This window comes from Porphyromonas sp. COT-239 OH1446 (assembly GCF_000768875.1).
Taxonomy (GTDB): Bacteria; Bacteroidota; Bacteroidia; order Bacteroidales; family Porphyromonadaceae; genus Porphyromonas.
The window spans coordinates 1-115,343 of the sequence record NZ_JRAO01000010.1 but is presented as its reverse complement, the minus strand read 5'-3'; the positions used below and the strand labels follow the sequence as shown (position 1 = coordinate 115,343).

At 53.9% G+C, this 115,343-nt stretch carries 75 protein-coding genes, 4 tRNA genes and 1 riboswitch (1 of these 80 running past the window's edge); of the genes, 42 read left to right on the top strand and 37 right to left on the bottom strand.

The window, feature by feature from the left end:
* The 3 genes from HQ37_RS02160 to HQ37_RS02150 all read right to left on the bottom strand — a co-directional run.
* Positions 1-868 carry the beginning of a S9 family peptidase gene (locus tag HQ37_RS02160; protein ID WP_052080695.1) on the bottom strand. 1,310 nt of this gene lie to the left of the window's left edge, so the window shows 868 of its 2,178 coding nt (coding positions 1-868); the start codon lies at positions 866-868; its stop codon lies off the left edge, out of view.
* Between the two features lie 33 nt (positions 869-901).
* On the bottom strand, positions 902-2,419 hold the full coding sequence (locus HQ37_RS02155; RefSeq protein ID WP_052080694.1) for an RNA methyltransferase: 1,518 nt from the start codon (positions 2,417-2,419) through the stop codon (positions 902-904).
* 144 nt (positions 2,420-2,563) lie between these two features.
* Positions 2,564-4,312, bottom strand: a complete 1,749-nt coding sequence (locus HQ37_RS02150) for a phospho-sugar mutase (RefSeq protein ID WP_036879735.1) — start codon at positions 4,310-4,312, stop codon at positions 2,564-2,566.
* A gap of 703 nt (positions 4,313-5,015) precedes the next feature.
* Between HQ37_RS02150 and HQ37_RS02145 the strand changes: the two genes are divergently transcribed.
* The 5 genes from HQ37_RS02145 to pgl are packed head-to-tail and all read left to right on the top strand — an operon-like array spanning position 5,016 to position 9,631.
* Positions 5,016-5,870 (top strand): hypothetical protein, encoded by an 855-nt coding sequence (locus HQ37_RS02145; protein ID WP_036879733.1) that lies wholly within the window; start codon positions 5,016-5,018, stop codon positions 5,868-5,870.
* A complete protein-coding gene (locus tag HQ37_RS02140; protein WP_036879730.1) occupies positions 5,870-6,580 on the top strand; it encodes a YjjG family noncanonical pyrimidine nucleotidase in 711 nt (236 codons plus the stop codon). Before HQ37_RS02145 ends, HQ37_RS02140 begins: the two co-directional genes overlap by 1 nt.
* 3 nt (positions 6,581-6,583) lie before the next feature.
* On the top strand, positions 6,584-7,336 hold the full coding sequence (gene recO / locus HQ37_RS02135; protein ID WP_036879728.1) for a DNA repair protein RecO: 753 nt from the start codon (positions 6,584-6,586) through the stop codon (positions 7,334-7,336).
* Positions 7,337-7,391: 55 nt separating this feature from the next.
* Entirely contained in the window at positions 7,392-8,933 is a 1,542-nt protein-coding gene (gene zwf / locus HQ37_RS02130; protein ID WP_052080693.1) for a glucose-6-phosphate dehydrogenase, read from the top strand.
* Entirely contained in the window at positions 8,930-9,631 is a 702-nt protein-coding gene (gene pgl / locus HQ37_RS02125) for a 6-phosphogluconolactonase (RefSeq protein ID WP_036879714.1), read from the top strand. Before zwf ends, pgl begins: the two co-directional genes overlap by 4 nt.
* A gap of 16 nt (positions 9,632-9,647) precedes the next feature.
* Here pgl and HQ37_RS02120 read toward each other — a convergent pair whose 3' ends face one another.
* Positions 9,648-10,871, bottom strand: a complete 1,224-nt coding sequence (locus HQ37_RS02120) for a pitrilysin family protein (RefSeq protein ID WP_036879711.1) — start codon at positions 10,869-10,871, stop codon at positions 9,648-9,650.
* Between the two features lie 69 nt (positions 10,872-10,940).
* Between HQ37_RS02120 and HQ37_RS02115 the strand changes: the two genes are divergently transcribed.
* The 4 genes from HQ37_RS02115 to hydE all read left to right on the top strand — a co-directional run bounded on the left by HQ37_RS02115 (position 10,941) and on the right by hydE (position 16,778).
* Positions 10,941-11,567 (top strand): SIS domain-containing protein, encoded by a 627-nt coding sequence (locus HQ37_RS02115; protein ID WP_036879709.1) that lies wholly within the window; start codon positions 10,941-10,943, stop codon positions 11,565-11,567.
* Positions 11,568-11,811: 244 nt separating this feature from the next.
* Positions 11,812-13,650, top strand: coding sequence for a DEAD/DEAH box helicase (locus HQ37_RS02110; RefSeq protein WP_036879706.1), 1,839 nt, complete (start codon positions 11,812-11,814; stop codon positions 13,648-13,650).
* A gap of 563 nt (positions 13,651-14,213) precedes the next feature.
* Positions 14,214-15,686, top strand: a complete 1,473-nt coding sequence (locus tag HQ37_RS02105) for a monomeric [FeFe] hydrogenase (protein ID WP_036879703.1) — start codon at positions 14,214-14,216, stop codon at positions 15,684-15,686.
* A 54-nt stretch (positions 15,687-15,740) separates the two neighbouring features.
* Positions 15,741-16,778, top strand: a complete 1,038-nt coding sequence (hydE, locus tag HQ37_RS02100; protein ID WP_036879700.1) for a [FeFe] hydrogenase H-cluster radical SAM maturase HydE — start codon at positions 15,741-15,743, stop codon at positions 16,776-16,778.
* 385 nt (positions 16,779-17,163) lie between these two features.
* On the opposite strand, the gene HQ37_RS02090 is transcribed toward hydE, so the two are convergent.
* The 3 genes from HQ37_RS02090 to HQ37_RS02080 form a co-directional block, all read right to left on the bottom strand.
* Positions 17,164-19,056, bottom strand: coding sequence for an amidophosphoribosyltransferase (locus HQ37_RS02090; protein ID WP_036879695.1), 1,893 nt, complete (start codon positions 19,054-19,056; stop codon positions 17,164-17,166).
* Between the two features lie 158 nt (positions 19,057-19,214).
* On the bottom strand, positions 19,215-21,113 hold the full coding sequence (gene yidC / locus HQ37_RS02085; protein WP_036879692.1) for a membrane protein insertase YidC: 1,899 nt from the start codon (positions 21,111-21,113) through the stop codon (positions 19,215-19,217).
* A 90-nt stretch (positions 21,114-21,203) separates the two neighbouring features.
* Positions 21,204-22,808 carry a CTP synthase gene (locus tag HQ37_RS02080; RefSeq protein ID WP_036879688.1) on the bottom strand — a complete coding sequence of 535 codons (1,605 nt, stop codon included), beginning with the start codon at positions 22,806-22,808 and terminating at the stop codon, positions 21,204-21,206.
* Positions 22,809-23,518: 710 nt separating this feature from the next.
* On the opposite strand from HQ37_RS02080, the gene HQ37_RS02075 reads away from it, so the two are divergent.
* The 4 genes from HQ37_RS02075 (at position 23,519) to HQ37_RS02060 (ending at position 27,948) form a co-directional block, all read left to right on the top strand.
* Complete coding sequence (locus tag HQ37_RS02075; protein WP_052080692.1) at positions 23,519-25,666, top strand: TonB-dependent receptor domain-containing protein; 2,148 nt, start codon at positions 23,519-23,521, stop codon at positions 25,664-25,666.
* A gap of 105 nt (positions 25,667-25,771) precedes the next feature.
* Entirely contained in the window at positions 25,772-26,374 is a 603-nt protein-coding gene (locus tag HQ37_RS02070) for a TetR/AcrR family transcriptional regulator (RefSeq protein WP_036879685.1), read from the top strand.
* A 41-nt stretch (positions 26,375-26,415) separates the two neighbouring features.
* Positions 26,416-27,162, top strand: a complete 747-nt coding sequence (gene fabG / locus HQ37_RS02065) for a 3-oxoacyl-[acyl-carrier-protein] reductase (protein WP_036879683.1) — start codon at positions 26,416-26,418, stop codon at positions 27,160-27,162.
* 90 nt (positions 27,163-27,252) lie between these two features.
* The gene (locus HQ37_RS02060) at positions 27,253-27,948 is read left to right on the top strand and encodes an RluA family pseudouridine synthase (protein ID WP_036879682.1); all 696 of its coding nucleotides are present in this window, start codon (positions 27,253-27,255) and stop codon (positions 27,946-27,948) included.
* 53 nt (positions 27,949-28,001) lie between these two features.
* Here the strand turns inward: HQ37_RS02060 and HQ37_RS02055 are convergent.
* From HQ37_RS02055 to HQ37_RS02020, 8 genes are all read right to left on the bottom strand, one after another.
* Positions 28,002-28,074 (bottom strand) — tRNA-Gly (locus tag HQ37_RS02055).
* Positions 28,075-28,100: 26 nt separating this feature from the next.
* Positions 28,101-28,173, bottom strand: a tRNA-Gly gene (locus HQ37_RS02050).
* 208 nt (positions 28,174-28,381) lie between these two features.
* Complete coding sequence (locus HQ37_RS02045; RefSeq protein WP_036879681.1) at positions 28,382-29,833, bottom strand: TrkH family potassium uptake protein; 1,452 nt, start codon at positions 29,831-29,833, stop codon at positions 28,382-28,384.
* Positions 29,834-29,864: 31 nt separating this feature from the next.
* Positions 29,865-31,211, bottom strand: coding sequence for a Trk system potassium transporter TrkA (gene trkA / locus HQ37_RS02040; RefSeq protein ID WP_036879680.1), 1,347 nt, complete (start codon positions 31,209-31,211; stop codon positions 29,865-29,867).
* An 11-nt stretch (positions 31,212-31,222) separates the two neighbouring features.
* Complete coding sequence (dxs, locus tag HQ37_RS02035; protein WP_036880180.1) at positions 31,223-33,127, bottom strand: 1-deoxy-D-xylulose-5-phosphate synthase; 1,905 nt, start codon at positions 33,125-33,127, stop codon at positions 31,223-31,225.
* Between the two features lie 93 nt (positions 33,128-33,220).
* Positions 33,221-34,585 (bottom strand): histidine--tRNA ligase, encoded by a 1,365-nt coding sequence (gene hisS, locus HQ37_RS02030; RefSeq protein ID WP_036879678.1) that lies wholly within the window; start codon positions 34,583-34,585, stop codon positions 33,221-33,223.
* Between the two features lie 32 nt (positions 34,586-34,617).
* Positions 34,618-35,133 (bottom strand): dihydrofolate reductase, encoded by a 516-nt coding sequence (locus HQ37_RS02025; RefSeq protein WP_036879676.1) that lies wholly within the window; start codon positions 35,131-35,133, stop codon positions 34,618-34,620.
* A gap of 18 nt (positions 35,134-35,151) precedes the next feature.
* Positions 35,152-35,946, bottom strand: a complete 795-nt coding sequence (locus HQ37_RS02020; RefSeq protein ID WP_036879674.1) for a thymidylate synthase — start codon at positions 35,944-35,946, stop codon at positions 35,152-35,154.
* 722 nt (positions 35,947-36,668) lie between these two features.
* Between HQ37_RS02020 and kdsB the strand changes: the two genes are divergently transcribed.
* Positions 36,669-37,454, top strand: coding sequence for a 3-deoxy-manno-octulosonate cytidylyltransferase (gene kdsB / locus HQ37_RS02015; RefSeq protein ID WP_036879672.1), 786 nt, complete (start codon positions 36,669-36,671; stop codon positions 37,452-37,454).
* The gene (dnaG, locus tag HQ37_RS02010) at positions 37,451-39,559 is read left to right on the top strand and encodes a DNA primase (protein WP_036879668.1); all 2,109 of its coding nucleotides are present in this window, start codon (positions 37,451-37,453) and stop codon (positions 39,557-39,559) included. The genes kdsB and dnaG overlap by 4 nt, the downstream gene beginning before the upstream one ends.
* An 88-nt stretch (positions 39,560-39,647) precedes the next feature.
* Here the strand turns inward: dnaG and HQ37_RS02005 are convergent, their stop codons facing one another.
* Both HQ37_RS02005 and HQ37_RS02000 read right to left on the bottom strand, forming a co-directional pair.
* On the bottom strand, positions 39,648-41,351 hold the full coding sequence (locus HQ37_RS02005; RefSeq protein WP_036879666.1) for a hypothetical protein: 1,704 nt from the start codon (positions 41,349-41,351) through the stop codon (positions 39,648-39,650).
* Positions 41,352-41,435: 84 nt separating this feature from the next.
* Positions 41,436-43,988 (bottom strand): YfhO family protein, encoded by a 2,553-nt coding sequence (locus HQ37_RS02000; protein ID WP_235264617.1) that lies wholly within the window; start codon positions 43,986-43,988, stop codon positions 41,436-41,438.
* Between the two features lie 510 nt (positions 43,989-44,498).
* Here HQ37_RS02000 and HQ37_RS01995 point away from each other — a divergent pair.
* Positions 44,499-50,309: an alpha-2-macroglobulin family protein gene (locus tag HQ37_RS01995; RefSeq protein ID WP_036879663.1), complete on the top strand. Its 5,811-nt coding sequence runs from the start codon at positions 44,499-44,501 to the stop codon at positions 50,307-50,309.
* A 938-nt stretch (positions 50,310-51,247) separates the two neighbouring features.
* Entirely contained in the window at positions 51,248-52,399 is a 1,152-nt protein-coding gene (gene gmd, locus HQ37_RS01990; RefSeq protein WP_036879660.1) for a GDP-mannose 4,6-dehydratase, read from the top strand.
* Positions 52,400-52,590: 191 nt separating this feature from the next.
* Here the strand turns inward: gmd and HQ37_RS01985 are convergent, their stop codons facing one another.
* The 4 genes from HQ37_RS01985 to HQ37_RS01970 form a co-directional block, all read right to left on the bottom strand.
* On the bottom strand, positions 52,591-52,929 hold the full coding sequence (locus HQ37_RS01985) for a DUF6122 family protein (protein ID WP_036879657.1): 339 nt from the start codon (positions 52,927-52,929) through the stop codon (positions 52,591-52,593).
* Between the two features lie 93 nt (positions 52,930-53,022).
* The gene (locus tag HQ37_RS01980) at positions 53,023-55,209 is read right to left on the bottom strand and encodes a S46 family peptidase (RefSeq protein ID WP_036879655.1); all 2,187 of its coding nucleotides are present in this window, start codon (positions 55,207-55,209) and stop codon (positions 53,023-53,025) included.
* A gap of 33 nt (positions 55,210-55,242) precedes the next feature.
* A complete protein-coding gene (locus HQ37_RS01975; RefSeq protein WP_036879652.1) occupies positions 55,243-56,178 on the bottom strand; it encodes a TIGR01777 family oxidoreductase in 936 nt (311 codons plus the stop codon).
* 6 nt (positions 56,179-56,184) lie between these two features.
* Positions 56,185-58,185: an LTA synthase family protein gene (locus HQ37_RS01970; protein WP_052080691.1), complete on the bottom strand. Its 2,001-nt coding sequence runs from the start codon at positions 58,183-58,185 to the stop codon at positions 56,185-56,187.
* 583 nt (positions 58,186-58,768) lie between these two features.
* Here HQ37_RS01970 and HQ37_RS01965 point away from each other — a divergent pair.
* Both HQ37_RS01965 and HQ37_RS01960 read left to right on the top strand, forming a co-directional pair.
* On the top strand, positions 58,769-61,042 hold the full coding sequence (locus HQ37_RS01965) for a cation:proton antiporter (protein WP_036879650.1): 2,274 nt from the start codon (positions 58,769-58,771) through the stop codon (positions 61,040-61,042).
* 50 nt (positions 61,043-61,092) lie between these two features.
* A complete protein-coding gene (locus HQ37_RS01960) occupies positions 61,093-63,096 on the top strand; it encodes an alpha amylase C-terminal domain-containing protein (protein ID WP_036880175.1) in 2,004 nt (667 codons plus the stop codon).
* Between the two features lie 106 nt (positions 63,097-63,202).
* Here the strand turns inward: HQ37_RS01960 and asnS are convergent, their stop codons facing one another.
* From asnS to purB, 3 genes are all read right to left on the bottom strand, one after another.
* Positions 63,203-64,600, bottom strand: a complete 1,398-nt coding sequence (gene asnS / locus HQ37_RS01955; RefSeq protein ID WP_036879648.1) for an asparagine--tRNA ligase — start codon at positions 64,598-64,600, stop codon at positions 63,203-63,205.
* Between the two features lie 25 nt (positions 64,601-64,625).
* Positions 64,626-65,900, bottom strand: a complete 1,275-nt coding sequence (locus HQ37_RS08165) for a pseudouridine synthase (RefSeq protein WP_081951724.1) — start codon at positions 65,898-65,900, stop codon at positions 64,626-64,628.
* 118 nt (positions 65,901-66,018) lie between these two features.
* Positions 66,019-67,362: an adenylosuccinate lyase gene (gene purB / locus HQ37_RS01945; protein ID WP_036879645.1), complete on the bottom strand. Its 1,344-nt coding sequence runs from the start codon at positions 67,360-67,362 to the stop codon at positions 66,019-66,021.
* Positions 67,363-67,951: 589 nt separating this feature from the next.
* Here purB and HQ37_RS01940 point away from each other — a divergent pair.
* Both HQ37_RS01940 and HQ37_RS01935 read left to right on the top strand, forming a co-directional pair.
* The gene (locus HQ37_RS01940; protein ID WP_036879644.1) at positions 67,952-68,560 is read left to right on the top strand and encodes a TetR/AcrR family transcriptional regulator; all 609 of its coding nucleotides are present in this window, start codon (positions 67,952-67,954) and stop codon (positions 68,558-68,560) included.
* Between the two features lie 114 nt (positions 68,561-68,674).
* Positions 68,675-70,771, top strand: coding sequence for a hypothetical protein (locus HQ37_RS01935; RefSeq protein ID WP_036879641.1), 2,097 nt, complete (start codon positions 68,675-68,677; stop codon positions 70,769-70,771).
* A gap of 87 nt (positions 70,772-70,858) precedes the next feature.
* On the opposite strand, the gene hutI is transcribed toward HQ37_RS01935, so the two are convergent.
* The 4 genes from hutI to ftcD all read right to left on the bottom strand — a co-directional run bounded on the left by hutI (position 70,859) and on the right by ftcD (position 77,650).
* Positions 70,859-72,100 (bottom strand): imidazolonepropionase, encoded by a 1,242-nt coding sequence (gene hutI, locus HQ37_RS01930; protein WP_036879638.1) that lies wholly within the window; start codon positions 72,098-72,100, stop codon positions 70,859-70,861.
* Between the two features lie 91 nt (positions 72,101-72,191).
* A complete protein-coding gene (hutH, locus tag HQ37_RS01925) occupies positions 72,192-73,667 on the bottom strand; it encodes a histidine ammonia-lyase (RefSeq protein WP_036879636.1) in 1,476 nt (491 codons plus the stop codon).
* Between the two features lie 90 nt (positions 73,668-73,757).
* Positions 73,758-75,767 (bottom strand): urocanate hydratase, encoded by a 2,010-nt coding sequence (locus tag HQ37_RS01920; RefSeq protein WP_036880169.1) that lies wholly within the window; start codon positions 75,765-75,767, stop codon positions 73,758-73,760.
* A 179-nt stretch (positions 75,768-75,946) separates the two neighbouring features.
* Positions 75,947-77,650 carry a glutamate formimidoyltransferase gene (ftcD, locus tag HQ37_RS01915; protein ID WP_036879634.1) on the bottom strand — a complete coding sequence of 568 codons (1,704 nt, stop codon included), beginning with the start codon at positions 77,648-77,650 and terminating at the stop codon, positions 75,947-75,949.
* Between the two features lie 704 nt (positions 77,651-78,354).
* Between ftcD and HQ37_RS01910 the strand changes: the two genes are divergently transcribed.
* The 11 genes from HQ37_RS01910 (at position 78,355) to HQ37_RS01860 (ending at position 88,095) form a co-directional block, all read left to right on the top strand.
* Entirely contained in the window at positions 78,355-80,973 is a 2,619-nt protein-coding gene (locus HQ37_RS01910; protein WP_036879632.1) for a valine--tRNA ligase, read from the top strand.
* A 44-nt stretch (positions 80,974-81,017) separates the two neighbouring features.
* Positions 81,018-81,479 carry a hypothetical protein gene (locus HQ37_RS01905; protein WP_036879630.1) on the top strand — a complete coding sequence of 154 codons (462 nt, stop codon included), beginning with the start codon at positions 81,018-81,020 and terminating at the stop codon, positions 81,477-81,479.
* A 59-nt stretch (positions 81,480-81,538) separates the two neighbouring features.
* A tRNA-Thr gene (locus tag HQ37_RS01900) sits at positions 81,539-81,611 on the top strand.
* Positions 81,612-81,875: 264 nt separating this feature from the next.
* Entirely contained in the window at positions 81,876-82,301 is a 426-nt protein-coding gene (locus HQ37_RS01895; RefSeq protein ID WP_036879629.1) for a SoxR reducing system RseC family protein, read from the top strand.
* Positions 82,302-82,307: 6 nt separating this feature from the next.
* The gene (locus HQ37_RS01890) at positions 82,308-83,186 is read left to right on the top strand and encodes a Fe-S cluster domain-containing protein (RefSeq protein WP_036879627.1); all 879 of its coding nucleotides are present in this window, start codon (positions 82,308-82,310) and stop codon (positions 83,184-83,186) included.
* Between the two features lie 27 nt (positions 83,187-83,213).
* A complete protein-coding gene (gene rsxC, locus HQ37_RS01885) occupies positions 83,214-84,545 on the top strand; it encodes an electron transport complex subunit RsxC (protein WP_036880167.1) in 1,332 nt (443 codons plus the stop codon).
* Between the two features lie 9 nt (positions 84,546-84,554).
* Positions 84,555-85,535 carry an RnfABCDGE type electron transport complex subunit D gene (locus HQ37_RS01880; protein ID WP_036879625.1) on the top strand — a complete coding sequence of 327 codons (981 nt, stop codon included), beginning with the start codon at positions 84,555-84,557 and terminating at the stop codon, positions 85,533-85,535.
* A gap of 3 nt (positions 85,536-85,538) precedes the next feature.
* Positions 85,539-86,147 (top strand): RnfABCDGE type electron transport complex subunit G, encoded by a 609-nt coding sequence (locus HQ37_RS01875; RefSeq protein ID WP_036879623.1) that lies wholly within the window; start codon positions 85,539-85,541, stop codon positions 86,145-86,147.
* Between the two features lie 15 nt (positions 86,148-86,162).
* Positions 86,163-86,753, top strand: coding sequence for an RnfABCDGE type electron transport complex subunit E (locus HQ37_RS01870; RefSeq protein ID WP_036879620.1), 591 nt, complete (start codon positions 86,163-86,165; stop codon positions 86,751-86,753).
* Between the two features lie 22 nt (positions 86,754-86,775).
* Entirely contained in the window at positions 86,776-87,357 is a 582-nt protein-coding gene (gene rsxA / locus HQ37_RS01865) for an electron transport complex subunit RsxA (RefSeq protein WP_036879616.1), read from the top strand.
* A gap of 126 nt (positions 87,358-87,483) precedes the next feature.
* The gene (locus HQ37_RS01860; protein WP_036879613.1) at positions 87,484-88,095 is read left to right on the top strand and encodes a nitroreductase family protein; all 612 of its coding nucleotides are present in this window, start codon (positions 87,484-87,486) and stop codon (positions 88,093-88,095) included.
* A 93-nt stretch (positions 88,096-88,188) separates the two neighbouring features.
* On the opposite strand, the gene HQ37_RS01855 is transcribed toward HQ37_RS01860, so the two are convergent.
* Entirely contained in the window at positions 88,189-88,908 is a 720-nt protein-coding gene (locus HQ37_RS01855; RefSeq protein WP_036879610.1) for a pirin family protein, read from the bottom strand.
* 623 nt (positions 88,909-89,531) lie between these two features.
* Positions 89,532-89,756: riboswitch (cobalamin riboswitch) on the top strand.
* A gap of 165 nt (positions 89,757-89,921) precedes the next feature.
* Here HQ37_RS01855 and HQ37_RS01850 point away from each other — a divergent pair.
* From HQ37_RS01850 to HQ37_RS01815, 8 genes are all read left to right on the top strand, one after another.
* Entirely contained in the window at positions 89,922-91,085 is a 1,164-nt protein-coding gene (locus tag HQ37_RS01850; protein ID WP_152566766.1) for an ABC transporter substrate-binding protein, read from the top strand.
* The gene (locus HQ37_RS01845; RefSeq protein ID WP_036879603.1) at positions 91,082-92,119 is read left to right on the top strand and encodes an iron ABC transporter permease; all 1,038 of its coding nucleotides are present in this window, start codon (positions 91,082-91,084) and stop codon (positions 92,117-92,119) included. Before HQ37_RS01850 ends, HQ37_RS01845 begins: the two co-directional genes overlap by 4 nt.
* The gene (locus tag HQ37_RS01840) at positions 92,116-93,129 is read left to right on the top strand and encodes an ABC transporter ATP-binding protein (RefSeq protein WP_235264616.1); all 1,014 of its coding nucleotides are present in this window, start codon (positions 92,116-92,118) and stop codon (positions 93,127-93,129) included. Before HQ37_RS01845 ends, HQ37_RS01840 begins: the two co-directional genes overlap by 4 nt.
* Positions 93,130-93,143: 14 nt before the next feature.
* Positions 93,144-96,872, top strand: a complete 3,729-nt coding sequence (cobN, locus tag HQ37_RS01835; protein ID WP_052080689.1) for a cobaltochelatase subunit CobN — start codon at positions 93,144-93,146, stop codon at positions 96,870-96,872.
* Between the two features lie 30 nt (positions 96,873-96,902).
* Entirely contained in the window at positions 96,903-97,835 is a 933-nt protein-coding gene (locus HQ37_RS01830) for an ATP-binding protein (protein WP_036879595.1), read from the top strand.
* A gap of 5 nt (positions 97,836-97,840) precedes the next feature.
* Entirely contained in the window at positions 97,841-99,664 is a 1,824-nt protein-coding gene (locus HQ37_RS01825; RefSeq protein WP_036879593.1) for a VWA domain-containing protein, read from the top strand.
* A gap of 220 nt (positions 99,665-99,884) precedes the next feature.
* Entirely contained in the window at positions 99,885-101,054 is a 1,170-nt protein-coding gene (locus tag HQ37_RS01820; protein WP_036879590.1) for an adenosylcobinamide amidohydrolase, read from the top strand.
* 34 nt (positions 101,055-101,088) lie between these two features.
* Complete coding sequence (locus HQ37_RS01815) at positions 101,089-103,182, top strand: TonB-dependent receptor domain-containing protein (protein WP_152566765.1); 2,094 nt, start codon at positions 101,089-101,091, stop codon at positions 103,180-103,182.
* A 119-nt stretch (positions 103,183-103,301) separates the two neighbouring features.
* On the opposite strand, the gene HQ37_RS01810 is transcribed toward HQ37_RS01815, so the two are convergent.
* From HQ37_RS01810 to HQ37_RS08315, 7 genes are all read right to left on the bottom strand, one after another.
* On the bottom strand, positions 103,302-104,834 hold the full coding sequence (locus HQ37_RS01810) for a glycoside hydrolase family 10 protein (protein ID WP_036879587.1): 1,533 nt from the start codon (positions 104,832-104,834) through the stop codon (positions 103,302-103,304).
* Positions 104,835-104,847: 13 nt separating this feature from the next.
* A complete protein-coding gene (locus HQ37_RS01805; protein ID WP_036879585.1) occupies positions 104,848-105,675 on the bottom strand; it encodes a phosphatidate cytidylyltransferase in 828 nt (275 codons plus the stop codon).
* A 105-nt stretch (positions 105,676-105,780) separates the two neighbouring features.
* Entirely contained in the window at positions 105,781-107,835 is a 2,055-nt protein-coding gene (ftsH, locus tag HQ37_RS01800) for an ATP-dependent zinc metalloprotease FtsH (RefSeq protein ID WP_052080688.1), read from the bottom strand.
* A gap of 163 nt (positions 107,836-107,998) precedes the next feature.
* Positions 107,999-108,640, bottom strand: a complete 642-nt coding sequence (locus tag HQ37_RS01795; protein WP_036879582.1) for a metal ABC transporter ATP-binding protein — start codon at positions 108,638-108,640, stop codon at positions 107,999-108,001.
* A gap of 35 nt (positions 108,641-108,675) precedes the next feature.
* Positions 108,676-109,572 carry a metal ABC transporter solute-binding protein, Zn/Mn family gene (locus tag HQ37_RS01790; RefSeq protein ID WP_036879580.1) on the bottom strand — a complete coding sequence of 299 codons (897 nt, stop codon included), beginning with the start codon at positions 109,570-109,572 and terminating at the stop codon, positions 108,676-108,678.
* 123 nt (positions 109,573-109,695) lie between these two features.
* Positions 109,696-109,772, bottom strand: a tRNA-Arg gene (locus HQ37_RS01785).
* Between the two features lie 452 nt (positions 109,773-110,224).
* Positions 110,225-110,638: a hypothetical protein gene (locus tag HQ37_RS08315; protein WP_152566764.1), complete on the bottom strand. Its 414-nt coding sequence runs from the start codon at positions 110,636-110,638 to the stop codon at positions 110,225-110,227.
* Positions 110,639-110,685: 47 nt separating this feature from the next.
* Here HQ37_RS08315 and HQ37_RS01780 point away from each other — a divergent pair, with 47 nt between their 5' ends.
* Positions 110,686-111,837, top strand: a complete 1,152-nt coding sequence (locus tag HQ37_RS01780; RefSeq protein WP_052080687.1) for a Gfo/Idh/MocA family protein — start codon at positions 110,686-110,688, stop codon at positions 111,835-111,837.
* Between the two features lie 31 nt (positions 111,838-111,868).
* Positions 111,869-112,462, top strand: a complete 594-nt coding sequence (locus HQ37_RS01775; protein ID WP_036879578.1) for a nitroreductase family protein — start codon at positions 111,869-111,871, stop codon at positions 112,460-112,462.
* Between the two features lie 84 nt (positions 112,463-112,546).
* Here HQ37_RS01775 and HQ37_RS01770 read toward each other — a convergent pair whose 3' ends face one another.
* Entirely contained in the window at positions 112,547-115,159 is a 2,613-nt protein-coding gene (locus HQ37_RS01770; RefSeq protein WP_036879576.1) for a prolyl oligopeptidase family serine peptidase, read from the bottom strand.
* Between the last annotated feature and the right edge of the window lie 184 nt (positions 115,160-115,343).

Genomic DNA, 115,343 nt, shown 5'->3' with positions numbered 1-115,343 from the left:
TCTCCCCTCCATCAGGACTCCAACACACGTTGGTGAGGTAGGTCTCGCCAGGGGTACTGGTCTGTAGGTAAATGGTCTGCTTTGTGTCTAGATCATAGACACCAATGCTGACGTGGTGGATAGGCATTCCCGCCATGGGGTAATACTGCTGCTCGGCGTAGGGCTTGCGGTCATTAACGTGCAGGATGGGGTAGGGATGCACCATGCTCTGATCCATACGATAGTAGGCCAAGCGTCGGCCATTGGGACTCCAAAAGAGCCCTCCATCGATGCCAAACTCATTCTGATGCACAGACTGCCCATAGACGATCTCGGCCGAGCCATCCTGGGTGAGGGTGGTGTGGTGAGGATTGTCTGCCGTGAGGCTCTCGATCTCGAGCTGATGCCCTCGCACCACTGCTCGATAGCTCAAGTCGGGACTGATCAGCTCGGCCTTGATCTCCTCCGCTCGAGGGTAACTCGCCAGGAGCTTCTTTGCCCTAGGGTCGACGATGTAGTGCCCAGTAGAGGAGCTGAGCTTGAGCAGATCTTTCCGTGCTCCTATCACTCGAAAGGAGGGGAAGCTCTTGCCCCTAAACCCGGTCTCTTGCTCTCCGACCAAGCTCTGTAGATCCTCTAGAGAGAGCAGGGTACGTTCGCTGACCTTGCTGCCTGGGCGACCGATGACTAGCCTCTTGCCATCGACATAGATATAGTCGCTACCCAGCCATTGTAGGGCAGGGATATTGCGAGGCTGTAGATAGGCAGGGTTGCCCGCTGTGTACTGCTCTAGGGTGAGCGTTGGTCTGCTGGCGGTCTCTTGAGCCGACAGCGGACACGTCGTGAGTGTCATACCGAGAATGAAGCTCCCAATGAGTTTTGTATTCATATTGATCGAACTAATGTGTTGGTGTACTAAGTACTAATCGCCTGCCTCGTCCTCTGCTCGGAAGACCTGAAAGCCCCCACGCTTGGGGTTGCGGCGACGCTCCCTGCCCTCCTGGTCTGTGTAGCGGAAGCGATCACTAGGCCAGAGACGCTGAGGGCTACGCCTGTCTGACCGAGGCTTGTCCTTCCCCTGGGCTCTGCGCTCGCCTAAGGCCTTCCTCTCAGACGGCTTCTGCCCTCCTCGGGTTCTGTCGCCAAAGCTCTTGCCCTCTCGAGGGGCATGCCCCCGAAGACCTCTTTTGTCTCTAAGTTGCCCCTCCTCTCTGCGACCTCTGTAGGGCTTATCCTGGTCGTAGCCTGCGGTGTCCCGTGGGGCTGGTCTGTAGGAGGAGCGAGGCTCACGAGGACGGCTCTTGAAGTCCTCTCGTCTGCCAGCGAAGAGTTCATAGCCTCGCAGTTCACACTCGAGAGAGCCATTCATGAGCTTGACTCGCTTGCTCGCACGCAGGCCAATGTGGTCAAAGTGCTCGGCCTTGTAAGCGATGATGTAGGCTGTGCAGCCGCTGAAGTTGTGCTTGAGCCGCTCGCCGATCATGCTGTAGAGCTCGGAGGCATCCTGTAGCTTAAGCCGCTCACCATAGGGAGGGTTCATGACGATGAGGGCTGGCTGTGTAGGCTGAGGCCTCTGCTGTAGGGGCATGATCTCCAGCTCGATGTTGCGGGCCAGGCCTGCTCTAGCGACATTTCGCTCGGTAATGCGGATAGCCTCTCGGAGTACGTCCGAGCCATAGATCTTATGTTCGAAGACTCGCTCGTGGCTGTCATCCTCATACAATCTGTGGAAGAGCTCAGGGTCGTAGTCTCGCCAACGCTCGAAGGCAAAGCCCTTGCGATAGATCCCAGGCGAGATGCCTCGGGCGATCAAGGCTGCCTCGATGAGGAATGTCCCTGAGCCACACATCGGATCGATGAGGTCTGTCTCCCCCCTCCAGCCAGCCATCAGGAGGATGCCTGCTGCCAAGACTTCGTTGATGGGAGCCTCAGTCTGTACGGCCCGATAGCCACGCTTGTGTAGACTCTCGCCCGAGCTGTCGAGCGATAGGGTTACCTCCTGGTGCGAGATGTGGATATTGAAGTATATATCTGGATTATCTAGGCGTACAGAGGGCCGCTTGTCCTCGAGGGCTCTGAAGTAGTCTACGATAGCGTCCTTAGTCCGATAGCCGACATACTTACTGTGGGTGAAGCTGTCGGAGTAAACCACGGTGTCTATGGAGAAGGTCTGATCGGAGCTCATCACCTCCTGCCAGGCGAATCTACTGAGGGCCTCGTAGAGCTCGTCGGGGTTGGAGGCCTTGAAGGTGTATATCGGCTTAAGGATCCGCAGGGCAGTCCTAAGGCGCAGGTTAGCCTCGTAGAGGAGGCTCTTGTCGCCAGTGAAGGCCACCATGCGGTTGCCTATCTCTATATCCTTCGCTCCGAGGGCCTCTAGCTCCTGGGCCAATACCTCCTCGAGAGAGAGGAGGGTCTTGGCGATCATTCGAAATAGCATAAGTCTGGTTATAGTCAAGAAGGCTGTGTCGCAAGGCGTATGATGTGTCGCTCTGGAGATCCAGAGGGTTTCTCATAGACCTTTTGCGACACAGCCTCTTTTAGTTTTGTATGGACGTTGTGCCGGCTCTTCTCCAGGGTGGAGTTAGATGCCGAGCTCTCGACGGATCGTTTGGATCTTCTCAGTGCAGAGCCTCTGAGCCTCTAGAAGGTCTTCCTTGCTGGAGGCTTCGCTGCGCACACCGATGTAGAACTTGATCTTAGGCTCTGTACCGGAGGGTCGGATAGAGACCTTAGTACCATCGAGTGTCTTGTACTGTAGGACGTTGCTGGTCGTTGGCATATCCAGCTCGAAAGTCTCTCCGCTCTCGAGACGCTGTCCCTTGAGGCTTTGATAGTCGAGGACTTCGATGACAGGGCTGCCAGCGAGCTGACGTAGAGGATTCTCTCTGAAGTTGCGCATCATGGCCTGGATCTCTTCCGCTCCGCTCTTGCCAGGGCGAACGACACTGATACCCTGCTCCTTGTACAGGCCATACTCGAGGTAGATCTGCTGCAACAGCTCATAGATCGTTAGACCTTGATCTAGAGCCCATGCTGCTAGCTCGCAAAACATGGCGCAGGCTGACACTGAACTCTTGTCTCGGATGAAGTCCTCTCGCAGATAGCCGTAGCTCTCTTCTCCACCGCCAATATAGTTCAGCTGGCCTTCGTGGTTGCGGATTACGTCTGCAATCCACTTGAAGCCTGTATAACAGTCGAACATCCGTACTCCGTTCTTGTCTGCGATGGCCTTGATCAGTTCGGTGGTAACGATGGTCTTGACGACATAGTCCTTGGGGCTGAGAGTGCCTGCTTGCTTACGCTGCATGATGGCGTAGTAGGTGAGCAGCGAACAGATCTCATTGCCGTTGATGAGTGTCATCTGCCCCTCTAAGTTGCGTACAGCCACGCCCAGTCGGTCTGCATCTGGGTCTGAGGCCAGAACAAGGTCTGCACCAGTCTCCTCGGCACGACGGATCGCCATCTCGAGGGCTGCGGGCTCTTCGGGGTTAGGGGAATGTACGGTGGGGAAGTCTCCGCTGACTACATCCTGCTCGGGGACGTTGATGATATTGGTGAAGCCAATAGCTCTCAGCGCAGCAGGGATCATCTTGACCCCAGTGCCGTGGATAGGGGTGTAGACGATCTTCATATCTTTGTGCCGCTCGATGGCATCCTTGGCCTGGGTCAGGGCTGCCACTCGGTTGATGAAGAGCTCATCCATCTCGGTTCCGAGGCTCTCGATCAGCTGCTCATTGGCCTGGAAGTTGATGTCCTCGACACGGGTAATCTTGCCAACCTCTACGATGGTGTTGTGGTCATGTGGGGCAATCATCTGAGCCCCATCGCTCCAATAGGCTTTGTAGCCATTGTATTCCTTAGGGTTGTGCGAGGCGGTGATCATTACGCCGCTCTGGCAACCCAGCTCTCTGATGGCAAATGATACCTCGGGGGTAGGGCGCAGGCTCTCGAAGAGGTACACCTTGATTCCATTGGCCGAGAAGACCTCGGCCGTGATGCGTGCGAAAAGGGGGCTGTTGTTACGACAGTCGTGCCCGATCGCAACGCTGATCTGCTCTAGGGAGGGGAATGCCTGCTTGAGGTAATTGGCCAGCCCTTGGGTCGCTGCCCCTACGGTGTAGCGGTTCATTCGGTTACTTCCCACGCCCATGATCCCACGCAGGCCACCTGTCCCGAACTCCAAATCCTTGTAGAATGAGTCGATCAGCGCAGTGTTATCCTCTTGGTCGAGGAGGGCTTGTACTGCGGCACGTGTTTCGGCATCGTAGCCTGAGGATAACCATCCCTGGGCTTTCGCTCTTACTTGGGCGAGCAATTCACTTTGTCCCATAAATTCAATTTATCTATACTGAGTAATTAAACTTCCTATTTCTGTTTGGCATACGGCCTCGATCAGTGCCGAGGGGTACACCATTGCAAAGGTAATCATTTTCTCCGCACCCTCTCGGAGCTTTGTCTCTTGAGATTGCTTGGGGTATTTCGACCTCTGAATGGGCTGTGTGAGAGGGTGGGGCGGGTGAAGTTGTCTCGGATAGGGCAGCCGATGTGGGGCAACCTGTCGCTGACCCTCCCTCCTGTCCCTATCGGGCGAACCTTGCTAGAGACCAATTTTACTCCTATTTTACACTTCACTTGCATTCCTACTTATATCTCCATTGCATTCCTATTTATACCTCCATCGAGATCCTATTTATACCTCGATGGCGATCCTATTTAGTTCTCAACGACACCTCTAGATAGCCCCTCCATTGAGGGTCTATCGGTCTCTCGCTCGTGAGGCTATCGAGGTGGTATGTGAGGGGAGGAGGGCTTCGTCGTTTCTACGATGATGAACTGCCCTTGGAACGAGGGAGATTAGCCTACTGGGAGCGTAGAGAATCTCTCCGTTCGTTGGCCTTTATAACACTGGGGTAAAGTCTCTCATTTCATGGGGATAATCAGACCGTTGCCTCGAGAAGGATCTATGTGGGGAGAGAAAAATGATTACCTTTGGGGCGGAAGATTAAATTAATCCCTCCTACATATACATAGGTATGAAACAGAAATTTATATGGGCTGGAGCCCTGTGTCTCGCCCTAGTCTCTTGTGGAGAGAACTCAACTGCCTACAAGCAAATTCGCAGTCAGCTTGATTCGCTGACAGCTGTCGTGCAGGGTTACGAAGCTGACCTAAACGAGACTGACTCGCTCGTAGCCAGTGTGCTGACGAACTTCCAGGATATCTCTTCGGTAGAGGGGATGATCAACATCAATCCCAACTCGGGCGATATGCGCACAAGCGAGCGCGAGCGCATCAAGGACAACGTGCAGCTTATTGGGGATAAGCTCCGTGCCAGTAGTGAAGCTCTCGAGGCCCTGACTAAGAAGCTTGAGACTGGGAAGTCGGAGAATAGACGCCTTAGGCACACGATCTCGGTGCTGAAGAAGGAGCTTGCCCTGCAGAAGAACCGTATGATAGAACTGACCGAAGAGCTACATCGGAAGAACATCGCTCTCGGAGCCCTCGACTCGATGGTCTCCTCGCTCTCGGCCGATGTCGATCGCCTCAACGAGACCTCAGCCAGTCAGGCTGCTGCCCTGGCCGCACAGGATAAGGCTCTGAATACCGTCCGCTACTGCATCGGTACGAGCTCTGACCTCAAGGATATGAAGTTGATCAAGGGGGGACGATTGACCACCGAGCATGCCAACCTAGACTACTTCACTAGCGCAGATCTGCGAGAGCTGGCTCAAATTCCCTTGATGAGCAAGAAGGCTAAGGTGCTCTCCTTGCACCCTGAGTCCTCCTACGAGTTCGTCCCTGGTAGCGATAAGACCCTTACCCTAGTGATCAAGGATGCCGTAGCCTTCTGGTCAAGCTCCAAAATGCTCATTGTACAGGTAGATTGATGCACTCAAACATTAGGCTGCTGCTTATTGACCTGGATGATACCCTTTGGGCAACCCAGAGAAACAATCGGGATGGCCTGCAAGAGCTCTATACTGCCCTCGACTGGGGGCAGTATTTTGTTTCTTTCGAGGCCTACTACGACGTCTATATCCGACACAACAATAAGCTATGGGATCGCTACAATCATGGTCTGATCACCAAGGAGGAGCTCTGTGTCGAGCGGCTAAGCCATCCACTAAAGGACTTCTTAGATCTATCCGAAGAGAGTTGGCTCTCGATCGATGAGGAGTATCGGGGTCGTGTGCGCCTCAAACGCACGCTCTGCCCTCATGCCTTGGAGGTCTTGGCCTATCTGCATGAGCGTTATCGTATCTGCATCCTGAGCAATGGCTTTCGAGAGTTGCAGTATGACAAGCTCGAGCGTAGCGGGCTCTCTCGCTATTGCCATGGGGTAGTCCTCTCGGACGAGGTGGGCTACAACAAACCTGACCCTCGCATCTTCGCCCATGCGCTTGAGCAGATGGGTTGCTCAGTTGATGAAACCCTTATGATCGGTGATAGCTGGGGCACAGACATCACTGGGGCGACAGCCTCAGGCATCCGAAGCCTATGGTACAATCCTGAGCACCTATCCCTGCCCGAGGATGCAGGGCAGAGTACGCTGCTGACCCAAATCCACGATCTGCGAGAGCTCTATCGTCTCCTCTAGGCTATGACCCTTACTAGTCATGCTATCGTCCTGCACCGCAGGGCCTACAACGACCGCTACTTCATCGCCCAGGTCTACAGCCGAGAGCTCGGACGCATCGGAGTGCTGGTGCCTCAGGGCAGGCGCACGGCCTCTATCTCTCGCAGCAGCTTCTCCCCTCTTACGGAGCTGGAGCTAGAGCTGCGGCAGTCTCGCAAGGGGGGCGGTCTCTACCTCCTGAGACAGTCGCATCGCCTCTCGGCCCATTGGCGCATCCAGGTGGAGTCGAGCAAGGCGGCCCAAGTGCTATTCATCAGCGAGCTCCTCTCTCGGGCACTGGGCGAGGGGCAGGCGGACGAGCCCACGTACGACTTCATCCGTCGAGGAATAGAGCATTTGGAGACGATGGAGCAAGGGGTGGCGAATTTTTACCTCTTCTTCTGCTTTCGTCTACTCCATCATCTAGCCATCGAGCCCAACCTCGTTCGCCCCTCGGGCTACAATGAGCGCATGTGGTTCGATCTCATCGACTCGAGCTATACGCCTTACCCCACGGATGTGCATTATGCTCTGCCGCCCGAGGTGGCTCGGCTCTTGCCCGTGCTGCGGCGGTTGAGCTATGACCGCCTGCCCAGCCTTATGCTCAATCGGGAGCAACGCTCCTACATCCTAGACTGGACCTTGACCTACTACCGCCTACATCTGCCCGACTTCCCCATGCTGAGATCTTTACAGATCCTTCGAGGGGCACATCAGCCCTCTGGCAGTGAACCCTAAGAGGGGCGGAGGGGTTGTCTTCATATATTCACAATCGCATCAAGCACTTATCGATATGTTACAGAAACCTCTTAGTAAGCCCGAGAGCCTAGTCCTCGTGATCTTCGGTGGTTCAGGAGACTTGACCAAGCGCAAGCTCATCCCTTCACTTTATCAGCTCTTCAAGCAGGGCAAGCTTCCTCGTCGCTTTGCAGTCCTCGGTGTGGGGCGCAGTGCCTATACGGACGAGACCTATCGCCCACATCTAGATACCTCGCTTGAGAAGTATCTCGCCCGTGGGGAGTACGATGCCTCCATGGCCGAGCAGTTCCTCAGCTCGGTGTACTATCTCTCGATCGACCCCTCCGATGGGGCTCAGTATGGGGAGTTGTGCGAGCGTCTGAGCTCTATTGATCGGGAGATCTCCAACCCTGGTAACTACATCTATTACCTCTCTACACCTCCCTCGCTCTATGGGGATATCCCCAGGCATTTGGCTTCGGTGGGGCTCAACGTCGAGGACGAGACGACGGGCCTGAGACGCATCGTGATCGAGAAGCCCTTCGGCTATGATTTGGCCTCGGCGGAGGAGCTCAATCGTATCTATCAGAGTGCCTTCGAGGAGCATCAGCTCTATCGTATTGACCACTTCCTCGGTAAAGAGACAGTGCAGGATATCATGGCTCTGCGCTTCGCCAACGGGATCTTCGAGCCTCTGTGGAGCAGGAACTATATCGATCGTGTGGAGATTACGGCCGTGGAGAACATGGGTGTAGAGAGCCGGGGCGGCTTCTATGATGAGACGGGAGCTCTGCGAGATATGGTGCAGAACCACCTCGCTCAGCTAGTGGCCTTAGTGGCCATGGAGCCCCCAGTACAGTTCAACGCAGACCTCTTCCGCAACGAGGTGGTCAAGGTCTACCAGTCCTTCTCTCCCATGAGTGAGACTGACATCCGAGAGCGAGTGATCCGAGGACAGTACACCGAAGGCGAGTGGAAGGGTATCAATCATTTAGCCTACCGAGACGAGGATAAAATCGCAGCCGATAGCCGTACCGAGACCTTCGTGGCCATGAAGCTCTATATCGACAACTGGCGTTGGCATGGCGTTCCTTTCTATATCCGTACGGGTAAGATGATGCCAACGAAGGTTACGGAGATCGTTGTGCACTTCAAGCCTACCCCGCACAAGATGTTTGCCTCGAGCGATGGCCGCTCTATCCCCAACCAGCTGATCATCCGCATACAGCCCGACGAAGGGATTGTGCTCAAGTTCGCTGCCAAGATGCCAGGCTCTGGCTTTGAGGTGAAGAAGGTGTCCATGGAGTTCTCCTATGATCAGCTCGGGGGCTTAGCCTCGGGTGATGCCTACTCTCGTCTCTTGGAGGACTGTATGTTGGGCGACTCTACGCTCTTCACCCGTAGCGATGCTGTAGAGATGAGCTGGAGGTTCTTTGATCCGATTATTAAGGCTTGGCAGGAGGAGGACTTCCCCCTCTATGGCTATCCTGCGGGTACTTGGGGGCCTAAGCAGAGCGATAGCATCATCGACCATGGGCATAGCTGGACAAATCCCTGTAAGAACTTAACCAACTCTGATCTCTACTGCGAGCTATGATCCTGAAGACCTATCCCTCGAGCGAGCAGGTGGCTCGAGCCCTCATCGAAGAGGAGATCCTACCGCTGAGTCAGGCTGGCCGCCTCCGTATGGCTGTCTCGGGGGGGAGTACGCCTAAGCTCCTCTTCGAGCTAATGGCCGGCGAAGACTACCGGGAGCGCATCGCCTGGCATCATATCGAGCTCTATTGGGTGGATGAGCGGTGTGTGCCCCCTACAGACTCCGAGAGCAACTATGGTATGACACGCCGAGCCCTCCTGGAGCATGTACCCCTTCTCGCGGAGCAGATCCATCGCATCCATGGCGAGGCTGATCCCGAGCAGGAGGCTGAGCGTTATACCCAGCTTGTAAGGCAAAGACTTCCGATGGCCTCTTCGCTCCCAGTCTTCGACCTTATTATCCTGGGGATGGGCGACGATGGGCATACCTCATCGATCTTCCCCCATCAGATGAAGCTCCTCGTTACCCCCACCCCCTACGTTGTGGCGACCCACCCCTCGGGGCAGAAGCGTATCGCCTTGACTGGCCCGACGATCCTAGCGGCTCGGCGAGTGCTCTTTCATGCAGTAGGGGCGAGCAAAGGGGCTATCCTGGCGGAGATCCTCTCCCAGGCTCCAGGCTCCGAGGCCTATCCTAGTGCCTACCTGATTCGGGAGAGAGACGATATTGCCTTCTATACAGATCAGCAGCTGCACTAGCCCCGAGGCCTAGGCCCTAGGCATAGATGAGGCGGTGCATGAGGCTCGGATGCAGCACCTCTAGGGCAACCTCGTGCAGCAGCTCGGGACTTACGGCATCAATGCGCTCATAGAGCTCCTCCTCCGAGTCTACCTTGCCGTGGTGCAGGTAGTTCTTGCCTAGAGATAGGAAGGTCGTTTCCGGGTTGTCATTCGCCACGGCTAGCTGTCCCTTGAGCTGACGCTTGGTAGCCAGCAGTTCGGTCTCGCTAAGGGGTTCTTGGCACAGGCGTAGCAGTTCGCCCTCGACAAGCTCTATAGCCCGGGACATGTGTCTCGGAGCGCAGCCGAAGTATATGGCTACCATCCCAGTGTCGGAGTAGGCTGTATAGCTGCATTCGACATGGTAGACGAGGCCGTTCTGCTCTCGGAGCAGGAGGTTGAGTCGAGAGTTCATACTTGCCCCTCCGAGCAGGTTGACCAAAATATTTAAGGCTAGTCTCTTAGGTGAGTGCATCGAGTAGGCATAGCCCCCGATGATGACATGACGCTGATGCGTCTGTCTGCGCCTAAGCTGGTACTGAGGTGGATGGGCTATCATCGTCGAGGTCTCCAAGGCCCTTGCCCCCCTCTGCCCCTTGCTGGGGAAGAGCTCCTCTGCTCGCTGGACGAGCTCTTCGAGTGCAATATCCGCCTGGACGAATAGCACCATATTGCCCGTGTGGTAATGCCTGTGGAAGAAATCCTCCTGCATTCTCTTGGTGAACGAAGAGACCGAGCGGACAGTCCCCAGCACAGGATGTCCCAGAGGATGGGCTCGGAAGAGTAGCTGCTCAAATTCGTCGAAGATGAGTTCTGAAGGGCTATCTTCGTACGAGGCGATCTCGTCGGTGATCACCGTCCGCTCTAGCTCTAGCTCCTCGACAGGGAAGATGCTGGAGCAGACAATATCGGAGAGTAGCTGTAGCGATCGGCTGAAGTAGGCTTGTGGGACGACGGCATAGACGAGGGTTTCCTCCTTGGAGGTATAGGCATCAAGAGCACCGCCTACACCTTCGAGGCGTTGGATGATTTGCCTTGCATTGCGCTTGCGTGTCCCCTTGAAGAGCATATGCTCGGTGAAGTGAGCCAGGCCATGCTGTCGGCCGTTCTCATGCCTCGAGCCAACACCTACAGCGACACCTAGATAGGCAACCTGCCCTCGAGCAGGTCGGAGTACGATCCTGAGCCCGGAGGGAAGCGTATGCTGTTGGTAATCCATACAATTATTACAATATATTTTGTTTATAGCGGCAAAACTAATACATTTGTACCACAATCAAATATAGGTATGCAACCAAGTCAAGCTCCATTCATCTCGATCGACGAGATGCTGCAGGCAGAGATTACAGCTCTTAGGTCTATACCCAAAGACAATGACTACGAGCGAGCACTAGAGCTCATCTTAGAGGCCGTACACCGCCAGGGTGGTCGCCTGATCACCTCGGGGATGGGCAAGGCTGGGCAGATCGCCCTCAACATTGCTACGACCTTTAGCTCGACAGGGACACCAGCGTACTTCTTGCATCCCAGTGAGGCGCAGCATGGCGACCTCGGGATGGTTTGCTCCAAGGATATTTTATTACTCATCAGCAACTCCGGCAAGACGAGAGAGGTAATCGAACTGGTCGAGCTTGCTCGCAATATGATCCCCAGCATACCTATTATATTGATCACAGGCAATACAGATAGCCCTCTGGCTGAGATGGTAGATGTAAGCCTGTCCACAGGTAACCCTCGCGAGCTATGCCCCCTCGGGCTAACGCCTACGACGAGTACGACGGTGATGACCGTCCTGGGAGACCTGTTGGTCGTTAGCATGATGCAGCGCATAGGCTTCTCGTATCAGGACTATGCCCTCAGGCATCACGGAGGTTATCTCGGACACAAGAGCCGTACGTTGAGTACTCAGGGTTAGTTCTCTTGTCCACTTCTCCCTCCACATCTATCCGCAGCACGTTGAGAGCCTTTGGGTTCTAGGTGTCTGCCTCCTCCTCTTTGGGGCCTAAAAACCCTAGACCAGAGCTGCCCAAGATCTGCTTGCCGAGTGGCAGGCTGCAAGGCTTGTGGCCTTCACTTATTCTCAATCGTACAGACTACTAAGCTTGGGGCATTCCCTCTCTAGGGATACCAGTCTAGGAGCTGTGCACTTACTCAAAACAATGAAAAGTTTCTTAGAACTAGGAGTATCCGCTCCGATATGCCAAGCCATCACTGACCTTGGCTACGAACAACCTATGCCCGTACAGGAGGCTGTAATCCCCTATCTCTTGGGAGAAGCCATTGACCTGATTGCCCTAGCCCAAACGGGGACGGGCAAGACGGCAGCCTTTGGCCTGCCTCTGCTGCAGAATATTTCCCTCATGCCCCAGGGCGAGCAGTCCAAGCCTCAGGCCTTGGTGCTCTGCCCCACACGAGAGCTTTGCCTACAGATCGCTGACGATCTGACCTCATACAGCAAGTATTTGCCCCAGGTGCGCATCTTGCCTGTCTATGGAGGTTCCTCGATCGAGGCGCAGATCCGAGCCCTCAAGCGTGGGGTAGAGGTGATTGTCGCCACGCCTGGCCGTCTGATTGACCTGATGGAGCGTGGGGCAGCCTCGCTCTCCTCGGTGCATACGGTCGTCCTGGACGAGGCTGACGAGATGCTCAATATGGGCTTCAGCGAGAGCCTCCAGACGATTCTGAGCGAAGTGCCTGAGGAGCGTCATTTGCTCCTCTTCTCGGCCACGATGCCTAAGGAGATCGCCCGCATAGCCTCTTCGTACATGAAGAACCCCAAGGAGATCACCGTGGGCAATAAGAATGCAGGCAATGCGAATATCAAGCATACCTACTACATGGTGGCGGCTCGGCACAAGTACCTTGCCCTCAAGCGTATTGCAGACTTCTATCCCAATATCTACGGGATTGTCTTCTGCCGAACTCGCAAGGAGACTCAGGAGATCGCCGACCAACTCATCCAGGACGGCTACAATGCCGACTCGCTGCATGGCGAGCTCAGCCAGGCGCAGCGAGACTATGTGATGCAGAAGTTTCGCATTCGCAACCTACAGATCCTTGTGGCAACGGACGTTGCCGCCAGAGGATTGGATGTGGACGACCTAACGCACGTCATCCACTACGGCCTGCCTGACGATGTCGAGAGCTATACGCACCGCAGCGGCCGTACGGCTCGAGCTGGCAAGACGGGTCTCTCTATCGCCATCTGCCACAGCCGTGAGCGAGGTCGCCTGAAAGATATTGAACGCATCGTCGGGAGTAAGATCGAGCGGGTGCGCATCCCCTCGGGGAGTGCCATCTGCGAGAAGCAGCTCTACAACCTAGCCGACAAGATCGAGCGGGTGGAGCTGACTGAGGATGCCACGCTGGAGAGCTTCTTGCCGGGCATTGTGCGCAAGCTCGATTGGATCGAGAAGGACGAGCTCATTCGTCGCTTGATGTTGCTCGAGTTTCGCCGTCTGCTCGACTACTACGAGAGTGTCGAGGAGATTGAGGAGGCCGACGAGAAGGGACGACTGCACGGCGAGGCCAAGGCCAAGCGAGACAAGCGTAATGCTATGGCTGAGGAGGGGATGACGCGCCTATTCATCAACTTCGGCAAGTTCGATCGGATGTACCCCAATAAGCTTATTGAGCTGATCAATAAGTGCGTCCCAGGTCGCGTGCGTATTGGGAAGATCGATCTGATGCCTCGCTTCTCCTTCTTTGAGGTGGACGAGGCCGAGGCAGCCGATGTGGTGGCCTCGATGAACCGCTTCGAGGTCGAGGGCCGTCGCATCTCGGTCGAGTATGCCGAGGAGGCTCAGATCGGGGACTTCAATACCAAGAAGGCGAAGGCCCGAGAGAAGAAGTCTTCCTCTCGCCGCTTCGATGATCAGCCCTCGGGCTGGGAGCGAAAGCCGCAGGCAAGGGAGCGTCGCTCGAGGGAGGGAGACGCCAGGGAGCGTAACCGTCGTGGTCAGAGTGCCTATATCCCGAGCAAGCGTCGGGAGCGTTAGCCCCCTCGGGGGAGGGGCTTGATCGTAGTCTCCACCCCATTGACTCCTAGAGCGTGTCGGCTGATCTTGGACAGATCGGTCGGCACGCTTGCTTTGTATGGGGCCTTGAGGGGGGGCTGAGGATCCACCCTGGGGAATGAGGGGGCAGCCTCTAGGGGGCTTCCTGTAAGAGGGTGAGCAGAGCCGCAAATTTATGTGCGCAGAGAAATAAATTTTCGTGCGCACGAAAATTTATTTTCTTCCGCAAGAAAAAATATTTTCTTCCGCAAGGAAATAAATTTTCTTCCGCAAGAAAATTTGGACGCTTGGCCGAGGAAGCCAATTGCCTCAGCATGAGGGACTCACACTGAAGTGTAGAAATGTCTGTAGCGGTGGGCTAGATATTTGCTCATTTATGGGCAAATGAGTAATTTCGCCATGGATTTATTCACCTACTATAAACGGATTTTATAAGACCATTTGGATGCTTGGAGGCAAGGCCTAGCTATTCCCTAGAGACGGATATACCCAGGGCTGCCTCCCCTCTTTTGCTCTAGCCGACAAGACACTAAAAACTAAGCAATATGGCCTTTACCAACAATGTGATGATCGTGCGTCATCGCCTACTCGCAGAGCTCGTACGCCTGTGGAAAGATGACAAACTCGTCGAGGACATCGACCGCCTTCCCCTACGCTTTAGCCCCCGCAATGCCAAGCCTCGTGGACGCTGCTGCATCCACAAGGAGCGAGTGGTGTGGAAGTACAAATCGCTCCCCCTGCTCGGCTATGATATGAGCGACGAGACCGACGAGCTGACCCCTCTCTCGGACTATGCTCGTAAGGCCCTCGAGCGCAAGCAAATCCTCAAGGAGAACATCCTCTGCGTGATCGATGAGGCTTGCTCGTCCTGTGTGCAGGTCAATTACGAGGTCTCTAACCTCTGTAAGGGCTGCGTCGCACAGAGCTGTTCGAGCAATTGCCCCAAGGATGCCGTAGACTTCAAGCGCAACGGGCAGGCGGAGATCGACCATGACAAGTGTATCAGCTGTGGGATCTGCCACAAGAGCTGCCCCTATCATGCCATCGTCTACATCCCCGTCCCCTGTGAGGAGGCTTGCCCCGTCAAGGCGATCAAGAAGGACGAGCACGGCATCGAGCGTATCGACGAGAACCGCTGCATCTACTGCGGTAAGTGTGTCAATGCCTGTCCCTTCGGAGCAATCTTCGAGATCAGTCAGACCTTCGACGTCCTGCAGCGCATTCGTGAGGGGAAGAAGATGGTAGCCATCCCCGCCCCCTCGGTGCTCGGACAGTTCAAGACCTCGATCGATAAGGTCTACGGAGCTCTCAAGGAGATCGGCTTCTACGATGTCATCGAGGTTGCCCAGGGAGCTATGGATACGATCAGCAACGAGGCCCATGAGCTCCTTGAGAAGCTCGAGGAGGGTCAGCCCTTCATGACTACCTCTTGCTGCCCTGCCTACATTGAGCTCACAGAGAAGCATATCCCCGACATCAAGCCCTTTGTCTCGCATACGGGTTCGCCCATGTACTATGCTGCCCGCATTGCCAAGCAGCAGCATCCCGACGCCGAGATTGTCTTCATCGGCCCTTGCCTGGCGAAGCGTCAGGAGGCCAAGCGAGACGAGGCTGTGGACTTCGTTTGGACTTTCGAGGAGATGGCCGCCATCCTAGACGGCATGGGCGTTGTGCTGGACGAAGCTCCCGAGTATGCGCCAGCCTTCACCTCCGTTCGTGAGGCCCATGGCTTCGCCCAAGCTGGTGGAGTGATGGGCTCGGTGCAGGCCTATCTCAAGGAGAAGGCCAGCAGCTTCACCGCCCTCAACATCGCAGATATTGACCGTAAGAGCATGACCCTCCTGCGCACAGCAGCCAAGACGAAGAAGGCCCCTGCCCAATTCATCGAGGTCATGGCTTGCCCTGGAGGGTGCATCACAGGCCCTTGCGCCCATGGTGATACGGCCGCTGGTACTCGTCGCCTAGTCTCCGAGCTAGCCAAGCGCAAGGAGACCTATGCCGATATGGAGACGGTCTAATGCTTGCTCGCCACCAATCCTCCCGCAAGGGGACAACGATAAACGCTTAGAGCGTTGGACGAGATCATCCGTCGTCTTCGAGACGAAGAGACGCTCCCCGAGAGAGAGCTTCGCAGACTGCTCAGTGCCTGCGATGCTCTCTCTCTGCATTTGCTCTCCGAGCAGGCCCAAGAGGTGCGCCAGCTGCACTACGGCCGCAAGGTCTACATTCGTGGGCTGATCGAGCTGACGAATATCTGCTGCAACGACTGCTACTACTGTGGCATTCGGCGGAGCAATCGAGCTGTGCTGCGCTACCGCCTCTCGCACGAGCAGATCATCGAGTGCTGTGCTCATGGCTACTCGTTGGGCTTTAGAACCTTCGTTCTGCAGGGTGGGGAAGACCCCTACTGGACGGCTGATCGGCTGGTGCGCCTGATCGGGGAGATCCGCCAAGGGTACCCCGACTGTGCGATCACGCTCTCGCTGGGTGAGTGGGACCGGGGGGATTACGAACGCTTCTTCGCTGCTGGGGCTAATCGCTTTCTCCTGCGCCATGAGACCTTCGACCCCGAGCACTACGCTAGACTGCACCCCGAGGGTATGTCTGCCGAGCACAGGCAGCAGTGTCTCAGGGTGCTTCGGGAGATCGGCTTCCAGACTGGTACGGGTGTCATGGTGGGTTCGCCTGGGCAAACGATCGATCACCTGATCCAGGACATTCGCTTCATCGAGGAGTTTCGTCCGCAGATGATCGGTCTAGGGCCTTTCCTGCCGCATAAGCAGACCCCCTTCGCAGCGGAGAGGGCAGGATCGCTCGAGCTCACACTGCGCCTCCTGTCTATCCTGCGCCTGATGCATCCACGTGCCTTGATACCCTCGACAACGGCACTGGCGACTCTGCACCCCGAGGGGAGGCTTAGGGGTATCCTCGCTGGCTGCAATGTCGTCATGCCCAACCTCTCGCCCGCCGAGCAGCGCAAGAAGTACGAGCTGTACAATGACAAGGCTGCCCTGGGGGCGGAGGCTGCCGAGGGCTTGCACCTCTTGAGCCAGCAGTTGGAGAGCATCGGTTACGAGCTCTCCTTCGAGCGTGGCGATAGCCCCTATTAGGTCGATGGGGCTCGCCCCCTCTCTAGACCATTCCTTCGGCCTCGCCTGAGAGCTCTCGATAGAGCCTCGATGGGAACCCAATTAGGATCGCCGCCGAACTCCTATTTATATCTCTATTGAGCTCCTACCTGGATCTCACGTGCTTCCCTATCTCGATCGAGATAGGGTTCTCGGAGAACCCTCACTTGAGGTCTCGATTGACCCTCATTCGAGCTCTCGGAGAGGGCTCAGTCGGGTTCCTGTATAGGATCGAGGTGGGGACGTCTGCACACTTGACGAGCAAGTGGAGAGGCGGATGAGCCCACAGACTCGCAACGAGCGCGGGGGAGGGCTTAGGCCCTCCCCCGCGCTCGTTGCATGAAGACTTGTCTGCTCGCTCTAGAGGCTATCGACCCGTTGGCCGCTCTTGCTCCATATAGTCGATGAAGGCCTGATTGACTAGATGGCTACCTCCAGGCGTGGGATAATCACCGCTGAAGTACCAGTCGCCTGGGTGGTTGGGGATCGCTTTATGCAGCCCCTCCATTCCCTGGAAGACGAGCTCGACCTCGGCCCTCAGATCCTTAGGACGGAGCAGCTCGACCATCTTGGCCGAGATCTCCTCATCGGTGAAGGGGGCGTAGATTGCCTTGACTACATTCTCCACGGGCTCACTCCATGGGCAGCTCGAGAGCTCTCGAGCCTTCTCATACTGCTTGTCCAGTAGGTGCATCATCCCTCGATCTCGTAGCAGTTCGACCGCAGAGCGGAAGGCGATGAACTCCTTCATTCTGCTCATATCGATCCCGTAATAGTCCGGGTAGCGAACCTGAGGACAGCTCGAGACGACGACGATCTTCTTCGGCTCTAGCCTGTCGAGGATGCTTAGGATACTCTGCTTGAGCGTAGTGCCTCGGACGATGCTGTCGTCGATGACTACGAGGTTGTCCACCCCAGGGGTTACCGAGCCATAAGTGATGTCGTAGACGTGTGAGGCCAGGTCGTTGCGGCTCTTGGTCTCGGAGATGAAGGTGCGTAGCTTAATATCCTTGATGGCGACCTTCTCGCTGCGTACTCTACGCTGTAGGATGCTTCGGATCTCTTCGTCGGTGGGCTCTTTGAGAGCCCTTAGGGCCTCGAGCTTCTCGTTATCGAGACGCTCATTCATCCCCTCGAGCATTCCGAAGTAGGCCACCTCCGCAGTGTTGGGGATGAAGGAGAAGACCGTATGATCTATGTCGTCATTCACCGAACGCAGGATGCGCTCAGTGAGCTGATGCCCTAGAGCCTTACGCTCTAGGTAAATATCTTCGTCGCTGCCACGGGAGAAGTAGATCCGCTCGAACGAGCAGGGGCGGAAGAGCTCCTTGGGCTCGAGGATCTGCTCCAGGCGCATCTGGCCCGCTCTATTGATCAGAATGGCCTCGCCAGGCTTGAGCTCACGGATCCGATCGCTCTTCACATTCATGACCGTTTGGATCACTGGCCGTTCCGAGGCCACAACGATGACCTCATCGTCAGCGTAGTAGAAGGCTGTGCGGATACCCCAGGGGTCTCTGAGCGTATAGCTCTCGCCACTGCCCGTTAGCCCGCACATAGCATAGCCGCCATCCCAAAGAGGGGCACACTCCTTGAGCAGATTGACCAGGTCGATCTCTCGCTCGATGAAGTGGGTGATCTCCATCCCACGAAGTCCCTGATCATGCCCTCGCTTGTAGACCCGCTCGACCTCTCTGTCGAGGCGATGCCCCAGTTGCTCGAGCAGGATGTGCATGTCCGAGACGTGGCGGGGGTGCTGGCCTACGGAGGCGATCTTGTCGAAGACGTCGCTCACGTTGGTGAGGTTAAAGTTGCCGCAGATGGCTAGACACTTGGCCTTCCAATTGCTGCGTCGGATCATCGGATGGACGTAGGTCAGTCCATTCTTGCCCGAGGTGCTATAGCGCAGATGCCCCATGTAGCATTCGCCTGCGAAGGGCAGGCTATTCTCCACGAAGCTCATATTGGTAAGCTGGCGAGTATCGACCTCCCTGAAGGACTGATGCACCATGTCGAAGATCTCCTTGATTGCAGAGGCTCCTTCGGCACGATGGCGGTAGAGATACTCTTCCCCCGGAGAGCTATGCAGCTTGACAACGGCCATCCCTGCACCCTCCTGCCCTCGGTTGTGCTGCTTCTCCATAAGCAGGTAAAGCTTGTTGAGGCCGTACATCCAGGTGCCGTACTTCTCTTGGTAGTAGGACAGCGGCTTGCGAAGACGAATGGTGGCGATGCCACACTCATGTTTAAGTGGTTCCATTGAGTTTGTTATGTTGGCTGGTGAATAGTGCTCTCGGGCGAAAAGGCAAGAGGCTGAGCCTCGGAGTCTTCTGCTCCTCGGTTCAGCCCCTTGCTTGAGATCACTATCTCGGTTTCATACTAATAGGGTGATGTGCTGATGCTTTGCCTAGGGTGGGTTTATCGTTTGCCTCGAGCCCGCTGGGCAGCCTGTTGCTGCTGTAGACGCTGGGCTTCCTCAAGACGCTGCATGAACTTCGACTTCTTGCGAGGCTTCTTCTTGTTCTCCTCCAGCTGCGAGAGCAACTTCTGCTCGTTGATCGTGAAGCGGAAGAAGAAGTACTGCAAGATCGTGATCAGTGTAGAGATGAAGTAGTAGTAGCTCAGGCCCGAAGCATTCTGATTGAACATGAAGAAGAACATGATCGACATCATGTAGGGCATCCACTTCATCCCTGGCATAGCTTCGCTGCTTGACGCACTCTGGTTCATCATGTATCTATTGTACACGATATTGACGATGGTCATGAGTAGGCAGAAGAGGCTGATGTGATTGCCCAGCAAGCTGCTCACTAGAGGAATGTCAAACGACCACGAGATCACTGGGTCGTAAGTCGAGAGGTCCTCGGCCCAAAGGAAGCTCTCCCCACGAAGTAGGATCGAGGTGGGGAAGTACATATATAGGGCGATGAGGAAGGGCATCTGCAGCAGCATCGGTAGGCATCCGCTCATTGGACTAGCCCCCGCCGAGCTGTAGAGGGCCATCGTCTCTCGCTGCTTCTTGAGCATAGTCTCCTGATCCTTGCCAGGGTAGCGTGCATTGATCTCCTCGACCTGTGGGCGTAGGACGCGCATTTTGGCCTGAGAGAGATAGCCTTTGTAGGTGAAGGGCGAGAGGAGCAGCTTGATGAAGATCGTTAGCAGGAGGATAATGATCCCCCACGAGCCAATGTACTGCTGTAGGAAGGTTACCACTGGGATGATGAGCCAGCGGTTGATCACACGAAAGATGTTAATCCCCAGATAGACGAGATGGTCTAGCTGTAGACGTTCAGACTCCTCTACGCCCTCGTCGTAGGAGCGCAAGAGGTCGTAGTCGTTAGGTCCGAAGAAGAAGGTAAAGTCTTGCTGCTGTGTAGCACGAGGACCAAAGGCAAAGGTCGAGCGCATCCAACAGTTGCGCACATAGCCACTGCCCTCGGGCTCCACCTTAATCTCTAGCGATGAGTCGGTGAAGCGAGAGCTATTGTTGATCAAGACAGAGCTGAAGTATTTATCCTTGAAGGCAAACCACTTGACACTCTCCTTGACACTCTCTTGGCTTTGACTGCTGGTGCTTAGGTCATCCACCTCTCCAGTAGGGTAATAATAGTAGATAGAGCTGTACTGGCCCTCAAACTTCCAGGACTGCTCGAGTTGGGGCAGACGCTGTTGCCACTCGATGTCCTGCACACTCATATTCGCTGGCAAGATCTTGTCTAGATGCGCTCCGCTGATCTGGAAGCGCACTCGATAGTCATCGGGCAACAGGGTATACCTAAAGTCTAGATGACTACTCTCGGTAAGGGGAAGGCGCATGAGGACTGTGCTGTCGGTCTGCTCCATGAGCTCGAACTGCACCTCTGAGGTGTTGATGAGCTGGTTGTCAAAGGTGCGCAGGGGAAGATTGAGGAAGATATCCTCTCGACTGAAGAGGCGCACAGGAGGCCTCTCCTCTCCTTCAGCTGTTGCGTTGTTGAGGTAGGCAGGCAAAATGGCCTCAATGGGACGAGCCCCATGGGTTGATAGGCTGAGATGGATGCGGTCGTTTTTCAGCTCGATGATCTGCTCATCTCGTCTTTGACGATAGAGGGGGAGCTGATCTTGGGCGATGCTGTCGGTCGAGGGAGAAGCCTCCGCAGGCTGTAGGGGAAGGGCCGTGGCTCGCTCAGCAGAGCTCGCCTCCTCTTGAGCTAGCTGTGCAGCTCGAGCCTCTTGCTCGGCACGAGCGATCTCCTCGGCACTCGGGCGGCTAAACCAGGAGAAGCCGAGGAGTATTGCCCCGATGAGTACGAGGCCAATTAGGGTGTTTCTATCCATTGCTAAGTCTTTCGCCGACGGCCTCCCAGATGCACTGAGGTGTGTCGGCAGTGGCTATATAGTTGTTACGTCTTGAAGATACTGAGATCGCTACTCTCTGATCGCTGCACGAACGAAGGAGAGGAATAGAGGGTTGGGGTTGACTACCGTGCTGTTGTACTCGGGGTGAAACTGTACCCCGATGTACCAGCGGTGCTCAGGCAGCTCTACGGTCTCTACGAGGCCCGTGTCGGGGTTCTCCCCTGCACAGATCATGCCCGCAGCCTCGAAGGCCTCACGATACTGGCTATTGAATTCGAAGCGGTGGCGATGACGCTCACGGATGAACTCTCGCCCGTAAGCCTCGGCGATGCGACTACCCTTGCGCAGAACGCAGTCATAGCCCCCGAGGCGCATAGAGCCTCCGAGCTCAGAGATGGTTTTCTGTTCCTCCATCAGGTCTACGACTTTGTATGGAGTCTCAGGCATGATCTCTGTCGTGTGTGCCCCCTCGAGGCCTAGTACATTGCGAGCAAACTCGATGACCATGCACTGCATCCCGAGACAGATCCCGAGTGTGGGGATGTTGTGCTCACGAGTGTAGCGCAGGGCTTCGAACTTACCATCGATGCCACGAGAGCCGAAGCCTGGGGCGATCACGACACCATCCATCCCCTCAAGCAGCTCGGCGACATTGTCCGAGGTGATCCGCTCGCTGTGGATGGAGACAAGGTTCAGACGACGCTGGTTGTAGATGGCTGCTTGCATGAGCGACTCGTCGATCGACTTGTAGGCATCCTGTAGCTCCACATATTTGCCCACGAGGGCGATATTGACAGCCTTTGTTGCTCCAGAGCGTAGGGCAAGGAATTTATTCCACTGCTCGAGGTTGATCGGATGCTCAGCGGCATCGAGGGTGAACTTCTTGAGCACCGTCTCGTCGAGCTGCTGTGCCTGTAGGGCCAGGGGAACTTCGTAGATCGTCGAGACGTCTACGCACTGCACGACAGAGTCGGGGGCGACGTTGCAGAAGAGGGCTACCTTGCGCAGGATCTCCTGCTGTAGGGGATGTTCGGTACGCAGGACGAGGATGTCGGGCTGGATGCCGAGCTCTTGTAGCTGCTTGACCGAGTGCTGTGTAGGCTTGGTCTTCATCTCGCCTGCGGCGGCGATGTAGGGGACGTAGGTCAGGTGCACGCAGAGACAATTCTGGCCCAGCTCCCATTTAAGCTGTCGTACGCTCTCGAGGAAGGGAAGCGACTCTATGTCGCCTACTGTGCCACCGATCTCTGTGATGACGAAGTCGAACTGCTTCTTCTGTCCCAGGAGCTTAACATTGCGCTTGATCTCGTCTGTGATGTGTGGGACAACCTGAACGGTCTTGCCGAGATAGTCTCCCTTGCGCTCCTTGCGGATAACGTTCTGATAGATGCGTCCCGTGGTGATATTGTTCGCACGAGAAGTTGCGATGTTGAGGAAGCGTTCGTAGTGTCCGAGGTCTAAGTCGGCCTCGTGTCCATCATCTGTTACATAGCACTCGCCGTGCTCATAGGGGTTGAGTGTCCCTGGGTCGATATTGATGTAGGGATCGAACTTTTGGATAGTTACGCTATATCCTCTTGCCTGCAAGAGTTTGCCCAGGGAGGCGGCTACAATACCTTTACCAAGCGAAGACACGACTCCACCGGTAACGAATATGTACTTAGTTTCCGACACTGTTGCTCGTCTTTTAGTATGTTAATTATCTCTATATGCTCACTCTAGCCGAGTAAGAGGGAGGAGCTGTTCGCTCGGTCTATGTGGCATAGGCTAAGCACCAAGCTCCAAAATCGGCTATGCAAAAGTACGCTTTTTATTCGGTAATTCTTCGCCCTCTTTGTTCGCCTGTGCTTAGGGTCTTGTTAGCTTCGTTTGTCCCTCGTCGTCCTATCGGCTCTCTCCCTCTTGGTCGATCTCGCTGGGGGAATGCGATTGAGCTACAAGTAGGATCGTGGGTGAAGATATAGATGTGATCTCAATAGAGGGTTAAGTAGGGTCTCGGTAGAGACCCAAATAGGATTGCAGTTGAGACTCAAGTAGGATCTCCATCGAGGTCTAAATAGGATCTCCATGGAGGCTTAGATAGGATCTTCGTCGAGGTTATGGATAGGATCTAGATGAGGGGGTAGTGAGGAGATCGGGAGAGACTAGCCCTCTGATCGGAGTGGGGGAGGGTTCGCACAGCGGGGGTAGACTAGATATGGATGATATTGCAGCGAGATCTCATATTCTTTGGGGTGAATATAGGGGTCTAGTTTGGGATGATTTGATTATATTCGCTTCGTGTTCAGCGACTCTCTCGTCGAGGCACGGATGATCGACGGATGGACTTCATGGGGAGGTTGGGCAGAGCACACGACATCCACACCACATCATACCTAATAGCGATGGCACAACGAAGAAGTATCTACCCCGTCCTCATCCTCGTATTGCTGGTTGAGGGCATCTCTACCACGATGGCTAGAGGACAGAGTAGCTCCGAGACCAATCCACCTCTCTCTGCTGCGGATACGACGCAGCTCGAGAGCAAGTACACGACCCTCAACGACCTTGTCGTCTCGGCCAACTGGGTCTATCGTAAGGAGGGTAACCTTGTGGTCAATGTTGCCCAAATCCCCAACGTCAAGCAGCTGCGCACGGATCAGGTGCTCAAGCAGATCCCAGGGGTTATCAAGCTCGAGGGTGGGGCTTATTCGCTCAATGGTAAGTCCGCCACCATCTATATCAATGGGATCAAGCAGCGCATTACGGCTGGTTCTCTCGAGGCCTTCCTCTCTAGTCTGCCCGCAACGGCAGTCTCCTCCATTGAGCTGGTGAGTATCAATACGGGTCAGTACTCGGCCAATACTGAGGCCGTTATTGATATCAAGACCCGCCCCAATATGCCATTGGGCTATTCGCTACAGCCGAGTCTGTCTGCCTCGGCCTATCGCCATGGACTCAGAGACTTTGGGAGCAGTCTCTTCTATATGGTCAAGATGAATCGCCTGCTCTTCCACAATACGTTCTCCTACAACAATAATAGGATGTACTCCCAGCAGATCGACGGTCTATTGATCGGAGGCCGAAGGGTGCTCGAGAGCGAGAGGTTGCAACAGGGGCGGACGCATGTCTTCACCTACCAAGCCTCGCTCAACTATCAGCTCCCTAGTGGTCGATCCCTGGATCTCAACGCCTTTGTGTACGATGACTTCGCCAAGCCGAAGACCGAGTGGAGCACCCCGGCGAGACAAGGTACAGAAGTGCGTCGTGAGCGTAGCGACCTCTACAACATCGCTGTAACCTATCGGATCCCCTCGACGGAGAGACGCTTCCATGGCTCTGTATCCTACTCGATCTCCTATGGTGGGATACATTCGAAGACCGATTACCTCGATGATCAAGAGCGGCTCTCGAGCAAGGCCATCCTTGATATGGAGGGCTGGATGCAAACCCTCAGGGCAAGCCTCGCCTCGAGTCTTGGCCCTTGGCAGTTGAACTATGGTATTCAGATCGATCACAACAGCATCTGGGATCGATCCGATTATCGTACCCCTACGATAGCGACAGGGCGAGAGCGGACGCTCTTCACAGGCTTCGAGCTACTCCCCGCCCTCTACGCTCAGGCTCGGTACAAGTTCGGCGACCGAGTCAGTCTGCGAGCAGGGGTACGCCTTGAGCACACCCACTATCAGTATATCCTTGGGGAGAAGGAGGAGGTGAAGCAGTTCACCAACCTCTTCCCCTCGCTACTCTTCTACTACGATAGTCCGAACTATAACCTCTCCACAGGGCTGATCTCCAATATTGTACGTCCTAACTATGAGTGGATGCTGCCTGGAGAGCGACGTGTGAATAACTATATCTCTTTCGTGGGTCGCCCCGATATTAAGCCCGTGAATGCCTATGGGTTAGTCCTGAACAACACCCTCTTTCGCTATGCGCAGCTTAATCTTTCGTGCCATTTCTTTGAGAACTATTCGGGCAGCGTTTACACCCTCGAGGATGGGCGACTCAGGCATTCGGTGGACAATATAGCTGATAAGCGTTCGTATCGGGCAAATATCGTCCTGCCCTTCGCCCTCTTCAAGCGAAAGCTTACGGGACAGCTACAGGCGAATGTGGCCTATGAACAGCTGATCAATCTGAGGAATGGCTTCACACCCCCCGCAGGTAGAGCAACGGACTACTGGGTACATAACTATAGCATGTTCGTGCGCTATGCGCCTACGGATCGATTGAGCCTGTCGGTGATGGGCCGATTCTTCCCCAACTACTCTGTTACCCTCGAGTCTCGCCCTTGGCGCACGAGGTGGGAGGTAGACCTCGAGTACTCCTTTCCCAAAGAGAAGAACCTCACGCTCTATCTCTCTTCCTATGGCCTCTTCGATCGAGATAGCTGGAGTACCTCCTATTTCCTAAGGGGGAGGTACACTCGAGGGGTGATGTACCAAGGCGCAACGGTCAACTTGGGTCTCAGGTTGCGGCTCAATAAAGGGCAGCGAGTGGTCGAGGAGTATCGAGACTATAGGCCCGATGCTTCTCGCATGCGCTAGGCTCTTTATCTCCTTCTTTGCCCATTGTTCCTTCGCTCTCCTGTCCTAAGTATAGGCAATTGGAGATAAATGCGTACTTTTGCACATACAAATGGAGAATGAGCAATGGCAACACTAAACAAAACGAAGACGTTGATGATCGACGTAGCTCGTAGGCTCTTCGCCCGCTATGGGGTGCAGAATACGACTATGAACGATATTGCCGATGCTGCCCACAAGGGACGCAGAACGCTCTATACCTATTTCAAAAGCAAAAATGAGATCGTACAGGCCATCGTAGAGCAAGAGCTGAGCTTCCTGCACAAGGAGCTCGAGGTCGCCAAGCGTCTACCCATGAGCCCAGACGAGAAGCTCATCAACCTTATCTACGTTCATCTAGAGACTGTACGTACACTGGTGCTGCGTAACGGAAGTCTTAGGGCCGAATTCTTTAGAGACATTTGGCAGGTAGAGCGATCCCGTAGTGAGTTCGACCGCAAGGAGACACTGCTCATACAGGAAGTGCTCGAGGAGGGTATTCGCATGGGTATGTTCGAGATCTCACATGCTCCCACTATGGCCTACCTGCTTCAGAATGCTGTCAAGGGTATGGAGGTCCCCTACATCAGTGGGCACATCCGCTTGCGTACCGAGCATGAGTACGAATTGCTCCGAGAGAGCGTCGTGCAGCTCGTCTTCAGAGGGATCAGGGTCAAGGAGACCAAGTAAACGATATATATGTACAACCTATTAATGATAACAAACTAACAATGGGACTACTGGACAATAAGGTAGCACTGGTAACCGGTGCTGGACGAGGCATTGGACGTGCCATCGCACTCAAATATGCACAGGAGGGAGCTCATGTGGCTATCACAGACCTCAAGATCGACGAGACTGTAGAGGCCTTCATCAAGGAGCTAGAGGCTCTCGGCGTCAAGGCTAAGGCTTATGCCTCCAATGCCGCTGACTTCGCTGCTGCTCACGAGACGGTTAAGCAGGTCGTAGAGGACTTTGGCCGCCTCGATATCCTGGTCAATAATGCAGGGATTACCCGCGATGGGCTGATGATGCGCATGACAGAGGAGCAGTGGGATCTGGTGATCAATGTCAATCTCAAGTCTGCCTTCAACCTCATCCATGCGGCCACTCCCGTGATGATCAAGCAGCGCAGCGGCAGCATCATCAATATGGCCTCTGTCGTAGGGGTTTCGGGCAATGCAGGACAGGCAAATTACTCAGCCTCCAAGGCTGGTATGATCGGTTTGGCCAAGAGTATCGCCAAGGAGCTTGGCTCTCGAGGAATCCGTGCCAACTCGATCGCTCCCGGCTTCATCATCACCGATATGACACATGCTCTGAGTGAAGAGGTGCGCAAGGAGTGGGAGGCCCAGATCCCCATGCGCCGTGGAGGTACGCCTGAGGATGTGGCCAATGCTGCAACTTTCTTGGCTAGCGATCTTTCTAGCTACGTTACTGGTCAGACGATCCACGTCTGCGGAGGGATGAACTGCTAGTGATCCCCAAGCCTATAATCAATCAGGGAGAGAGCGGCTTGCCCGCTCTCTCCCTGATTGATTTTACTCTCCTATCATTTTTGAAGCTATATGTACACCCCTACCATAGTCTACGAGGACAATCATCTCTTGGTCGTCTCGAAGCGTCCTGGAGAGATCGTCCAAGGCGATAAGACAGGCGATAGAAGTATGCTTGATGACCTCAAGGACTACCTCAAGCAGAAGTATAATAAGCCAGGAAATGTCTTCCTAGGCCTGGTGCATCGCCTCGACCGTCCTGTCGGAGGGCTGGTGATCTTTGCCAAGACGAGTAAGGCCCTTAGTCGCATGAATGCCCTCTTTCAGAAGGGGCAGGTGCATAAGACCTATTGGGCCATCGTGGCCAACAAACCTCCTCGCAGCGAAGAGCTGCTCACACATTACCTGTTACGTAACGAACGACAGAATAGAAGCTATGCCTCACTCGACGAGCGTCCTGGCAGCAAGCGTGCCCAGCTGACCTATAGGCATCTCTCCTCGGCTGAGCATTATCACCTCGTCGAGGTCGAGCTACACACGGGGAGGCATCATCAGATTCGCTGCCAGCTTTCGGCCATCGGTTGCCCGATCAAGGGGGATCTTAAGTATGGGGCTAAGAGGAGCAACCTAGATGGAAGCATCAGCCTCTTGTCTCGATCGCTGCGCTTCGTCCATCCTGTGAGCTCGGAGGAGCTTTATTTGGAGGCCCCCCTGCCTAATGATGTCCTTTGGCAGACCTTGCAGCAGCGTCGAGCAGCCTCCCTCTAGAAAGGAGTGAAATAAAATAGGCGTACCAAATAACTGGTACGCCTACTGATCAGAGCGGAAGACGGGACTCGAACCCGCGACCCTAACCTTGGCAAGGTTATGCTCTACCAACTGAGCTACTTCCGCAGTAATGATGAGTTGAGCAGCGATAGAGCGGAAGACGGGACTCGAACCCGCGACCCTAACCTTGGCAAGGTTATGCTCTACCAACTGAGCTACTTCCGCCGCTTCTCGTGGACTGATCTCTCAAATCCGAGTGCAAATGTAGGGCAAATATTTTAATTCGCCAAATATATTCCTAAAAGATATTGAGCTTTTTCCTGGGTTTCTAAAGGAATAGGCTACCACTCAAACTATTACCCCGTAAGATGCCGGGAGGCTACCGATCCCTCATGGCTAGCCCTAATGCGACCTCGATCTCGGCCAAGCGAGACTACCGCCTCCAGAAATGCGGGCTGAAGATCCCGATCACGGTGAAGACCTCGAGGCGTCCTGCCAACATCAAGAAGCACATCATACCCTTGGAGAAGTCGCTAGCCTCGCCGATATTGCTCATATATTCGCCTATGCCTGGCCCAGAATTGCTTAGGGCTGAGCAAGAGATACTAATCCCTGAGATGAAGTTATTTCCGTCTAGCATGAGCAGCATGGCCCCAGCGAAGAGCAGGAGGATATACAGCACGCAGAAGGCCAAGATCTGATGCACGACGCTAATGCTTAGCTGCTTGCCATTGAGCAGAACAGGGGTAAGCAGATGGGGTTGTACTTGCTTCTTGAACTCATTGTACAGGTTCTTGAGTAGAACTACGAATCGAGAAACCTTGAGTCCTCCGGAGGTTGAGCCCGCGCAACCATTGACGAACATGACCAGCAGAGCAAGCATCCAAAAGAAAGGCTTCCAGGAGGTAATATCTGCGGTTAAGAAACCCGTACTCGTCCCCAGAGAAACCACCTGAAAGAGTGCCTTTCGGAACGTCTCCTCTATGCTGGCATATACCCCCTCATGCCAAAGCCAAAAGGCAGTGGCCAGCGATGCTCCCAGCATCAGAGCCGAGAACCAGCGAAACTCCTCGTCCTGGAATAGCTGGCGAGGCTTGCCTGTAAGGGCGAAGAAGATCAAGGCGATATTCAGCCCCCCGAGGAACATGAACCCTGAGAGAACATACTCAACATAGGCTGAGTCGAAGGAGGATATTCCCTCGTTGCGAGTAGAGTATCCCCCAGTAGAGATGCACGAAAGAGCATGGCAGATAGCATCGAAGAGGCCCATAGGCCCAAGCCATAATAGGAGGATGAGCAGCAAGGTCTCGGCAGCATAGACGATCATGAGACGACGAGCAACGTCCTTGATACGAGGCAGAAAGCGGTCGTGCGTGATGCCTGTCGTCTCGGCATTGTAGATCTGACTAGCCCCACCGCCAAAGATCGGCAATAGGGCAAGGGTAACGACGACGATCCCTATCCCCCCCTGCCACTGCATCAGGCTACGCCAAAAGAGAAGGGCATGGGGCAATTGCTCGACCTCGTCGAATACAGTCGCCCCTGTTGTGGTAAAGCCTGAGATCGTCTCTGTCAGTGCACTCATGAAGTCGTCTGTAGCTCCGCTCATCAGCATAGGGACGGTCCCCAGGAGCGATAGGGTGAGCCAAGTGAGGGTAACGGTCAGCATCCCCTCTCTTCTGCCTACCTTTGTATTGGCCGCATATCTGCCCCGAGTCAGCAGGAGAGAGCCTATCAGTAGATAGACAAAGGTTGCGGTGAAGTAGGGGAGTAATTCATCGCCGTAATAGATCCCGACGAGGGTTGTGATGACCATCATAAGGGCCTCGATCAGACACATCTGACCCACGATACGTGTGATGAACTTGTGGTTGATACTATGCATGAGACCAGTGCTATAGAGATCTTTTTTCGGATCAGTGGAAGAGTGCCTGTAGCTCTCCGATCGGGATGTTGTGGTAGAAGATCACAATATGATCATAGGGCTCAAATACGGTATCGCCGTCGATCATCTGCGGTACGCCATTACGCACCATTCCTCCAAAGGTCATATTGCCAGGCAGGCGTAGCTGGCTCATACGCTGCTGGTCGATCTTAGAGCCTCGCTTGACCACAAATTCGGCCACTTCGGCATTATTGACTAGAGAGAGGCTGATTACCGAGCCTGTCTCCATCCCTAGGAGGATGCGATAGATATGCCCGATGGCGAGGATCTTCTTGTTGATCAGCGTCCCGATATCAAGGCGATAAGCCAGGGGGATGTAGTCGATATTCTCCTCCTTGGCAATGGTCTTGTAGACTCCGAAGCGCATTGCGGCGAGGCAGGCCAGGATATTGGTCTCGGAGTTCTCCGTTAGGGCAACGAAGACCTCGGCATCGTCGAGCCCTACTTCGTCCAGGAGCTCAGGGTCTCGGCCGTCGCCGTGGTAGATCTCTACGTTGGAGGGGAGGATCTCGGAGAGGCGCATACACTTCTCCTTGTCCCGCTCAATGAGGCAAATCCGAAGGCTCTCTGGTAGCTTGCGGATGGTCTGTGTCGCCACACGGCTAGCCCCCATGATGACCATCTTACGCACTAGAGGATTGGGCTTGCCAGTGAGTATCCGCAGCTCTTGCAGGTGGCCAGTGGTACAAGTGAAGAAGACCAGGTCATTGTGCTTAATCCTCGTCGATCCTGTTGGGATAATGGTCTCGAGATCTCGTTTGATCGCAACGACGTGGTAGAACTTATGCCCCTGCTCCCCACCGAGTTCGCTCAGAGGTCTGTCGAGGATCGGAGCCCCTTGTCTAACCTTGATACCGACGAGGGTCAGAGCCCCATTGAAGAGCTCTACATACTGCCTAGCCCACGGATTGAGCGTTGTAGAGGCGATCTCTCGTGCGGCTAGTTCCTCGGGATAGATCATTCGATCGACACCCATTTCCCCGAAGATGTCCACATATTCAGCGGCTAGATAGTCAGGGTTGTTGATGCGGGCCAGGGTGTGCAGAGCTCCGATCTTCTTGGCTAATGCACATGAGAGGATGTTAGTTGCCTCGTCGGGTGTAACGGCGACGAAGAGATCTGCCCCCTTGACTCGAGCTCGCTCGAGGTCGTCGATGAGGCGTGGGTTACCCTCTAGAGTCATCACCTCGACGCTGTGGCTGAGCTCTGACAGCTTCTTGGGGTCGCTGTCCATAAGGACGATGTTTTGCCCTTCACTAGAGAGCATCTTACTTAGATGCTTCCCCACCTCTCCAGCTCCAACGATAACGATCCGCATATTGGAAGCTCTTAGGAGGTTTGTAGGTCTTTGCCCAGCAGCTCTAGAGCTGTGCGCTTGATGGAGGCATGGTCTAGGCCGCAGTAACTACGCTGCTGCTCGGGAGTGCCATGAGCGATGAATTCATCTGGTAGGCCAAGGCGACGGAGCTTCGTCGCATAGTCTCTCTCTAGGATGAGCTCAGCGATGGCAGAGCCAACCCCCCCGATGAGCGTACCCTCCTCGACACTGATGGCACAAGGACACTCGCTGAGCACGCGGTGCAGGAGCTCGAGATCCAAGGGTTTAGCAAATACGAGGTCGATATGCCCAGCATCGATCCCCTCGGTTCTCAGTTCCTCAACCACCCGAGCAACCTCGACCCCGATAGGGCCGATGCTTAGGAAGACCAGCTCTCGGCCTCGGGTTAGTTCTCGACCCTTACCCAGGGGGTGGAGCTGCATGGGGACTTGCCAGTCTATGACCGATCCTTTGCCTCGGGGGTAGCGTATAGCCACTGGGCCGCTCCAGTGCAGGCAGGCGGAGTACATCAGATGGCGCAGCTGTTTCTCATCCATGGGCGAACAGACGCTCATGTGTGGTATCCCTCTGAGGTAGGAGAGGTCGAATGCCCCCTGATGTGTCGCCCCATCTTCGCCGACCAGACCTGCACGGTCGAGGCAGAAGACTACGTGGTTGTCGAGCATAGCCACATCGTGGATGAGCTGATCATAGGCCCTCTGCATGAAGGTAGAGTAGATATTGCACACCGGGATCAATCCCTCGGAGGCCATGCCCGAGGAGAAAGTAACTGCATGCCCCTCTGCAATGCCGACGTCGTACATCCTCTCGGGCATTGCCTCCTCGAGCATAGACATGGAGCAACCCGAGGGCATGGCGGGCGTGATGCCGACGATGCGCGGATCCATCCTGGCTAGCTCGATGAGGGTTTGGCCGAAGACATCCTGAAACTTCGGAGGCTCTGCTGCTGGGAGGGCTTGCTTGCGCTCGCCCGTCTCGGGGTCGAACTTACCTGGGGCATGCCAGATCGTAGGCTCTTGCTCGGCAGGCCCATAGCCCTTGCCCTTGGTCGTAGAGATGTGTAGCACTCGAGGGCCTTTGAGCTTCTTGATCTCCTCGAGGACATGTACCATACGCAGTACATCGTTGCCGTCTATTGGGCCAATATAGCGCAGGCTAAAGCTGTCGAAGAAGTTCGGCTGCCTCGAGACAATAGCCTTGAGGCGGTTGTTGAAACGCTGGATCTCTCGCCCTCGACCATCACCGATCACATTGATTTTGCGTAGACCTCGATACACTCTGTGGCGCATTTGGTTATAGGTCTTGTTGGTCAGTAGATTGACGAGATAGCGGTTCAGTCCACCCACGTTTCGGTCGATGGACATATTGTTGTCGTTGAGGATGATCAGTAGGTTGTTGGGGAAGGAGGAGGCATTGTTGAGCCCCTCAAAGGCTAGACCTCCCGTCATCGATCCGTCTCCGATGAAGGCCACCACATTACGGTGCTCACCCTTGCTCGCTGAGGCGACAGCCATCCCTAGGGCTGCGGAGATAGAGTTCGACGCATGCCCTGCGGCGAAGGTATCATAGGGGCTCTCGGCTGGCAGAGGGAAACCCGATAGACCGCCCCACTTGCGTAGGGTGTGGAAGGCCTTTCTCCTGCCCGTGAGCAGCTTGTGGATGTAGGCCTGATGCCCCACATCCCACACGATACGATCATAGGGAGTATCGTAGACATAGTGCATGGCTACGGTTGCCTCGAGAGCCCCGAGGTTTGACCCGAGGTGTCCGGGGTTGATCGAGAGGGCATTGAGCAGATACCAGCGCAGCTCTTGGCAGAGCTGAGGCAGCTGCTCTCGAGGAATCCGCTTGAGGTCTTGCGGTGAATGAATCGTATCTAGTAGCGGGTACTTCATAGCTTGGACGACGTTGTTGGGCTTTTGAAGCTCGTAGTAGTATAAGTGATCATCATATAGGGGGCTCATCAGAGCCTCACCATGCGAGGTAAATTATTCAGGGCGTAGAGCCACAACGAGCTCCTCCTCGCTCAGGCTATGCTGCTCGCCCGTGGCCATATTCTTGAGGGTGATTGTATTCGAGAGACGTTCGCTCTCGCCCACGAGGGCGACGAAGGGGATATGTAGGGTATTGGCATAGTTCATCTGTTTCTTGAGCTTGGAGCTCTCCGGGTAGAGCTCTACTCTAAGACCTCGGCGGCGCAGGCGGGCCACAAGGGGGATGAGGTAATGCTCCTCCTGCTCAGAGAAGTTCACGAATAGGAGCTCCGTACCTCGGCTGGTCTCCTCGGGGAATAGGCTCAGCTCTTCGAGGACGTCGTAGATACGATCTGCCCCGAAGGAGATCCCCACACCACTCAGACCGGGCATCCCAAAGATCCCCGTAAGGTCGTCATAGCGTCCACCGCCTGATATACTGCCGATGGAGGCATCCAGGGCCTTGACTTCGAGGATCGCCCCAGTGTAGTAGGAGAGGCCTCGAGCCAAGCTCAGATCGACTACGAGTTCACTCTCTAGCTCTACGCTCTCGAGGCGATCGAGGATGAAGCGCAGCTCCTCAATCCCTTTGAGTCCTGTGGGGCTTGAGGCGAAGATCACCTCGAGCTCCTTGAGCTTGTCTAGGTTATTGCCCTTGAGCTCGAGGAGTGGCTGTAGGCGAGCGATGGTCTCCTCGTCGAAGCCCTTGCTGCGGAGCTCATCATTGACCTTGTCCTGGCCGATCTTGTCCAGCTTGTCAATAGCTACGGTGATATCTACGAGTCGGTCTGCAGCCCCGATCACCTCGGCCATCCCGCTGAGGATCTTACGGTTGTTGAGCAGGATGCGTGTGCGCAGCTTCAAGCGGCGAAAGACCTCGTCGATGATCTGTAGTAGCTCGACCTCATTGACCAGCGAGGTAGAGCCGATCACATCCGCATCGCATTGATAGAACTCTCGATAACGCCCCTTCTGTGGCCTGTCTGCCCGCCATACGGGCTGGATCTGATAGCGGCGGAAGGGTAGGGTGATCTCATCCCGGTGCATGACCACATAACGGGCGAAGGGGACGGTTAGGTCATAGCGCAAACCCTTCTCGCACAGCTTGGCGGAGAGGCGATTGAGCTGAGGGTTCTCTAGCTCCTCGGGTGATACACCCTTGAGATAGTCTCCGGAGTTAAGTACCCTGAAGAGCAATCTATCCCCCTCCTCCCCATACTTGCCCATGAGGGTGGAGAGCTGCTCCATCGTCGGGGTCTCGATCTGTTGGTAGCCATAGAGGGCGTAGACGGAGCGGATGGTGTCGAATATATAATTGCGTCGGGCCATCTCTATGGGCCCGAAGTCTCTCATTCCTTTGGGAATACTGGGTTTCTGCATATTGGTTGGTTGGCCGAGGCCTGGTGATTGATCTATTTGATGGGTATAGCTCCCCTTTTGGGGCGTTGAAGTTCGTAATAAGTGCTGCTGTATGGATTGCGCTCATCCTGTGGGCAGTGCTCCTGTCGGATGATCTGCCATTCATCGAGGTCGTAGGAGGGGAAGAAAGTATCTGCATCGCTAATCGAGATCTCGACCTCGGTCAGATAGAGCTTGTCCGCCCTGTCGATGAGGCTGCGGTAGAGCTCGCCTCCTCCGATGACGAAGACCTCCTCGTCGCTTGTCTCGAGAGCCTGGAGAGCCTCCTCGAGGCTGTGGTAGAGCTCTGCCCCTGGAGCTTCGGATAGTGTGCGGCTGACGACGATATTGCGCCTATGGGGTAGAGCCCCGTTGGGCAGCGACTCGAAGGTCTTGCGCCCCATGAGGATGCTGTGCCCAGTGGTCAGGGCCTTGAACCTCTTGAGGTCTTGGGGCAAATGCCAGGGCAGGGTGTTGGCTCGCCCAATGGCTCGCTCACGAGATACCGCAACGATGAGAGATAGGATCATGATGGATATACCTTAGAATTATACCGAGACGAGACCTGCTATGTGCGGATGAGCCTCGTAGTCTCTGAGCTCAAAGTCCTCGAAGCGGAAGTCGTCGATCTCTTGGATCTCGGGGTTCAGCCACATCTTGGGTAGCGAGTACGGTGTCCGCTCGAGCTGAGTATCCACCTGCTCGAGGTGGTTGAGGTAGATATGTAGGTCTCCGAAGGTATGTACAAACTCGCCTGCCTCCAGCCCTGTAACTTGGGCGACCATCAGCAGCAGAAGCGCATAAGAGGCGATGTTGAAGGGCACTCCGAGGAAAGCATCTGCGCTCCTTTGGTAGAGCTGTAGGCTCAGCCGACCTCCCTGCACATAAAACTGCATGAGGCAATGGCACGGGGCCAGGGCCATTTCGTCGATCTGGGCGACATTCCACGCACTCACAAGCATCCGCCTACTATTAGGGTTGGTACGGATCTCTCGGACAATGTCCTGTATCTGATCTATCGTCCCTCCCGAATAGTCAGGCCACGAACGCCACTGTGCCCCATAGATAGGGCCGAGCGATCCGTCGGCATCGGCCCATTCGTTCCATATCCTCACCCCGTGCTCCTGTAAGTAATGGACATTGGTGTCTCCTCGCAAGAACCACAAGAGCTCGTAGATGATACTCTTCAGATGTAGCCTCTTGGTCGTCAGGAGTGGGAAGCCCTCCTTGAGGTCGAAGCGTATCTGATAGCCAAAGGTGCTGATCGTACCCGTTTCTGTACGATCGTCCTTGACCTCTCCGTGAGTTTTGATATGTCTCAGTAGTTCGAGATACTGCTTCATACTTGCTTGGCTCTTCTTTTCTTCACATAGCAGGAGGCATAGCCCCGAGGGCGAGCGATGAGCCTCGTCGCCTGCAAGGGGTCCACCCTGTAGTAACTAGTCGGGCAAAGATAGTCAATTCCGAGCCTAGAGCAATGCTTTGCTCGGCATAACGTCCCGAGTCTATACGGAGCTCCAGTATGTGGGTGAGGAAGGAGTGGGGCGAGGGTCTTCTGTCTCTGCCTCATGACCCTCTCGAGATAGAGACAGATAGAGGTGTCTCGGGGAGAGGTGTCGAGGCACTCCATTTCGATCCTACTTAGACCACAATTGAAGTATAGATAGGATCGCAAGTGAGACCCAAGTAGGAGTTCCACCTCGATCCTATCTATACCTCGATCGAGGCTCTACTTGTACCTCTATTGAGTGTCTAGAGAGGTCTTTATCGAGGCCCTATCTAGCACCTCAAGCGAGCCTCGATCGAGACCTCAGTGGCATGCCTTAGTCGAGCGACTGAGACGGCAAGGGCAGAGCCCCAGTTAGCCGAAGCCGATCAATAGATCGCATAGATCAGACAGCAGAGCAAGTGATAGAGGCCCTCGAGAGCCCTTGCTTATTCGTGCCGCACATGAAGATTCTCTGCTGAGCCTCGTGTGCAGCACGCTCGATTTTACAGCCTATCTTGCCCGCATTGTTGTATCTTTGTTCCTGATATATAGCCCTCATGGGCACTACAAAACATTATGGCAAGCAAAGTACTCACCATCATACCAGCTCGATACGACTCGAGCCGCTTCCCCGGCAAGCCCCTTGCAGATATCCTCGGTCGACCCATGATCCAGCGGGTCGTTGAGCGAGCCCTTGAGATCGTAGACAGAGCTGTCGTGGCAACTGATAGCCCGCTGATCTACGAAGCTGTACAGAGCTTTGGCGGCGAGGTGGTCATGACCGGGACGCATCACCGCTCGGGTACTGAGCGATGCATCGAGGCCTTCGAACTCATTGGCCAGGGCGAGGAGCTCGTGCTCAACCTACAGGGCGATGAACCCTTCATTCAAAGGGAGCAGATCGCCTCTCTATTAGCGGCCTTCGAGGACGAAGCGATCGACATCGCCACCCTAGCTGAGGCCCTGCCGAGCGACACCCCTGACGCAGTCCTTCACAACCCCAACATGGTCAAGCTCGTCCGCTCGACCTCGGGAGAGGCCCTCTACTTTAGCCGCTCGGTCATCCCCCATCTCAGAGGGGTGGAGAGCGAGCTTTGCCGCCATCATCGCTACTACCGCCATATCGGCCTCTATGCCTTTCGCTCTAGGGTTTTGCCTCAGCTCAAGAACCTCTCCGCCTCCCCTCTCGAGGTGGCCGAGTCTCTCGAGCAGCTGCGCTGGCTAGAGGCAGGCATGCACATCGGTACTCGAGAGACAACTACCGCTACGATCGGGATAGACACCCCCGAGGATCTCGAGCGGGCGATCGACTATATTCGTCGTGAGGGTCTATACTCAGACGAAGGCAAAGTGCAGGTATGATCGACAGCCAAACCAAACAGCATATCCTAGACACGGCCAATATCCTCGAGGTCGTGCAGGACTTCGTTCGCCTGCGCAAGCGAGGGGTGAGTTATGTGGGGCTATGCCCCTTTCACAGCGACCGTAATCCATCCTTCTACGTCAATCCCGCTCGTAATATTTGCAAATGCTTCTCCTGTGGTGAGGGCGGTTCGCCCGTGCACTTCATCATGAAGCACGAGCAGATGGACTACAATGAGGCTCTGCGCTACCTAGCCAAGAAGTACAATATCGAGATCCGAGAGCGAGAGCTTACCGACGAAGAGCGACGCATGGCCAGCGAACGGCAGAGCCTGCTCATCATCAACGAGTATGCCCAGAGCTTCTTCGTCGATCAGCTGCACAATAGCCCCGAGGGGCAGCGTGTCGCCTTGGAGTACTTTCGTGAGCGAGGCATTCGCCCCGAGACGATCAAAAAGTTTGGCCTGGGGTACTCCCCCGAGGAGCGTAGTGCCTTGACCGATGCAGCCCTAGCAGCAGGCTATAAGCTCGAGCGTCTCATGGGTGTAGGGCTCTCTCTCCAGTATGATGAGGGTAGGCCTGCTGTAGACCGCTTCCGAGGTCGAGTGATCTTCCCCGTGCGCAATTTGGCGGGCAAGTATGTGGCCTTCGGTGGACGGATCATGGGCCAGCGAGACAAGGTCGCCAAGTACATTAATTCGCCCGAGAGCCCCATCTACTCCAAGGGGCGAGAGCTCTATGGGATTTATTGGGCCAAGTCCGCCATATCTCGACAGGATAAGTGCTATCTAGTCGAGGGCTATACCGACGTGATCTCGATGCATCAGTGCGGTATCGAAAATGTAGTTTCCTCTTCAGGCACAGCCTTAACCATCCCACAGATCCGACTGCTCAAACGCTTTACCTCTCAGATCACAGTGCTCTATGACGGTGATAGCGCAGGCATCAAAGCAGCTCTTAGGGGAATAGACCTTCTGCTCGAGGAGGGACTCAATATCAAGGTTGTGCTCCTGCCCGAGGGCCACGACCCCGACTCCTACGCTCAGAGCCACACGGCGGAGGAATTCCTCCGCTTCCTCAACGAGGCCGAGACCGACTTCATACACTTCAAGATTAGGCTGTATCAGGAGGAGATGGAGCGAGACCCCATCAAGCGGGCTCAGCTCATCTCCGACATCCTGCGCAGCATTGCCCTCATCCCCGATACCATACGCCGTACGGTATTGATCCAGAGCTCTGCCGGCGAACTCAAGATGGATGAGCGCATTCTCATGGATGAGATCCGCCGCCTGCGTCAGAGTGGGATCCATGCCTCTGGCTATTATCAGCCTGAGCCTCAGTCTGCCGCTAGCCCTACCCCCTCCCCACTGCCACAGAGCGAGGCGAGGGTCGAGGTAGCTCCTGAGCCTGAGGCCTCCTCTTCACAGGAGGTCAGAGAGCTGCTACCCACACCCCGATCGGCTGCCCCCTACGAGATTGAGCTGCTGCGCCTACTGATCAGCAAGGGGGGCGAGACGATCCTCATCTACGACGAGGAGCTTGCCCATCAAGAGCCCGAGACACAAGGCCTCATCTCCTATACCCTAACCGAATACATTGCGGGCGAACTAGAGCTCGATGGCGTACTCGATCTCTTGACCCCTCTGATGAGCCAGATACTCTCAGAGGCCCTTGAGGACTGCTTGCCCAGACAGCTTAGTTGTGCCACCTACTTCAGCAACCATGCCGAGGAGGACATTCGCCGACTATCGGCCGACCTACTGAGCGATCGCTATGCTGACGATCGGGTAGGCGAGCCCCTCGGTATCGAAGCCTGGGAGCATGAGACAGATCCTGAGCAGCGAGAGGTACTGCGCCTCGAGTATCTGCATAGACAGCTCCTCGAGGAGCAGCGTGGTCTGGGCGAGGAGGTCTTGAGGGCCTTGGACTATATGCGTATCTCCTTCGTCCTACAGACCATCCGAGAGGTGCAGCAGGAGATCCGAGAGGCACAGCGGCAGGGCGACAGCCGACGCATTACCGAGCTCATGCTCGAGCTCAAGGAGCTCAATGAGCAGAAGAAGGACTTCGCCCACGCGCTCGGTGAGCGCACCATTATTGGCTAGGCTCTAGTCTTGATACACAATCGCCCCTGGCTCGATTTCGAGCCAGGGGCGATTGTGTATGGAGGATAGCTCCTCCTGTCCTCTGCGCTTAGTGCGTAGAGGTAGAGGAGAGCAACTGTGCAAACTCAGGAGTGCCAGCAAACTTAGCAAACTCAAGGTTGCCTGACACCAGATGAGCGATCTTGCTGTCCATAGAGATCGCCTTCTTGAGGCTCGAGAGAGCCAGTGTAGAGTCGTTGGTGCGAGCACCTACAATAGCCTTGATCAAGAAGCTTGTGGCATCGGGCTGAGGTAGCGCATTGATCGTAGAGAGCGCACGACCATAGTCTGAGTTCAAGAGCTGTGCCACAGCAGCATTGTTGCTAATAGTCTTGCCATAGGCAGCTACAGCCTTAGCATACTGACCCTGCTTGAGGTACAGCAGACCCAGTGCAGGGGCAGCCTCGGGGACACTAGAGCCAGCACCGATGAGGGTTGCAGCCTGAGCTAGATCTCCCTTAGAGAGGGCGATCAGACCGAGGTTGATGTTGGAGTAAGGGTTGTTCTGTCTGTTCTTAGCAGCCTCGAAGTAAACCTGAGCCTGATCGAGGGCACCACGCTCGTAGAGTAGTGTCCCAATGTTGTTAAAGGCTCGATAATCCTTGGCATGTAGCTTACTGATGAGCTGGTAGACATTCTCCTGCTGCTCCTTGCCCTGAACGAGGGTTGCAGCATAGAGCATTTCTTCGAGGGTAAGCTCCTTGGGAGCCTTGTCGAGGAACTCCTTGATCTCCTGGTCGCTCTTACCCGTGATTTGGATGTTGGCGATCAGACGGGAGCGACGCAGCTTGGGCAGGATCTCATCAGCCAGCTGGCTAAAGGCAGCGGAGATATTGCGGATCTCACGCTCACGCTGCTCAGGGTCAGAGTACATTGAGAGGACACGCAGCACGAGCTCCTTGTCCTGTAGGTCGCTCTGCTCAACGAGCGTTTTGAAGCCCTCCCAGTCCTGGGCGGTGTAATGAGCATCAATAGCGATGTCGCTCATGCGCTGCTTGTTGAACTCCTTCTTCAGCATCTTGGTCGTATTGCGTTCACGCTGCTCTGAGAGCTTCTCGTTGAGCTTCTGACCTCCATCAGGAGAGGCATAGGCCTGCACCTCTACGCTTACAGTCTGGTTGTCAGCCTGCTTTGCCTGCTGTACCAGTCCCTTCCAATCCTGGACGTCATCCTTCTTGAGCTCAGAGCGGCGAATGTCTGCCTGCTGGATTTGGAAGAGAATGCTCGCATCATAAGACTCCTTGATGATACGCTGGAAGCTATCGGGAGCTAAGGCAACCTTGGCCACCTGAGCCGTTGCCAGCATCTCGGTAGCGATAACACCCTGAGCGATCTCTAGATCAGCAATGGGCTTATTCGAGCCTTTGAGGCCGAAGGTAAGCAATAGCTTGCTCTTGGCCATCTGAGGCACATAGGGAGCGGAGAAACTCAGCGTGGCATTAGCTCCGTGTGTATAAGAGACTACGGGGTCATTGCCATATACCTTCTCTCCCTGGAAGGTATAGCTTGCGCCCACCTTTTCCCCACCATTGTAGCGCAGCACAGGAGTGATGGTCAGGACAGCCTTCTTGGGGAACCATTTGGCTGGGAAGGTTACATGGATTTTAGCGGGCACTTGACCTGCTACCACCTCAAGCATCTGAGGCTCGACCTTAACGTTGTCTCCATGCAATGGACGCAACTTCTTCGAGCAGCTACCCAAAACGAATACTGTCGCTACAGCGAGCAGCAGGGTTGACAAAGTTTTCTTCATCGGTTACGTGTTATTGGATTAAGTGTTAATAATGTATTGTTCTCTAACTTATCTCAATGAGGATGTGGGGAGCTAAGTCGTCTGCTAGGATACCTGCCTCTGACCTAGGAAGCCTAGGAGCAGCCAAAGCAGGATGCCTAGGGCAAGCAAGCCCTGCGCCAGCCTGGAGACAAGCTCCGTCGTATGAATACTCTCGGGGTCGAAGACCATCTCGAGTCGATGCACTCCAGCGGGGACTTTGACTGCCCGTAGGAGGTAATTGGCTCGGTATATAGGAGCTGCTGCCCCATCTATATACAGCTGCCAGCCATCGGGGTAGTATACTTCGCTAAGCACAAGCAGCCTCTCTCGATCGGTATCTGTCTCGTAGACTGCTCGACCAGGCACATAGCTTTCAAGGCGAACTGAGGCCTTAGAGCCCAAGCCTTCGGCCACATGCAGAGCTTCGGGGAGAAGCTCTCCAAGAGCCGACCGCTCCATGATTGCTGTGCTCTTGAGGTTAGCCTTGCCCAATAGCTCCATTTCTTCGTACGCATCTTCAGCGACAATGATGTTGTCAGCGAACCATGCTGGCCCGAAAGCATCAGCATTGTGAGCTACTCGAGGGGCAGCTCCACGCTGCTGCGGGGGAAGGATGAGGTAACGGATATCCAGCATATTGAGGACATCGGGATTTGCGGGGCGTAAGGTATCGCCCAATCGGGAGAGCTGGTGCTCGATCAGATCTTGGTAGCGGCTGAGCTTAGCGGCATGATAGCCTCCAGCACTGCGGTGCATGTAACTGGTTGTAGCATCGTTGAAGGTGGAGACGCTAAGGTTCAAGACCCTATAGTGAGGGTCAGTGTCTTGAGCGATCTCGAGGTCTGCCGAGGTCGTCGGATGAGCCATTCGCTCGACCACAGCTCCATCGATGAAGTGCTCATCGTTCAGATAACGTTTGTCTACAAGCCAAAGATCACTCAAGGTAATTACGCCCAGGAGGGCAAAGAGCCATGAACGGGTGATACGCTCCCTATAGTATAGGTAGCACACGCCAATACTGAGCAGAAGCACAATGACCGAGCGGATCGCATCGCTACGGACGATGTCCGCACGCATCGTCTTGAGTGCCGCCAAGGCCTCTGAAACCCCTGGCTGTCCGACCATGAGGCGATAGATGCCCTGCTCCTGCTCACTGAGCAGAGAGAAAGTCGTCCCTGGCATCAAGGCGATCAAGAGGGCAACGCCTAGCGTGGCTACCCCTGCAAACGAAAGCACTACGGGACGACGTAGGAGAGCCTTGGGATCTCGGGCGAACTCGAGCAGGGCCAGCACGGCCAGTGCAGGGATTGTAAACTCTGCCACAACGAGGATTGAGGAGACGGTGCGAAATTTATTGTACAGCGGCACATAGTCGATGAATAGATCCGTGAGCCACATGAGGTTATGACCCCAGGAGAGTACAATAGAGAGGACGGTGCCAGCAAGCAGTGCCCACTTGATCGGCCCTCGAACGATGAAGCATCCGAGTAAGAAGAGCAATAGGACAAAAGCCCCCACATAGACAGGCCCTGAGGTAAAGGGCTGATCTCCCCAATAATGATTGAGAGGCTGGCCCAGCTGCTGAGCCCAAAATTGATTGAGTCTCTCTAGCTGTTGTCGCTCTAGAGGCTCGAGGGAGGCCAAGGCCTCTTGATTGCTCAGCAACGCCCCCGAAGCACCGCCAAAAGCATTGGGCACGAGTAGCGTCCAAGTCTCCGCCTTGCCGTAGCTCCACTGTGTAATGTAGTCCTTATCAAGGCCGCTAGATGGGGCTGCACTAGCCCCTTGGCTGAGGGCAGAGCCTCCACGCATAGTTTGCTGCGTGTACTGGTAGGTATGGTAGAGGTTCGAGCCATTGATCGCTAGGGCTATCGCCCCTGCTGCGAGCATGGTTGCGGTGGCGATGAGCCAACGCCTCAGCTGATGCTCTCGGAGGGCCTCAACGAGGTAGCCCACGGCGAAGAAGAGCATCAAGAAGCCAAAGTAATAGCTCATCTGTACGTGGTTGGACATGATCTGCCAGCTAGCAAAGAATGCAGCCACGACACCGCCCTTGAGCCACTGCCCTCGGTAGGCCCACACCAGGCCTGCAATAGTTGGAGGGATGAAAGCCAGGGTCATGAGCTTCCAAATATGACCCGCCTGTATGAGGATGATGAAGTAGCTCGAGAAAGTCCACATCACAGCCCCTAGCCACGCAGGCAAAGGCCGTACACGCAGAGCCCTCATGAAGATGAAGAAGCCTACCATCATGGCGAAGAGCAGCCAGCTGTATCCTGGGAGCAAGTTGAGCGGCCATTGTAGGGTCAAGAGATCCTGCACTTGTTTGAGTAGCCCAATGCTGGGATAGCTCGGCGAGATCTGATACATGGGCATCCCTCCGAAGAGACTATTAGTCCAGTAGGCTGTCTCTCCCGTCTGGGCATGGTGATCCCGTACGTCTTGGGCCGTACCGCTCGCTCCAGCGACATCATGCTGGAAGAGTTCACGCCCCTCGAAGACTGCTGGGGTGAAGTAGGCCAAGGCCAAGAAGGCCATCAGCGCAATAAACCCCACAGTTGGGAAGCTCGAAGAGAGGCGGGTTCGCCAGCTGGCCAATATATCTTTCAAGTGCACGCTATGAAGTGGTTTGACAAAGTGCTATACAGACAATTAATGCCCAAAAATAGTCCAAAAAGCTCAAAGGGACAAACCTCATCGTTGGCATATCGCCTCGGTGAGGAGGAGAGACTTGGGTAGAGCTCCATCTATTCGCTTTGGGGACTGTGCCCCGAGGGGGCGATAGGGGCTCGGATACGCTCTAGAGGGGAGCTCAGCCGAGCGGCCCAATAGATCCTCGATTGAGATCCAAATAGGCTCTCGATCGAGGCTCAGATAGGACTTCTCTCGAGCTCCTACTTAGATCTCATTGTCGATCCTATTTGAGTCTCTAGAGGGGGAGGGCTGTGATCCAAGAGGGATGCTTACCCACTGCCCCATGCAAACCCATTCTGACTAGCCTCAGTCCAGCCTTGCATCGATGATTAACATTTGTAGGATATTCCTTTACGAACTGAGGTATTGGGTCATCGAGGTTTAGCCATATTTTGGTTACATTTGGGGAATGAAACAAATAATGGATGAGATATGAAAATCTTCACACGACTTCTTTCCCTCGTGGGATTGTGCCTCCTACTGCTGCCCATGCAGCCCCTAGAGGCACAGCGGGCGAAGCAAGGCTCAGCCCAGCGTACAGAGCTCAAGACGGAGATAGACCAGGCCCAAAGGCTCAGTCAGCCCAAGAAGCTGGCCACTCTGTCCGCCCAGCTCGTGGAGCTCTCGATTCAAGAGCAGAGCTATCCCGATCTACTCATCGGGTTGCACCATCTGCGCTCTGCACATAGGGATCTCTACGGAGATCTCGATCGGCGTCCGATCTTCGAGCAGCTTGACCGAGCCCGTCGGCAGACTTGGCTCCGAGCAGAGGAGCGTAGCCTCTTGCTGGCCTATATCTACCATGTTTATCGCATACATGGATGGAATAGTTACGAAGACAGGCCACGTAGGCAAGAAACCGATGCCCTGGTCGATACTCTTGATCCCAGTCGATGGACTCAGCAGCAGTATGAGGAGCGAACCCAAGCCTTGGCACGCGAGGCCCTGGCCAACCTTACTCCTCTGAGCAGAAGAGTCCCCGAGGAGATCATCCCTCTAATGATCCAGCCCGAGCACCCATGGCGAGAGACCTATGCGGCACTCATCTTTCACACTCTTAGGAGTTTGGTCGGCGATAACAAGGAATATTGGAAGGAGCGTATCCGCACTTATGCCGAAGGGTTACCAATAGGTCGAGAGCGGATGATGGCCGAGTACGAGTATCTCTACTTCTCTTCGTCTCGTGGATGGAGAAGGGAGTTTAAGGCCGAGGAGTACAAGGCTTTCATTGACCGCTATGAGCGTCATTCGGAGATCCTCCACCTCCTGCCAACTTTGCTCCCCAATGCCCACAACTATAGCACCCGAGCTCAGGTGGAGCATATCGATCGCTTCCTCAAGCTCTACCCATCGTCTCGCCATGCTGCCTCGATCAGGCCGATCAAGAGCTTGAGGGAGGAGCTACTTCGTCCGAACCTCTCTGTCGATCTAGGGAGCAATGTGGTCGTGGGACGTAGAGAGCAGGTCGTGTGCTTCGAGCACCAGCACCTACAGGCGTGCCGCATATCGGTCTACCAAGCCCCCACGATAGCCCCGATCTTCATCCCCGAACGTAAGCAGATGAAGCTCGTTAAGACCTTCACCTATCAGCTTCGAGAGCATGAGCAGTGGGATCGCTCGATAGATACCCTCGTACTCAAAGACTCACAGCTACATCCTACCCTCGGTCAGTACTATATACAGATCACACCCATCCCCCATAAGCGTGCCACGAAGGGCGACTTCAAGGGCTGGGAGCATCGCTATCTCGACTATCAGCTCACGAACAAGTACCCTCTCTGGCACAAGCCCCATGCAGGCGAAGCCTCTTCCTTACAGTGGTTTGACGGTGTATCGGGAGAGCCCCTCTCGGGCGAGCGCATCCATTACTTCACCCCGGACTCGGTGCGCACGCTCCTGCAAGCCGACCAAGAGGGGATGATGACCTTGCCCAAGTCTGAGCGCAAGGGCTTGCGAGTGGCCGATCATCAAGGCTTCTTCGTGAGCCTGGATGCCTTTGACCCGCTTGCTTCCCAGCATGACAACTATGGGAATTATATGGATAGCCCTTTCGAGGGGGAGGTCTCAGCCTTTGTTACCTCCGATCGAGGGGCTTATCGCCCTGGCGATACGGTGCAGATCTATGGTTACCTCTTCAGGGAAGAGCCTCTCGTCGAGCGTAGTCGTGTATTGCCCCATGAGGAGCTTAGCCTAAGGCTCATTACCCCCTCGAGCCAAGAGCACTTCTCCGTCGATGTCGAGACGGATGCTCTGGGTCGCTTCACCTACAGCTTCGTAGCCCCAAAGGATCAACCTAGAGGGAGCTATGACTTGAGGGTCGTAAAGGCAGGCAAGAGGCTGCGTGAGGCCTCGTTCAGTATAGAAGAGTACAAAGCACCCACCTTTGAGCTACAGATCCCAGAGATCCCAGAGGTGCGACCCGAGAGAGGGGATACGATCCGAATAGAGGTACGTGCTGTAGACCTCACTGGTGCAAGGATCTCGGGCGTACGCCTGAGTGCCGAGGTTAATGTGAGCGAGGGGTATAGGTATTACCGAGCTGGGATTCATAGCCCCCGTGGGCATGCAAACTCCTTCGAGATCAAGGAGGTGGAGACTGACGAAGAGGGTCGTGCCCAGCTGAGCTTCGTTTTCGATCCGATAGAGCCCGAGGGCACAGATCAAATCAAATATCATTGGATCAGCTACTCCTTCGAGATCAAGGCTGTGAGCACCACGGGCGAAGCGCAAACGCAGGAGACCTATCTGACTCTCCCCGTGGGTAAGCCCAGTGCCGTAGAGATTGACCTCCCAGAGTATCTCGACGCCTCACTCCTCGAGCAACCCCTCAAAATCCGTGTGATGCAGCGACATCAAAAGCCCGACCCTCAGCCATTGGCCGTTCGCTATGAGATCTTAGGCCAAGGCAAGGTCGTCCATCAGGGGGGTGGTCAGACAGGCGAAGAGATCAATCTAGCCCCCCACACGGCCTCCTTGCCCTCAGGCAAGTATCAGATCTGTACTGAGGCTCAGATCTCCTCGGGTAAAGTGCTTAGAGACACGACAAACTTCGTCCTCTATCGCCCCACAGACGAACGCATGACTATCGACAACGAGGCCCTCTGGGTGAGGGCCGTGCGAGACTACTACGACGAGAAGCATCCGCCTCGCCTCCTCGTTGCCTCTAGCCTCCCTACGAGCTACATCAGCTATCGTGTCTCGGTCGATGGACGCACCCACAGCATGGGACACTTTCGCTCCGAGGCCAAGAAGCTCCATCACCTAGTCATAGACCTCAAGGGACGTAGCCAAAGCGTTGTCGTCGATGTCTATATGGTGCACAATGCCCGCCTATACAAGCGTCGCCTTGAATACGAGTATCGCCTGCCTAATAGGGAGCTTGAGCTACGCTGGCAGAGCTTTCGCAACCGAGTGCGTGCGGGTAGCCACGAGACCTGGAGCTTACAGATCTTGAAGGATGGCAAGCCCGTACGGGCAGCCCTGGCCGCATGGATGTTCGACAGTGCCTTGGACAAGGTTAATGGGCTGTACCTCGATAGATTTGCCCCCGTGCAGCGTCCTATTCGTGGTTCTTATGGGATCGATCATTTGTTTGAGGATCAGTTCTTCCCCAACTCCATAAGTACGCCCAGGAGCTATGAAAGCTACTGGGATGTGTACGGGGATTGGTACGATGGTTGCATTGATTATTCCTCGGGCGTAGGACAGCGTCGAAGCCTCGGTCGTATGATTGCCGTCGGATCTCTTGCTACGAGGTTTGCGGGTAGGGTTTCAGGAGTGATCGCTATGCAAGCCCCTAAGTCTCTTGAGAGTGAAGAGGAGGATGCCTCGATGGGCGTCCTTCACGAGCCCGAGATAGAGATAGACCGCTCAGCCCTCCCTGATGCTCTAAAGGAGCTGGGCAATAGCTCTCGGCCTGCCCCCTCGGGTAAGCAGCCCGTGGTGCGGCGCAACTTCTCCTCCTTAGCCTTCTTCCGCCCTCGGATGCAGAGTAATTCCTCGGGCGAAGTGTCTTGGTCTTTTGATCTGCCCGAGGCCCTAACCCGCTGGCGCGTCGAGCTCGTTGCGCATACGGAGGATCTTTCTGTGGGTCATCGAAGTGCCTATGTGGAGAGCTATAGAGAGTTGATGCTTAGACCCTTCCTGCCACGGCAGCTGCGTCAGGGAGACCATGCAAGCCTCTCGACTCAGCTGTACAACTCCTCAGACAAGGCCCAAAAGGGGAAGATCACCCTGGAGCTCTTCGACCTAAGGACGGAGCGCATCCTGCTGAGTGAGCAGAAATCCTTCTCCCTTGAGCCTCAGAAGGGGCAGGCCTATCACTTTAGCTTCGATACCCCCAAGGGCCTAGACTCCGTAGGGGTGCGCCTCATGGCCCGAGGGAAGAACTTCTCCGATGGAGAGCAGCATGCCCTAGCGATCTTGCCCGCCATAGAGGAGACCGCTCAAGGCCTTGCCTTTACTTTGCAAAAGGCCGAGCGGAGAACGATCTCCCTCGCAGAGCTCTATCCTACGGGAATTTTCAGGCCAGAGGCTGGCCGCTTCGATCTGCGCCTCGAGAGCAACCCACTCTTCATAGCTCTTGAGAGTCTGCCCTCGATCGTCCGAGAGCGTTCTACCAATGCGATCTCGCTGAGCGCAAACCTCTTCACTCAAGTATTCGCTCGACACATTGCCCTCACTCCTGGCTTGGAATCCTGGGCGCAAGAGCGAGCCAAGGCCCTGGGCCTCTCCCTAAGAGTTGGCCGAGACAGCCTGCTTCTGCTGCCAGGCAGTGAAGGACCATGGAGCGAAGATCTAAGAGAGGAGAGACGTCGGGCCTCAGAGCTCTTCACCTTCCTCGACTCTGCTAAGCGTGAAGGCCCCTTTATCGAGGCTGAGCTCGTCAAGCAACTTGCTGAACTGCAACAGCCCGATGGTAAGTGGTCTTGGTTCTCAGGCATGTCAGGGAATATCTATGTAACAAACGTGGTGATGCGTCAGCTGCTTAGGCTACGTCAGCTATTGCCCCCTGACAGACGTTCAAGTGGGCTTGAACAGATGATTTCCAAGGGTTGGGCTCCACTCGAGGCCTACGTCTCTGAAGTTATGTCTGAGGAGCAAGCCCAAGGGGCGAAGAGCCCCAATTACTTCTCCGGTCTAGTCCTTGACTACCTCTATCTACTCGAGCTAGCCCCCGAGGCTCGCAGGGAGAGCAATCAGAGCCTTGTCAAGTACCACACCGATCGCCTCCGGCAGATGGCCTTGCACCTGCCCCTCTACGACAAGCCCCGTGCAGCAATGGCCCTGCGCAGAGCTTATCCAGAGGTAGCCAAGCTCGTGCTGGAGTCTCTACGACAGCACCTCGTCGAGGATGAGGTCGGGGAGTTCTTCGCCAAATACTCCAGCACCTGGGGCTATTGGTGGATCAACCGCAACTACACCCTGATTACTGAGTTCATTGAGGCTCTACAGCTTATTGCCCCTGAGGATGAAGCGACCGTTATCTCCCTAAGGCAATGGCTGCTCAACCAGCGTCGCTCGGTGGGCTGGGAGAGTGAGGTTGCCTCTGTGGAGGCTCTCTATGCCCTGCTCAGTGGCTCGGGTGCAGAAGCCCTCAAGGAGATGAACAAGACCGAGCTAACCCTCGTCCTCTCAGACGGCTCTAGGCAAACGAAGCAGGGTGAGCGCATCGACCTCTCCCTCCGCCTGAAGCGAACTCAATACCCGGACAAGCTCGAGGTTCAGACGCAGCGTGATGGGCAGGTTTGGGGAGCTGTTGTCGCCCGATACCCTGTGCCTATCGATAGTCTACGAGCTTCGGGACGAGAACTTTCTATAGAGCGCCGCCTCTTCATCAAGACTGTGGAGGGGGGAGAGACTCGCCTTCGTCCGCTAGATCAAGGGCATGAGCTGCGTGTGGGGGACATTCTTCTCACCCAGATTTATATCAAGTTGGAGCGAGATATTGACTTCGTCTCTTTGAGCGATCCTCGTATAGGCTTTGCCGAGCCTACTCAACAGCTCTCTCACATGAGGGCTGAGGCTGGTACGCTCTACTACTATGAGCCGAAGGATAAACAAACGAATTTCTACTTCGAGCATTTGAATAGGGGCGAATATCGCCTGGAGTATGAGCAGCATGTTGTTCGCTCTGGGGTCTATCAGGCAGTCTCTGCCCAGGTGCAGTCTACCTACGCCCCCGAATATACGGCGACGACTGGCTTTGGTGGGCGAATAACTGTCCGAGAGCAGACTCAGTAGACGAGCCCTCTCCCTTCTAATGTCTGAGGGTGTGGTAGAGATCGAATTGCTCTGCCGCACCCTCTTCGTTTTTTTTTTCTCTATGGAGACTATTGCGCAATGCCAGGGTTATATCACCATGTTCTTTCCAATCGTTTTTTGCTGCTTGACGCTGTGTTTTTCAGTGGTGCTATCCTCTCCCCTCTACCCGACCTTGTGAGCAATGAGCCACAAGGTCGGGGGATTTTGTGCTTATTTGGCTGCTTGTGCTTGAAGGTGTCAAATAACCGTAAAATCNCCCGACCTTGTGAGCAATGAGCCACAAGGTCGGGGGATTTTGTGCTTATTTGGCTGCTTGTGCTTGAAGGTGTCAAATAACCGTAAAATCCCCATCCCTGAGGGATACTTCCCTTAGGGATGGGGATAGGGGTATAGTATTCAAGTCTCCCCAAGCGGCTCAAACACGCAAAAAACACCGAGAAAGATACAAGAAACTTTGAGCGGTGCATTGCGCAATAGCCTCTTATTGATCGGCTTGCTTACAGAACTCATCAACCATACAATATATTTCTACTAACTTTGTCTCATCCATTGGAGTGGGAGTGTTTAGTTATCTATTTGTTAATCAATCACAAAGATACTAAACATCTCCACTTTTGCAATCAAAATACCTCCTATTTTGAAACCGAAAAGACGACAATCCTTATACCGAACTCACGTTAAAACAAATTAGGATACGCATAAAAGAATGCCCCAAGATAGCAAGACCTTTGTAATGCGTCAGCCCTGTTGTTATTGGGCCATTTATCCGAAAGATAAAGTTATCTTTGTAAGAGGAATTTTCATAGTAAAAGGCTGGGCTGCGTAGAACAGACGCCTCTTTCCTGGAAGGATCGAGTGAAGACTTCCTTCCGAGATCTTTTGGTTAAGAAATAGTGTAATAGAAATAAGATTGACAGATGAAAAAAAGAGCACTTATTACAGGCGTAACAGGGCAGGATGGAGCTTATCTATCCGAGTATCTACTCTCGTTGGGCTATGAGGTTCATGGACTTAAGCGTCGTAGCTCCTTGTTCAATACTCAGCGTGTAGATCGTATCTATCAAGACCCTCATGTGGAGAATAGAAACTTTTTCCTCCACTACGGAGATTTATCCGACTCGATGAATATCACTCGCCTGATGAAGGAAATACAGCCCGACGAGGTCTATAACCTCGGGGCTATGAGCCATGTGAAGGTGAGCTTTGAGTGCCCAGAGTACACCGCAGATGTAGATGCTGTAGGTGCTCTGAGAGTCTTGGAGGCTATTCGCCTATTGGGCCTAGAGAAGAAGACTCGTATGTATCAGGCCTCGACCAGTGAGCTCTACGGCCTTGTTCAGGAGACGCCCCAGCGCGAGACAACACCTTTTTATCCACGTAGTCCCTATGCCTGCGCCAAGCTCTATGCCTATTGGATCACAGTAAACTATCGAGAGGCTTATGGCATCCATGCCAACAATGGTATCCTCTTCAACCACGAGTCCCCATTGAGAGGGGAGACCTTCGTTACCCGCAAGATCACCAGGAGTGTGAGCCGCATAGCTCTCGGCCTGTTGGATAAGTTATACTTGGGGAATTTGTCGGCCAAAAGAGACTGGGGGCATGCCAAGGATTACGTTCGCTCGATGCATCTGATCCTACAGCAGGAGCAGCCCAGCGATTATGTGGTGGCTACAGGTGAGACTACGGAGGTTCGAGAGTTTGCTCGTTTATCCTTCGAGCGGATTGGGCTACAGGTGTCCTTCGAGGGTGAGGGGCTAGAGGAGGTTGGCCGCCTCGTTGGTATTGACGAAGCACTCTTCTCTGCTGCCGTTGGGGTAGATAGCCTGCCGGCGATTAAGTCTCGTGTCGGGGAGGCTGTCGTCGCCGTAGACCCTGCATACTTCCGCCCAACAGAGGTCGATCTCCTGCTTGGAGATCCTAGCAAGGCTAAGCGTCAGCTTGGTTGGCAGCCAGAGTACGACCTCAAGGGGATTATCGCTGATATGATGCACCATGACCTCATCGAGGCCAAGAGAGATCGTTATCTGAATACTGGGGGCTTTGAGGCTCCGAACTTCTTCGAATAAGGAGAACTATGGATCGAGAGAGCTTAGCTCCTCGCCATAGCTTCTCTCCTAGACATACATTTGTAAGGCTCTTGATAGGGCTGCACTGGTGGCTTTGCTGTGAGGCCTCCTAAGGCAGATCTATCAGGAGCCTTTCTATTAGCTGAGCGTATCCTCTCTCTGACCAACAAGATCTCTCCCTCGGATGATGCTTAGGGCCAAAGGTAATAGTCCTGCCAATCTGTGATCATGTGTAGGGTAAGCCCAACGCCAATAGCCCGCCACCACCAGGCCCATCCCCACCGCTGATAGGGTAGCACGCACATGAGGGCATAAACAGCAATCATCGGGTAGGAATGCAGTGGGTGAAAGCCAATGCTCCCTCTATTGGGGTCGAAGATCGGGTCTGCGAAGAGGTGGTCAAGGTCTACGAGCATGGTGAGGAGCATGATGCGGTAGGATGTCCACCATCGCTCTCGTCCCCAAAATAGATAGGAAACTAGGGCCGGGAATAGAAAGTGCAGGCTATAGTGTACGATCGTCTGAAGCATAGCAATGGTTTTGTCTGTAAATGAAGCTGCCGCAGTTACGTCTCTTGACGAGCTGCGGCAGCCTGGAGGTAGAGTTCAGTGTCGTCCGATGACTTATGAGGCAAAGGTCATCTCCTCCAGCAGTCGATGGCACTGACCATACTCCTCGATGATCATCAGGATGTAGCGGATGTCGCAGATGATGCTTCGCTGATAATCGGCCAAGTACTGTATATCGCCACCAACACCCTCCCAGTTGCGGTCGAAGTTGATCCCGATAAGATTCCCCGATCCGTCGAAGACTGGGCTACCAGAGTTCCCCCCAGTGGTATGGGTGGTCGCACACATATTCACGGGCATTCTCCACGAACCATCTGTCTGGCGTTCGGCCCAGCGGTTACCCTTGCCATAGGTCTGCCGGGTGTAGATCTCCTTGAGACGAGGGGCAACGGCGAATTCCCAAGAGGTGGGATCCTCCTTCTGCATTACCCCGTCGAGGTAGGTCTTAGGAGTATAGACTACGCCATCCTTGGGCCTATAGCCCTTGATGTTGCCGAAGGTAAAGCGTAGGGTCGAGTTGGCATCTGGCCACAGCTTATCCTCCCCATGCAGGCTGAGCATACCCTCGACATAGGTGCGACGGGCTCGGTCGATGGGGTTGTCGAACTTCGCCAGTTCGGCCTTGAGCCTCTTGTGCTCCTCAAGGACAGAGGTAACGAAGGAGCGCATATTGCCATCTTGGCTTCCCTGGATATTAGAGGGCATACCCTGGCTGCCTGTTGCGGCCATCTGTGCCCCGAGGTCAAGTGCAGATAGATAGCTCTTCCAGCCCTGGTAGACAGCTGCGACAAACTCCTCTAGGCTTATCTCCTTGCCTACTGGACGGAGTGCCTCGGGGCGGTGCTCTGCGGGTATTTGCTTACAATACTCGGCGATGAGCGCCGTGGCGATCTTGCGGTCTACCTCGAGGTCGAACTCCTGCTTGTAGAGGTGGTCGATTTGTCCTTTGGCCTTGGTGTAGTCGGGCTGCTCGCCCCTCTTGCGAGGCGATTGAGGCTTGAGGATGCTTTCGGTCTGCTTGTACAGATCAATGAGGTCGATGCCACGTAGCAATCCCTCCTCGAGATACCATAGCCTGCGACGAAGCTCTGCCCGCTGCTTGATGGTCTCATCAATTGTCTCGACTGCCTTGCGGTATTGAGGCTTGCTTTGCTTATCCGCCCAAGTGAGCAGCTCGTCCATCTGCTGACGTTTGTCTTGGTCTAGGTGGCGAACCTCCACGCCCCAGTTAGCTCCGATGGCCCGTTTGTATCCATTCTGCGACGAAGCATACTTGGCGGCGTACTTGATGTTGATAGCTGGGTCTGCGTGCATCTCCCCGAGCATGACTTCCTGGCGGATTCCTCTCATGCGGATGCGGATGTCATTGTCAATCGACTTCCACTCCTGCACTTCGCTGGGAAGGAAGAAGCGATAGGTACGCCCTGGGAAGCCCATGATCATGGCGAAGTCGCCTCGCTGCACTCCCTTGGTGGAGATGTTGAACCATCGCTTCGGACGCAGAGGCACATTCGCAGGAGAATAGTCTACAGGGTTGCCGTGGGCATCAGCGTAGATACGGAAGATGGAGAAGTCGCCTGAGTGGCGAGGATAAGCCCAGTTGTCCGTATCTGCCCCAAACTTCCCAATGGAGCTGGGGGGGGTGCCTACGAGGCGGATGTCCGAATAGATCTTCTTTGTGAACATGAGGTAGCGATTGCCGTTGTAGAAGTGCTTAATCTCCACCTCGATACCCTTGGGCAGCTTGCCAGCTCTCTTCGTAGCCAGTGTGGCGAGATATTTGGCCGAGAGGTAGTCCATGCTATTGGGGTCTTTGATCTTGGAGAGGTGCTTCTTGACGTAGTCCGTTACGTCCTCGATCTTGTCGATGAAGGTGATCGTTACCCCCTTGGCTGGGAGTTCCTCTGCAAAGCTTTGTGCCCAGTAGCCATCCTCTAGGTAATTGTGCTGCACCGAGCTGAGCGACTGGATTGCATCGAAGCCGCAGTGGTGGTTCGTCAGCACTAGCCCTTGGCTGGAGATGATCTCCCCTGTACAGCCTCGGTCGAAGATCACGACGGCATCCTGTAGCGATGTCCCCTCGGGGTTGTAGACATCATACTGGGCCAGCTTGAGGCCTCGTGCTTGGAGCTCTTTGTATTTGCCGCTGAGCTGCTGCATGAGCCACATGCCCTCGTCAGCGTAAGCTTGGCTGCCTCCGAAGGTGAAGAGTAGCAGCAGAGATAATAGCTTTCGTTTCATTATATGTCCTTAGTATTTAACTAGTTGTTTGCTCTAACGATCTAGGCAGGAGCGCAAGGCCTTGCTGAGTGAGTCGTACTCGAAGGTAAAGCCAGAGGCTATGAGTTTGTCAGAGGATACCCGGCTCGACTTGAGTAGAGGGTCTGCCATCTCGCCGAGGAGTGAGCGCAGGATAACACTCGAGATCGGCAGGCGCAGGTGGTCGTGTCCCTTGACCGAGCAGAGGGCGTACATGAACTGGCTGTTGGTTAGTGGTGAGGGGGCGCAGGCATTGTACACTCCTCGAAGCTCTGTATTGGCGATCGCATAGCTGTAGATGCGGCAGAGGTCGTCAATATGAATCCAGTTGATGTATTGATCCCCTCGCCCAAGGGGCATATTTAGGCCAAAGCTCACGGGTAGGGACATATTGGGCAATACCCCCCGTCGAGGATCAAGGGCGATTCCGTTGCGTAGGATAACGGTACGGATGCCCAGTCGGGTGCGGAAGCGTTGAGCCTCCTCCTCGAGCATCTGATGGCATTGGCCGAGGAAGTCCTCCCCTGCGGCCTCTCTCTCGTAGAAGGTCTCGTTCATCGTAGCGGCAGGGTAATAGTAGACTGACGAAGCCACCAAGACCGAATGGATGCTGTGCTTGGTGCGCCTGAGTGCATTGAAGAGCAATCTAGTGGATAGAGCTCGAGAGCGAATAATCTCCCTCTTGCGCCCTGCAGACCAACGCTCTTTGAAGAGCTGTGCCCCATGCAGGTGGATGAGGACGTTAGCCCCATCGAAAGCAATGTCGTCGATGAGCTTGCGGTCAATGTCCCAAAGGAAGGCTGCGTCGCACTTCCCCTCGGCCTGCTCTAGCTGGTTCGTGAGCCAATGTACACGATAGCCCTCAGCACGCAGTTTGTCAGTTAGTCGTCTGCCGAGTAAGGTCATCCCCCCTGTCAGCAGGATAGTCGTAGGCTTGATCGTAGTGTCCATGTCGCGTTAGTTATTTGGTGGATTGATGTCTGTTAGTCTGTTGTGGATCATCCGAGCAGAGAAGTCCTGGATGTAAGCTTGTAGCTTGGGTAGCAGCCTCTTGACGATCTCGGGATGCTTGTCCTTGAGGTTGTGCTTGAGACGAGGGTCTTGAGCGATGTGGTAGAGGCCCTTAACTTCCTGGCCGTTGTACTGTAAGGCGTAGCCTTGCCAGATGAGCTGGTAAGCTCCGCCGATGGCCGAGACGGCGAAGTGATCGCTCGTTGGGTCGAAGATGTTGTGTCCGTAGCTGATGATTGGTCGATTAATCCCCATAAGCCCCATCAGCGTTGGGAAGATGTCTGCCTGCTGCATAATGGTCTCGTGGTCAATCCCCCCACTCATCCACCCCGAAGGATCGAAGAAGATGATCGGAACTCGGAACAATCCTAAAGTATTCTTATACTCCTCGAGATACCCTGTTACCGAATGATCCGCTGTGATAATGAAGAGGGTGTTGTCATACCAATGCTGCTGTTTGGCAGCTTCGAAGAAGCGTCTTAGAGCCATATCGGTATAGGCTATGGCCCTTTGCATCGGGATCTGGCCCTCGGGCAAGATATTTTGGTAGCGTTCGGGGATGAGCCAGGGGTGATGAGAGGATATGGTAAATTCTGTGGCTAAAAAAGGCTCTCGAAACCTACTCATCGTCCGCACCATAAACTGTAGGAACTCTTCGTCCCAAATGCCCCAATTGCCGTCCCAGTCTGCTCTGTTACCGTACTCATCCATACCCCAATAGCTGTCATAGCCGAGCTGATTGGCTAGGGCATCGAAAGACATAGATCCATTGGCCGCATTGTGGAAGAAGGCACTGTAGTAGCCCTCCTTCTTCAGTTCAATGGCGATCGAGCCAATGGTGTTGTTGGAGTAGGGAGAGGAGACGAAAGACACTCCTGGCTTGGGCAGAGAGGCCAGGATCGAGGGCATGGCATCCATAGAGACGCTCCCACCGGCGAAGCCTTGCATCCCAGCATACGCCCCTGCCTGGGTGATGAGGGAGTCAAGGAAGGGGGTGTACCCCTTGTAGTCGGGTAGGTCGGGATTGAGGCAGCCGACCCACTCACGGCTCAATCCCTCCCAAATGATGATCACGACATTGCGCCCCTTGAACTGCCCATAGTAGGGGGCTGCGGGGTTGGCCCTACGTACGGGATCGAAGAGGGCTCGAGCCTCCTCGTCTGAGAAGTAATGCTTCTCCTCCAGGCCTGGCTTGCCGATCGTTCGGATCAGGGAGTAGGGGGTGTTCTGCACCATCGCTGCTTGGTGAGGCTGCGCGGTGTAGAGTGTGGCCGTGCTCATGTTCATGGGGTGTCCATTGACCAGCTCGAAGCCTCGTATGCCCACGACTACGAGGAAGGCTGTAGCCAAAAGTAGTAGGCTCTGTACCGAGTAATAGAGTAGGGGACGTCGCTGGATAGACCTAGGGATGAAGTTCACTCGCTGATAGAGGTAGACCCAAACGACTATGAGGATGAGGGCTACCAGTGTGAGTGGCCAGTAATCGAAGACGAAGCGAACGAACTGCCAAGGGCTCTCGTTGGAGAACTCGCTGAAGACTGCCATAGCTGTGCGGCGCAGGGTGAAGCGGTAGTAGGCAATGTCCGCTATATTGGCGACCAAGGCTGGAAGGTTACATATCCAGTAGATCCAGGTGATAATGCTTTGATAGAGCTTGCTCGAGCGTTGCTTTATGGGGAGGATATGCAGCAGGATAACTAGTAAATTGACGTAAAATATGCCTGCAGCGTCGAAGCGTAGCCCTCCACGGAAGATCCGAAGCATCTCTGCCCCCCCCTCGATAGCCAGGACGTCGCTGTTGTAGAAGTAGAAGAGCACACGGCATAGGGTGTACATCAAGAAGGCTAAGGCAAGCCTCCAAGCTAGCAGGGTGTAGACACTGCCCGAGAGGGTCGCCAGGGCTTGGCCGAGCCAGCTCTGTGCCTTGGGAGTGGAGGAGTAAGGCATATCGTACGTTAGTTTTTGTTATCGTGAACACTTTCGGTGCACTTGATACAAAGATAAAGACTTTCGCCCATCTCTTGTTGCAAATCTTCTATAAAATCTAGGCTTCTTGTCTTTTGCTCTTAGGAATAAGTCTCTACTTTGCAAATAAATCTCGATTGGGAGCTCTCCCCCCGCACTTCCTCGAGCATTTATTGGGTTGGGTGCATCCTCGCATGGGACAGCAGAGCCCATCTCGAGAGCCCTCGTAAGATCCTATGCCCCCTCCATGGAGGTCTAAGTAGGGTCTGAGATGAGGTATAGGTAGGATCGCAATGGAGATCTAAGTAGGATCACAACTGAAGTCTAAATAGGATCGCAGGTGAGACCCAAGTAGGATCGCAATGTAGGTCTAAATAGGAGCTCCATCGAGCTCCTATCCAAGCTCTCGATGAGAGGCCAGGAGAAGCTAACACACAGCCCTATACGATACTTGGTGCAGAGCCCTTGAGATGATATTCTCCTCACAGAGACCTCTTTTCTCTGATTTATTACTACTTTTAACCCGAAATAATGGCCATCCCGCCTCTCTACTTACACTGTATAGATGTCCCAGCGCAACGCTACTACTTCGATCGTATTCTATATATCTCTGCTGCTGCTCTTCGGCTTTGCTGTTTGGCTGACTCTAGAGCAGGGGACAACTCTAGAGCTGAAAGACCTCGCTGGAGATAGTCGTGAGACCTCCTCCTCACTCCGAGACGCTTACAATATTTTTACTCAGAGTGTTGGCCATCATGCCACCTCCACGATCGGGATGCTCCTCATGCAGATCCTCATCATCCTGGTGGCTGCACGTACGATGGGTTGGCTTTTTGGCAAGATCCGCCAACCTGCCGTTATCGGAGAGATTGTCGCTGGCATCCTGCTTGGCCCTTCGCTCCTGGGGCGCTTCGCCCCCGAGACCTTTGCCTTGATCTTTCCTGAGCACAGTCTTTCGAATATCCAGCTCTTGAGCAACTTTGGCCTCATCCTCTTTATGTTCGCCATCGGGATGGAGCTGCGTCTGAGTGATATTCGCAAAGATCTACGCAGTAGTCTCGTGATCAGCCATGCGGGTATCTTCGTCCCCTTTGCCCTATCACTCCCTTTGAGCTATGCTATATACAGTAAGTATGCAGCTGAACTTACGGGCTTTACACCCTTTGCCCTCTTTGTTGGTATTGCGATGAGCATCACGGCTTTCCCTGTGCTCGCTCGGATTATTCAGGAGAATAAGATGCAGCGCACACGCTTGGGTAAGCTCTCCCTCTCTACGGCTGCAGCCAGCGATATTACGGCTTGGCTGATGTTGGCCGCCATTATTGCCATTTCTCAGAGTGGTAGCATGCTTAGTACGGTGTACAACCTTGGTTTTCTGATCATTTACTTGGCATTGATGTTCGGTGTCATCCGCCCCCTTTTCCGAGTGGCGGGTAAGGTCTTCGACAATACCGAGGTAATTAGCCATAGCCTGATCGGGGTGATCTTCATGCTGCTCCTGCTTTCCTCTTATGTTACAGAGCTGTTGAGCATGCACGCCCTCTTTGGTGCTTTCATCTTGGGGTTGATGATGCCAGAAGACTTGGCCTTTCGTAAGATCGTAACTGACAAGGTGGAGGATGTTTCACTCCTACTCTTCCTGCCCCTCTTCTTCGTCTCCAGCGGACTGCAGACAGAGCTCGGTCTGATTGATAGCCCCGAGATGTGGTGGCTATTGGTGCTCTTCACAGCCGTGGCTATTATCGGTAAGGTGGGGGGAACTTACCTCTCTGCTCGTGCCGTTGGGGTCAAGCCCAAGGAGAGTCTCTACCTCGGGGCTTTTATGAATACCCGAGGGCTGATGGAGCTCGTTGTCCTCTCGATCGGTTATGAGATGAAGATCCTCCCACCCTCTATCTATGCTGTACTGGTGCTGATGACAGTCTTAACGACTGTTATGACCATGCCCATGGTGCACGTTATAGATAGAGTCAATGCCTGGTTGGAGCGTAGACAGGCTGGTCGCAAGGTCTTTGTAGAGGCACAAGCGGCTGCTTCGGCAGATGTCCTACTCTCTTTTGGTCGTGCTGCCTCTGGGGTCGCCCTTCTGCGCTTAGCGCATCAGCTTCTGAGCAAGGGGCAGTACAAACCTCGCATCACCGCTCTGCACATCACAACGGAGAAGAATATTAGCTCAATCGACGAGGACAAGATCTATAACGACAGCTTTGGGCCCATCCAGGCCGAAGCTGAGCGTATTGGTCAACCTCTAAGTCCTGACTTCGAGCTCTCGGAGAGCGTCGAGACAACCATTATCGAGAAGCTGCACAAACATCCCTATCAGCTATTACTTGTCGGTGTAGGGCTACGCTACTCGACTGATAGCCTCGATCAAGAGGCGCACCAATTTCGCCGCAAACTGCGCCAGCGTATGGGGGCGATCTCCATGGCGACGACCGAGAGCCTGCTCTCGATCCACAACATGCTGCGGGATAAGATGGACTACTTCGTCTCGAATGCCCCCTGCTCTGTGGCCATTTGGCTGAGCAAGGAGTGTCGCCCCACGGGTAAGATCCTGCTTTGCCTCTCGAGCGACGAAGATCTTACCCTCCTCCCCTATGCCCGTACCATGGCAGAGAATAGAGAGGCTGAGCTCCAGATCATGCTCTCCCACAGTTACACTCCACCCTCTGATACGCTCAAGCCTACAGAGGTTGTGGCTCAGCCCTCCAGCCCTAGGCTCATGGATAGCTATGAGTGCATGATCGTTAGTTACAGAGAGTGGACGAACTCCTATGCTACCTCGGCTGAGACAGACCTCCTGCCCGAGACCCTCATCTTACACTTAAGAGCACGATAGAGTGCCTTGCCCGAGAAGAAAGTTCAACATAAATAAAGAATAGACTTATGATGCGATTGGCAGAAAAAGATCCTTGGCTCAAACCCTATGAGGAGAGGATTCGTAAGAGAATCGAGTTTACAAGAAGTCGAGAACGATCTATTACCCAAGGGGGGCACATCCCCCTTGTAGAGTTCGCCGACGGTTATCTCTTCTATGGGCTGCATCGAGACGAGCGTGGCTCTTGGGTCTTGAGAGAGTTCCTCCCTGGTGCGACGGAGGTCTATCTCATCGGCTCATTCAACGATTGGCAGGTAATCCCTGTTTGGCAGCTCAAGCGGATTGATGACTATGGCAACTGGGAGATCAAGCTTTCGTCAGATGCCCTGCATCATGGCGATCACTATCGCCTCTTCGTCAAGTGGCCTCAGGGTAGCGGAGAGCGTATCCCCGCCTGGGCACGCCGTGTCGTGCAGGACGAGCAGACTACGATCTTCAGTGCCCAAGTTTGGGATGTCGAGCCATACGTGTTTCGCCATCCCTCCCCTGAGAGAGCCGAAGAGCCTCTCCTGATCTATGAGTGCCATGTCGGCATGTCCTCTCAGGAGGGTAAGGTGAGCTCTTGGTGTGAGTTTAAGGATCAAGTCCTTCCTCGCATTGCTTCGTTGGGCTACAATGCTATCCAAATCATGGCAGTACAGGAGCATCCCTACTATGGTTCGTTTGGCTACCATGTCTCTAGCTTCTTCGCTCCTAGCAGCCGCTTCGGTACTCCAGAGGAACTCAAGGCTCTGATCGACGAAGCGCACGCCTTAGGTCTCAAGGTGATCATGGATCTAGTCCACAGCCATGCGGTTAAGAATGAGGTTGAGGGCCTCGGCAAGTACGACGGCACCCGTACGCTCTTCTTCCATGAGGGTTGCCGTGGAGAGCATCCTCAGTGGGACTCGCTCTGCTTCGACTATGGACGCAACAACGTCCTGCACTTCCTGCTCTCGAACTGTAAGTATTGGCTCGAGGAGTTTCACTTCGATGGCTTCCGCTTCGATGGCGTCTCCTCCATGCTCTACTATAGTCATGGCCTAGGCGAGGCCTTCACCTGCTATGCAGATTACTTCAACGGCCATCAGGATGCCGATGCGATGGCTTACCTAGCCCTGGCGAATAAGCTGATCCATAGCCTTCGCCCCGACGCTATTACCATCGCCGAAGAGGTCAGTGGTATGCCTGGTCTAGCCACCCCTATAGAGGATGGCGGCTTCGGCTTCGACTATCGTCTAGCGATGAATATCCCTGACTTTTGGACGAAGATCATCAAGGAGAAGAGCGACGAAGAATGGAGCCCAGGGGAGATTTGGTATCAGCTCACCAACCGACGTGAGGATGAGCGGACGATCAGCTATGCAGAGAGCCACGACCAAGCCCTCGTTGGGGATCAAACCCTTATCTTCCGCCTGGCAGATAGCGATATGTACTGGCATATGGCTCGTGCGCAGCGTAATCTCAATGTCGACCGAGCAATAGCCTTGCACAAGATGATCCGCCTAGCCACGGCTGCGACGATGAATGGGGGTTACCTCAACTTCATGGGCAATGAGTTTGGCCATCCTGAGTGGATTGACTTTCCCCGAGAGGGCAACGATTGGTCTTACCACTATGCCCGTCGTCAGTGGGATCTAGCGGACAATAAGGATCTGCTCTACCATGACCTGGAGCAGTTTGACCGAGCTATGATCCGCCTACTACGTAGTGAGCCTTCGATCAAGCGAGAACCTTTGGTGCAGTACTGGTCAGAGGAGATGGACAAGGTATTGTGCTTCGGGAGAGGAGACTTATTCTTTGTTTTTAATTTCAATCCCTCCCACTCTCATGTAGACTACGAGATCACCCTGCCTCGGGGGGCTTATAGGGTTGTGCTCAATACGGATAGCCCTGAGTTCGGTGGCTTTGGCAATATCGATTCTTCGGTGGCGCACAATACGATGTGCCTCACGCTCGAGGGAGAGCAAGAGGAGCGTTGTGTGGCTCGCCTCTATCTGCCAGCCCGCACGGCTCTAGTGTTGCGCCGCTCTTAGCCTCTAGCCCCTGGGTTTGGGCCTATTAAAGTGATTGCCCCGAGGGCTCTCCTATAGGAGAGCCCTCGGGGCAATCTATTCGCTCTAGTTGAACCTTGCTAGAGACCTAGAACTCAGCGTTGCGAGGTGTACGAGGGAAGGGGATCACATCTCTGATATTGGCCATCCCTGTAACGAAGAGCAAGAGACGCTCAAAGCCTAAGCCGAAGCCCGCATGAGGGGCCGTTCCATAACGGCGAGAGTCTAGGTACCACCAAATATCCTTGTCAGGTACACCCATCTCCTCGGCCCTGAGGCGTAGCTTCTCATAGTCTGCTTCACGCTCAGAGCCGCCGATGATCTCTCCGATCTTGGGGAAGAGCACATCCATGCCTCGAACGGTCTTGCCGTCGTCGTTGAGCTTCATGTAGAAGCTCTTGATCTCCTTGGGGTAGTCCGTAACGATGACTGGACGCTGGTAGTGCTCCTCTACGAGGTAACGCTCATGTTCGCTGGCTAGGTCTGCACCCCAGTAGACTGGGAACTCGAACTTGCGACCAGCTGCCTTGGCCTGCTCGAGGACCTCAATACCCTCGGTGTAGGTCATTCGTTTGAATGGCTTCTCGAGGACGAAGCGCAGGCGGTCGATGAGCTCCTTGTCGAAGTGCTCACTGAGGAACTGGATGTCGTCCCAGCAGTGGTCTAGAGCCCAGCGCACACAGTGCTTGATGAAGTCCTCGGCTAGATCCATATTGTCGTTGATGTCGTAGAAGGCAACCTCTGGCTCGATCATCCAAAACTCGGCCAAGTGGCGAGCTGTATTGGAGTTCTCTGCTCTAAAGGTAGGGCCAAACGTGTAGATCGCCCCTAGGGCCATGGCTGCCATCTCGCCCTCGAGCTGCCCCGATACGGTGAGCGAGGTCGGACGAGCGAAGAAGTCCTGCCCATAGTCTACAGAGCCATCCTGGAGGCGAGGCGTAGCCTCAAGAGGGAGGGTAGTTACCTGAAACATCTGTCCTGCTCCCTCTGCATCCGAACCTGTGATGATGGGGGCGTGGAAGTAGATGAAGCCCCGCTCGTGGAAATAGGTGTGGATGGCTATCGACATCTGATGGCGTATGCGATAGATCGCCCCGAAGGTATTTGTGCGAGGACGCAAGTGAGCGATCTCTCGGAGGAATTCTAGCGAGTGCCCCTTCTTCTGCAGCGGATAGGTCTGAGGGTCTGCCGTGCCCAGCACCTCGATCTGTGAGGCTTGTATCTCTACGCTTTGCCCCTGCCCCTGGGAGGAGACGAGCTGACCATCTACACTGAGGGCAGCCCCTGTTGTGATCTTCGAGATCAGTTCGTCCGAGAAGTTGGCCAGATCGGCTACGACCTGTAGATTGTGTATCGTAGAGCCGTCATTGAGAGCGATGAAGGCAACAGCTTTGTTACCTCGGCGTGTGCGTACCCAGCCCTTGACATTAACTTGCTGCCCAACGAGTTCGCCTCGTAGCAGCTCGATGATCTTCGTTCTTTTCATCTTTGAAGTATGCTGTTATCTTGTATTATTCAAAAGCTCCCATGCGTAGGTTGTTCACCTCTTGTTCGTCGAGGTAACGCCATCTGCCACGGGGAAGGTTCTTCTTCGTTAGCCCTGCGAAGTAGACACGATCGAGCTTGACTACTCTGTAGCCTAGGTGCTCGAAGATGCGGCGGACAATACGATTGCGACCTGAATGGATCTCGATACCGACCTGAGAGAGGTCATCCTCCTTGACATAGCTGATAGCGTCTGCATGGATCGGCCCATCCTCGAGTTCGATACCATCGGCGATCTGCTGCATGTGCTCCATTTCTACTGGCTTGTTGAGCCAGACGTGATAGATCTTTTTCTTCTTGTAGGAGGGGTGGGTGAGCTTCGAGGCCAGTTCTCCATCGTTGGTAATCAGGAGGACACCTGTGGTATTGCGGTCGAGGCGACCTACGGGGTAGATGCGCTCCGAGCAGGCATTACGCACTAGATCCATGACTGTGAGGCGGCACTCTGGGTCGTCGCTCGTGGTAACGCAGTTCTTGGGTTTATTGAGCAGGATGTAGACCTTGTACTCGGACTCCACCCTTTTGCCTTGATACACCACCTCGTCGGCTGGGGTTACGCGCATCCCTAGTTCGGAGGCAACCACGCCATTGACGGTGATCTCGCCCTTGAGGATGAGCTGATCAGCCTCACGGCGAGAGGCCACTCCTGCGTTGGCGAGGAACTTATTGAGTCGGATCTCGGTCGTTGGGTCGAGCAGCTCCTGATACTTGACTGGCTCTGGAGGGGTGAAGCTCTTCTTTTTCTTAGCTTTCTTCTTCGTCTTGTCTGCGTTGTCCTGGGCTGGAGAGGCCTTCTTCCCTCTGCTGGGCTTCTTGGGCGAGGGGGCTGTACGACTGTAGGTATAGGAGTAGTTTCCCTCCTCTCGCTGCGACTGATAACGTTCGTCTAGCTCTCCTCTATTGTACGAGGGAGCATCGCTAGAAGGCTGGGGATAGCGTCCCTCTCCTCTATGGCTGGGCTCGTAGGCTTGCTCTCGGGAGAATGCGGGTCTGCGATCCTCCTGTCCACTGGGGCGGTTGCTGTTGAAGCGTCGTGATAGCCCTCTGCCTAGAGGGTTTGCGCTCTCGGAGGTAGAGATTCTGATGCGCTTGCGCCTATTAGGGGCATGGTCGTGCAGCTGTGCTTGTTGCGATCCATCGGATGAAGCCACGGGCATACGGCGGCGGGGTGTCGCTCCAGCACTCTCTGCTGTAGTTGGCTTAGACTGTGAAGATAAATCCTTCTCTTCTGCTGTACTCATTTTGGTTTAATGGGTAGATAATAGTGAATAATGAGTAGCCTCTCGGCTACAATGCGCTCAGAGTGCCTAGATTTCTCAAGCCTAGAACACCCTTAACAAGCGCAAAGATAAGCTATTATTAGTAAATACCTATGTAGCTGAATGGAGTAATGGCTTTCATTTCGATCTTGATCTCAGGGGCGATGTCGAGCGAATCGATGAAGTCAGAGATGGACTGAGCCGTAATCTCCTCATTAGTACGGGTAAGCTCTTTGAGTGTCTCGTAGGGCTTGGGATAGCCCTCTCGGCGCAGGATCGTCTGCAAAGCTTCGGCCACGACGGCCCAGTTATGCTCGAGGTCATTCATCAGAGCCATTCGGTTGAGCAGCACTTTGTCGAGCCCCTTGAGCAGGCTATTGAGCGAGATGAGGGTATGAGCCATGGGGACACCGATATTGCGCAGTACAGTCGAGTCCGTGAGGTCTCTCTGTAGACGAGAGATGGGTAGCTTACCCGAGAGGTGATTGTAGAGGGCATTGGCCAGGCCTAGATTGCCCTCGGCATTCTCAAAGTCGATCGGGTTGACTTTGTGTGGCATGGCGGACGAGCCAATCTCGCCCTGCTTGATACGCTGCTTGAAGTAGTCCATGGAGATGTACATCCAAAAGTCTCTCGAGAGGTCGATCAAGATAACGTTGATCCGAGCCAAGGCGTCGAAGAGACTGGCGGCATGGTCATAGTTAGAGATCTGTGTGGTGAAACGCTCACGGCTCAATCCTAATGAATGAACGAACCTCTCTGCAAAGCTGATCCAGTCGTGATTGGGGTAGGCTACCGCATGGGCATTGAGATTGCCTGTTGCTCCGCCGAATTTTGCCCCGAAGGGAATGCTCTTGAGCACCTGAATTTGCTCCTGCAAACGATAGACGAAGACCTGTATTTCTTTGCCTAGGCGAGTGGGGGAGGCTGGCTGACCATGGGTGCGAGCTAGCATAGATACGTCTGCCCACTCGAGAGCATAGACCTCGAGTTGCGAGACGACCCTCTCAAGCAGAGGAAGGTAAACCCGATCAAGAGCCTCTCGGATCATTAGTGGGAAGGAAGTGTTGTTGATATCCTGAGAGGTGAGGCCGAAGTGGATGAACTCCTTCTCCTGCGTGAGGCCCAGCTCATCGAAGCACTCCTTGATGTAGTACTCTACAGCCTTGACGTCGTGGTTTGTGATGGCTTCGATCTCTTTGATGCGCTGTGCAGCTTTGCTGTCTAGATCTTTGTAGATGGCATGTAAGCGATCTTCATCCACCTTAGTGAGCACCTTGGTGAGCTGAGGCAACTCGTGGCACAGGGCGATGAAGTAGAGGATCTCCACGCGGACACGGTAGCGGATCAGAGCCTCTTCGGAGAAGTAGTTTTGCAGCGGAGCAGTTTGTTTGGCGTACCTCCCATCAATGGGAGAGATGGCCTGCAGCGAATCAAGTATCATGAGGTCTGTAAATAAGTTTGTTTGTGTACTTAATGAGCAGCAAAGATAATGAATTTACCTCGACCCAATTGCCTCAGATTACGACAGCCTTGCTTGCCTGGCGATACCCTGGGAGGAAGGCTGTAACGAGGCCTTTATTCGAGCTCTACGCAACCGCCTTTGTGAGCATTCGATAGGGCTTTCGTTGCACTACTACTTATGCCTCGATGGAGGTTCTACTTAGATCTCTATTGCGATCCTATTTAGACCTCGGTTGTGATCCTACTTAGATCTCCATTGCGATCCTACTTATACCTCAACAGAGTTTGTACTCGAAGCTCTCTTGCTTGTCTCTCGCGAGACCTCGATCGAATGCTTGATCGACTCTCAGTGCTCACCTAGAGCCACTCTCGGCCACCAGGCGGGTAGAGAAGTGGTTGAGCCTCTAGATCTCGCTCCCGTCCGTATCACTCGGCGGTAGTGCTTAGCTCCTACTGGCTAATTAAACACAGTAAGATAAAAAAGTGTCAAAATTTGCCTAATCAAATATCCTTTCGTAATATTGCACTTAAGATTAGAGAACGAACGTTCTGTTTTTTATTCTGTATCTATGGCACGAGCAAGCAACAAGGAAATTATACTGAAAGAAGCCTTTAGACTATTCCTGTCCAAGGGGTACGATGCGGTCAGCTTTGCTGATTTGGTCGAGGCAACGAATATTACACGTGGGGGGATGTTTCACCACTTCAAGGGGAAGGAAGATCTCTTCAATCAAGTAGCCGATCGCTTTGTATTTGATTTTTTTAGAGAGGGTAGATGCTTCATTGAGTCTCCCGACTCTGCGACACCGCTGAAAGACTTTTTAGATCACTATATCGGGACGATCAGCGAAAGAATGCTTCACTTCTCAGAGACTTTAGGAGCATCTGTTACAGCGGCGAGTTTTATGAGTTTTGTCCTATATCTCAAGGAGCATTATACCTTATGGACAGAAAAGATGCAAGAGCATGAGGAGCAGGAGATCGGAGTATGGGGTCAGGTCGTTGCATTGGCAAAGAAGAAGGGAGAGATCCGACAAGATATTGATAGTGTCCAGTTGATTGCACTATTTCGGACGCTCTACTTTGGATTGTCTTATAGGGGAGCCCTAATCGATCGACTGTCAATACAAGAGTTGCGGAAGCTATGGGGATTTGTCTACCAAGAGTATAAACTGTAAAAAAGGGGAGGTTGTATGACGAAGGAGTGCTGCTGTTAGCCTTGAAGATTTGATCCGAGGCACTGATCCAATGGATCTAAGGAAAATTAAGAGATTTGTTAAAGCATAATATCTATGAAAATGAGACTTCTTTTTACCTTAATGATCGGTATAATGCCTCTCACGGCATTAGCCCAAGAAACGGACTCACTCAAAACAAAGGATTTGTCGGAGCTTGTAGTTGATGCTAAGTTGCAGAAGACTTCACCTCAGTCGTCAGTAGTTACGCCTACGATGAGGCAAAAGAAATCCGCACAAAATGCAGTAGACCTCCTTCGCAAGATCGCCATGCCCCAAATAAGCATCAACCTGATGAATGATGCGGTTACTACTCAGACTGGTGAGGGGATAGCAATATTTATCAATTTTATTCCAGCATCGAAGGAAGACATCGAGGGTCTATTGACTACTGATGTCAGGAGGGTAGAGTATTTGGACTTTCCCTCTGATCCTCGATTTCAGGGTCGAGAGCATGTGATTAATTTCATTGTCCGAAAGTACGAGTATGGTGGCTATACAAAACTCAGTGTCAAAGAGAATTTCCTAACAGGGCTCTCTAGTAATGTCTCCCTCTACTCCAAGTTTGCCCACAAGAAGATGATTTATGATCTCTATGCCGGTGCGTCAAATCATAATCTGCGTAACATCGGAGCATCTACAATAGGTACGTACTCTCTCCTTGATAGTAAGGGCAAGGCAGCGCCCATCACGAGACGGGAGCTATTTGACAAGGCTCATTATAAGCAAAACGCCTATCCAATTACACTGAGGGCGATTTATGATGCTAACAATATCCAAATAGCCAATACTATAGGCCTTTCCTATGAAGAGAGGCCAATGGCAAGGACTTCTGGTACTCTATCTTATGAGCCTAGCGGAATGGACTCCTATTCATTCACAAGAGACAATCCTACCAAGCAACGATTCGTTACTTGGAATGGTTACTACTTCTTCGCTCTAGAGAATGCTATGCGGTTGATTGTAAGCCCTTATGCGAGTTATGGTCGTGTTGATGATCGTACCATGTACACCAATACAACACCTGGTAAGACACTCATTGAGAATATCGCAGAAGAAAATCAGTATAGGTATGGTATTAGTGCAACTATCTCTAAGGGTATAGCAAAGAGGCAAAGGGTGTTTTTGCGAGGATATTATGGCGAAAGTCAGCATGATGTGAAGTATATGGGCACTTCGCCCTATGACAATAAGTTTATTTCTCGCTTTGCTGGCAGTACCATAGGGTATAACTTCTCCAATAACAGATGGAATATAAGTACAGATATTTCGCTTCAATGGGAGGAGAATAAGATCAATACCAAGTCCGTCAAGGAGCTTTATCCTCTCCTTAATCTCTCTGCTGGTTTCTCTCCATCCTCCAAGCACTCGTTTAGGACTTACTTCCACTATGGATCTAATTATCCAGGAGCTAGTATAAAGACGCCCAATATCTTAAAGGATAATGAATTGATGTACGTTACAGGAAATCCTCATATAGGCTTGTCTCGCCAATTCACCTACAATCTCTCATACAATTGGATTCCTAACAATAAGCTTTCTACATCCATATATTGTCAGTATTATGGAGAGCTCAATCTATATGTCCCTGTCTTTGAGTATCACGATGGCGGCCGAGCTCTATTGAGACGCTATGATACGGATGCACAATACCATCGCACACAGATAGGAGCTTCATTTAACTATAAGTTATTGGGAGGTAAGTTGCAGCTTGCAGCATCTCCGTCTGTAACATTTTTCCGAATCCTGGGCTATTACGATATGTCCAAGAGACCCCTTAATTTCAAGGCATCTGCTGTATACCATCTTGATGATTTTTACTTCCAAGCTGCATACCAGACTAAGTTTCGCACCATACAAGGTAATAGAGCACTCTACTATGAAGATCGAGACTTTTGGCAGTTGCAGGTCGGCTGGAGCAAGCATAACTTTAATGTTCGTTTGAGTGCCAATAATCTATTTCGAGGCGATTGGATGACCTCTACAGAAACGCTCAATAGCCCTCTATATTCAGAGACTAGATACGTGGAGGGTAATAATTTTCATCGTCGTCTCAATCTGTCCATTACCTACACTTTTGGGTATGGGAAGAAGGTGCGACAGAATAATGAGGTCGGGCAGCAATATGGCTCTCCCTCTGCAATCTTGAAATAGGGCAAGCAGTCGTCCCTCAAAAAGCCTTAATAAGCGAGCAGTCATTCATGGATGACTGCTCGCTTATTAAGGCTTTTTGAGGAGCGGCTACTTATACTCCTCTCCCTGTAGGAATGCTCTACGAACAATAGGGGTCGTATAAGCATAGGGGACGAAGTCAATAGAGGGGATGGGCTCTGTGATGAAGAAGTTCGCCACCTTGCCCTTCGTGATCGAGCCATATTCCTCGCTTAGCCCCATGGCGCAGGCTCCGTTGAGTGTGGCTGCATTGATCGCCTCAGCTGGCATCAAGCGCATCTTGATGCAACCTAGCGAGACAATAAACTTCATATCCCCCGAGGGTGTAGAGCCTGGATTGTAGTCGCTCGCTAGCACGAGAGGCAGGCCTGCATCAATAATCTTACGACCAAGGGCAAAGGGCATATTGAGGAAGAAGGAAGTGCCAGGCAAGGCGGTAGGCATAGTGCTACTGCCCTTGAGCGTCTCAATCGTCTCCTCGGTCATACTCTCGAGGTGGTCTACCGATAGAGCACCATACTTCACCCCGACAGCGACACCCCCCGATGAGGCTAGCTCCTCAGCATGAATCTTCGGACGCATGCCATAGGCAGCCGCAGCCTCTAGGATGCGAGCCGTTTCCTCAGTAGTGAAGAAGCCCTTGTCGCAGAAGACATCAACGAAATCTGCTAGCTTCTCCTGCCCCACGGCAGGGATCATCTCATTGATCACGAGGCCTACATACTCGCTCTGACGACCTATGTAGCCACGAGAGACAGCATGGGCACCGAGGAAGGTAGCCACGACCTTGAGCTTGGTGGTCTCCCGAATACGGCGAATGACCCGAAGCATCTTCAGCTCGTCCTCAGTATTCAGCCCGTAGCCACTCTTGATCTCTACGCAGCCAGTACCCTTGCGGATAACTTCGTCTACACGGCGCATCGCTTGACGATAGAGTTCGTCTTCGCTCGTCTCGTGCAGTCGGTCTGCGGAGTTCAAGATACCACCACCATTACGAGCGATCTCCTCATAGCTAAGCCCCTTAATCTTGTCTACGAACTCATGCTCTCGACTACTTGCGAAGACGATATGCGTATGCGAGTCGCACCAAGAGGGAAGCACTGCTCCACCCTCGGCATCTACGACCTCCACATCGGCAGGCAGTTTCGGAAGCTCTTGCATCGGGCCATAGCTCTCGAAGCGACCATCTATGACATAGAGGTAGGCATCCTCGATTGTGTTCAGCTCATTCATCTCTGCTCCGCAGAGGCAGAGCTTACCTTCGTGACCTAGGCCTGTAAGGATGCCGATGTTCTTTACTAACACTTTCATGCTACTATATCAATCATAAGCCCTGTCTCTTGGTTCTCTAGAGAGCAATATATTTACCCATCTAGTGAGCACCGAAGGGCAGGGCTTGGTTTTACTTACGTAGGAACTCTATTGAGCGGGCGATGTGTGGTGCCATAAACTCGTCGTTCTCGATGAATGGCACCTCCTTGCGATAAGCCTCGAAGATTGCCTCAATCGCAGGCGAAGACTTCAGTGGACGGCGGAACTGCAACGCCTGGGCAGCATTAAATAGCTCAATAGCCAATACCTTCTCAGTATTCAGCACCACTTGGTAGAGCTTCGTAGCGGCATTCGCCCCCATACTTACGTGGTCCTCCTGCCCCTGAGACGAAGGGATGCTATCGGCCGAGGCTGGGGTACAATACATCTTGCTTTGGCTCACGAGTGAGGCGGCAGTGTACTGAGGGATCATGAAGCCACTATTCACTCCAGGCTTAGCTACGAGGAAGCTAGGCAGGTCTCGTGTACCCGAAACGAGCTTGTAGATACGACGCTCGGAGATATTGCTCAGCTCGCAGAGCGCAATAGCAAGGAAGTCCATAGGCTGGGCGATTGGCTCTCCGTGGAAGTTCCCAGCCGAGATCACGAGGTCCTCGTCGGGGCAAACGGTTGGATTGTCTGTCGCAGCATTCACCTCAATATCAATCACCGAGTGTACATAGGCAATCGTATCCTTGCAGGCTCCATGCACCTGAGGGATGCAGCGGAAGGAATAGGGATCCTGCACATTGACCTTGGGTTGCTTGATCAGCTCACTGCCCTCTAGTAGCTCACGAATACGTGCGGCAGTCTGCATCTGACCTGCATGTGGGCGAATAGCATGTACGGCGTGGGTGAAGGGCTCGATACGGCCATCATAGGCCTCGAGCGACATTGCCCCGATCTTGTCTGCCCAGTCGCTGAGGCGTGCGCTCTGCAGCATTGCCCACACGGCATAGGCATTCATGTTCTGTGTGCCATTGAGCAGGGCAAGCCCCTCCTTAGAGACGAGCTGTATAGGTTGCCAGTTCATCACTCGAAGCATCTCCTCGCCCGAGATGATCTTGCCTTGATACTCGACCTCTCCCATACCGATGAGGGGAAGACAGAGGTGCGCTAGAGGCACGAGGTCTCCTGAAGCTCCAAGCGATCCCTGAGTATAGACGATCGGATAAATATCGTGGTTGAAAAAGTCAATGAGACGCTGTACTGTCTCCACTTGGCAGGCAGAGTAGCCATAGCTGAGCGACTGCACCTTGAGCAGGAGCATAATCTTGACTATCTCGCATGGTACTCGCTCGCCCACGCCACAGGCATGGGACATCACGAGGTTCTTCTGCAGGTCAGAGAGCTGTTGCTTATCTATGGAGATCTTGCACAGAGAGCCGAAGCCTGTGGTAACGCCATAGATAGGTTGCTTAGACTCCTCAATCTTCTTGTCTAGATATTCACGACAGCGGATGATACGTTTGCGAGCATCAGCAGATAGTTCTAGCTTAATATTACGGCTCAAGATCTCGCCAATTCTCTCGATAGAGAGATGCTCAGCACTTATTTGGTGTGTCATGTAGCTTGTTATTTAGTGTGAAGCATAAGCCGAACGCACCAGCGCATCACAGCTCCGTATGCGCTCGGCTTATGGGATAATGTTGTTGCGTTAGAATAGACCCTCTAGCACCTCGTCGTCTACGAGGGCAGGCAGGGTAACACAGAGACCAGGTGTGCGCTCCATCTCTCTACGGATGGCCTCCATAGAGCCAGGGTTACGTGCCCAGCTACGGCGAGCGATGCCGTTGTTTACGTCCCATAAGAGCATCTGACGGATGTGTCTCTCTGAGTCCTCAGAGCCATCGATGACCATGCCGAAGCCTCCATTGATCACCTCTCCCCAGCCTACGCCACCACCATTGTGTATCGATACCCAGGTAGCACCACGGAAGGAGTCCCCGATGACGTTGTGTACCGCCATATCGGCGCAGAAGCAAGATCCATCGTAGATATTGCTTGTCTCACGGAAGGGCGAGTCGGTACCAGAGACGTCGTGATGGTCTCGACCGAGGACGACTGGGCGGCTAATCTCGCCACGACGCAAGGCTTCGTTGAAGGCGAGTGCGATCTTCGTACGTCCCTCGGAGTCCGCATAGAGGATGCGAGCCTGCGAGCCTACGACGAGCTTGTTCTTACCTGCCTCCTTGATCCAGTGGATATTGTCATCGAGCTGTCCTGCGATGTCGGCAGGGGCTGTGCGACGCATCTCCTCAAGCACCTCGGCAGCCAAGCGGTCTGTTACCTCGAGGTCCTTAGGATCGCCCGAAGAGCATACCCAGCGGAAAGGGCCGAAGCCATAGTCGAAGAACATAGGGCCCATAATATCCTGCACGTACGAAGGATACCTAAAGCCTCCGTCAGCGGTCATAATATCTGCCCCTGCACGGCTAGACTCTAGGAGGAAGGCATTGCCATAGTCAAAGAAGTACATCCCACGCTCGGTGAGCTTGTTGATCGCAGCCACCTGACGGCGAAGTGACTCCTGTACCTTGGCCTTGAACTGCTCTGGATCCTCGGCCATCATACGCTTAGACTCCTCTAGGCTGAGACCAACGGGGTAGTAGCCCCCTGCCCAAGGATTGTGTAGCGAGGTTTGGTCGCTCCCGAGGTCTACACGGACTCCCTCGGCAGCGAGTCGTTCCCATAAGTCTACGACATTGCCGACATAGGCCATCGAGACGGTACGACGCTCAGCGACAGCCTTCTGAGCAGCGGAGATGAGCTTATCTAGGTCATCATGTAGCTCGTCTACCCAACCCTGAGCGTGTCGTTTCTCAGCGGCAAGTGGGTTGATCTCGGCAGTGATGCTTACCACGCCTGCAATGTTGCCAGCCTTAGGCTGAGCACCTGACATACCACCAAGACCTGAGGTTACGAAGAGCATGCCACTGATGCTTCGTTCGCCCTCAGTGAGGCGTTTGCGGGCGGCATTGAGCACCGTGATGGTCGTGCCATGTACGATGCCCTGCGGGCCAATGTACATATATGAGCCTGCGGTCATCTGTCCGTACTGGCTCACCCCGAGGGCATTGAATCGCTCCCAGTCGTCAGGCTTTGAATAGTTGGGGATCACCATACCATTAGTTACGACCACACGAGGGGCATTCTTGTGCGAGGGGAAGAGGCCTAGAGGATGCCCCGAATACATCACTAGGGTCTGCTCATCGGTCATCTCGCTGAGGTACTTCATCACGAGGCGATACTGTGCCCAGTTTTGGAATACCGCCCCATTACCTCCATAGGTAATCAACTCGTGAGGGTGCTGTGCCACAGCTTTGTCGAGGTTGTTTTGTATCATCATCATGATGGCTGCAGCCTGTTTGGAGCGATGGGGGTACTCATCTATCGGGCGAGCATACATTTCGTAGGTGGGGCGATAACGATACATATAGATACGCCCATAGGTGCGTAGCTCCTCGGCGAACTCAGGGGCGAGTGCGCTGTGTAGCTCCTTGGGGAAGTAGCGCAGGGCATTGCGCAGGGCTAGACGCTTCTCCTCCTCGGTGAGGATCTCTTTGCGCTTAGGGGCGTGGTTAATCGCAGGATCATAGGCCTGCAGGGCGGGTAGGGTATCGGGGATGCCGGCACGGATGTCGGCGCAGAATTGTTCTCTCGTCATAGTCATGCGGGGATTAGGTGGGGTGGGGGATGAACGGAGGTCAAGAGTCCATCGGAGGGCGACTTACCGATCCGAATGATCTTATCTCGCTCAAGGCTCCTCCCAAGGGATATATCAATAGTAGTGCGTCCGAGTGGCTTAGCGACGAAAGGGCTTGCACACTCGGACACACCATGAGGTTAGAGCTTAGACTCTACGATCTTGAGGATAGCGGCCTCCTCCTCATTAGCCTTCGCAATGAGTTCATTCGCTTCTGCGACTAGCTTATCGGCAGTCTCTCTATCCTTGAGACCAGAGGCATTGATCTTCACATTAAGCCCTGCACCGAGTACGGCAGCACGAGCAGCGAGTACCCCTACGCCAGCATCCGACACGCTGTTGGGGTTACCTTCCTCAGCCATTGCACGGCAGAGCTCGAAGACCTTGTACGATGCCTGCATCGTGTGTAGAGGCACCTGGGTCGCGAAGAGGGTCGCCTCCTGAATAGCTGCTGTGCGCGCGGCCTTCTCCTCGGGAGTACCTTTAGGCAAGCCAAAGGCTTCCATGATGCGGTTGAAGGCCTCGGTATCTTCATCCACGAGCACCATCAGCTCATGCTGTAGCTGCTGGCCCTTGTCGGCCCAATGGCTGAACTCTTCCCAGCGGGCATCCCAACCAGCCTTGTGGCTAGAGAGGTTCGCCACCATAGTGCCGAGGGCAGCACCTAGTGCTCCCATATAAGCGGAGATTGTACCACCACCAGGGGCAGGAGACTCACGAGAGGTCTCATCGGCAAAGCCCTTCACGGTTAGGTCAATGAGCATAGGTTTGCGCTCCTCGTCCTCTAGGAGGAACTCAATAACCTTCTCTCTGGTATTGAATTCCTTGAGGTCATCTAGACCCATGGACTTCACTGCAATCTTGATAATATCCTCCTCGGGAATACCTGTAGATCTATTCTGCTTGCGGAGGAAGTACTTACCTGCATCGATCAGCGTGCGCTTAGGGATAAGACCCACAATCTCGGTACCCGTAACGCGGACGCCTCGCCTCTGAGCACAGCGACACACCTCGTCGAAGGCGACGTGAAGAGGAGTGGTGTGCATATCTGTGATATTCATAGACACCTGAGCGATTCCGTATTCGTCGATATACCAGCCAATAGCCTTAGTGCCAGGGAGTGTGCCAGGGATCATGATAGGGTTACCCTCTGCGTCCAGCATGGGCTTGCCTACTGGAGAGCCTCCTTCGCGCTGTGGACGCCCCTTCTCACGCACATCGAATGCAATGGCATTGGCACGACGTGTAGAGGTTGTATTGAGGTTGTAGTTCGCTGCGATGAGGAAGTCTCGAGCACCTACAGCAGTACAGCCAGTGCGAGCCACACCCTCATCCCAAGGGCGAGCACCGAAGTCGGGAGCTTCGCTCTCGATGGTCATACGCTCGGGCAAGCCCTCGTATTCACCCTTGCGACAAACAGCTAGGTTCTTGCGCTCTGGACGTCTAGCAGCGGCCTCGTAGCAGTAGCAAGGGATGTGAAGTTCGCTTGCGATGCGCTCTGCAAGCTGACGAGAGAGGGCAGCGCACTCCTCTAGTGTGATACCCGATACAGGGATGAATGGGCATACATCTGTCGCTCCCATGCGTGGGTGTGCTCCGTGATGATGACGCATATCGATGAGTTCAGAAGCCCTCTTGACACATCGGAAAGCAGCCTCCATCACTTGATCGGGTGTGCCGACGAAGGTAATCACCGTGCGGTTAGTCGCCTCTCCTGGGTCTACATCCAGCAGCTTGATCCCCTTGACGCGCTCGATCTCGTCGGTAACTTGCTTGATCACTTCCTTGTTGCGTCCTTCGCTAATGTTAGGTACGCACTCTACGATTTGTTTTTCTCGTGCCATACTGATTTGTTATAATGTCCAACTTAGGCATTGATTATCCGTAACTGAAGCACAGACTCCTCCCCTGCCGAACAAAGGGAATATGCTATGCTACCCGACAATAATTTGTCTAGCCGTAAAGGTAGGAATTAACCACAATCTCTCCAAACTTAGGAGACCATATTTATCTCATATCATACAGAGAGCTGTCAATATAAAATAATGATATGGCTAAATTGAATAGCCAACCCTTAAAAAATCTGAGTTCGATATATACTCATACTAATAAGGTGTGATTGTCAATTAGAGAGGGCTTCTTTTCGAGTATTTGATGGACAATAAGCCTAGAGAGCTCGATGGAGGTCTAAGTAGGATCGCAAGTGAGACTCAAATAGGATTTCGATGGAGGTCTAAGTAGGATCGCAAGTGAGACTCAAGTAGGATCTCGATGGAGGTCTAAGTAGGATCGCAAGTGAGACTCAAATAGGATCTCGATGGTGGTCTAAATAGGATCGCTATCGAGAGGTAAATAACGTGGGTTGGGCATAAAGACGGCAATCCTTATACCAAAACTCACGTTGTATTTATTTCTTAGCAAGGAAGAGAGCAGGCATGAGGTAGAGCCTCCGCAAGGGATAGACGGAATGTTTAAAATGAGTTAAGCGATACGGCTTTTCTACTATTTGACTAACTTTGCACCCCTAGAAACTCATAGATACTGAAGAATGGAATTAGCAGCAAAATATAGCCCCGAGGCGGTTGAGAGTAAGTGGTACGAATACTGGATGAGAGAGAACCTCTTTCACTCTACTCCTGATAGCCGTCCAGCCTACACGGTAGTCATCCCCCCACCCAACGTTACGGGGGTGCTGCACATGGGGCATATGCTCAATAATACAATCCAAGATATTCTCGTGCGCCGTGCCCGCATGACGGGCTTCAATGCCTGCTGGGTGCCTGGTACAGACCATGCCTCGATCGCTACCGAAGCCAAGGTCGTGGCACGCCTAGCCGAACAGGGGGTCAAGAAGAGCGACCTCTCTCGAGAGCAATTCCTCGAGCACGCATGGGAGTGGACCTATGAGCACGGGGGCATCATCCTCGAGCAGCTCAAGAGGCTCGGCGCATCGTGCGACTGGGCTCGTACGGCCTTCACCATGGACGCCGAGCGCAGTAAGAGTGTGCTCGAGGTCTTCGTCGATCTCTACAACAAGGGGCTTATCTATCGAGGTGTTCGGGTGGTGAATTGGGACCCAGAGGCCAAGACTGCCTTGAGCGACGAGGAGGTTATCTACAAGGAGCAGCAGGGCAAGCTCTACTATCTACGTTACTATGTAGAGGGTGAGGATCGCTATGTCGTCGTGGCCACGACACGCCCCGAAACCATTATGGGTGATACAGCCGTGTGCATCAATCCTCATGACGAGCGTTATCGAGACCTCCGTGGGCGTCGCCTCATCATCCCGATCGTTGGTCGCAGCATCCCCGTCATAGAGGACGAGTATGTAGACCTCGAGTTCGGGACAGGTTGCCTCAAGGTAACCCCTGCCCACGATGTCAATGACCATATGCTCGGAGAGAAGCACCAGCTCGAGAGCATAGATATATTTCACGATGATGGTTCGCTCAATGAACATGGTGGTCGCTATGCTGGGATGGATCGCTTCGCCGTACGCAAGCAGATCGAGGTCGACCTCATCGAGGCTGGGCTGATGGAGCGTGTCGAGGACTATACGAACAAGGTCGGCCACAGCGAGCGTACCAATGCTGTCATCGAGCCCAAGCTGTCGATGCAGTGGTTCCTCAAGATGAGCGAGCTCTCTAAGCCTGCCCTCGAGGCAGTCCTCGAGGACGAAATCAAGCTACATCCCGCTAAGTTCAAGGCGACCTACCGCCACTGGATGGAGAATGTCAAGGACTGGTGTATCAGTCGCCAGCTTTGGTGGGGGCATCGCATCCCCGCCTACTATCTGCCCAGTGGTGCAGTCGTAGTGGCTGCGACAGACGAGGAGGCTCTCAGATTGGCACAGCAGCAAGACCCCTCTTTGGTCATGGCAGACTTGCGTCAGGAGGAGGATGCGTTGGATACTTGGTTCTCCTCTTGGCTTTGGCCGATCACGGTCTTTGCCCCCGCCCTGGGCGAAGGGAATGCCGAGCTAGATTACTATTATCCGACTGCAGACCTCGTTACAGCCCCAGATATTCTGTTCTTTTGGGTGGCCCGCATGATTATCGCAGGCTATGAGTTCAGGGGAAAGAAGCCCTTCGAGAATGTGTACCTCACGGGTATCGTCCGAGACAAGATTGGGCGCAAGATGTCGAAGAGCCTTGGCAACTCTCCTGACCCGCTGGAGTTGATCGACCGCTTCGGTGCCGATGGCGTGCGTATGGGGATGATGATGTCTGCCCCTGCGGGTAATGACATCCTCTTCGACGAGGCCCTCTGCGAGCAGGGACGCAACTTCTGCAATAAGGTTTGGAATGCCTTCCGTCTTGTTAAGGGTTGGCAGGTGGATGAGGCTCTCGCCCAGCCCGAGGCTGCACGTCTAGGAAGCAAGTGGTTTGAGCATCGCCTTTGGAGTGCGGCTGTAGAGCTGGAGGATCTCTTCTCCAAGTATCGCCTCAGTGAAGCACTTACCCTGCTCTATAAACTTATCCGAGATGACTTCTCCTCCTGCTATCTCGAGCTGATCAAGCCTGCTTACGGCGAGCCGATTGATCCCAAGACACTAGCCGAGGCAGAGCATTTCTTCGAGTTGCTACTGGCCTACCTACACCCTTTCATGCCCTTTATCACCGAAGAACTCTGGCAGGCACTCCGTCAGCGTCGTGAGGGCGAGAGCCTCATGATCACGCAGCTGCCCCACGCAGGCCTCGCCGATGAAGCCCTGCTTGTAGCCATGGACGAAGCCCTGCAGATCATTAGTGCTGTGCGTAATGTGCGTGCCAGCAAGCAGCTATCTCCTCGTGAAGAGCTCCTACTAGAGGCGAACCCTCACTTCTCGGATCGGCTCGATGCCGTGCTGCTCAAGCTCGCCAACCTTAGCGAGATCAAGCGTTGCGAGATCAAGAGCGATGGTGCAGTAGCCTTTGTTGTTGGAGTGCACGAGTTCGCCCTACCCATGGATGGGTTGATCAATGTAGAGGAGGAGGTCGCTAAGCTAGAGGCTGACCTCGAGTACCAGCGTAAGTTCCTCGCTTCGGTAGAGAAGAAGCTGAGCAATCAGAGCTTCGTAGAGCGTGCCCCTGAGCAGGTTATCGCTTTAGAGCGTAAGAAGAAGAGTGATGCTGAGAGTCGTATCCTGACCCTCCAGCAGAGCCTCGAGCAGCTGCGCTCGCTGTAGTTGCCCATAGACTTATCCTTCATCCCTCCACATCACACAATGCTATGTCAACTCGAGAGAAACAATTGGAGCTCATTACCGGGCTATTCTGCGATTTGCTCCGTGAGAGCAATCCTAACCGTCTGCAGGTAGGTCTGTCGGATCTATTTGTTCAGATCAATCCGACTACTGGGGAGGTCTCTCTCTTTTCGGACGAGGATGAGCTCTTGGGCTCATGCACGATCTTTTCTTGGGCCAAGGGCAACGACTCTGATTATCAGGCTGTCGTCGCCGAGGCACTTCCCATACTACGAGAGGCCGTAGCCATCCTGGAGCAAAGAGGGTGGTGGCAGCACAACCTTTTTGAGCGTCCTTTTTCTGTCGAGCTAGTCTCGCAGGACTTCGAGACTATCGAGGAGCTACTCTTCTTAGATGATGACCTGGTCAAGGTAACCACGCCGCTCTTACAGGGGCTGAATGAGGATCTCGATAAATTTTTGGCCGATCTCTTGGGCGATCTTAAATAATTATCTACTTTTGTAGCCCGAAGACCTCCCCTTGGGCTATCTACGGTGGAGGCTCTGAGGCCGAAATAGCTCAGTTGGTAGAGCAATTCATTCGTAATGAATAGGTCACCGGTTCGAGTCCGGTTTTCGGCTCTAGAAGATCAGATTGTTGTTAATGTGTGTAGCTGTGCCGTGCTTCCTATCTTGATAGGTGGCGCGGCATAGTGTTTTTAGATACCTCCTGACTGAGGGGCGAATGGGCTGCTAGAGCTCGTCTCTGCTGCTTTTTCTCAGGATAAATGCCAGTATCTGCAAATAACTTCTCATTTGTTCGTCGCATATTGCGAGATATTGCTACATTTGCCTCAGATTTTGTATTGATGAGCTACGAACTATAGCTCCCAACACTTAAACATTATGAAGCAAATCGAGCACCGCCAAGGGGTTGTTACGGCAATTCACCCTGGTGAGCTAGTTGTGCGGATCGTGCAGCTCAGTGCGTGTAGCGGTTGTCATGCCAAGGACTTCTGTTGCTCAACGGACTGCAAAGACCATTACCTTAACATTGAAACCCGATCTGAGGGTTTTGCCCTGGGCGACCAGGTTATTGTCGAAGCAGAGGTGGGGATTGGCCGCTTGGCCGTCTTGTTAGCTTTCGTTGTGCCAATTCTTTTGTTGGTACTGAGCCTTGTTGTTTCCACTCTTTTCCTGATGCTCTCCGAGCTCATGGCCGTGCTGGGAATCACTTTTGTGCTCGGTCTCTACTATAGTATGTTGTACCTGTGTCGCCACCATCTCAAGCGGATAGTCCGCTTTGGGGTGCGCAAAATAGATCAAGATTAAGTCGCTATGCTAACTACCATCTTAGTGCTAGCAGCTATCGGAGCTCTGGGCTCCGTCCTGCTATTCGTTGTCTCAAAACAATTTGAAGTCAAGGAAGATCCTCGTATCGCCCAAGTGAGCGAGACCCTCCCACAGGCCAACTGTGGTGGTTGTGGCTTCCCTGGTTGTGCAGCCTTTGCCTCGGCCTGCGTCAAGAGTGAAAACCTCGATGGGCTATTCTGTCCCGTGGGTGGATCTGTCGTGATGGAGCGAGTGTCCTCCATCCTCGGAATGGCCGCTACAGCATCCGACCCTACTGTCGCTGTCGTACGCTGTAATGGGACTTGTGAGGCACGCCCCCGAACCAATGTATACGATGGGGCAAGTAGCTGCAAGATCGCTGCTGCTCTCTACAAGGGCGAGACGGATTGTAGCTTCGGTTGCTTGGGGCTAGCCGATTGTGTCGTAGCTTGCCCCTTCGATGCCATCCACATGAACCCCGAGACTCACCTGCCTGAGGTCCTAGAGGACAAGTGTGTGGCCTGTGGAGCTTGCGTCAAGGCCTGTCCCAAGATGATCATAGAGCTGCGTAAGCGAGGGCCCAAGGGACGCCGCGTCTTCGTCAGCTGTGTCAATAAGGATAAGGGTGGGGCAGCGATGAAGGCCTGTAAGAGTGCTTGTATCGGTTGCTCCAAGTGCCTTAAAGAGTGTAAGTTCGAGGCCATTACGATAGCAGATAACCTCTCCTACATAGACCACACCAAGTGCCGTCTGTGCCGCAAATGCGTCTCTGTCTGTCCTACGAATGCAATACATGAGGTCGGCTTCCCCCCAAAGAAGGAAGCACCTGCACCCGAGGCATCGACAGAGCCCGCCCCTACCACAGAGCCTCAACCAGTACATTAGTTCACCCCACACAAGACATATAGCATGATACTTAGAAGTTTTCGCTTGGGTGGCATCCATCCTCAGGAGAACAAGCTCTCGGCAGGTAAGCCCATCACCGAGCTAGGCCTGCCCCGTGAAGTCATTATCCCTCTAGCGCAACATATCGGAGCCCCTGCCACTGCTGTGGTGCAGCGTGGCGATCAGGTCAAGGTGGGGAGCGTTGTGGCCAAGACCTCTGGCTTCGTCTCTGCCAATATTCACTCCTCTGTTTCGGGCAAGGTAACCAAGATCGATGCTTTCTTCGATGCTGGTGGTTACAAGAAGCCTGCAATCGTCATTGCCGTCGAGGGCGATGAGTGGGAGGAGGGTATCGATCGTAGCCCCGAGCTCGTGCGGGAGTGCTCTCTCTCGAGTAAGGAGATTGTCGATCGTATCCTTAGCTGTGGTATCGTGGGGCTCGGGGGAGCAACCTTCCCCACCCATGTCAAGCTCATGCCTCCACCAGGACAGCAGGCTGAGGTCTTGATCATCAACGCTGTCGAGTGCGAACCCTACTTGACCTCTGACCACATCTTGATGATGACCAAGGGCGAGGAGATCCTCGTGGGGATCAAGATCCTCATGCAGGCCCTCTCTGTCTCTCAGGCCGTGATTGGTATAGAGGCTAACAAGCCCGATGCCATAGCTCATCTGACAGCTCTGTCGAAGCAATACCCTGGAGTCAGTGTGATGCCCCTGAAAGTACAGTATCCCCAGGGAGGGGAGAAGCAGCTCATCGACGCTGTCCTGCGCCGGCAGGTCAAGAGCGGGGCTCTGCCTATCTCCACTGGAGCTGTCGTGCAGAACGTCGGTACTGTCTTCGCTGTCTACGAGGCAGTTCAGAAGAATAAGCCCCTTGTCGAGCGCATCGTAACAGCTACGGGCAAGAAGCTCGCTAATCCCTCCAACTTCCTTGTGCGTGTCGGGACTCCCATTGCTCATCTTATCGAGGCTGCCGGTGGCTTACCCGAGGATACAGGCAAGATCATCGGTGGAGGACCTATGATGGGTAAAGCCCTGCTCAGTACCGATATCCCTATTACCAAGGGTTCTTCGGGCATCTTGGTGCTCCCTCGGGAGGAAGCTGTACGCAAGCCCATGCGTAACTGTATTCGCTGTGCCAAGTGTGTCAATGTCTGCCCCATGGGCCTCAACCCTGCCTTCCTCATGCGAGATGTGAAGTACAACGACTGGGATGTCGCCGAGCGAGGGCATATTGTAGACTGTATCGAGTGTGGCTCTTGTAGCTATACCTGTCCCTCAAGCCGCCCACTGCTAGACTATATTCGTATGGGCAAGCAGACTGTTATGGGTATTATTCGTTCAAGGAAAAGTTAATTCATCTCTATGGAAAAGCTCATCATCTCTCCTTCCCCCCACATCCACAGTGGGGATAGTGTCGAGCGCAATATGTATGCCGTTATTTTGGCCCTCATCCCTGCTTGCCTCGTCTCTTTGGCCCAGTTTGGTCTCGGAGCTCTCGCCGTTATGGCTGTGAGCATCGGGGTGTGTATCTTGGTCGAGTGGCTCATCTGCCGCTATATGCTGCATCGTGCCTCTACGATCACTGATGGCTCGGCCATCCTAACTGGTCTTCTGCTGGCGATGAACTTGCCCAGCAATCTCCCCTTTTGGATCGTCGCCATCGGGGCGATCGTCGCCATCGGGGTGGGGAAGATGTCCTTTGGCGGTTTGGGTGGTAATGTCTTCAATCCTGCCCTGGTGGGGCGTGTCTTCCTGCTTATAGCTTACCCAGCACAGATGACCCTTTGGCCAGAGGTTGGCCAGTTGACCAGCTACACCGATGCGACCACGGGGGCAACGCCTTTGGGACTGATGAAGGCCATGATCTCAGACCCCTCCTCTGCGGCCAATCTCTCAGTAGATATGCCCTCACAGCTCAATCTGCTGCTCGGGGTTAATGCTGGCTCTCTCGGTGAGGTGAGTACGCTTGCGCTCTTGCTTGGGTTGGTGTATCTGCTCTACAAGCGGGTGATCACGTGGCACATTCCGATTGCAGTCCTGGGGACAGCCTTTGTCTTTGGGTACTTGATGCATCTGATCAATCCGATCTATCCAACTGGGCTCTTTCACCTAACCACTGGAGGAATGATGCTCGGGGCCGTCTTCATGGCGACGGACTATGTAACCAGTCCTATGAGCAAGTCTGGCCAGTTGCTTTATGGAGCATTGATCGGCCTATTGACAGTGCTCATCCGCCTCTTCGGAGCATATCCCGAGGGAATGAGCTTCGCAATTCTGATCATGAATGCCTTCACGCCTCTGATCAATATGTATATGAAACCTAAACTTTTTGGGGATAAATAAGCTATGAACAAACTGACATCCACACTGCCCAATATGTTGCTCTCACTTACGGGGATTTGCATCATTGTAGCGGGCATCTTAGCAGGACTCAATCTGATGACCCAGGAGCCTATCGCTCAAGCTCAAGTTAAGGCCAAGGTAGAGGCGATTGCCCAGGTAACCCCTAAGTTTGACAATAACCCTTACGAGGAGCAATTTCGCCTGCTCCTACCTGGAGATAAGGACTCGGTAACGATGTACCCCGCACGAATGGGAGACGAGGTCGTGGGTTACGCCATTGAAACCTATACCAATGCTGGATTCAGTGGCTGGATCTCGATTATGGTCGGTATTGACACGGCTGCTCGGCTGGTGGACTTCTCCGTCCTTGAGATCAGTGAAACACCTGGTCTTGGCTCTAAGATCGATGAGTGGTTTCACTCTCCAGCTCGAGAAGGGGCTATACAAGATGTGCGTCAGATAGACCTCTCAAGCCTTGCTCCGCTGAAGGTGACGAAGGATGGTGGCCAGGTCGATGCTATTACAGCTGCGACGATCAGTAGCCGTGCCTTCCTCGATGCAGTCAATCGTGGCTATGAGGCCTTCAAGATGTCCCGTCAAAATGCTCAATGATAAAGTAGATATACTATGAAACCTTTGGATATTATCAAAAATGGGATCATCACCGAGAACCCTATCTTCGTTCTCTTGCTGGGAATGTGTCCTACGCTGGCAACCACTAGTTCGGCTGAGAATGGACTAGCTATGGGTCTGGCAACAACTTTCGTGTTGATTTGCTCTAATAGTGTCATCTCACTGATCAAGAATTTGATCCCTGACATGGTTCGCATCCCAGGCTATATCGTTGTTATTGCAGGCTTCGTAACCGTCGTGCAGATGCTTATGCAGGCTTATCTACCAGATCTGTATAAGAGCTTAGGCCTCTTCATCCCACTGATTGTAGTGAATTGTATTGTCCTAGGACGTGCCGAGGCTGTTGCAGCCAAGAATAATCTCGTTCACTCTGCCCTTGACGGGATCGGTATTGGTCTTGGTTTTACGTTCTCATTGACCCTGTTAGGTATGGTGCGTGAGCTGCTGGGGACGGGTAAGTTTTTTGGTATATCCCTTTTTGCGGAGGGCTATGGGGCTCTGCTCTTTGTGCTGGCTCCTGGAGCCTTTATTGTGCTGGGCTATTTGATTGCTCTCGTTAACACGATCTCTGGAAAGAAGTCTTAATCCTTTTCACTCCTGATTTGTTATGCTACACTATTTAGTCATATTCGTTGCTGCGGTCTTTGTCAATAACGTTGTTCTCTCCCAATTCCTCGGGATCTGTCCTTTCCTGGGAGTATCCAAAAAGGTGGATACAGCCTTGGGTATGGGAGCTGCCGTTGCTTTTGTTTTGGCTATTGCCACGATCGTAACCTTTCTGATCCAAACTTATATCCTCGAGCCTATGGGGATTACCTATATGCAGACGATCTCATTTATTTTGGTGATCGCAGCATTAGTACAGATGGTTGAGATCATGCTCAAGAAGGTTTCTCCTGCTTTATATCAGGCTCTTGGAGTCTTTCTACCCCTAATCACGACGAATTGCTGCGTGCTTGGGGTAGCCATCCTAGTTATTCAGAAGGAATTTAGTCTACTAGAGAGTGTTATCTATGCAATCTCGACTGCAATAGGATTTACTTTGGCTCTAGTAGTCTTTGCTGGTATACGAGAGCAACTCAGCCGTACGGAGCTCCCAGCAGCCATGCGAGGGATACCTATTGCGCTGATCTCTGCGGGCATCTTGGCAATGGCATTCATGGGCTTTAGTGGCATCGTTCGCCTCTAAGTCGTAAATTCGGGTCTTTGTCGTTTTGTCGAAAAATATTAGCTTTGCTGCGGAGATATTGATTCTCTTTTATCATGTTTGGTTGATGAACTAAACATGTGTGCAAAATTAAAGTATAAAACGATTATGACTACTCAATTAGAAATTTTCAAAGGAGCTCTTGCTCACCGCCATTCGCATTATGCCCTGCGTCCAGAATGGGTGGCCTCTCGGGAGACTGTAGAGGCACTCCTCGGCTCTGTCTTGCAGACAGTCCCTTCGGCATTCAACTCTCAACCAGTACGTATGGTACTCCTCACAGGAGAGGCTCATGCTTCTCACTGGAAGCTCGTGGAGGATGCTTTGATCGGGCTTATGGGTCAAGAGGCTTATGAAGCCAATACCGCCTCTAAGATTCGTCAAGCTTTCGCAAGTGGAGTTGGTACTGTTCTCTTTTTTGATGTCCCTTCTGTGACAGAAGGGTTACAGGCTTCTTTCCCTTCCTATGCAGCGAACTTCCCTATCTGGGCGCAGCAGGTACAAGGTTCTCACCAGCATTCAGTATGGATGGGACTTGATATGCTTGGTTTCGGAGCGAGTCTCCAGCACTATATCGGCATGGTCGACTCTGAAATCAAGGCATTGGCAGAGGTTGATGCTTCTTGGGTATTGACAGCCCAAATGCCTTTTGGTGCTCCCTTGGCAGAAGTTTCTGGAAAAGAAAAGCTTCCTCTTTCCGAAACACTCTTCGTAAAGTAATAGACGTTTACTTACTCTTTAGATACTTGGAGGGGCTATCGAAACATTGCGTTTCGATAGCCCCTCTAAGACATTTATATGTTCTTTTTAGATTCAGAGGTCCATGGGTACCTCCATCAAAAGAATTTGTGTTTCAGGGCTGTCTGATATGATAGAGAGGCTCTCTATCTCCCATGCCCCAAGTCCATCTCTGCTAGTGAGTGGTTGCCCCAATATTGTGGCTGCTCCACTGATGATGAATGCATAGACACCATTCCCCTTGGATTTGATTTTATACTCTGATGTTACTCCTTGATCGAATTTGCCGAGATGGAACCATGCATTTTGGTGTATCCAGACACCATCATCATCTGCGTTGGGCGAAAGAATTTGCTGAAACCGATTCTTCATTCCTTCGACATTCATTGTCATCTGATCATATCGAGGTTTTACGTTTCTACGATTAGGGAAGATCCATATTTGTAGAAATTTGGTCAATCGGTCTGTATTCCTATTGTATTCGCTATGTTCAATCCCTGTCCCAGCACTCATAACCTGAATATCTCCCTGTTTAATAACAGCAACATTCCCAAGCGTATCTCTGTGCTCAAGATCTCCCTCTAGTGGAATGCTGATAATTTCCATATTGTCATGAGGGTGTTTGTCGAATCCTCGTCCTTCTGCCACTGTGTCGTCATTGATCACTCGAAGGACTCCGAAATGCATGCGTTCGGGGTTATAGTAGCCACCAAAACTAAATGTATGACGGGACTGAAGCCATCCCCAGTCAACTTTGCCGCGCGTATCGGCTCGATGAATTAGAAAGTTTGCCATATTGATGAATTAAAAAGTAAATAGGTAACAGAAGAGTACTTTATAAGGTTCGATGTTTATGGGCAACAGTATATGGCTATAACCCCAAAGCCACAATAATAAACAAGAATTTCTCCTGATAAATTCTGCCTACGAAGCCACTATAATTTTCGTGTTGTTGTCGTTCACATTCCGCTCTAAGATAGCGGGTAATTAGATTTCTTTTGCTTCCCTTGTACTGCCCCCAAAGGATGCAGGAATGGTTCATCTAGATAGAGCGATAGCGCTCTAAGTTATCGGTCTTGAGTTCAAATCCCAGCTCAATCGCTCGATAGAGAGGCTGCACCTGATGGTGTGGCCTCTCTTTTTGCGTCTAGTGTATAGATGCCGTTACCCTTTCGGATGAACCTCTATCTAGAGCTTTCATTTCGATCTTATTTGGACCTCGATGGAGAGCCTATTTGAGTCTCTGCTGAGATCCTACTTGAGCCTCGATGGTGATCCTACTTAGATCTCCGCCGAGGCTCTACCTCCCGTCATTTCATAGTATATGATAGTCGGTGTAGCGATCTGTAGTCTTCCCCCCTCTAAGTCCTCTTTGGGGAGCCGGTTAGCGTGGAGAAGAATTAATTATCTTTGTGGCGCTAAAGCAAGAGCTGCTCGGTTCGCTACCTCGCAACTGTGAGGTACTGCGATGAAAAGGGAAGTCGGTGTGAGTCCGACACTATCCCCGTAGCCGTGAGGTTGTCATGGTACTGCCCGAAGCCACTGTCGTTGGCCGGAGATCGGGATGAGATCGCCCGCTGAGGATGGGAAGGCGCAGTACCCTAGACCAAGTCGGAAGACCTGCCGAGGTAGGCTCGCAATAGATTTCTTTCGGGTCGAAGAGAAGTCGTTGCGCATAGCACTTGGGTTGGATAAATATTAGACTTCGTACCTAACATGGACATGGCCTCGGTCGTGCCATGTGCTTGCGCTACACACCTGTAGACCTCATGTTTAACTTATACGAATAGGATAGGATTATGAGACAGATGAAACGAACCGTCTTGTACTTAACTTGCCTTTTGGCCTTGGCTGCATGCTCTAGTGAGCAAAGCGGACAGAAACAACCCACCTCGCACAGCTATGATGCAGAGGATCTAAACTTCCCCGTCGAGATACGCCATGCCAAGGGCTTTACTGTTGTTAATCACGAGGGCTACAAGGAGGTTGTAGTATTCGTTCCCGATGCCCCTACCGATACTCTAGCACACTACATCCTCTATCCTCGGCAGGCGAAGCCTCAGATCCCAACCTCTGCACATGCACGCTTCATCCCCGTTCCTGCCCGATCGCTCGGTTGTCTCTCGACTACTGAGATCGGGGTGCTTCCCATTCTAGACCTACGCCACGTACTTGTGGCCTGCGGTGATGTGCGCAATATCAATGACAGTCTCCTGCGAGAGCGGGTAGAGCAGGGCGAGATCATCCAAATTGGTCGAGGAATGAGCCGTGATGTCGAGCAGATCATTGCTGCTCGTCCAGAGGTGCTGATGCAGAACTTCGCAGACATTACCGATAAGGATGAAGATATTGTTGCCTCAGGGATCGAGATCGTTCTCTTCAACAATTGGAAGGAGCAGAGCCTCCTTGGCCGGGCTGAATGGCTCAAAATGATCGGGATGCTCTTTGCTCGAAATCAAGTTGCTGATGAAGCGTTCAAACATATTGAGGAGCAATACCTTGAAGCAAAGCGTATTGTGGAGCATGATACTGAGTTTATTCCCATCATGTATGGTCAGGACTACAAGGGAGCATGGTATGTACCTGGTGAATACTCGTACGTTACGACGATGTTTCGTGATGCTCGTGTGCGCTATGACTCTATCCCAGGACAGGTGGCCAATCAGCCTGTGAGCTTCGAGCATGTCTTCAGTCGTCATCGTCATGCTAAGATCTGGATCTGCATGATGACAGGTAAGATCAAAACTATGGAGGATTTCCTCTCGCTTAATGATCGCTACGGACACTTCGATGCTGCCAAGACGGGCCAGGTCTGGGTCGATCGCAAGCGAGTCAATGAATACGGAGGCAATGACTTTTGGGAGAGTGGCCCTTATCATCCCCATCTCCTGCTCAAGGATCTGATCAAGATCTCTAGGCCTCACTTGCTCCCCGATTATGAAACGACTTACTGGATGGAGCTCAAGCGATGAACTTACGTATTACGTTGCTCTTTTTCCTCATCTCGCTCGGCATCCTGCTGGCTTTCTCTATAGACATCATGTGGGGCAAGATCTCTGTACCAGCCTCCGAAGTCTGGGCCTCGCTCCTCGGTCGAGCAGAAGATGATACCTTTGGCTATGTGATCCAAAACTTCCGTTTGCCGAAGGCTCTGACCGCACTCTTTGCAGGGGCGGGGATCGCAACGGCAGGTCTGCAGATGCAGAGTCTCTTCCGCAATCCTTTAGCCGATACCTCGATCCTCGGGATCAATAGTGGGGCAGGGGTCGGGGTCGCTATTTATACGATGGCCTTTACGATCTTCCCCAGTATGTTGGGTAGCGCAGGGGTAATTAACAATTGGGGGGTAATCATATCAGCCTGTCTGGGCTCGATGGCGGTGCTCCTGATGATCTCTATTGTTGCCAGTCGTTTGCACGATATCGTTTCGGTACTCATTGTCGGAGTTATGGTCGGTTTCTTGGCGAGTTCGATCATTTCAATCCTGCAGTTTTTTAGCGATGAGGAGACCCTCAAAACCTATTTGCTTTGGTCTTTCGGGAGTGTCTCTGGAACTACTTGGCGTCAGCTCAGTCTCATGCTCCCTGTTGTTGGTGTTGGATTGTTCCTTTCACTTCTTATGCCTAAGCAGATGAATGCTCTCGCTCTAGGGGAGAACTATGCCCGCTCGGTCGGGACGAATGTTCGACTGGTACGTATTGCTCTAGTCTGCATCACCAGCCTCATTACGGGTTGTATAACAGCCTTTACAGGGCCTATCGCTTTTCTCGGAATGGCTGTTCCACACTTCGCCCGTATGGCCTTCGGCACAGCCGACCATCGAATCCTAATCCCTGCGACTATGCTCTCGGGCTCTTTGCTGCTCCTACTGTGCGACATCTTCACTCAGATGCCAGGACAGCAATTTGTCTTGCCGATCAATGCGATTACGTCTCTCATCGGAGCCCCTGTGGTGATCCTCGTGGTCATGAACTCTAGATCCAAACGACAAATTTTCGGCTCATGATGAAGCAGACGACTAATCTAGACCTAATCAACCTCTCGACTGGTTACAGCAGAGGACGAATACAACGAGAGGTCTCCCGACAAATCAATCTCTCGATCCCTGTGGGGCAGGTTGTGATGCTCATGGGCCCCAATGGTAGTGGCAAGTCTACCCTCATGCATACGATCGCAGGGCTGCTCCCTCCTAGAGCAGGAGAGGTCCAAATCTCTGGCCATCCCATTGCAGGGCTCAAGATGAAACAGATCGCCAAGCTCCTAAGTCTCGTCTTGACCGAGAAGATCTCTCCAGGAAATATGAATGTGTGGGATATTATCTCCATTGGCCGCTATCCCTATGTCAATTACCGAGGTACGCTAGGGCAGGAGGATCGATCCTGCATCCGATCTGCTGTAGCCCAATGTCGCCTCGAAGGGATGGAGCATCGCCTCTACACTGAACTGAGTGATGGGGAGAAGCAGCGAGTCATGATCGCCCGAGCCCTAACGCAGCAGACCCCGGTGATCCTCCTAGACGAACCTACCGCTCACCTAGACCTCCCCTCTCGACTGGAGGTGATTATGATGCTAAGACGGATGGCTAGAGAGCTAGACAAGACGATCCTCATCTCCACTCATGAGCTCGATCTGGCCCTTGGCTGGGCCGATACTATTTGGCTAATGGGCCGAGATGGGGCGATCATCAGTGGTGCCCCCGAAGACCTCGTCCTACAGGGGGATATCGAGCGAGTCTTTGGCAATCCGAGTCTGAGCTACGATCTATCCCGAGGTGAGTTCTCCGTTCGACAGCAGGACAATAGGCCTATTTACCTAAGTGGGCATGATGTTCGCTATGGTTGGACGGTACGGGCACTCAGTCGGGCAGGCTACGATGCCGTCCCTAGACGAGCAGACCTGCACTGCCCTGAGGTTTCTCTAGAGCATGAGGGCTGGCGGCTGCTGCATGGCTCTTACGAGCAGCTCTGTTCGAGCATTGCCACTCTTCTAGAGGCACTTCAGAAGCTGGATACTTAATCTTTCGAGACACTATGACAGCTGTATATCGCATCTTATACCTGCTGGATGAGCATACCAGCATCGCCCCTATCGAGGCTGATGAAGCTATCCGAGTGCAGCGGCTCTCGGTCGGGGAGCTAGATCGAGGGAGCGAAGATGCCTGGCAAGCTGTTCGAGAGTCAGACTTTATCCTTCTGCTCACCCATGGTAGTATAGCCGTCTTCCGTAGCTATACTCGTTTGCGGCAGATGCTTCGAGCCTCTCAGATGCTTTTCGTTCAGAATAGTATGGAGGACGAGATGCAGGAGATCATCCCTACACTCTCGATCAGTTGGTCAGACTACCACACCATCCTGCGCTATATCAAGAGTCGAAGCCGAGACAATCTTAGGCAGCTGCACCGATACTTAGCCCATCGTTTCGCAGGCCTTCCCTACAGCTACGAGCCTGTACAATTGCCCCGATGGCAGGGTCTGTATGATCCCGACATAGGGGAAGAACTGGATGCTGAGGCCTATCTACGCCTCTCCCTAGAGGCTAAGAGACGGGGAGAGTATGTCTGTGGCCTTATCTTCGCCCAGTACCTAGTAGCGACAGACAACCTCCTACATATCAATGCACTCATCAGACATCTACGCTCGCTAGGAGTCTTTGTCCTGCCCCTCTATACCACAGCCTCTATTGATGCTACGACGGGAGAGAGAGGGCTCACCTATGCTGTAGAGCAATATCTATACCATCAGGGAGAGCTATTGCCTGATGTTCTGATCAATACCATGCCCTATTCACTGGGAATCTTCGAACCTACTGGGGCCGTTTGGCAAGGAGGAGAGCAGATGAGTCTCCTCGAGCGTCTTGGTCTCCCTGTGCTTCAGGCCTATACAACCTACTTCAGTGCCTCGGAGTGGAGAGAGCGAGTGGAGGGGCTAGATACGATCTCGCTCATCTCCTCGGTTTACTACCCAGAGTTCGACGGTCAGATCAATGGCTACCCGATCGGCTCAAGGGAGCATCGGGAGGAGGATGGCTTGAGCTACTTCGCCCCGCTGGACGAGGGCATCGACGTGGTGGCTCGTCTAGCTACTCGATGGGCGAGGCTGAGGCATTTACCTCATGCCGAGAAGCGTGTCGCTATCATCCTGCACAATATGCCTCCTCGCAATGACTCTATCGGCTCGGCAGCAGGACTGGACAGCCCCGCCTCGGTGCTGGCCTTGCTGGGACAGATGGAGCAGATGGGTATCGAGATAGGGAGACACTACGAGAGTGGCGATGAGCTCATCTCCGAGATCATTAGCGGGGTGAGCAATGACCTGGGCTGGTTGGGAGACGATGAAGTCCTGCAGAGAGCCGTGGCAAAGATCCCGACGAGGCTCTATCAAAGGTGGTACGAGGCCCTAGAGTCCAAGACACAAGAAGCCCTACTTAGGAGCTGGGGCGATGCCCCGGGAGACTTTAGGGTCTTGAGGGATCAGATGCCTGTGCCAGGCGTCATGCACGGCAAGCTCTTCATAGGCCTACAGCCCCCTAGAGGGTACGAGGAGCATGCTGAGGAGATCTACCACAGCACAGATATTTGTCCGCCTCATTACTACATTGCCTTCTATCGTTGGGTGCGCTATGTCTTCGAGGCAGATCTGATCATTCATATTGGCACTCATGGCTCCCTCGAATGGCTTCCAGGCAAGGAGAAGGGGCTCTCGAAGGCCTGCTTCCCTCAGGTCTCTATCGACGACCTTCCCCACCTCTATCTCTATAACACAGCTGTTATCGGTGAAGGAATTCAGGCGAAGCGTCGTTCGGCTGCTGTCCTGCTCAATCACTTAGAGCCCTCATCTCAGGAGAGTGGTACTTATGACGAGTTGGCCGACCTCGATGGGGCGATCACTCGTTACCTCTCCGGTAGCCTCCCCGATGCTCAGGCCCTCAGCTTGAGGGAAGAGATCCTGGCCCAGGCTCGAGAACTCTCCTTAGACAAAGATATAGAGCATATCGAAGTGGTTGATAGCCCCGAGGAGATGATCTTGGCTCTGCACCGATGGATTGGTGTGATCAAGCAGTCTATGGTCAAGGATGGGCTTCATATCTTTGGTGAACCACCTAGAGGCGAGCTTCTAGACAATTACCTTCGGGTGCTGGTTCGTCGCCCTATCGGACAAGTTCCCTCATTGCCTCAAGCCCTGGCAGCCTACTATGGCTACGACTATGATGAGCTGAGGGCTGAGCCCGAGCGCAGATGGCCGTGCGGGCGCACCTCTGTCATGGTCATCGATCAGCTGATTGAGCGAGCCCGTAGCCTCGTCAAGGCTCTGAGCGGCCTCGGCTATACCCAAACCCCGACCGCTGAGAGCCTAAGAGAGCTGCTGGGAGAGGGTGGGGAGCTAGCCCCTGTGGAAGCTGTACTTGAGCTGATGTCTCGAGAGGTCTACCCTAGGCTACAGCGTACTCGGGAGGAGCTCTCCCTCTTTGCCCTCGGGGCAGGGGCAGGCTTTGTCCTCCCTGGGCAGGGCGGTAGCCCTACAAGGGGCAATCTCGGCATCCTGCCCACAGGGCGCAATATGTATGCCATCGATCCTGGGGAGATCCCCTCACACGCTGCCTACAAGACTGGCCAAAGGTTGGGTGAGCAGCTCCTAGCTCGTTACCAGAGGGATGAGGGCAAGCTCCCCGAGAGCATCGCCATAGTCCTCTACTCGGGCGATCAGATGCGCACCTATGGGGAGGATATTGCCGAGATCCTTTGGCTGATGGGTTTGCGTCCAGTGTGGCTCAGCGACACCTCGGATCGGGTACTCTCTCTAGAGGTGATCCCCCTGCAGGAGCTTGGCCGAGCTCGCATCGACGTCGTCTGCCGTATCTCAGGCCTATTGAGAGATACTTTCCCTACGATTATCCAGCTGTTGGATGAGGCTGTCCGCCTGGTTATTGCCCTGGATGAAGACCCTCAGGACAACTTCGTCAAGAAGCACTACGAGGAGGATCTCGGGTGTCTGCTCTCCGAGGGTATAGACCCTGCTGTGGCGATGCAGGAGGCCGCTATTCGAGTCTTTGGCTGCCCCCCGGGGACTTATGGTGGAGGGGTAGATGCTATTGTTGAGTCGAAGCAGTGGGAGAGCTCCGACGATCTCGGTACGGTCGCCATCACTTGGGGGGCTCATGCCTATACCTCGGAGCTACATGGCACTGTCTCGAGGCGGAGCTTCGAGCGGCAACTCTCCAAGGTACAGGCGACGGTGAAGAATGAGAATATCATCAACTTCGACCTCTTCGATGTAGACGATGAGTTCATCTACCACGGGGGGCTCATCGCAGCGGTCAAGAAGTGTAGTGGTCGCCCTCCTCGTTCCTACTATGGCAATAGCTCTGACCCCGATATGACGGTGGTGCGATCGGTGCAGGAGGAGGCTGCCCGTGTGCTGCGCTCTCGGGTCTTGAACCCTCTATGGATCGAGGGTCTCAAGCGTCATGGCTACCGAGGGGCAAGGGATCTGTCCTACAATATGGACAATATCTTCGGATGGGATGCTACCTCGGACATCATTGAGGACTGGAGCTATGAGGCTATTGCCGAGCACCTCTTGGGCAAGGCAGAGCATAGGGACTGGATCGCAGAGGTCAATCCCTGGGCTCTCGGCGAGATCGCAGAGAGGCTGCTCGAGGCTGCCCAGCGAGGCCTGTGGCAAGCCTCTGCCGAAACTCTAGAGATGGTCGAGGCAGTCTATCTACATATTGAAGGGTTACTAGAGCAGAAGAATGAATAGGCCGTATGGCCGAATGATCCTATATTCAGAATGTTAGTGAACGAAAAGATACAGAGATACCCCTTCTCTGCAGTCGTCGGACAGGAGAAGATGAAGAGAGCCCTGCTGCTCAACCTCATAGACCCCTCGCTCGGTGGGGTACTGATCCTGGGGGAGAAGGGGACGGCTAAGTCCACCATCGTACGAGCCCTCTCGACCCTCGTCGAGGGGATGCGTGTTGTGGAGCTGCCCATTGCCTCTACGGAGGATAAACTCATCGGATCGGTCGATATAGAGCATGCCCTCAAGACTGGGGAGGTGCGCTTCGATCCAGGCATCCTCTATCATGCCCATGGCAATCTACTCTATGTGGACGAGATCAACCTCCTCGAGGATCACTTGGTAGATGCCCTGCTCGACGTCGCTGCCATGGGGATAAACCACATAGAGCGAGAAGGGGTGTCGTATAGCCACCCAGCCCGCTTTGCCCTCGTGGGGACAATGAACCCCGAGGAGGGAGACCTAAGGCCTCAGCTCCTAGATCGCTTCGCCATGTCGGTAGAGGTGTCGGGGGAGCGAGACTTAGTCCTAAGGGCTGAGATCCTGAGGCGTCGCCTCGAATATGAGCGAGACCCCTCGGCTTTTGTCCATAGGTACGATGAGGAGGAGCATCAGCTCTCCGAGGCTATCCTCCTGGCCCGTTGCCTCCTACCCTCTGTCGCCTATAGCGATGAGGTCCTTGAGCTGATTGCCCGCATGTCGATCGCCCTAGAGGTCGATGGCCATAGAGCAGATATTATGCTGCTCAAGGCTTCACTAGCCTTGGCAGCCTACGAGGGGCAGAGGGCTGTAACCCCTGAGCACGTCTATGAGGCGGCCGAGCTAGTTCTGCCGCATCGTCTGCGCCGCCTGCCCTTCGACACGGCCTACTTCTCTGCCGAGCAAATCCGGCAGTTTTGCGCCCAATTTGTCGTAACCCCTTAAAGATTATGGCCTATACCTTCTCGCATATTACGGCACAGCCTCGGGCACAGCTAGCTCTCCTGCTCGCCCTCGTAGAGGGGGGAGGGAGCTCGGTGCTGCTCTCCTCGGCCAAGGGTATGGGCAAGAGCATGATGTTGGAGAGCCTCCGCAGCCTTGCTCCCGAGAGGAGCATCCTGCGCATTCCCAGCTCGACAACTCAGGAGATGCTTGGTGATCGAGCAGATCTCTCTCGCCTTTTGAGCCAGGGTGTTTGGGTCGAGCAGGCAGGTCTTCTGCAGCGTATGTCGGGCTCTATCGTCTTGATGGACAATGTCAATTTGCTACCGTCCTCGGTGGTGCGCTCGATCCTCTCCCATGCCGAAGGGCTAGGCGAGGGTGAGCGATGTATCATCATCGCTGCGACTACTCCTGAGGAGGGGGCTCTGCCCTCTGGGGTGCTCGACCTCTTTGATCTCTTCGTCGAGCTCGAGCCTATCACTTCTGTGCCTCTACGCTGCCGCGTCATGCGAGACGCACTGCGTACGGGCGAGGAGGTCTCGGAGCAGGCTACGATCGACCTCGTACGGGATGCTGCCGTCCGCTACCCCGAGGTGCTGGTCTCTGGTGAGATCTATATGCAAGCGGCGGAGCTCTGTCGTGAGGCCTACGTCCTGGGGCATCGGGCAGATCTCGCCCTAGTCAGGACGGCCAAAGCCTATGCTGCCTGGCAGGGGAAGCGAGCTGCTGACCGTTCGGATTTGATGGCTGTACGGGATCTCGTCCTCTTGCATCGCCTGCTCCATGCTACACAGCCTGAGGAGGCAGAGCAGCCCGAGAGCCCACCATCGGCCCCACAGACAGAGCAGTCCCCTAACTCTGAGGCCGACTCCCCCTCGGAGCAGCATGATGAGCCTAGAGAGGCCGAACCTCTCGATCGTCCCGAGGACTTGCCCTCGAGCCCTCAGCTCGAAGCGGGAGCCTCGGAGCGGCAGAGCGATATTGCCCACCTAGGACTCTCCTACGACCCTGTGGATATGCTCCAGAGGGGGCTCTCTCGAGAGCAAGGTATGGGCCGACGGATCAAGAGTATTGCCAGCAGCTCAAGAGGGAGGTTTAGACGGGCCGAGATCCCTCGGACGGCCGAGCTGGATCTCTCTGTGATGGCTACGCTTCGGGCGGCTGCTCCCTATCAGTATGGGCGGAGGGCGGAGGGCGAGCGTCGGGTGATCGTCGAGCCCTCGGACTACCGCAATAAGCATCGTACCCGACGCAGTGGCTACCACATCCTCTTCCTCGTCGATGCCTCGGGCTCGATGGGGGTGCGTCGACGGATGAGTCAAGTCAAGGCCACGATCCTAGAGCTACTACAGGAGGCCTATGTTCAGCGAGATCATGTGGCGTTGATGAGCTTTAGGGGTGATGAGGCGAAGCTCATCCTCCCCTTCACCCGTAGCATGTCTCGGGCCTATAATCTGCTGGCAGAGATCAAGACCGGAGGGCGTACGCCACTCTACCTCGGCCTCAGCAGAGCCTATGAGCTCTTGCTCAGTGAGCAGAGAAAGCATAGAGATCTCTCGCCCGTGGTTGTCCTACTGAGCGATGGCCGTGCGACCTCGGAGCACCTGGCCGAGAATACCCATACAGCCATCCTCGAGATGGCCCGCAAGGTCTCGGGCAGAGTCATCCGCTCGATCGTTATCGATACCGAGGAGGGCTTCATACGTCTCGGGCGTGCTCGGGATATTGCCCGAGAAATTGGGGCGCATTATTACACCTTGGATTCGCTGATTGTGGAGCATCCGACCTCCCCTTTTCAGCATCCGAAGGGTTCTCGACAGAGATCTCGGTAGCTTCGCAACCGAAGGCCTAGATAGGATCTCAGTTGAGGTTTAAGTAGGAGCGCAGTTGAGGTCCAAATAGGACTTCACTCGAGGTCTAAGTAGGAGCATAGGGGAGGCCTATTGGGAGAGTTTGGAGAGAAGTGGATGAGGCTTTAGGGCAGAATCTCCGAGGAAGTGCCTCTCCAGCGATTACGAACTATAGTTGTCGAACAAGTATAAACTTATAGCAATGTCTACACAGAAGCAACGAGCCGAATTTGGCCGAGAGCAGTTGCTCTTCCGATCGCCTATGGGCGATGCTGCTTACTTTCACAACGAAAGTATGATCATCGAGTTTGCGGCTCGACGTGGAGTGGTCAGCACCTCCAACCTCAACGGAGGGTATCGCACGGATCTTCAGTACGCCTTTAATCACAGCTGTGGGCGCGATTTGGCGATTCAACAGAAGCGTTGTCCAGGGCTCAAGGGGGCGAACATCCAGGAGCATTATGCAGCGATTGCCTGCGAGTTGGGCCTTCCGCCCGACAGTACTACGGGCATGGGGACGGCTGCCCTGATCGAGAATGCAGCCATTGCTCGAGCTTCCCATCACGGTGTCGAGGTTATGGCTGTAGCTACAGCGGGGATTGATGTCAATGGAGGCAGGGCCGCAGACCCTGCTGCCTATGATGAGTTTGAGCGACGCAGCCTACTCCTACCTGCGGGGACGATCAATGTCTTCCTCTTCATCAATGCCCGCCTCGATGCTGGGGCTCTGACCCGAGCTGTGATGACCGCTACCGAGGCCAAGACCGTCGCCCTGGATGAGCTCATGGCCCCCAGCATGTACTCCGAGGGCAAAGCCACTGGCTCGGGGACGGATTCGTTGATCGTCATCTGCAACGACGAGTCAGAGCTTGTCCTCTACAACACGGGCAAGCACGTCCTGCTCGGTGAGATGATCGGTGTAACCGTGCGAGATGCTGTTACCGAGGCCCTGGCCAAGCAGACAGGTATGACGCCGCAGCGTCAGGCCTCGGTTGAGCATCAGGCCAAACGTTATGATCTGACCAAGCAGGCGATCATTCGTTATTGCCAGCATGCCCATCCCGACGCCTCAGTGGAGCAGCTTGAGCCCGTGATGGAGCTCCTCGATAGAGACCCCCACGTACTGGCTCAGATGGCCTCGCTGGTGCATCTGATCGATCAACATCGCTGGGGCATCCTCCCGCTTGAGGCCCTGCTCGAGGCGAGTCAGCAGGCCCTCGACCATCTGCTCTCGAGCGAAGGCCTTGCCCCTCTAGATCTCTCCCGAGAGCGTAAGCACCGCCCCGCTCCCAATCAACCCTATTACAAGACGTTACTCTCTGATATGAGGCTGTGCCTAGCACACCTCCTCTATCATAGAGCTTATCGATAACAAACACTAATTATTCACAATTTAACTCACTACAATGATGAACAAGTTATCTTTACTTCTGCTCGTAGGAGGTTTGTCCGCCACCACAGCTGTGGCCGCTCCAGCCCTCGAGCAGATCGACTCTCTTCGCTCAAAGGATTTGGGCGAGCTAGTCGTCTATGGTACTCGTAGCGTGCAGCCCCTCAAGAAGGTGCCTGGTAAGATCGAACTGATCCAAGCCCCTCAGATCGAGCGCAGCAGCTATTCCAATCTCTCAGACCTACTCAAAAACAAGGGGTCGGTCGATGTGATCCAGTACCCTGGCTTCCTGGCCAATGTTGGTATTCGTGGCTTTAGACCTGGCGACAAGTACACGACAGTCTTGATCAATGGTATTCCTCTCGGTTCGGGTAATATCTCCACCATCGGTCTGACCAATATCGAGCAGATCGAGGTCCTCAAGGGTCCCTTCTCTTCAGTCTATGGTACTAATGCGATGGGAGGGGTGGTCAATGTGATCACCAAGCGTAACAAGGGGCAGCTCAAGGGAACTCTCTCGAGCTCGGCTGGTAGCTATGGCCTAGGCTCTGGCTCTCTGAGCCTCGGTGGGCATATTGTTGATAACCTGAGCTTCGACCTGAGTGCCTCCTACAATGCTCGTGCTCATAATTACAAGCTAGGGAGCAAAAACTTCCTCTCTCTCACGCAGGCCGAGCAAGATTTGCTTGACCCCAATACCAAGGGTATTCGTATGCCTAGCAGCACCTATGGTGTCGCCTCGGGTAACCTGCGTGTGGGCTACGACTTCTCGGAGGATTGGTCGCTCAACTTCTATGAGAACTTCTTCCTCGGCTCTAGCATCTACAACGGAGGGTCTATTTGGGGCGTGTATGGCTCTAGCAAGAAGGATCTTAACCGCTCTACAACTTCGTTTGAGCTGGCTGGACGTGTGGCAGGCATTCACCGCCTCACCTTCACCCCTTATCTCTCGCTCGAGAAGGCGGACAACTACAACGATGCTACCGACAAGGCTTACATCAGCTCCGTCTCGGATACCCGTACCTATGGAGCGATCCTACAGGATCAGATGCGTCTCGGAAGCCACATCCTTACCCTCGGGTTGGACTACAAGACGAGCGATTACCGTACCGAACGCTACAAGGCTGACGGATCGGCCAATACGCTCTACAAGCCTAACTACAAGACCAATAGCCTCGGCTTCTTCGCTCAGGGAAGTCTCTACCTCCTCGACGATGCTCTGAGCGTAGCGGCAGGGGTGCGTGGAGACCTCATGCGCTTCGATCTTGAGGCCTATGCACCCCTCAAGAGTGCTGCCAAGAGAGAGACGCACACAGTCCTCTCGCCCAACTTGGGGCTCAAGTACGAGATCATCAAGGGGCTGCGTTTGCATGCCTCTGCTGGGAGTGCCTTCGCTGCTCCAGATGCTTATCAGAAGGCTGGTAGCTACGTTATGGGGAATAGGCTCACTCAGGGTAATCCTGACCTCAAGCCCGAGCGTTCTCTGACTATCGATGCAGGGGTAGGTTATAGCAACCATGAGGCTGGTATCGAGGTCGATGTAACCCTCTTCGACACGAGACACAAGGATATGATCATCTCGCACAATACTGGCCAGCAGGTGGATGGGCTCAACCTCTCTACCTTCATCAATGCCGATGAGGCGCACATGAGGGGCTTGGAGGCTATACTCTCGTATGACTTCGGTTCTTTGGCCGCCTATGCCTTCTCTCTGAGAGCCTACGTCAATGCGACCATCATGCTCAAGACCAAGATGAAGGTCAAGGATAAATGGACAGATATGCGCTACGTTCGTGATCAGAACATCACCTTCGGCCTTGAGTACCAGGGCGAGGACGGTCTAGAGCTAGGTCTCGGTGGTCGCTTCCTTGGTAAGAGATGGGAAGACAACTGGTTTACCTATTACCCTAAGCTCCGTCCTAATGTTACGCAGAGTGTTACTCGCCATCCCTCTGCTATGATCTTCAACGCTTCTGCCCACTACAACCTCACCAAGCAACTACGCCTTGGGGTGAATTTCGATAACCTCCTCGACGAGCACTACACGGAGAAGGATGGTTACCACATGATGGGTCGCAGCTTCATGATCAAGGCTTCTTACCGCTTCTAGTTCCCCTAGAGGCTTAGCCCTCCTCCTCTCTCGAGGAGATATACACTTAGCCCTGTGCAAGAGCTTATGACAAGCCATGCACAGGGCTAAGTTCTTATTCTGATGTAGAACGGATAGGGTTAGATGAAAACCTTGAGCTTGAAGGGCTTGCTCTCCTGCCAAAAGCGATTGATTGCCGTTACGAGGAAGGTGTACTGCGTTCGCCCATCCACCCGAGGCAGCTTGTAGTATGGATTGGTCGTGATGGCCACAAGACCATTGGGACGACGATAGTCAACCTTCTCCCCATCGGCAAAGGCATAGATGGCATAGTAGAAGGGCGTCGAGGGATCATCTGGTAGGTGTAGATCCTCCCACATGAGCATGTGTCCGTCCTCATTGCTATCCTCCCAAACCTTGTGTATGGGCTCAGGGGCTTGGGCTCGTCCTGTAGGGTCTTTGTATTCGGGTAGTAGAGCTTTCGTCCGATAATAGCTGCGCTTGAGGTTTTCGCTGATGCCAAGATGGTTGCGCAGGAGCTCATCTCCAGGCCACCAAATATTACCTCGGGCAAGGGTTCGGCTGAGGATGAGCTTCTTGTCTAGTTGCTCAGCGGTCATCGTACGCCTGATATCTTGGCCGATATATAGCTGGGTCTTGTCTGCGACCTGCTGGCTCCACCACTGTGTCAGCACCTCATAGTCCGCTACCTTCGTCCCGATGTTCCAATAGACCTGTGGGGCGATGTAGTCTACCCATCCCTCTCGAACCCAGTGCAGGACATCCGCATGCAGGTCATCATAGGCCTGTAGACCTGCTGTGGCACTCCCTCCACGATCATTGCTCCGGTTGCGATAGATCCCGAAGGGGCTGATCCCGAGGCGAACCCAGGGCTTAGTCTGCAGGAGCGTGCGTTTGATGTCGTGGATGAGCAGGTTGATGTTGTTACGTCTCCATTTATCCTTAGCATCAGCCGTATAGCCTACCGAGATGCCATAACGCTTGAAGGTCTCATCATCCCCAAACTCTTCTCCCGATACAGGGTAGGGGTAGAAGTAGTCGTCCAGGTGTAGGGCGTCCACATCATATCGCTGTATGAGGTCTTTGACGACTGAGCATATGTGCTTGCGTCCCTGTGGCCTACCTGGGTCAAGGATGAGTTGGTTGTTGTAGCGAACGAACCACTCGGGATGCTTACGAGCTAAGTGTTCGGGGGCTAGCTTGATGTTTACATCGCTTGAGCCTCGATAGGGATTGATCCAGGCATGTACCTCCATCCCCTTGAGGTGGCACTCCTCGATGACAAAAGCTAGAGGATCCCATCCGGGGTCTTGCGAGATACCCTCTCGGCCAACGAGGAAGCGACTCCAAGGCTCGTAGCTGCTCTGATACCAGGCATCCCCCTCAGCCCTTACCTGGAAGAGAACAGCATTGCACCCAATATTGTGCAGTAGAGCAATACGTTTCCTCAGGAGTGCCTTAGCCTCGTTGCGAGAAAGAGGGGCATAGTCCTTTCGGTAGATAGTCGGTAGCCAAGCACCCCGAAATTCTCGTTTGATGGGCTTCATAGATCCATAGCCCTTTTCCTTAGAGGTACGCTTGTTTGAGCAGGACGAGAGGGAGAAGAGGAGCACAAGCCCTACCAGCAATGTGATTTGTCCTAGATACTTCATTGCTGTGTCGGATTTAGTGAGCGAGGAGGTAAATGAAGAGTGCTGCTGGCAGGGCAAAGAGGAAGCTATCGATGCGGTCAAGCACCCCTCCGTGCCCTGGGATGATGCGGCCCGAGTCCTTCACGCCTGCATTACGCTTGAGCATGGACTCGAAGAGATCGCCCCAGGTCGATGCTACGCTGATGACAGCCCCTAGGATCCCGTAGACTACAGGAGAAGCCGACTCAGGGGTGAGCTTAATCCCCAGGATGATGGCAGAGGCAATGGAGAAGGCCAGTCCCCCAAAGAAACCCTCCCAGCTCTTCTTAGGCGAAACGGAAGGGAAAAGCGGACGCTTGCCCAGTGTAGACCCGACGATGAATGCACCAGTATCATTGACCCAAATACAAACGAAGACGAGCAGGAGTAGCAGCGGAGTCCCATCTACGTTGAGCCATAGGTGGCTTAGGTTGGCACAAACGAACGGGAGGGCAATGTAGACCTGACCCAAGACGATGCGAGCAAGGCTATTCGGAGCCTCTGCCCGATCGGAGTAGATTGAACGCACAAAGCTATATATCAAGTAGAAGAAGTAGGGGGCAAGCAGACGTAGATCGCTCGCAGGACCCTCGATGAGCATGAAGCTGACAACGAACAGGTAGACGGCAGCACCTGCATCTAGGAGGGTGCGCAGGGGGCGTGTGCGCTGACTGCCCGAGAGTACGTTGTACTCATAGACAGCGATAAAGGATAGCAGGGAAAACAGAACCAAATACAAGACCTTGTTCTCGAGAAACAAAGCTGCTAGAATGGCCACGACATAGAGGCTACCGAAGACGGCCCGTTTGATGAGGTTGTTCATAGATGGAGAGTGGTTATGTTATTGAAATACTTCTACACTAGATATACATTAAAGAAGCCTTTGTCTGAGGGTATTGTGCCTCTGACAAAGGCTCTTGGAGAGAGACTAGTTGCTCAGACCATTGAGGGCGTCCCCATGGCTCTCGGACGGAGTAGAGCCCGAGGGCCCTGAAGCCTCCTGCTCGCTGTTTGAGGTGGATGCCTCCTGAGCCTCCACCTTAGCTTCGACCATGGCTTTCTTGGCATTCATAATCTCTTCGCTACGGCTCGTCCACGGACGCTTGCCGAAGATCGCCTCTACATCCTCTGTATAGATTACCTCACGCTCGAGCAGAAGGTCTGACAAGGCCTTGTGCCCAGAGGCTTGCTCAAGGAGGATTTGCTTAGCTCGCTCGTATTGCTGGCGAATCATTTCCTTGACTTCGCTGTCTATGAGCTCTGCCGTACGCTCGCTGTAGGGCTTGGCAATGCCGTAGCCTTGGTTCTCGAGCTCGTAGTAGTTGACGTTGGGCAAGTTTTCACTCATGCCATAGTAGGCCACCATGGCATAGGCCAGCTTAGTGATCCGCTCTAGGTCATTGGCCGCTCCCGTAGATATTCGCCCGAGGAATACCTCCTCGGCTGCACGGCCTGCCAGTGTGGCGCACATTTGATCGAGTAGGGCCTGTGTGGTTGTAATCTGACGCTCCTCGGGCAGATACCAAGCGGCACCGAGGGCTTTGCCTCGAGGTACGATCGTAACCTTAACCAGGGGGTTGGCATACTCCAAGAACCAGCTCACTGTCGCATGGCCAGCCTCGTGGATGGCGATGCTACGACGCTCCTCTTGGGTTGTGATCTTATTCTTCTTCTCCAGTCCCCCGATAACTCTATCGACGGCGTTCATGAAGTCGTCCTTGCTGACGAACTCCTTGCCAGCACGGGCCGCGATGAGGGCAGCCTCGTTGCAGATGTTGGCAATATCTGCCCCTGAGAAGCCTGGAGTCTGTCGGGCTAGGAGCTCGATGTCGAGGCTATTGTCTGTCTTAATTGAGCGCAGGTGTACCATGAAGATCTCCTTGCGGTCATTGACATCTGGCAGGTCTACATAGATCTGACGGTCGAAGCGTCCTGCTCGAGTCAGAGCGGCGTCGAGGATGTCTACTCGGTTCGTTGCCGCCATGACAATGATCCCGCTATTAGAGCCGAAGCCATCCATCTCGGTAAGAAGCTGATTGAGGGTGTTTTCTCGTTCGTCGTTGCCACCGAGGTTATTGTTTTTGCCTCGGGCACGTCCTACGGCGTCGATCTCGTCGATGAAGATGATGCAGGGGGCTTTCTCCTTAGCCTTTTGGAATAGGTCTCTCACTCGAGAGGCTCCCACACCGACAAACATCTCGACGAAGTCAGAGCCCGAGAGAGAGAAGAAGGGCACATGAGCCTCTCCCGCCACGGCCTTAGCCAGCAGAGTCTTCCCAGTGCCTGGAGGACCAACTAGAAGAGCTCCCTTGGGGATTTTCCCCCCAAGCTGGGTGTACTTGTCAGGGTTTTTGAGGAAGTGGACGATCTCCTCGACCTCCTCCTTCGCTTCGTGCAGACCTGCCACGTCGGCGAAGGTAACGCTCATTGTGGACTTGTCATGCAGCTGAGCCTTCGATTTGCCGATGGAGAAGATCCCTCCGCCCGATGCACCACCCGATCCGCCATTCATGCGTCGCATCATCCAAAACCAAAGCACTACCATCAGCACTACAGGCCCGAAGGCAAAGAGGATGCTTAGCAGGTTGAATGCCTCCTCCTCATACACGACACGGCTCTGTAGCCCTTCCTTTTCGTAGAACTCATCGAAGCGGTCTACGGAGGGGATTTGGGTTGTGATACGCTCGATGCGTAGCCTATTCTCCTTCGCCCCTGGAAGTCCCTTTGAGGGGAAGATACTTTCGGCCTTGTTGGGGTCTATGGTTGCAGTGAGTTGCTTCTCTTTGCGGTCTACCTTGATCTCTGTGAATGCGTCTTGCTTGGCTATACGCTGAAATTCGTTCCAGCTTATTTCCTTCCCGACGCCTCCATCTCCCTCCCATAGGAAGAGCATTCCTAGGGAAAGAAGGATCATCCCGTAGATCCACATCTCGTTGATCCTGGGTCTGCGTCCGCCTTGATTATCGCCTTTGTTTGTAGCCATTGACTGATGTTTCGTTCTTTAGTCTTAATATTCAATATACGTCTGCGCTCGGCTGTCTCTCGTCTTGGGATGACCGATTGCTTCCTACTCTCCCTAACAAAGACCATGCCATTAGGGTTTCGGTCTCCGTAGAATGCCTCAAGGAACAAAGATAGTCATAATCTTATGCCCAGCTGCCTATGGCCAGCTGTTTCCATTCCTCTTGGCTCTCTCTAGGCAGCTCATGTGTTACCATGATGATGGTATCCTGGTCGTGCATGACCTCCCCGAGGGTCTTCTCTAGCTGTGCTCTGTGCTGCTTGTCGAGGAAGCTCATGGGTTCGTCTAGGATCAAGAGCTCTGGGCGGGCAACTAGTGCCCTGGCCAGTAGGATACGCTGTAGCTGTCCTCCGCTCAATCGGCCAATGGGTGTATGTCGATACTCGAGCATGGAGACCTCGGTGAGTAGCTGCTCGACACGTTCGCTGCGCTCCTGTCTTGAGAGCTGTCCCCCTAGGGGGAGGCCTGAGTCTACGACCTCGTATGCGGATATGGGGAAGGCTCGATCTATCTGGTTGATCTGAGGTAGGTAACCGATGCTTGGAGGGTTGGGGCAGGGCTGGCTGAGGTGATCAAAGAAGCGAAGCTCTCCTGATAGGGGTGGCAGCAGGGAGAGGACTGTCTTGATGAGTGTAGTCTTGCCCGCTCCATTAGGCCCGACGATAGCCCACCGATCTCCTCTATTGACCTGCCAACAAACGTCTTCGAGTACGATCTGTCCCTCATAGCCCAGGGTACAGTGATCGAGGCTTAGCAGTAAACTCATGATGTGGTGTTGTAGATGCCCTGATGATGGGGCGTTTAGCCCTGTGTTAGAGCTCGGACTATAGCTCTGAGCTCGCTACGCCAATCTTCACTGAGGGGGTTGATCACAACCTCCCTAGCCCCGAGCTCACTGGCTATGCTGCGAGTGAGGTGGGGGCTGAACTCTTGCTGTATGAAAACAACCTGGACTCCAGTCTCTCGAGCTCGAGCGATGAGCCTCCTAAGTTGCTGTGGATTTGGGTCTTTCCCCTCCTGCTCGATGACAAGCTGCTCGAGGCCAAACTCCTCCGCAAAGTCTGTTAGCGAGGGATGGTAGATCACGAAGCTGCGTGTCGAGAGCTTTGTGAGGCTCTCTCGCACCTCTTGTTCTAGAGCATCGATCTCCTTCGAGAGGTAGTTGTATCGCTCGGAGAAGTAGGCCCTATGAGCTGTATCTAGCCGACAAATAGCCTCGTAGGCCTGTCGGCTCATATGGCGTATCCCTCGTATCCCAGTCCAATAATGAGGATCGTGGTCGCTGTGCTCATGATCATGGCCTGCCGAGCATTGATGTCGCACCTCCTCGAGGCCTACGCTGAGGTCTACGAGTTGTAGGTTGGGGTGTAGCTGGCGGATCATGCGTAGCCAATTACGCTCGAAGCCAAGGTCCCCAACATAGAGATAGGCGTGGCTCTGTGATAGGGTCTGCACATCCAGCGGTGTAGGTTCGTAGGTCTCGGGAGGATTGCCCTGGGGAAGTAATACCGTAACCTCTGCTAGCGTATCTGTTAGACTTCGGATAATGCTTGCTGTGGGGGAGATGGTCGTAGCAATTCGCAGACGACCATTGTACTCAGATTGCCCTCGAGAGGTGCAGCCTAGAGTGAGCAGGAGGATAAGCAGGAGCGGCAGGCTGCCTCGCTTGCTCCGAGATAGAATAGACTGAATAGACATGATGAATGAGCACAAAGTTAGCCATATGGAGGTAGACGACAAAGTTTATCCTCTGTGGCATGGGGTTAGTAAAAAAGGTGCTGCATCGAGTTTGTCGATACCGCACCTTCACCTAAACACTTATGGTGACTCCGACAGGATTCAAACCTGTAACCTTCTGATCCGTAGTCAGATGCTCTATTCAGTTGAGCTACGGAGCCAATCCCTTTCCGTTTTCGACTGCAAAGGTAATGCTTATTTTGTTCCTGGCAAATTATATCTGTGAAAAAGTTCCCTCTTTCTCTCAAACTTGCTCATGGTCAGAGGAGAACGATTTCTCTAGCCATTCACGCAGTCTTACCTCTACCGCCTCTGTAGAGCTAGCGAGAGCCATAGGAAGCCTTCTAGGAGAGCTCAAGAGTGATTCCCTCTAGACCTCTTTGCAAGCCTGTAAGCTCCTCAACAGAGACTTAAGTAGGAGCTCAGGTGAAGTCCTACTTGAGTCTCTGTTGCGATCCTACTTATGCCTCGATGGAGATATAAGTAGGACTTCACTCGAGGCCCTACTTGCACTTCAACGACGATCCTATTAGGGGCTCAACAAGGTCTCTATCGAGGGGGCAACTGCGAGGAGGGTGGGGTGGGGAAGAAGTACTCTATGCTGGGGCGGATCTCATGAACATCTATATCCACTGGGTAGCAAGCCCTCTGTGCATCCAGCCGCTCGATCATCCGAGTGAGCAGATAGTGTAGCTCTTGGAGCGATCTTGACGCTTCTTAGGGGTGGAGATTGGGTGTAGAGGACGCAGTCAGGACGCTCAGGGTGCTCGGAGTTGTAGTAGATGAGCTTCCACTCCCCCTCCCGATAGACAGTGAAGTGGCTCCTCTGATGGCTGTGAATGAAGTGCATGAGCATACCTCCTCCGATAGGAGATGCCCGAGGCTCTGTTCGTCCCTTGAGAGGGGCTTCTGCCCCCGAATATCCCTGGGGTAGTGAGGGTAGGGAAGAGATCCATGATGATGGTGAGCTGACTGCGAATAGGCCCTCGCCCAATGGGTAATCTGTGTTGATGGATATTTCTGCCACAGATATTTTACCTGCGAGCGGGGAGTAATTGCTATATTTGCTCCGCTATGGATCGAAAGTCTCCCACACCCATCTATCGAGTATGCCTTGTCGGCTTCGGCTACCGAGGACGTTATCTGCTTCAGCTGCTCCAGCAGCTCCCCTCGGTGCAGGTCGTAGGCATTGCTGACCCACAGGCTACTGAGAGCCCTGGGGACGAGATCTCGCTCTATAATCGAGGGGATCAAGACTATCGCCGCATGATCGAGCACGAGCGTCCTGACCTCGTTGTCATCGCCTCTCCCTGGCAGTGCCATACCGAGCAAGCCCTCTACTGTGCTAAGGCGGGCATACATATTGCCCTCGAGATCCGAGGAGGGACGTCCTGGGAGGATTACACCCCCCTCCTCGAGGTTGCCGAGGTCGCTGGGGTGCGGATCTATCCTCTAGAGAATACCGTCTTCATGCGTGAGGTCATGGCCATCGGGCAGATGATCGAGCAAGGTGTTTTTGGAGAGATCCTTTACCTTAGAGGTGGTTATCGGCACGATCTACGTCATCTGCTCGTCTCTCCATCGGGGGAGCTAGGGGGCGAGGGGGCGGAGGCTGCTTGGCGTGTGCGCTATTACCTAGAGCAGGAGGCTGACCTCTATCCGACGCATGGCTTTGCTCCGCTGGCCCTTTGGGCTCGTCTGAGACGAGAGGAGGAGATCAAGAGGCTCGAGGCCTTGGCCTCTTCCTCTAGAGGCTTGGCCGCTTATCTCGATCGCTACGCTATCGAGGGCCAAAGGCCGAGCATCTTGACCCCCGACATTGTTACGACACAGATCGAGACCGATAGAGGCATCCTCATTAGCCTCATTCACGACACAACGCTCCCACGTCCCAAGAGCCTCGACTACGAGGTGCAGGGTACGAAAGGCATTTGGAATGCCGATCGGAGGGCCTTGTACCTCGAGGGCATGAGCCCCGAGGGGGCTTGGCAGACGGATGAGCCCTATCTGCAGCATTACCTTCATCCTCTTTGGAGGGCTTGGGGTGAGGAGGCTCTTCGCATAGACCAGCACCACCAGGGAATGGATTATATGATGCTGCGCACTCTACTTGAGGATCTCGCCCATCCAGGGCTCTATCCGACGGATCTCAACGATCTAGCCCTTTGGAGCTCCATTACCCCTCGCTCTGCAGCTTCGCTGGCTCGGGGCAAGCTTCGCAATTGAAGACATTCATCATCATACTTTATTATAAGCAATGAAATTTATCGAACACATGCAGGCTCGCTACACCACTAAGGAGTACGCAGCTGGCTACAAGCTCTCTGAGGAGCAGATAGACGAACTTAGAGAGATCCTTCGCCTCTCTCCCTCGTCAATCAATTCACAGCCTTGGCTCTTTGCCATTACCGGAGACCAAGCAGTCAAGGAACAACTGGCCGAGGTGGCCCTCTTCAATGCCGACCGAGTACGAGACTGTAGCCATGTCATCCTGTTGAGTGTATATGCCGATGTGGCGAGCTTCGAGCAGGAGCGTCTCTCTCTCTTGCCTGAGCGGACACAGCGGTTCTATCGGGAGGTCATGAAACCTCAGGGTGAGGCTAAGGTCGAGGCTTGGCTGGAGCGTCAGGTTTATGTTGCCCTAGGGGTGCTGCTCAGTGCTTGTGCCACGATGGGTATCGACTCGACACCCATGGAGGGCATCGATGCAGCAGGCTTCACCCGAGTGCTCGGGCAGGAGCGGTATCGAGTTCTGGTAGCTGTGGCCCTGGGCAAGCGTCATCCAGAGGACTTTAATCGTCCTGAGCTTGTCGTTAAGAGCCGCCGTACAGACTCAGTCATCAATCTATAGGAGAAGGCCCACCGCTCCCATAGCAAAGCCCCCTCGAGCAGCATGCTCGAGGGGGCTTTGTCATGAGGAATACTGCCCTGTGGCTTAGTGTGTACCCTTGGGGAAGAGGTCGTCCCACCAAGTGGGGTCATCCTGTAGATACTTGGCGAAGAAGGCCATGATGGCAGAGGTCCACTCGTACTTCTTCGTTGGGTCAATGATCCAGTGATCCTCGCCATACACCCCGACGAACTCTACCGGCTTGCCCAGGATGCGCAGGGCGTTAAACATCTGCCAGCTCTCACCCGCGGGTACGTTGGTGTCCGAGAGACCATGTATGAGCATCAGAGGCGTATTGATCTTATCTGCGAGGAAGAGGGGGCTCTGCTCGGTGTAGAGCTTGGGGTTGTTCCATGGATAGCTATTCTTACTAGCCACGGTGCTGTAGCCCACACCCCAGTAGCCCTCGCCCCAGTAGGAGGAGATGGCCGAGATCCCTGCATGACTGACAGCGGCGGCGAAGAGGTCTGTTTGGGTCTGTAGGTATTGGGTCATGAAGCCTCCGTAGCTTGCCCCCATACAGCCGATGCGCTTGTCATTGACGAAGGGGTGTGCCTGGCAGAAGTCCTTCACTGCACCGATGATCTCGTCTGCGGTCCGCTTACCCCAAGCGTTGATGTGTCGAGCAGCAAACTCCTGACCATAGCCTGTCGAGCCACTGGGGTTGAGGGTGTAGACAACGTAGCCTTGGGCGGCATACATGGCCAGCGAATAAGAGCCCTCTAGCATACGCCCTACAGGGGCTGTACCGCCGTAGTAGTAGACGAGCATTGGATATTTCTTATTGGGGTCGAAGTTCGCAGGCAGGTAATAGCGTCCCTGAATTTTAGTACCATCAGGAGCAGTCCAGTCCCAGTCTTTCATGGTCCCGAGCTCTACACCTTTGAGCTTCTCGGCCGAGAGGTCATAGAGGAGGTATTCACGTCCTTTCTTGGTCTCAACGCTATAGAGACGGTCGGAGTTGAGTGCACTCTGCCCCGTGTAGTAGAGCATTGAGCCATCGCCCGAGAGGGTAAAGCCCTTGGCGTAGTCCTCGCTCTGTGAGAGGCGAGTAATACGTCCCGAGGCCAGGTCGAGGCGATAGACAGCCTTACGATCTCCATCCTCTGCGAGGAAGTAGGCTTCGAATCGGGTAGATGATACGCTCAAAGAGCCGATTGTAGGATTGAAGTCCTTGGTGAGGGGGCGAGCCTCCTTGCTCTTACGGTTGTAGAGGAAGAGCTGCGTGTCATAGGTATTGATATCTGCCCCATCGGGGAGTACGCAGCCCACACGGTCAAAGGCATCTGCCGATCCTGAGACGAGCAGATACTCGGGGCGGGTGGTATAGCTCACCTGAGAGATCCCCCTCGTATCGGCAAAGAGCGTATCCACCTGCTGCGTCTTCAGGTCAAGCTCGTAGAAGTCTGTGCGACTAAAGGGCAGCTGTGTGGGCGTAGGGGTAGAGACCGAGTAAATGAGGCGATCTACTCCCTGAGCGAGCGATTGTAGGTGGGTGGAGCGAGCTCCGAAGGTCAGGGTTTGATAAGCTCCGCTCTTGAGGTCAAAGGTGGCCAAGAAGTTGCGGCTGCGGAAGCCTCTCATACGCTCATCGGCTGAGGTGAAGCGATCTAGCGTCTTCTTGTACTGAGGCCCCTGCTCCGAGGGGAAGTAGATGAGCGTCTGCTCGTCGGGGGCTAGGGTGTAGGTGCCGTCGGGGATGTTGTGCCCTAGAATCTCCCGCTCCATAGTCTTGGGGTCGAAGGAGTACAGGGTGCGTCCCTCAGAAGTCCATTGGTCGAAGTAGAGTTTGTCCTGGCGAGGCATCCACTGAGCATGGGCAGGTGCACCCGAGATCTCACCGACACGACGGCCAGAGTGATAGAGGATGGTTTTGCTCGTAGGCTTCATGTTTGCATGTTCGCTGATGTGCAGGATGGCATACTTGCCCGAGGGGGAGCTATTCACTCTAGAGAGCGTTGTGCCGTAGAGGATGAGCGACTGATCGGGGTAGCGACGAGGGGCTGCAGAGAGGAGAATGTCTGCGCCTGCCTTGCTGGGAGTGAAGCCTACCCGTAGGTCGATCTGCTTCTTCTGATCGGGCTGGGCGGCTCGGAGGATCTTGATCGTGAGCTTGTGCAGCGAGGGGGTGAGCGTAACGGGAGACCAAGCCACTGGGATGCTGTCTGCAATGCCGGCAGCAGCTCTACCGCCCCCTACACGACGCCCGTCTAGATATAGCTCCCAGGTGGCCGTACATTCGACACTCAGACGCCCCTTCGAGTAAGTCCCTGAGTGTAGATAGAGGTTGTAGTAGTGTGCTTCACTCATCTTGGCATCGGTAAGCGAATCGACCGAGGTGGTGAAGATATTGCCTTCGCCTGGGCTTAGGGTGCTGAAGCTCTTCTCCTCGGGCAGAATGAGGCGTCCCGAGGAGGCTGCTTGGGGATTGTAACGAGCATTGTTGATATTAACGCTGTCCACCATGAGGGGTTGATGTAGGCGTACAGGGCCGTAATAGAGGATCGAGCCTACCACTTGCTGTGGACGTTCTGGAGCGGTTTTGGCTGCTACAGGAGTACTCTTGGTCGAGTCTGCGGCGGCCTTTGTCTGAGCTTGTATTGATCCCAAGCTGGAGACTAGGAGAGCCCCACTGAGGATCAAAGATGAATAACGCATAGGTTACTGATAATGATTAGGGTAATGTGATGAATGAAAAACGGAACAAAGATAGCCGTATTTGCCCACATTCTTACCACGCTCTATCAGCTTTGAAGAGCAACCGCATCAAAATAGGGCTATCTTTGGTGTATGGATGTACGCGATTATTTTTCGATGGTAATAGACCCTCGCGTTGTGGGTC

Bases quoted from the DNA above. Each gene is read 5' to 3' on its own strand.
- HQ37_RS01840 (WP_235264616.1), top strand. From the start codon at position 92,116: ATGATGAAGCAGACGACTAATCTAGACCTAATCAACCTCTCGACTGGT.
- HQ37_RS02045 (WP_036879681.1), bottom strand. From the start codon at position 29,833: ATGCATAGTATCAACCACAAGTTCATCACACGTATCGTGGGTCAGATG.
- HQ37_RS02120 (WP_036879711.1), bottom strand. From the start codon at position 10,871: ATGGATTACCAACAGCATACGCTTCCCTCCGGGCTCAGGATCGTACTC.
- HQ37_RS02140 (WP_036879730.1), top strand. From the start codon at position 5,870: ATGCACTCAAACATTAGGCTGCTGCTTATTGACCTGGATGATACCCTT.
- HQ37_RS01905 (WP_036879630.1), top strand. From the start codon at position 81,018: ATGTCAACTCGAGAGAAACAATTGGAGCTCATTACCGGGCTATTCTGC.
- HQ37_RS01780 (WP_052080687.1), top strand. From the start codon at position 110,686: ATGGATCGAAAGTCTCCCACACCCATCTATCGAGTATGCCTTGTCGGC.
- hutI (WP_036879638.1), bottom strand. From the start codon at position 72,100: ATGAAAGTGTTAGTAAAGAACATCGGCATCCTTACAGGCCTAGGTCAC.
- HQ37_RS01970 (WP_052080691.1), bottom strand. From the start codon at position 58,185: ATGCCTTACTCCTCCACTCCCAAGGCACAGAGCTGGCTCGGCCAAGCC.
- HQ37_RS01770 (WP_036879576.1), bottom strand. From the start codon at position 115,159: ATGCGTTATTCATCTTTGATCCTCAGTGGGGCTCTCCTAGTCTCCAGC.
- HQ37_RS01910 (WP_036879632.1), top strand. From the start codon at position 78,355: ATGGAATTAGCAGCAAAATATAGCCCCGAGGCGGTTGAGAGTAAGTGG.
- HQ37_RS01860 (WP_036879613.1), top strand. From the start codon at position 87,484: ATGACTACTCAATTAGAAATTTTCAAAGGAGCTCTTGCTCACCGCCAT.
- HQ37_RS01895 (WP_036879629.1), top strand. From the start codon at position 81,876: ATGAAGCAAATCGAGCACCGCCAAGGGGTTGTTACGGCAATTCACCCT.
- HQ37_RS01965 (WP_036879650.1), top strand. From the start codon at position 58,769: ATGTCCCAGCGCAACGCTACTACTTCGATCGTATTCTATATATCTCTG.
- HQ37_RS02110 (WP_036879706.1), top strand. From the start codon at position 11,812: ATGAAAAGTTTCTTAGAACTAGGAGTATCCGCTCCGATATGCCAAGCC.
- HQ37_RS01980 (WP_036879655.1), bottom strand. From the start codon at position 55,209: ATGAAACGAAAGCTATTATCTCTGCTGCTACTCTTCACCTTCGGAGGC.
- HQ37_RS01935 (WP_036879641.1), top strand. From the start codon at position 68,675: ATGAAAATGAGACTTCTTTTTACCTTAATGATCGGTATAATGCCTCTC.
- ftsH (WP_052080688.1), bottom strand. From the start codon at position 107,835: ATGGCTACAAACAAAGGCGATAATCAAGGCGGACGCAGACCCAGGATC.
- HQ37_RS01960 (WP_036880175.1), top strand. From the start codon at position 61,093: ATGCGATTGGCAGAAAAAGATCCTTGGCTCAAACCCTATGAGGAGAGG.
- dnaG (WP_036879668.1), top strand. From the start codon at position 37,451: ATGATCGACAGCCAAACCAAACAGCATATCCTAGACACGGCCAATATC.
- fabG (WP_036879683.1), top strand. From the start codon at position 26,416: ATGGGACTACTGGACAATAAGGTAGCACTGGTAACCGGTGCTGGACGA.
- yidC (WP_036879692.1), bottom strand. From the start codon at position 21,113: ATGGATAGAAACACCCTAATTGGCCTCGTACTCATCGGGGCAATACTC.
- gmd (WP_036879660.1), top strand. From the start codon at position 51,248: ATGAAAAAAAGAGCACTTATTACAGGCGTAACAGGGCAGGATGGAGCT.
- HQ37_RS01825 (WP_036879593.1), top strand. From the start codon at position 97,841: ATGGCCTATACCTTCTCGCATATTACGGCACAGCCTCGGGCACAGCTA.
- HQ37_RS01845 (WP_036879603.1), top strand. From the start codon at position 91,082: ATGAACTTACGTATTACGTTGCTCTTTTTCCTCATCTCGCTCGGCATC.
- HQ37_RS01940 (WP_036879644.1), top strand. From the start codon at position 67,952: ATGGCACGAGCAAGCAACAAGGAAATTATACTGAAAGAAGCCTTTAGA.
- HQ37_RS02105 (WP_036879703.1), top strand. From the start codon at position 14,214: ATGGCCTTTACCAACAATGTGATGATCGTGCGTCATCGCCTACTCGCA.
- asnS (WP_036879648.1), bottom strand. From the start codon at position 64,600: ATGAAAAGAACGAAGATCATCGAGCTGCTACGAGGCGAACTCGTTGGG.
- HQ37_RS01875 (WP_036879623.1), top strand. From the start codon at position 85,539: ATGAACAAACTGACATCCACACTGCCCAATATGTTGCTCTCACTTACG.
- HQ37_RS02150 (WP_036879735.1), bottom strand. From the start codon at position 4,312: ATGGGACAAAGTGAATTGCTCGCCCAAGTAAGAGCGAAAGCCCAGGGA.
- HQ37_RS01975 (WP_036879652.1), bottom strand. From the start codon at position 56,178: ATGGACACTACGATCAAGCCTACGACTATCCTGCTGACAGGGGGGATG.
- HQ37_RS02145 (WP_036879733.1), top strand. From the start codon at position 5,016: ATGAAACAGAAATTTATATGGGCTGGAGCCCTGTGTCTCGCCCTAGTC.
- cobN (WP_052080689.1), top strand. From the start codon at position 93,144: ATGACAGCTGTATATCGCATCTTATACCTGCTGGATGAGCATACCAGC.
- HQ37_RS02070 (WP_036879685.1), top strand. From the start codon at position 25,772: ATGGCAACACTAAACAAAACGAAGACGTTGATGATCGACGTAGCTCGT.
- HQ37_RS01820 (WP_036879590.1), top strand. From the start codon at position 99,885: ATGTCTACACAGAAGCAACGAGCCGAATTTGGCCGAGAGCAGTTGCTC.
- HQ37_RS01985 (WP_036879657.1), bottom strand. From the start codon at position 52,929: ATGCTTCAGACGATCGTACACTATAGCCTGCACTTTCTATTCCCGGCC.
- HQ37_RS01815 (WP_152566765.1), top strand. From the start codon at position 101,089: ATGATGAACAAGTTATCTTTACTTCTGCTCGTAGGAGGTTTGTCCGCC.
- HQ37_RS01805 (WP_036879585.1), bottom strand. From the start codon at position 105,675: ATGAACAACCTCATCAAACGGGCCGTCTTCGGTAGCCTCTATGTCGTG.
- HQ37_RS02060 (WP_036879682.1), top strand. From the start codon at position 27,253: ATGTACACCCCTACCATAGTCTACGAGGACAATCATCTCTTGGTCGTC.
- HQ37_RS02020 (WP_036879674.1), bottom strand. From the start codon at position 35,946: ATGAAGCAGTATCTCGAACTACTGAGACATATCAAAACTCACGGAGAG.
- zwf (WP_052080693.1), top strand. From the start codon at position 7,392: ATGTTACAGAAACCTCTTAGTAAGCCCGAGAGCCTAGTCCTCGTGATC.
- HQ37_RS01995 (WP_036879663.1), top strand. From the start codon at position 44,499: ATGAAAATCTTCACACGACTTCTTTCCCTCGTGGGATTGTGCCTCCTA.
- purB (WP_036879645.1), bottom strand. From the start codon at position 67,362: ATGATACTTGATTCGCTGCAGGCCATCTCTCCCATTGATGGGAGGTAC.
- kdsB (WP_036879672.1), top strand. From the start codon at position 36,669: ATGGCAAGCAAAGTACTCACCATCATACCAGCTCGATACGACTCGAGC.
- HQ37_RS08165 (WP_081951724.1), bottom strand. From the start codon at position 65,900: ATGAGTACAGCAGAAGAGAAGGATTTATCTTCACAGTCTAAGCCAACT.
- HQ37_RS01850 (WP_152566766.1), top strand. From the start codon at position 89,922: ATGAAACGAACCGTCTTGTACTTAACTTGCCTTTTGGCCTTGGCTGCA.
- hisS (WP_036879678.1), bottom strand. From the start codon at position 34,585: ATGCAGAAACCCAGTATTCCCAAAGGAATGAGAGACTTCGGGCCCATA.
- hutH (WP_036879636.1), bottom strand. From the start codon at position 73,667: ATGACACACCAAATAAGTGCTGAGCATCTCTCTATCGAGAGAATTGGC.
- HQ37_RS01790 (WP_036879580.1), bottom strand. From the start codon at position 109,572: ATGTCTATTCAGTCTATTCTATCTCGGAGCAAGCGAGGCAGCCTGCCG.
- HQ37_RS01890 (WP_036879627.1), top strand. From the start codon at position 82,308: ATGCTAACTACCATCTTAGTGCTAGCAGCTATCGGAGCTCTGGGCTCC.
- HQ37_RS01920 (WP_036880169.1), bottom strand. From the start codon at position 75,767: ATGACGAGAGAACAATTCTGCGCCGACATCCGTGCCGGCATCCCCGAT.
- HQ37_RS01830 (WP_036879595.1), top strand. From the start codon at position 96,903: ATGTTAGTGAACGAAAAGATACAGAGATACCCCTTCTCTGCAGTCGTC.
- HQ37_RS02075 (WP_052080692.1), top strand. From the start codon at position 23,519: ATGGCACAACGAAGAAGTATCTACCCCGTCCTCATCCTCGTATTGCTG.
- HQ37_RS01795 (WP_036879582.1), bottom strand. From the start codon at position 108,640: ATGAGTTTACTGCTAAGCCTCGATCACTGTACCCTGGGCTATGAGGGA.
- HQ37_RS02025 (WP_036879676.1), bottom strand. From the start codon at position 35,133: ATGATCCTATCTCTCATCGTTGCGGTATCTCGTGAGCGAGCCATTGGG.
- HQ37_RS01855 (WP_036879610.1), bottom strand. From the start codon at position 88,908: ATGGCAAACTTTCTAATTCATCGAGCCGATACGCGCGGCAAAGTTGAC.
- trkA (WP_036879680.1), bottom strand. From the start codon at position 31,211: ATGCGGATCGTTATCGTTGGAGCTGGAGAGGTGGGGAAGCATCTAAGT.
- dxs (WP_036880180.1), bottom strand. From the start codon at position 33,127: ATGAAGTACCCGCTACTAGATACGATTCATTCACCGCAAGACCTCAAG.
- HQ37_RS02155 (WP_052080694.1), bottom strand. From the start codon at position 2,419: ATGCTATTTCGAATGATCGCCAAGACCCTCCTCTCTCTCGAGGAGGTA.
- HQ37_RS02005 (WP_036879666.1), bottom strand. From the start codon at position 41,351: ATGAAGAAAACTTTGTCAACCCTGCTGCTCGCTGTAGCGACAGTATTC.
- HQ37_RS01810 (WP_036879587.1), bottom strand. From the start codon at position 104,834: ATGAAGTATCTAGGACAAATCACATTGCTGGTAGGGCTTGTGCTCCTC.
- HQ37_RS02115 (WP_036879709.1), top strand. From the start codon at position 10,941: ATGCAACCAAGTCAAGCTCCATTCATCTCGATCGACGAGATGCTGCAG.
- recO (WP_036879728.1), top strand. From the start codon at position 6,584: ATGACCCTTACTAGTCATGCTATCGTCCTGCACCGCAGGGCCTACAAC.
- pgl (WP_036879714.1), top strand. From the start codon at position 8,930: ATGATCCTGAAGACCTATCCCTCGAGCGAGCAGGTGGCTCGAGCCCTC.
- HQ37_RS01880 (WP_036879625.1), top strand. From the start codon at position 84,555: ATGGAAAAGCTCATCATCTCTCCTTCCCCCCACATCCACAGTGGGGAT.
- HQ37_RS02090 (WP_036879695.1), bottom strand. From the start codon at position 19,056: ATGGAACCACTTAAACATGAGTGTGGCATCGCCACCATTCGTCTTCGC.
- rsxA (WP_036879616.1), top strand. From the start codon at position 86,776: ATGCTACACTATTTAGTCATATTCGTTGCTGCGGTCTTTGTCAATAAC.
- HQ37_RS01870 (WP_036879620.1), top strand. From the start codon at position 86,163: ATGAAACCTTTGGATATTATCAAAAATGGGATCATCACCGAGAACCCT.
- ftcD (WP_036879634.1), bottom strand. From the start codon at position 77,650: ATGGCACGAGAAAAACAAATCGTAGAGTGCGTACCTAACATTAGCGAA.
- HQ37_RS01775 (WP_036879578.1), top strand. From the start codon at position 111,869: ATGAAATTTATCGAACACATGCAGGCTCGCTACACCACTAAGGAGTAC.